The sequence below is a fragment of the Actibacterium pelagium genome (assembly GCF_002285415.1).
GTDB lineage: Bacteria > Pseudomonadota > Alphaproteobacteria > Rhodobacterales > Rhodobacteraceae > Actibacterium_B > Actibacterium_B pelagium.
In genome coordinates this window covers 57,043-169,362 of sequence record NZ_NSBU01000004.1, presented here as the reverse complement: position 1 = coordinate 169,362, position 112,320 = coordinate 57,043, and the positions used below count along the sequence as shown (strand labels likewise).

Below are 112,320 nucleotides of genomic sequence, written 5' to 3'. Positions count from 1 at the left end.
CGTCGAACGGGAGCCATCCGAATTGTACTGTGTAAAACCGGCCTCGGCCGTTTTGAAACCGTTGAAATAGGTCGAGATCTGGTCCAGCGACAGCTTTTCCGCTGCGGCGGGTCCAGCAAGGCCCAGTAGAAACCCGGGCAAGAGGGCGAAACGAAGTGCTTTCATACTTACCTATCTAAGCAAAGGCCGGGGCGATTACACCCCGGCCAAGCTCACGAAATTGTTGGGTGGCACGGCGCCGCCTATTGCTCTGGCACAAGGATTTCCCGCTTGCCCACGTGGTTGGCCGAGGACACGACGCCTTGGTCTTCCATCTGCTCAACCAGTCGGGCGGCTTTGTTATAGCCGATCGCCAGTTTGCGCTGGATGTAGGACGTCGAGCACTTGCGATCCTTGATGACGATCCCAACGGCCTGATCGTACAAAGCGTCCTCGCCATTGGTATTTCCACCAAGGCCAAGCACAAGGTCGATGTCGCTTTCCTTGTCGTCATCCGGGCCCTCGACGACACCACTCATATATTCGGGTGGGCCGAAGGATTTGAGGTGATTGACGATTTCCTCGACCTCTTCGTCGCTGACAAACGGGCCGTGGCAACGGGTGATTTTTCCGCCGCCGGCCATATACAGCATGTCGCCCATGCCCAAGAGTTGCTCGGCGCCCATTTCACCAAGGATGGTGCGGCTGTCGACCTTCGAGGTCACCTGGAACGAAATCCGGGTTGGGAAGTTCGCCTTGATTGTACCGGTGATAACGTCGACCGAGGGACGCTGCGTGGCCATGATCAGGTGGATGCCCGAGGCACGCGCCATCTGGGCCAGACGCTGGATGCAGGCCTCGATTTCCTTGCCTGCAACCATCATCAGGTCGGCCATCTCATCGACGATGACGACGATATAGGGCAGCAGCTCGGGGGCGAATTCTTCGGTCTCGAAGATCGGATCGCCGGTTTCATCGTCAAAGCCGGTCTGAACGGTACGAGAGAACATCTCGCCCTTCTTCAGCGCATCGCGCACGCGGCCATTGTAGCCGTCGATGTTGCGCACGCCCATTTTGGACATCTTGCGGTAACGCTCTTCCATCTCTCCGACGACCCACTTCAGGGCGACGACCGCCTTCTTCGGGTCGGTCACAACGGGCGACAGAAGGTGCGGGATGCCATCATAAACCGACAGTTCCAGCATCTTCGGGTCGATCATGATCAGGCGGCATTCTTCCGGTGTCAGCTTGTAAAGCAGCGACAGGATCATGGTGTTGATCGCCACGGATTTACCAGAGCCCGTGGTCCCCGCGATCAGCAGGTGAGGCATCTTGGCAAGGTTCGCGACAATCGGATCGCCGCCGATGTCCTTGCCCAGTGCCAGCGGCAGGGTCTGTTTGCCGTCGCCAAAGGCGCGGGCGGACAGGATTTCACGCAGGACCACCTTTTCGCGGTGGGCGTTGGGCAGTTCGATGCCGATCACGCTGCGGCCGGGGACGGTCGAAACGCGGGCCGCCAGAGCGGACATCGACCGTGCGATATCGTCCGCCAGACCGATAACGCGGCTGGCTTTCAGGCCGGGGGCGGGCTCTAGCTCGTACATGGTGACGACGGGGCCGGGACGGACCGAAACGATTTCGCCCTTTACGCCATAATCGTCGAGAACGGTTTCCAGCATCCGGGCGTTTTCTTCCAGCGCCTCATCGGACAGGTGGTGACGTTCGATCGAAACCGGGTTTGCCAGCAGGTTCAGCGGCGGCAATTCATAGTCGCTGCTGCTTTCGGCGAACAGGGTGGGCTGGGCTTCGGCCTGCGCCTGTTTCGACGGCTGCGGTGCCTTCTTTGGCGGGTGCTGCACGACCTTGCGCGGCTGCAGGACCGGCGGCGGAGTGTATTCGGGGCGCGGGGCTGCGGCGTAGGCCTGTGCCTCGTCAATCGAGGTGTCCTCTGCGTAATCCGTATCCGCCGAAAGCATGGGTTCTTCTGCGATCGGCGCGTCCATTACCGGCGCTGCGTCACGGGTCAGTTGCGGCTCGGCGCGGGCCACGGTGGTGGCATCGGGCGACAGGGAGGGTTCGATCCGCATCGGCTGCGGGCCCTTGGCACGTCGCACGCGGTTCTTGATGACGTCGTTGATCTTTTCCTTGATCCGCTCGTCCGATGGGCTTTCGGTGTGCAGCGCGGCCTCTGGCAACTCGCGTTCCACGAGTTCGGGTTCAGGCGCGCGGCGCAGAAGCGAGGGCATACGGGCGAACAGGCCCGGGCGTTCGGCGTCTTCGATCACCGGCTCGTCGTCCCATGTCTGCTCAGACCGGGTGACAATCGGCTCGGACGGCATTGTCGCTTCGGCACGGGTGCGCTGACGCTCGCGCAGGGCGGCGGCCCCTTGGGCGGCTTCGGCTGCGCCGCGGCCCAGCCAATGACGGATCTGTGCGTAAGCGGTGATCAGGCTGATCAACGAGAACCGCAGGATGGATTTCAGCTCTGTCCGGTCAAAGCCCAGCACGAACAGCATCATGGCAACCATGCCAACACCAAGGATCAGTGCCAGAACCTTCAGGCCAAAGGTCGCGCTGATTGGCAGGATAGTCAGAAGGGCGGCAAGAACGGTGTCGCCAAACAGCCCGCCCATGCCAAAACTATGGGTCCAACCAGCGGGGGGGACGTGGGTCGAGGCATAGATCGAAATCAAGGCAAAGCCGATCGGCGCGAACAGAACACGCGGCAGCACGCGATCGCTGCCCCGATGCATCACAAAGCGCAAACCCCAGGCAAAACAGGCCACAGCGATGCCCCAAGCACCCCATCCGGCGATGACATAAAGTGGCGACGCCAAAGACGCCCCCGTCCGGCCCAGCCAGTTTGCGGCGGGCTCGTCCGTGGCGCTAAGCCAGCTTGGGTCGTCAGGAACGTAGGACCACAGCATCATGCCAACCAAGATCCCGATTCCCATCAGGGTCAGGCCCATCAACTCGCGTCCCTTTTGTTCAAGGGCCGCTTGTGTGTTGGAATCCAAAAGCGGGTCGCGCTGCTTCATATGATAAGATGCCATACCGTCCTCACCTATACAGGCAGTCGCGAAGCGTGATGAGCCCGCGCTGCGTTTCTTCTTTTGGGGCCACCAAGGCGACCCTTAGATACCCGGCGCCGGGGTTTTCCCCGTTCACCTCTCGCGCCAGAAAGGCGCCTGGCAGGACCCGTACGCCGGTCTCTTGCCATAGTTTCAGTGCCGCCGTTTCCCCGTCATCGACAGGAAGCCACAGAAAGAACCCGGCCTCGGGCGGCATATAATTTGGGATGTCGCCAAGCAGCGCATCCGCCATTTCAAATTTTTCGGCGTAAAGCGCGCGGTTTTCGATCACGTGCTCTTCATCCGCCCAGACCTTTTCCGCCACACGTTGCAAGGGCAGGGGCAGGGGGGCACCGGCATAGGCGCGCAGCTGCTTCATCTTGGCGATATTGGGTTCGCTGCCCGCAACAAAGCCAGAGCGCAGCCCCGGCAGGTTCGACCGTTTCGACAGCGAATGGAAGATCATCAGCTTGTCAGGGTCGAAGCCAACCTCTTGCGCGACTTCCATCGCGCCCGGCGGCGGGTCGTTGCGGTAGATCTCGGAATAGCATTCGTCGGCGAAGACGCGGAAATTGTACTTCTCGGCCAGAGCGAACAGGTCTTTCCAATAGTCTCGGCTGGCCACGGCGCCCTGCGGGTTCGACGGCGAGCAGATATATGCCACCGCCACGCGATTGAGGATCTCTGCCGGTAAGGAGGCGTAGTCCGGCAGGAACCCGGTTTCGCGCGTGGCGGCAACATAATGCGGTTGCGCGCCAACTGTGAGAGCGGCCACCGCATAGACTTGGTAAAACGGGTTGGGCGTCAGCACGATCGGCTGCGCGCCATTCTTGGTCTCGGGGCACAGGGCTAACGTGGCGTTGAACAGCCCTTCGCGGGTGCCGTTCAGGGCCAGAACCTGCGTCGCAGGGTCAATATCGACGCCATAGCGGCGCTTGATCCAACTCGCGATAGAGGCCTGTAGTTCAGGAGAGCCATCATTCGGCGGGTATTTCCCGAAACCGGCGACGTTCTCGGCAATGATGTCAGAGACCCAAGCGGGAAAGGCGTGTTTCGGTTCGCCAATGGTCATATGCATGACCTCACCGCCCGGCGCATGCACGTCGAGAAGGCTCCGCAGACGCGGAAACGCGTATTCTGGCAGGTTCGAAAACCGCTCGGGATAGGTCAATGGACCCATTATGTGCCTCAATTCTTGGGGTCGTTTCGCCCCTTATTGCCCCGACGATACCGGGCAAATCGCGTCCCGTCCAGAAAAAGCAAGGGAATCCACCGGGTTGAGGGGCGTTCTTGTGGCATTTGAGTCATGCCCTATCGCGGCATCCCCGCGCATGGACAATCCTGCCTGCACGCTCATATTGAGGGCCATGGACTTTGATTCTGATGTTGTGATCGTAGGTGGCGGGCTGAACGGCCCTACCTTGGCCCTGGCGCTGGCGCAGGCGGGGATGGCAGTGACTGTTGTCGACGCGCTTCCGCTGGATCAGCGGGCTGATGCTGGCTTTGACGGGCGGGGATATGCGCTGGCGCTTGGCTCTGTCCGGATGCTGCAGGCCTTGGGTCTGTGGGATGGGCTGAAAGACAGCGCGCAACCCATGCTTGAGATCAAGATCACCGATGGTCGCGCGGGTGAGGGGCCTTCACCCCTTTGGCTGCATTTCGACCACGCGGAAATCGAAGAAGGCCCGATGGGCCATATGATCGAGGATCGTTATCTGCGTCGCGCCCTGCTGGACGCGATGGCGGCTGAGGACCGGATCACGCAAATTTCGGAAGATACTGTTGTTGCGCAGGATGTGCAGTCGGGGGGCGTGAGTGTCACGCTGGCCTCGGGGCGCGGGCTGCGGTCACGGGTCCTGATCGGCTGTGACGGACGTAAAAGCGGCACCGCCGAACGCGCCGGGATCAAGCGGCAGGGCTGGGACTATGGCCAGACCGCGCTGGTCTGCGCAATTGGCCATGAACTGCCGCACAACGGCATCGCGCATCAGTATTTCATGCCTGCGGGTCCTCTGGCGATCTTGCCCCTGCCGGGCAATGCCAGTTCCATCGTCTGGACCGAGTCCAACGAGCGTGCCGCCACCATTCAAGCACTGGATGACGAGGCCTATCTAGAGGTCCTGCGCCCCCGGTTCGGGGATTTCCTTGGGGAGATTCATCTGGCCGGCGCGCGTTTCACCTATCCGTTGAACCTGACCCTTGCTGAACGGTTCGTGGACCAGCGATTGGCGCTGGTTGGCGACGCCGCGCACGGGGTGCACCCGATCGCGGGGCAGGGGCTGAACCTTGGGTTCCGCGATATTGCCGCCTTGGCCGAAGTTCTGGTCGGCGCCCGTCGTCGAGGTGAGGATATCGGCGCGATTGACGTTCTGGAACGCTATCAGCGGTGGCGCCGTTGGGACACCGCCGCGCTGGCCGCCGCGACGGACGGGATCAATAAGCTGTTTTCGAATGACAATCCGCTGCTGCGGGGGCTTCGCGATCTTGGCCTTGGCGCGGTGAATGCCATGCCCGGCCTGCGCCGCAGCTTTATACGTGAGGCCGCCGGGCTAACCGGCGACCTGCCGCAATTGATGCAGGGGCGGTCACTGTAAATCGCCTCGACGCCCTAGCGGACGCAGGGGGGGTGTATCAGGGGCCAGCTTCCAGAAGGGTAAGCCTGACCGCAGGGCGAAGCGTCAGTCGCGGGATTTGGTCAGGTCGAGGAAGACATCTTCCAGATCCGGCTCTTCGGTGGCCACGTCGCGAATGTGCAATCCGTGGGCGCGCAACTCTTCCATCAATGCCCCGGTGCCGATCTGGCTGCGATTGTAGGTGAAGGCCAGCGCATCGTTTGGACGCCGTTCCATCGTGACACCTTCGGGAAGGGGTAGCGTTGCGGGGGCATCGCCATGGGGATAGATCACCAAAGTCTTGCCATCGAGGCGGTTCAAAAGCGCATTGGTGCTGTCGCGGATGACGACCTCTCCGTGGTTGATGATGGCGATCTCGTCGCACATCTCTTGCGCTTCTTCTAGGTAATGGGTGGTCAGGATCACGGTTAGGCCGGTTTCCTCGTTCAGGCGGCGCACGTTCGTCCACAGCATCTGGCGCAGTTCGATATCGACGCCTGCGGTAGGTTCATCCAGCACCAAAACCTGCGGGTTGTGAACCAGCGCCTTGGCCAGCAGCAAGCGGCGACGCATCCCGCCCGACAGCGACCGGGCATAGGCATTGGCCTTGTCAGCAAGCCCCACCATGTCAAGAATTTCCATCGAACGCCGCTCTTGCTTTGGCACGGCATAAAGGCCTGCCTGCACCTCAAGCGCTTCGAATGGGGTGAAGAAGGGGTCTAGGTTCAGCTCTTGTGGCATGACACCGATGGCCGCGCGGCTTTGGCGCGGGTTCACATCCTGATCCCAACCGCGAATTTTGACCTTGCCCGAGGTCTTGTTCACCAGTCCCGCCAGAATGTTGATCATCGTCGACTTGCCGGCGCCATTGGGCCCCAGAAGCCCAAAAATAGAGCCAGCGGGGATTTGCAGATCGACGCCCTTCAGCGCGTGTTTCGGCGCTCCGCCCCCGGCGGCGGCATAGGTTTTCTGCAGCCCTTCAATTTCGATCGCATAATCGACCATTTGGATGCCCCTTCCGGCTTGCCCCTGTGCGCGCAATCGCTATCATGCCCGCTGATCTAGGGCCACCATATAGGCCATCAAGGACGGAGCGGAAACCATGACCATCGAAGCCCCTGAAACTGAAGTTGTCGCCCAGCGCCGCGTGGCCTGTGATGGTGGCGAAGGGGCATTGGGCCATCCGCGTGTCTGGCTGAGCATCCCGCATGACACCAATGAGGTCGAATGCGGCTATTGCGACAAGAAATACATCTACGACCCGGCTAAAGCGGTCGAGAAGTAATCCAACTATCATCGCCCCAAAGCCGAAGCCTTTCGGGGCGCGATGCGCGCCGGGAGGGCATGAGATGAGCTTTGGAAAAGGGTGCCATCTGCACCTGATCGACGGGTCGGCCTTTATCTTTCGCGCCTTCCATGCGCTGCCCCCTCTGACGCGCAAATCCGACGGCCTGCCGATCGGGGCGGTCAGCGGGTTCTGCAACATGCTTTACAAGATAGTCGAGGACAACAAAGGTCCCGACGCGCCGACCCATGTGGCGGTGATCTTCGACAAGGGCAGCCACACGTTCCGCAACGACCTGTATGACCTGTACAAGGCCAACCGCGATGCGATGCCGGAAGACCTGCGTCCGCAGATGCCTCTGACCCGCGAAGCCACCCGTGCTTTCAACATCGCCTGCATCGAACAAGAGGGGTTCGAGGCCGACGACATCATCGCAACGCTTGCGCGCCAAGGGCGCGAAGCTGGCGGGCGCGTGACCATCATCAGTTCCGACAAGGACCTTATGCAGCTGGTCGGCGGCGGGGTCGAAATGTTCGATGCCATGAAGAACAAGCGCATTGGCACCGAGCAGGTGGAAGAGAAATTCGGCGTCGGCCCCGAGCGCGTGATCGACGTTCAGGCCCTTGCGGGCGACAGCGTGGATAACATCCCCGGCGCCCCCGGCATCGGCGTGAAGACCGCCGCGCTTCTGATCAATGAATACGGTGACCTGGAAACCCTTTTGGACCGTGCCGAAGAGATCAAACAGCCCAAGCGCCGCCAGACTCTGCTGGAAAAGCGCGACCAGATCGAGCTGTCGAAGAAACTGGTGACGCTGGACCAGAACATGGATCTGGACTTCGGGCTGGAAACGCTTGAGGTCCGGGATCCAGAGCCTGACGCGCTTCTTGGATTCTTGAACGAGATGGAGTTCCGCACGCTGACCAAGCGGATCGCGGACCAGCTGGGGGTCGAGCCCCCCGCCGCACCTGAAATTGCACCCGAGGCCAATGCCCCGGACGAGCCCGAAGACCTTCCGTTCGAGCCCGAGACGTACGAATGCGTGCGCGACGCCGCCGCCCTGCAGGGGTGGATCGACCAAGCCTATAAGCGCGGCTATGTGGCGGTCGATACAGAGACCACCGGCCTTGATGAAATGCGCGTCGATCTGGTGGGGATTTCCCTGTCGGTCGAGCCCGGCAAAGCCTGCTATATCCCGCTGATCCACAAAACGGGCGACGATGACCTGTTTGGGACCGGTGCGCTGGCCGAAGGTCAGATGGATGAGGCCGAAGCCCTGAGAATGCTGAAGCCCATGCTGGAAGATGCCAGCGTCCTGAAGATCTTCCAGAATGCCAAATACGACTGCAAGATTTTCACCCGCTACGGGGTCAATGTTGCCCCAATCGACGACACGTTGCTGATGTCCTACGCCCAGAATGCAGGGCTGCATAATCACGGCATGGACACGCTGTCAGATACCTATCTGAACCACACGCCGATCTCGATCAAATCACTGCTTGGCACGGGCAAGTCCGCGATCACCTTCGACAAGGTCGATATCGACGAGGCCACCAAATACGCCGCTGAAGACGCCGATATCACCCTGCGCCTGTGGCAGCTGTTCAAGCCGAAGCTGCACCAAAAGCGCGTCACCACTGTCTATGAAACGCTGGAACGCCCGCTGGTGCCGGTGCTGGCCAAGATGGAGATGTCGGGCATCAAGGTCGACCGCGATACCCTGTCGCGCATGTCCAACGCCTTTGCCCAGAAAATGGCAGGGCTAGAGGCCGAATTGCACGAACTTGCGGGCCACCCGTTCAATGTCCAATCCCCCGCGCAGGTGGGCGAAATCCTGTTTGGCGAGATGGCGCTTGAAGGCGGCAAGAAAACCAAAACTGGCCAGTGGTCTACCCCGGCGCAGGCCTTGGAAGACCTTGCCACAGAGCATGACTTCCCCGCGCGGGTGCTGGACTATCGCCAGCTGCAAAAGCTGAAGTCCACCTACACCGATGCGCTTCAGGAACACATCAACCCGGATACGGGTCGGGTGCATACCTCATACATTCAGTCGGGTGCGAATACCGGGCGTCTGGCCTCGACCGATCCGAACCTGCAAAACATCCCCGTCCGATCCGAGGAAGGGCGCCGCATCCGCGAGGCATTCGTTGCCGACACCGGCAAGGTTCTTGTCAGCCTCGACTACAGCCAGATCGAGTTGCGCATTCTGGCCCATGTCGCCGGGATCGACAGTCTAAAACAGGCCTTCCGCGATGGCCACGACATTCACGCGATGACCGCGTCAGAGATGTTCGACGTACCACTGGACGAAATGACGCCCGATATTCGCCGTCAGGCCAAGGCGATCAACTTCGGTGTGATCTATGGCATCTCGGGCTTTGGTCTTGCCCGCAACCTGCGCATCCCGCGGGCCGAGGCGCAGGGCTTTATCGACCGGTATTTCGAGCGTTTCCCGGGCATCAAGGACTACATGGATGACACCGTGAAGTTCGCCAAGGAACACGGGCATGTCGAAACCCTGTTCGGCCGCAAAATCCACACGCCCGAGATCAATGCCAAGGGCCCACACGCAGGCTTTGCCAAACGCGCCGCGATCAATGCGCCGATCCAAGGCACCGCCGCTGACGTGATCCGCCGCGCAATGATCCGCATGCCCGACGCCATCGAAAACCTGCCCGCGACCATGCTGCTGCAAGTCCACGATGAACTGATCTTTGAGGTGGAAGAAGGTGCAGTCGATGATTGCATCCCGGTCATCCGCGACATCATGGAAAATGCCGCCGACCCTGCCGTCCATCTGGACGTGCCGCTAACCGTCGACGCAGGGCAAGGTGCCAACTGGGCCGAAGCACACTAAGACCATTTTCCAGTCAAGGGTTTCGGATTCACTGCGCGCCTTAGCCTTTATGCTTTGGTGCGCCTTCATGCCCCTCGTGGTTAGGCGACGCCTCCGAATGCCACCCCGGACAGGTCTGCCATGTCTCTTTTCCATGTCGTCAGGTCATTTGCATTGAACTTCGACAGGTGATCGTGGCCGCAAGCGCGGGCCATGACCTGCATTAGTTCGACCGAGGCATCGAAGAAATTGGCCAGTTGGCGGGCGGACTTTTCGATCTGCAGACGGTTCACCAGATGCGGTTTTTGCGTGGCGATGCCGACGGGACAGTTGTTCGTGTGACAGGCGCGCATCGCGATGCAGCCAATGGCCTGCATGGCAGAGTTCGACAGGGCCACGGCATCGGCCCCAAGCGCCATCGCCTTGATGAAGTCGGCAGGTTTGCGCAGCCCGCCCGTGATGACAAGCGTCACGTCTTTACGGTCCAATACATCCAGATGCCGCCGGGCGCGGGCCAGTGCGGGGATGGTGGGGACAGATATGTTGTCCCGGAAAATGGTCGGCGCCGCGCCGGTGCCGCCACCGCGACCGTCAAGGATGATGTAGTCCACGCCAACCTCTAACGCGGCATCAATGTCCTTCTCGACATGCTGCGCTGACAGCTTATAGCCAATGGGAATGCCACCCGTGCGGTCGCGCACCTCGTCGGCAAACTCCCTTATCTGTGCTGGGTCCGTCCATTCCGGGAACCGCGGCGGAGAGATCGCATCCTGCCCCGGATTTAACCCACGGACCTCAGCAATCTTGGCTTTGACCTTCTTGCCAGGCAGGTGACCGCCGGTGCCGGTTTTCGCGCCCTGTCCGCCTTTGAAATGGAAGGCCTGTACGTCGGCCAGCTTGTCCCAGCTAAACCCAAAACGGGCCGAGGCAAGCTCGTAGAAATAACGCGAATTGGCCTGTTGCTCTTCCGGTAGCATGCCGCCTTCACCAGAGCATATTCCGGTGCCCGCCAATTCCGCCCCGCGGGCCAACGCAACCTTGGCCGGTTCCGACAAGGCGCCAAAGGACATGTCTGAGACGAAGAGCGGGATTTTCAGACGCAAGGGTTTCTGCGCGTTGGGGCCGATCACCACTTCGGTGCCAACCGGATCGTCATCCAGAAGCGGTGCCCGATGTAGCTGCGCCGTCAGCAGCTGAATGTCATCCCAGCTTGGCAGCTGATCGCGGGGCACCCCCATGGATTCGACGCGCCCGTGGTGCCCGGTCTTGGTCAGCCCGTCGCGCGCATATTGCTGGATGAGACCGTTGTTGGGCTCTTCCGCAGTTCCGTGGGAGGTGTCGGCGTAAAGCCCCAGATAGGCATCACGGTTGAACGGCTGGGGGTTTTCCTGCGCCCAGGCTTTGATTCCGTCTTCGTCGACCCAGACCTGTCCGTCTTCTGCCCACGACCGGAACTTGGGCAGAGCCTCTTCATTGGCATATTCCGAGACCCCGCTGTCCAGCCTGTAATCCCAATAGTGCAATCCACAGATCAGGTTTTTGCCGCTGACGAACCCATCTGACATCAGCGCGCCCCGGTGCAGGCACCGCCCGTAGAAGACCGAAACCTCGTCATCAAAGCGCACCACCACCAGATCGACCTCGCCGACCAAAGCGTATTGCGGTTTTCGATCCGGTAGGGATGCCAGGTCTGCGACGGAAACTCGGTTCATGTGCGCGCCCTCCAAACTTGCAATGTCCGTTGAGGTCCAGTCAGCGGGAGGCAGGCATCAAAATCAACAATTTTAGCGGCTGAGGGCCCACAAGTTTTTGCGAGGTCACACAGATGGCCGCCGCCGAAGAAGGCTTGCCACTTTTAGGGTTCCTACCGGTTTGCTCCCGCAGTTCGACGGTCATCGCGCTTTGTCCAACCCGCCTTTTGGCAGCGTTTCGTCAGGATGTTTCCAGCTCTGCCGAGGGGATGACCGGAAAGAACGTCCCGCCCGACCAGACACCGAACCAGTCATCCTTGTGGGTGCCGATGTCGACGAGCCGGTAAAAGCTTTTGCGGTCAATCAGCGCCTCAAGGTTGGACCGGATCAGGACGTAAGGCGCAGGTTCGCCTGTCTCTGGGTCACGCTCTACGCGGATCGGGTGATCGGGGCCGGCTGTCACGCTGTCCTCGACATTGGTGGTGAAGGTCAGGGATTGCTCTTCGCCTTCGCCCGTCGCCTCTAGATCGATGGCCACGAAAGGCGCGTCTTCGACGGTGATGCCAACTTTTTCAACCGGGGTGACCAGAACGTAATCTTCACCATCCTTGCGAATGATCGAGGAAAACAGCTTCACCAGAGAGTGCCGGTTGATCGGAGAGCCCTGATAGAACCACGTCCCGTCCCGCGCGATCCGCATCTCCAGATCACCGCAGAAGGGCGGGTTCCACAGATGCACCGGCGGCGGCCCCTTCTTGGATGCCTTTTTTGCAGCCGCTGCGATGCCATCTGCGGTCGGTTTCACGATCATTTGTCCAACTTCTCTTTTTGTCATTTGTGCGAAACGAAATATCTGCCTTTAATAGAACTGTAGAACAGCAACAGGAGAGTGACCATGTCCGACGCGTCCGAGCTTATCGCCGAGATCGAAAAACTGGGTGAACGTCTGGCGCTTGCCAAGGCCAGTATTGGTCGGCGGTTCATCGGACAAGACAGGGTTGTAGACCTGACGCTGTCGGCGCTTTTGTGTGGCGGTCACGGGTTGCTGGTCGGTCTGCCGGGGCTTGGTAAAACGCGGCTGGTCGACACTTTGTCGACGGTGATGGGGCTGAACGGGCGACGCATCCAGTTCACGCCTGACCTGATGCCCGCCGATATTCTGGGGTCCGAGGTTCTGGAAACGGCTGATGACGGATCGCGAGCTTTCCGTTTCATCAAAGGTCCGATCTTCTGTCAGCTGCTTATGGCAGATGAGATCAACCGCGCAAGCCCGCGGACCCAGTCGGCGCTGTTGCAGGCGATGCAGGAAAAGGCCGTCACCATTGCAGGCCACGAACATGAATTGGACGCCCCGTTCCACGTGCTGGCCACCCAGAACCCGATTGAACAGGAAGGCACCTATCCGTTGCCAGAGGCGCAGTTGGACCGTTTCCTGCTGCAAATCGACGTGCCTTACCCCGATCGCGGCACCGAACATGACATCCTGATGGCCACGACGGGCACATCAGAAGATGAAGCAGAGGCGGTCTTTACCGGCGAAGAACTATTGGCCGCCCAGACCACCTTGCGCCGGATGCCGGTGGGCGAAGCCATCGTCGCCCAGATTCTTGATCTGGTACGCGCCTGTCGCCCCGAAAGCCCCGAGGCCCCGCAGATTGTCAAAGAAAATGTTGCCTGGGGCCCCGGCCCGCGTGCCGCGCAGTCGCTGATGCTGACAGTTCGGGCGCAGGCCCTGCTGGATGGGCGTTTGGCGCCGTCGCCGGAAGACGTGGCCTCGATGGCGGCCCCGGTTTTGAAACACCGGATGGCGCTTAGCTTTGCGGCCCGTGCCCGCGGTGTTGAACTTGGCGATGTTATCAATGATGTGACCAACAGCGTGCTGGCGACCGAGGCCGCTGCGTGAGATCACCCACCGCCCTCCGCGCCCGCGCAGAAGAGCTCGCGGCGGCCCTTCCGCCCCTTCTGGCCGAAGCCGAACATCTGGCGTCGACCGTGATGATGGGCGCGCATGGGCGCAGGCGGGCGGGCACGGGGGATGAGTTCTGGCAGTATCGCCCGGCAACCCCCGGCGACCCGGCGCGACGGATCGACTGGCGTCGGTCGGCCCGGTCGGACGCCCATTTCGTGCGTGAAAAAGAATGGCAAGCCGCGCAAAGCGTTCTGCTTTGGGTCGATCACTCGCAATCCATGCTGTTCACAGGGTCGAAAGATCGCCCCGACAAATCCGAACGGGCCCGCCTTTTGGGGCTGGCCGTCGCGGTTCTTTTGAACCGGGCCGGGGAACGCGTTGGCCTGTCCGGATTTGAGCTGCCCCCGCGCAGCGGCCCCCTGCAACTGCTGCGTCTAGCAGAGGTCTTCAGCGACACCGGCGGTCTGGGCGACTATGGCGAACCAGAGGCCCGGGGCATGCTGCCCCATGCCCGCGCCGTGTTTATCTCGGATTTCATGGGCGACTTGGCCCCGGTCGAGGCCGCCTTGGCCAAGGCCGCGGATCGCGGCGTCAAAGGCGCGCTGCTGCAGGTTCTTGATCCCGATGAAGAAGCCTTTCCCTTCAACGGCCGCACCATTTTCGAAAGCATGGGCGGCACGCTGCACCACGAGACCCTTCAGGCCGGAGAGCTGCGGGATCGCTATCTGGACCGCTTGGCCGAACGCAAAGCACGCCTGTCAGAACTTGCCCATCTGGCCGATTGGCAGTTCAGCACGCACCATACGGGCGATAGCTCTCAGTCTGCGCTATTGTGGCTTTACACCGCATTGGAGAGAGCCGCCTGATGTTCACGCTTGGCCCCATAGGATTTACTGCGCCCTGGCTTCTGGCCGGGCTTGCCGCGCTGCCGATCCTTTGGCTGTTGCTGCGCGCCGTGCCGCCCGCCCCGATCAAGCGGCGGTTCCCCGGTGTCGCGCTGTTGCTTGGGCTGACCGACGACGAAACTCAATCGGATCGCACGCCGTGGTGGCTGTTGCTGCTGCGCACGCTGGCGATTGCCGCGATTATTCTGGGCTTTGCCGGGCCGGTTCTGAACCCCTCGAAAAATCAGGGGGGCAGCGGGCCCTTGCTGGTGCTGATTGATGGCGGTTGGGCGGATGCGCGCGACTGGTCGCGTCGGATGGACCGGGTTGAGGTCCTGTTGGAAAAGGCAGCGACGGATGGGCGCCCTGTGGCGCTGGCCTTGGCAACGGAATTGCCCGAGGAAGGGCTGCAGTTTCAGCCTGCTCGCGAATGGGCCGCGCAGATCCCGGGTCTTGCCCCGCATCCCTGGGACCCGATCAATGCAGAGGTCATTGCTTGGGCTGACGGTCTTGAGGGTCGATTTGATACGTTCTGGCTGTCGAATGGGCTGGATGCCGATTGGCGGACAGAGGTGCTTGGTGCCTTGGACGCCCGTGGCGCAGTTCAGGTCTTTGAAAGCCCCGGACCGGCCTATGGCCTGCGTCCACCAGTGGTCGACGACAGCGACATCGTCCTGACCGTTCTGCGTGATCGCGCCGGGGCCAACCCGGATGTCGCGCTAAGTGCGATTGGGCTGGATCCCAATGGTGTCGAGCGAGAGTTGGAACAGGTCACCGCCCTGTTTGAGGAAGGTGAAAACACCGCAGAGGCGCGCATGTCCCTGCCGCCGGAATTGCGCAACCGGGTGACCCGCTTTGCAATTGCCGGGCAGCGCAGCGCGGGTGCCGTTGTGCTGGGGGATGACAGTCTGAAACGCCGCGAGATCGCCATGATCGCCGGTCGCGAACAGCGCGAAGGGCTGCAACTGTTGTCGCCGCTCCACTATCTGGACAAGGCCTTGCGCCCAAGCGCCGACCTGCTGGATGGCGCGCTCTTGGATATCCTGCCCGCGAACCCTGACGTTCTTATCCTTGCCGACGTGGCGACCGTGGCCGAGGCTGAAGAACAGGCCCTGCTGAAGTGGACCGAGGCTGGCGGCCTTCTGCTGCGCTTTGCCGGTCCGCGCCTTGCAGCAAGCGATGTCAGCCGCGCCGAAGAAGACCCGCTGTTGCCGGTTCGCCTGCGGGCCGGAGGTCGCAATGTCGGCGGCGCGATGAGCTGGGGAGAACCCAAAGCCCTGCGCCCCTTTGCCGAGGGCAGCCTGTTTTACGGTTTGGGCATCCCCGAAGATGTACGCGTGTCGTCTCAGGTCATGGCGCAGCCGGGGCCAGAGCTGGCCGAACGCGTCTTGGCAACGCTCAGCGATGGAACGCCGCTGGTGACACGTAAGCCGGTCGGGCAGGGGCAGGTTGTCCTGTTCCATGTTACGGCGAATGCAGAATGGTCGACGCTGCCGCTGTCGGGACTGTTTGTGCAGATGCTGGAACGGCTGGCCGTTTCGTCCGGCGGAACCCGCCCTTCCGCGGAAGAACTGGAAGGCACGACTTGGGTGCCCGAACAGGTGCTGACTGGCTTTGGCCAGTTGGAAGACGCCGGGATCATGCCGGGTGTTCCGGGCGAACGTCTGGCCGCCGGACAGGTCGGCCCAGACCTGATGCCGGGGCTGTATTCCGGCGGGGACCGCCGTTTGTCGGTGAATGTGATCGCCCCGGATCGCGCGCTTTCGGCCACGAACTGGCCGGCATCGGTGCCTGTAGAGGGTCTGGAAACACGGGCCGAACAGCTGTTGAAAGGTCATCTGCTGACCCTTGCGCTGATCCTGTTGGCCGTGGACATGGTTGCCTCGATGTGGCTGTCGGGACGGCTGCGCGGCGCGCGTCAGGGGTTTGTCGCTTTGATCGCTCTGATGGTTCTGGTGCCCGACTCGCAGGCGCAAGAGGTTGACGACCAACTGGCCTTTGAGGCCACCGAGGGCGTGGTTCTGGCCCATGTGCTGACTGGTGATGCCAGCGTCGACGAAATGGCGCGCGCCGGGCTGGTGGGCCTGTCCCGTAAGCTGACCGAGCGCACCGCCGTGGAACCACTGACGCCGATTGCGGTTGATCTTGAGCGGGATGAACTGGCCTTCTTCCCCTTCCTTTATTGGCCGATCACCGCCAATCAAGAGCTGCCCTCGAACGAGGCGTATACGAAGCTGAACCGCTATCTGCGGACCGGTGGGCTGATCCTGTTTGATACGCGCGATGGCAACCTTGGTAATACCGGGGCGGTGACGCCGGAAGGTCGTCGGCTACAGCTGATTGCGCGCCCCTTGGATATTCCGCCGCTGGAACCCGTGCCCGAAGATCACGTGCTGACGCGCACCTTCTATCTTTTGCAAGGCTTCCCCGGCCGTCACAACGCTGGCGGCGTCTGGGTCGAAGCGGCACCACCGGATGCCGAACTGGCCGAGGGCATGCCCTTCCGCAACCTCAACGACGGGGTCACACCTGTGGTGATTGGCGGCAACGACTGGGCGGCGGCATGGGCGATAGATGCGCAGGGCGCGCCGATGTACCCGGTTGGACGCGGTTATGCCGGGGCCCGCCAGCGCGAGATCGCGTATCGCTTTGGCATCAACCTGATCATGCATGTTCTGACTGGCAACTATAAGTCCGACCAAGTCCATGTGCCGGCGCTTCTGGAAAGGCTGGGCCAATGAACGGAAGCATCGTCTTTGCGCCCCTTCTGCCGTGGCTGGTGATCTGGATTGCCTGTGCCTTGGCGGTGGTTTTCACAGGGTGGAGCCTTTGGCGCGGACAATCGGGCTGGTGGCTGCGGGGGCTGACTGCGGTGGCCTTGTTGATGGCGCTGGCCAATCCTTCACTTCAGATCGAAGAGCGCTCTCCGCTGTCGGATATCGTGTTGCTGGTGGTCGATGACAGCGCCAGCCAGTCCTTGTCCGACCGCCCCGATCAGACAGAAGATGCGATTGCCGCCGTTCAAGCAGAGGTCAACGCCCTGCCCAACACCGAGCTGCGGATCGTCCGGTTCGAAGACGGCGAAGACAATAGCGGCAGCCTGATGATGGCTGCGCTTAATCAGGCGTTGGCAGAGCTGCCGCGTGCCCGGATTGCGGGCACCATGCTGCTGTCGGACGGGCAGGTCCATGACATGGACTTCGCACCCGAGGTCGGTTTCCCGATCCACGCTCTGCTGACTGGCAGGCAGACCGACTGGGATCGCCGCCTGATCATCAAGAACGCCCCGGCCTTTGCGATCATCGACGAACAGCTGACCCTGACCCTTCGGATCGAAGATCAGGGGGATGTGCCGCTGACCGCCGGTGGCCTGGTGCCCCTGCGCATTTCGGTTGATGGCGGTGAGGAACAGGTCGTCCAAGTACCGCTGAACCGCGATATGGAGGTCCCCGTCACCCTGCAACACGGCGGGACCAATGTGCTGCAATTCACGGTTGATGCCGCAGAGGGAGAGCTGACCGACCGCAATAACTCTGCCGTGGTGCGGATCAACGGCGTGCGCGACCGGCTGAATGTGTTGCTTGTCTCGGGCGAACCTCATGCCGGGGAACGCACATGGCGCAATCTGCTGAAATCGGACAGCTCGGTTGATCTGGTCCATTTCACCATCCTGCGTCCGCCGGAAAAACAGGACGGAGTGCCGGTGACAGAACTGTCGCTGATCGCCTTTCCGACCCGCGAGTTGTTCCTGGAGAAGATCGACGAATTCGACCTGATTATCTTCGACCGCTACAAGCGGCGCGGTATCCTGCCGATGCTGTATCTGGAAAACGTGCGCGACTATGTTGAACAGGGCGGGGCCGTGTTGATCGCGGCGGGGCCTGATTTTGCTTCGGCCAGTTCGCTTTATCGTTCACCTCTGGCGGCCGCCATGCCCGCAGCCCCTACGGCCCGCGTCGTGGAAGAGGCCTTCCGCCCAGAGGTCACCCCGTTGGGCGAGCGCCACCCGGTGACGCAGGGGCTGTCCGCAGAAACCCCCGATGGCGAAGCCAATTGGGGTCGCTGGTTCCGGTTGGTCGAACTGGAGGCCCTCGGTGGTCAGACGGTCATGTCGGGCGTGGGTGACCGGCCCTTGCTGGTGCTGGATCGTGTCGGTGAGGGTCGCGTGGCGCTGCTGGCTTCGGACCACGCTTGGCTGTGGAGCCGCGGGTACGAGGGCGGTGGTCCGCAGTTGGAACTGCTGCGCCGCTTGGCCCATTGGATGATGAAAGAGCCCGATCTGGAAGAAGAGGCATTGACCGCTCTTGCCGAAGGCCAGCAGGTGCGCGTGCTGCGCCGGACGTTGGAAGAGGCCGTCCCGGATGTGATGGTCACCGCGCCGGATGGGTCCACCTTTGCCGTGACGCCGGAAGAGGTTTCCCCGGGCCAGTTCGCGGCTAACTTCACGGCACCGGGCATGGGGCTGTACCGCCTGACAGACGGGATCAAGGAAGCCGTAATCGTCGTTGGTCCTGCTGCGCCAAAAGAGTTCGAAGACACGATCGCAACCACCGCCATGTTAGAGCCGCTGGTTGCAGCCCAGCGAGGCGGCGCAATGGTGCTGGAGGCTGGTTTCCCCGACATTCGCCGCGTCCGTGAAGGCCGCGTTGCCGCAGGCCGTGGCTGGATCGGGGTAACCCCGCGCGAAGCTTATGTAACCCAAGGCATCTCGCTGACTGCGTTGGCCCCCGCATGGCTGATGCTGCTGATCGCGGCAATGCTTAGCGTCGGCGCGTGGCTTTATGAGGGGCGACGCTAACCGCATTGGGTCTTCAGGCCAAGTTGGTTTGTCGCCCTCCCGATAGTACAGCCCTGATTTTCATATACTTTTCCGCACTTCTTCGGTTCTATGGATCGAAAAAGCCGGGGGATCATTATGAAAAGTCTAAACCTAGCCAGCATAGGCGCTGCCCTTCTGGGAAGTGGCACGAAGACCGGTATTGCAGAAGGTTTGGGTGTTTTAGCGTTGGCCGCAGACGCCGCAACGGGACGGCCGCAGGGCTCTGGTCTGACCGCCGCGATTGTCGCGGCAGAGTTCTCTAGGCGGCTTGGCGACGACGTCGCGACGCAAAAAGATGCCTACTATATTGCTTTGGTCCGCTTCATCGGATGTACCATTACCAGTCATGAAACAGGAATGATGTCGATCGGAGACGATCAGGGCTTTGCCGTCGCGACTATGCTGGGTGATTGGGCTGACCGTGCGGATCTGAAAAAGCACTTGGCGCAATTCATTGCCCTAGACGCCCCCAGCGAGGACCGCGACGCCGCCTTTGAAAGCATCTGCGACATGATCCCGCTAGCGGCACCTGACTTTACTGCAGCGCATTGCCGCCAGTCTTACCTGTTGGCGAAAAGGCTGCCGATTTCGCAGGCCGTTCTGGAAAGCATCCCGTTTTATTATGGCCGTTGGGATAGCAAGGTTCTGCCCTATGGCGGTGAGTCGCTGCCATATCTGCAACGGCTGCACCGGATCACCGAAATGGCCGAGCTTGTCCGGCGGTTATACAACGCCACCCAAGCGAAAGAAGTGATTGCAGCGAAGCTTGGCCACGAGATTGATCCAAACCTTGGCGCCAAGTTCTTGGAATTTGCCGACGATATTTTTGAAGTCGCCAGCAAGACGCCCGAGTTCGAAAACTTCATCGCGGCAGAACCCGGCGATCGCATCTTGATGACGCCAACTTGCCGCGAGACATTGGCTGAAATTGCAGCGGATATGACGGACCACAAAGCAGTGTGTTTCCGAAGCCATTCGCGCAGGGTTTCAAGCTTGGCGGCGCAGGCTGGCAAGGTGGCCAAACTGTCTAAAGGCGATATCGAGAACCTAAGGCTTGCGGCCTTGGTCCACGACATCGGAAAATGCGCGATCAGCAACAGGATTTGGTACAAAGAAACAGAACTGGCGGTCTCGGAACGGCTGGAGATGGAGCGTCACACCTACCAGACGCAGTTCTACCTGTCGCACGGCGATCCGTTCTCGAAATGGGTAAGCGTGGCGGCCTCTGTGCAAGAGAGGGCAGACGGGTCCGGGTATCACAGAGGGATCAGACTGTCCGATCTGGCGTCAAATATTCTAGCGGTCGCCAATGAATACGATGAACTCACACACGGTATGCCAAACCGCCCTGCGTTAAGCGCGGATCAAGCTGCGAATGCGCTGAATGCCACCGCGCGCGAGAAGGTCTTTCCAGCAGTCGCCGTTTCAAGCGTGTTGCAGGCCGCTGGTCATAAGGTCAGTGACGCCAAAGCCGCGTATCCCTTTGGGCTGACCCGCCGCGAGGCGCAGGTTCTGTCGCGGCTTGCGAAAAGTGAAACCACCGCCGAGATCGCAGAGGCGCTGGGGATTTCGCCCAAGACCGCGGATCATCACATTCAAAGCATCTATAATAAAACGGATGTTCGCGCCCGACCTGCCTTGGCCTTGCTCGCGCTAGAGCATGGCATCGTGATGGACTAGGGTATTTCGTGAAAAAAATAGGGAATACTCCCGATACATGGGGACCTTCCACTGCTGCATCCTGATTTCAACGGCGACAATCAAGCTGCCGGACGAACGAAGGACAACGAGATGATTAAGCAATCAATCAAAACAGCAATGGCAGCAGGGCTGCTGATTGGAGGACTCATGACAACCACCGCAATGGCCGAAGCCACCGACGATATCGCATGGACACTGACCCTTGAATTGGCCGAAGGCAAAGATGACGCGTTCAACGCGCTGATGGCTGAAATGGTCGAAGCGACCAAGGCAGAAGCGGGTGCCAAATCTTACGAGTGGCACCGGTCCGGTAACGTCATTCACATCAACGAACGCTACGAAACGAACGAAGATGCTGGTATCCACCTTGCCAGCTTCGGGGCAAATTTCGCGGAACGTTTTCTGGCGATTTTGTCACCGACCGGGCTTCAGGTTTATGGCCCGGCGGAAGGTGGCGTTCGCGAGGGGCTGGCTGGCTTCGGAGCGAATTTCTATGATCAGGTTGGTGGGTTCGAGCGCTAAGGCGCATACGAAAGAACAATCACCATGGATGGGGCCCCTTTGGGGCCTCGTCTGTGTTTGGTTCGCTGTTCATTGGCTATGGCAAATCAAGCCGAAACAAATCTTTGCCCCATCCATCTACCGAACACTTCGCGCGGATCAGGACGTGGTCCAGACCTGCGGGAATGGTGACGCCGCCAAGCGATCTTTTGAAAGGTTGTTCGTTCACATGTGGATGCAGCAACTCGCGAAAACCAAGTCGGGTTCCGTCGGGCGACAGAACCTCCCACCCGTCGGCGTAGTGGTCCCAGCCAGTGTCGGGGTGGCGCAGGGTAACGGAAATGTTCCAATCGCCAGACCCTTGGGCCTTGGCGGATGCTTCGACAATCTCGGCCGGGTCGGCCAGTGCAGTTTGACTGCTAAGCAACAGGGCGATCAGGGGCAGGCGCATAAGGGATCCTTTCGCCGGCCAGTGTGACAGAAAACAGGGGGGGGTCAGTTCACATCTCTGTGCCCGGTATTTCCTTGCCGGACAGCAGCAGGCTGCGCGAGGTTGAGGCAAACTCACGGCGCCAGATCACGGCCAATGTTGTCAGTGTGGCCAGAAACAAGGGAATGGCCCCTAGCAGCCAGGCCAATGTAGCAAGGGTGAAATAGATCGACCGCTGCCCCCGGTTGAAGTGGCGCGAGGCGTTGTTGATGATCACGCCAGCCTGATCTGCCCGCTGGTAGGCCGTGGGATCATTCTCGTCGTTCGGGATCGCGCCGATCAGGACCGAGGTATACCCGAACAGGCGGTGCGACCAGACGAACTTCAGGAAGGTATGCGCCAACAGAAGCATCAGGAAAATGAGCTTCAGTTCCCAAATGATTTTTGGCGACTGGTCCAAAGACAGGTCACGGGCGACCACCATCAGACGTTCGGTATTACCGATCAGGGCCAGAACACCACCGATGGCAATCATGCAGCCCGAGGCAAAGAAGGTTGTGCCCGCGCGCAGGTTCCCGATGATGATTGCATCCAGCACCCTTGGGTTGCGGGTGACGTGGTTGCGCATCCACACCCGGCGATAGTCCTCCATCAGGATCGACACCGACGGTTTGGCGCCGTTCGGCAGTTCTATCTTCAGGCTCATCAACCACCAGCTGATCAGCAGGAAGGCGACGGCGAAGGCGTCAAGCAGCGAGAAGTGCTGAAGGTGGTCCAAAAGTTCCATGAGATCGAATCTATAGCTGGTAGGGGACGCTTGTCATCTGCCAAAAACGGAATAGGATTCTGCGAAATTGGAGGAGCCTCATGGAAATGCCCGTCCCGGACGCCCGGGTCATGTCGAAGAAAGCACGTTTGGTGGACCGCCTGCGCGGTGTTCTGCCCGAAGATGCCGTGATCCACGACCCGGCCGAAACCCGCGCCTATGAATGCGACGCGCTGACCGCCTATAAGTGCCCGCCACTTTGTGCCGTGCTGCCCAGCTCGACCGAAGAAGTCGCAGCGGTGCTGAAGATCTGCCATGACGAAGATGTTCCGGTGGTGCCGCGCGGGGCGGGAACGTCGCTGGCGGGGGGCGCGCTGCCGACCGCTGACAGCGTGATCCTTGGTGTGGCGCGAATGAACGAGGTGCTGGAGGTCGACTATGACAACCGGTTTATCCGGGTGCAGACGGGCCGTACCAACCTAAGCGTCAGTGGCGCTGTTGAAGAGAATGATTTCTTCTATGCGCCCGATCCCTCGTCGCAACTGGCCTGCGCGATTGCGGGCAATATCGCGATGAACTCTGGCGGGGCGCATTGTCTGAAATACGGGGTGACGACCAACAACCTGATGGGCGTGACCATGGTGATGATGGATGGCTCTGTGGTCGAGATCGGCGGGGCGCATCTGGATGCCGGTGGTCTGGACCTACTGGGACTGATCTGCGGATCCGAAGGGCAGCTGGGCGTCGTGACCGAAGCCACACTACGCATCCTGCGCAAACCCGAAGGCGCACGCCCCGTTCTGATGGCGTTCGACAGCAACGAGGTCGCAGGCCAATGCGTCAGCGACATTATCAAAGCGGGTGTTTTGCCCGTAGCGATCGAGTTCATGGACCGCCCGGTCATCCGCGCAACAGAAGCCTTTGTTGGCGCGGGCTACCCCGATTGCGAGTCGCTGTTGATTGTCGAGGTCGAAGGATCAGACGCCGAGATCAACGAACAGCTTGAGCTGATCCTGGAAATCGCGCGCCAGCACAACCCGGTCGAGTTGCGCGAAAGTACCTCCGCTGATGAAAGCGCAAGGATTTGGCTGGGGCGCAAATCTGCCTTTGGCGCGATGGGTCGGATCAACGATTACATGTGTCTGGATGGGACCATCCCGGTGTCCGAACTGCCCTATGTGCTGCGCCGGATCGGTGAGATGTCAGAAGAGTTCGGCCTGTTGGTGGGTAATGTCTTTCATGCGGGTGACGGCAACATGCACCCCCTGATCCTGTATGATGCCAACAAGCCCGGCGATCTGGAAATTTGCGAAAAATTCGGTGCCGAAATTCTGAAACTATGCGTCGAGGTCGGCGGTTGCCTGACCGGCGAACACGGTGTCGGGATCGAAAAGCGGGACCTGATGAATGTGCAGTACGCTGAGGTGGATCTCGAAGCGCAGCTGCGGGTGAAGGACGTGTTCGACCCCAAGTGGCTTTTGAACCCGTCGAAAGTATTCCCTCTGGACGCAACAAAGGAGCGCCGGAGCTAGGGGCCAGCCCCTTTTCCGAAAGATAAAGATGAGAAGACCAGAGACCGAGACCGAGCTGGCCGATTTGGTGGCCAGCGCCGACGCTCCGTTGCAGATTTGTGGCGGTGGAACCCGTGGAGTGGTGGCCGAGCCGAATATCAGCTTGGCGGGCCTGACGGGCATTGAACGATATGAGCCGGGGGCCCTGACCCTTGTTGCCAAGGCCGGAACCCCCTTGGCCGAGGTCGAGGCCGCATTGGACGCCGAAGGGCAGCGGTTGCCTTTCGAGCCGATGGACCATCGAGGATTGCTGGGGACCACGGGCACACCGACGATTGGCGGGGTCGTGGCGGCCAATGTTTCGGGGCCCAGACGGATACAGGCAGGCGCCTGTCGTGACAGCCTGATCGGCGTGCGTTTCGTCGATGGCCGAGGCGATGTGATCAAGAATGGCGGGCGGGTGATGAAGAACGTCACCGGCTATGATTTGGTCAAGCTGATGGCCGGGTCCTTCGGCACGCTTGGCGTGTTGACCGAAGTGTCCTTCAAGCTGTTGCCCGCGCCCGAGGCTCGGGCGGTTGTACTGGTGAACGGCTTGGACGACAGTCAGGCGATTTCCGCTTTGGCGCGTGCTGTTGGATCTTCGTTCGAAGTATCGGGGGCAGCGCATGTGCCGGTGGGTGTGGATGGACATCCGGTCACCATGTTCCGGGTGGAAGGCTTCGCGCAATCCGTGGCCTATCGCGCCGGTCAGTTGGCAGAGTTGCTGAAGGATTACGGCGAGGCCTTGATAGAGACCGATCCGGAAAAAACGGCAGCGGGTTGGAAATGGGTCCGCGACGTCGAGGCGTTCCACGGGCTACCAGGGGATGTTTGGCGCGTGTCGGTGAAACCGTCCGACGGACCGCGCGTGGCTGCGGCTGTTGGGGCAGAGCGTGTGGTTTATGACTGGGCAGGCGGGCTGGTCTGGCTGCTTGTGGACGAGGGCCGTGATATCAGGCCCGATCTACAGGGGATCGCAGGGCACGCCACCTTGGTGCGCGCCGCGGCCTCTACGCGGTCGCAGATTGCGATGTTCCAGCCAGAGCCGGAACCCCTTGCACGGATCAGCGCAGGCCTGCGCACGCAGTTTGATCCGCGCGGTATTTTGAACCCCGGGCTGATGAGGTAATCATGCGGACAGAGTTTACCCCAGAACAATTGACTGACCCGGCGATTGCCCACTCGAACGAGATCCTTCGGGCCTGTGTCCATTGCGGGTTTTGCACGGCAACCTGCCCGACCTATCAGGTCTTGGGCGACGAGTTGGACAGCCCCCGAGGCCGTATCTACCTGATCAAGGACATGCTGGAAAACGAGCGTGTACCAGATGAGAAGACGGTGAAGCATGTGGACCGCTGCCTGTCTTGCCTTGCTTGCATGACGACGTGCCCCTCGGGCGTGCATTACATGCATCTGGTCGACCATGCGCGATCCTATATCGAACAAAACTACAAGCGTCCGATGTCGGATCGGGCGTTGCGCTGGATGTTGGCCAAGATACTGCCCTATCCCACGCGGTTCCGATTGGCGCTTTTGGGGGCCAAGATCGGGCGGCCTTTCGCGCGGTTTATGCCGGACGCCAGATTGCGCGCGATGCTGGAAATGGCGCCGAAGCAGATCCCGTCGGTCAGTCGCAATGACCGGCCGCAGGTCTTTGAGGCGAAAACCCCGCCTAAGATGCGAGTAGCGCTGATGACCGGCTGTGCCCAAAAGGCGCTGAACACCGATATCAACGATGCCACGATCCGTCTTCTGCGCCGTTTGGGCTGCGAGATCGTGGTCGCCAAAGGCGCAGGCTGCTGCGGGGCGCTGACCCATCACATGGGGCGCGAGTCCGACAGCCATGCGGCGGCGGCCGCGAATATCCGTGCATGGATGGCCGAGAAGGCGGACGGCGGGCTTGATGCCATTGTCATCAACACATCGGGCTGCGGCACGACCGTGAAAGACTATGGCCACATGTTCCGCAATGACGCTTTGGCCGGGGACGCGGCCGAGGTCGCGGGCTTGGCGATGGACATCTCTGAACTATTGCAAAAGCTGGATATGTCCGGGGCCAAGGCGCCGAAGGACATGACCGTGGCCTATCACGCGGCCTGTTCGCTGCAGCACGGGCAAAAGGTCAAAACGGCCCCCAAGGACATGCTGAAATCTGCAGGGTTCACCGTGGTCGAACCCGCCGATAGCCACCTGTGCTGCGGGTCTGCCGGGACCTATAATCTGATGCAGCCCGAGATCTCCAAACAGCTGAAGGCACGGAAGGTGAAGACGCTAGAAGCGAAGCATCCAGACGTGATCGCGGCGGGCAATATTGGCTGCATGATGCAGATCGGCTCTGGAACCGAAACGCCGATAGTGCATACAGTAGAGTTGCTGGACTGGGCGACCGGTGGGCCGATCCCACCCGCTTTGCGTGGCCTCGGGGATTGATGGTCCGACCAAACCCGCATCGTCCAGCGTAGGAGGAACCGATGCGGCTTGTGATACTCTTGCTGACGATCTGCGGGCTTTCGGGCGCGCTTTCGGCGCAGGAGGATTCTCGTCTGCAGCGGCTTGAGACCGCTGAAGAAAGCAAAGATTGGGACGCCGTCGGGCGGCTGGATATCGGCGGATCTGGTTTCTGTACTGGTGCGCTGATCGCGGCCGATCTTGTGCTGACGGCCGCCCATTGCATGTTCAACCGGTTCACAGGAACGCCTGAGCCGCTGGAAAAGATGGAGTTTCTGGCAGGCTGGCGGGATGGCAGGGCACGGGCCTATCGCAAGGTGCGCCGGGCGGTCGTGCATCCTGAGTATGTTTTTGACAGCGAAGCCTTCATGAAGCGGGTGTCTTATGATCTGGCGCTGCTGGAGCTGGATCGCCCGATCAGCCTGTCGGGGGTTGTTCCGTTTCGCACCGGTTCGCATCCCCGCAAGGGCGACAGGGTTGGCGTGGTGTCCTACGCTTTTAACCGATCGGAAGAGCCCGCCTTGCAGGAACAGTGCCGGGTCATGGCGCGCAGGCCGGGTGTTTTGATGCTGTCCTGTGACATCGACTTTGGGTCCTCGGGTGCCCCGGTTTTCAGTTTCAAAGGGGGCGAGGCGCGGATCGTGTCGGTCGTGTCGGCCAAGTCGGATGTCAATGAACAGAAGGTTGCGCTTGGTACGCCGATTGTGCGGTCGCTGGACCTGCTGATGCTGAATCTGGCTGAAGGTGACGACGTCTGGACCCCGACAAAATCTGTGGGTTTCGGAACAGGAGGCGCGCGCGCAACAGGCGGCGCGAAGTTTGTGAAACCATGATTTTGCGCGCGTTTCTTTGCCTGACCCTTCTTAGCTCTGGCGCAATAGCGCAGGACCGGCTGAGTGAGTTGCGCCTTCGGTCCCAGACCTTGGGGTTAGAGGCCGTTGGTCGGCTGGACCTGCCAGAGGGCGGCTATTGCACCGGGGTTCTGGTGGACAATGATCTGGTTCTGACCGCTGCGCATTGCCTGCTAAGGGATGGGGTTGTGATCGACCCCCGCGAGATCATTTTTCAGGCGGGCATGCGGCGGGACGAAGCGGTTGCAAGCCGCGCGGGCCTTCGCGCGGTGATGATGCCGGACTTCAGCTTAGGCGGTGAAGACGCGCTGCAATCCATCCGATCCGACGTGGCATTGGTGCAGCTGGAAAGCGGCATCCCCTTGGCCGTGGCCGCCCCGTTTGAGACCAGCGACGAGGTTGAGCAAGGCGACCTGATCGAGGTGGTCTCGGTCGGACAGGGGCGGCGACATACCCTGTCACGCGAAGCCGGGTGCGAGGTGACCGATGCCTATGAACAGGTCATGGCCTTCAGTTGTGACGTGGATCATGGCTCTTCCGGGGCGCCGGTGTTCAAACAGATCGGATTTCGCGCCAAGATCGTCTCGATCATATCGCGCGGGTATCGTGACGGCGACAAGACCGTCTCTTTCGGAACCGAAGTCGCGCCTGCCGTCGAACAGCTTCGGGCTGATCTTTACTCAGGGCGCGGGGTTTTCCCTGTAACGGTGGTCGAGGGCCGGTCCGTTACCGTGGGCGGCAAGAAAGAAATCGGCGGTGCGCGGTTCATCAAGCCCTAGGTCTTGAAACCCTAAAAACTCCTCCCCAAATCTAATCTGTGGGTGCCAAACGGGCCTGCAAAATTTTGGTCTGTCCAGTTGGAAGGCCAGTTGAAAATACATCGCTTGTAAGAAGGATGACGAAAGATGCGTAACCTGGATTTTGAACCTCTGTACCGTGCCACCGTTGGCTTTGACCGTGTGGCTGACATGATGGATCGCGTGCTGTCCAATACGGCTGCACAGCCCAGCTACCCCCCGTATAACATCGAGAAAACCAGTGAAAACGCCTACCGTATCTCAGTTGCCGTAGCCGGTTTCTCTGGCGACGATCTGTCTGTAGACGTAAAGGAAAACGCGCTGATCGTAGCGGCCCGTAAGTCGGGCGAAGAGACAGAGCGGAATTACCTGCACCGCGGCATTGCGACCCGCGCGTTCGAGCGCCGTTTCCATCTGGCCGACCACGTGCGCGTAACCAGCGCGACCCATGCTGACGGCATGCTGCACATTGATCTTGTCCGCGAGATCCCCGAAGCGCTGAAACCACGCCGGATCGAGATCGCCCGAGGCGACGAGGTCGAAGCGAAAGCTGTCGAGAACAAGACCGTCGAGGTCTAATCGCCTTCTTTACCTCCCGGAAGGCAGGCGCGCTGTGTGAATGCACGGCGCGCCTTTTTCTTTGCACTCCGCGTTTGCCTAAACGGTGCAACCGGCGCAGAATGCCGGTAGGGAGAAGTTCATGAGGTTACAGGGAAAAACCGCGATTATCACCGGTGGGGGATCTGGTTTCGGAGAAGGTATCGCCCGTCGCTTTGCGCAGGAAGGTGCGCGGGTGATGGTCGCAGACATAAACGTGGAAGCCGCACAGCGGGTAGCTGACGAGATTGGCGGTCTGGCGCACGAGGTTGACGTGGCCAGCGGACCCTCTGTGAAGGCTATGGCGCGTGCGGCGTCCAAGGCGTTCGGCGTGCCGGATATTCTGGTGAACAACGCAGGCGTGACCCATATGCCGGGCCTGCTGGAAGATGTCGAAGAAGAGGACTTTGACCGCGTTCTGGCGGTGAATGCGAAGTCGGTCTATCTGACGGCGCGCGCTTTTGTTCCGGCGATGAAGCAGCGCGAAAGCGGCGTCATCCTGAACATCGCTTCTACGGCAGGCGTTTCGCCGCGCCCCAAGCTGAACTGGTATAATGCTTCAAAAGGCTGGATGATCACCGCGACCCGCACCATGGCGGTCGAGCTTGCGCCGCACGGCATCCGCGTGAATGCACTGAACCCGGTCGCGGGCGAAACGCCCTTGTTGAAAAGCTTCATGGGAGAGGACACGCCCGAGATGCGCGCCAAGTTCCTGTCAACGATTCCCATCGGGCGGTTCTCGACCCCCGAAGATCTGGCCAATGCCGCGCTGTTCCTGTGTTCGGACGAGGCCGACATGATCACTGGCGTCGCGCTAGAGGTCGATGGCGGTCGCTGTATCTAAAGAGGTGTCATGGCTGACAAACTATTCCCCGGTCCCCGCAACCTGATCACTGATGTGCCGGGCCTGTTGGTGGGTAATGCCTCGGATGAGACGATCAAAACCGGCGCCACAGTGGTGGTGGGGGATGCGCCCTTTACCGCAGGTGTGCACATCATGGGCGGCGCCCCGGGAACGCGCGAAACCGACCTTCTGGCGCCTGACAAAACCGTTCAGAAGGTCGACGCGCTGGTACTGTCGGGCGGGTCGGCCTTTGGGCTGGATGCCGCGTCCGGTGTGGCCGATGCCTTGCGCGCGCGGGGACGCGGGTTTGCCGTTGGCGACCAAAGGGTTCCGATCGTACCCGGGGCCATCCTGTTTGACCTGTTGAACGGTGGCGACAAAACATGGTCCGCGAACCCCTATGCGCGGATCGGAATAGAGGCGCTGAACGACGCCGATACCAGCTTTGCACTTGGCACCACCGGGGCAGGAACGGGCGCTTTGACGGCCGATTTGAAGGGGGGCTTGGGGTCGGCCTCGGTCGTGCTGCCTTCGGGTGTGACCGTGGGGGCACTGGTGGCTGTGAATTCCCTAGGAACCGTCCTGATGGGCGAGGGGCCAGAGTTTCTGGCGGCGCCGTGGGAAATGGACGGCGAATTCGGTGGGCTTGGACAGGGCCAGCCTGACCCGTATGCGCTGCCACGGGTGAAAGGGCTTGAGGACAAAAACACCACCATCGCCATCGTCGCGACGGATGCTGACCTGACCAAAGCGCAGGCATCCCGCATGGCGGTGGCTGCACATGATGGCATGGCGCGCGCGATCCAGCCCAGCCACACTCCGATGGACGGAGATCTTGTATTCGCCGTCAGCACGGGGAGCCGATCCTTGGCGGACCCGGTGTCTGAAAGCTTGTTGATTGGCCATGCCGCCGCGACCTGTCTGGCGCGGGCGATTGCCCGAGGGGTCCACGCCGCCCACGCTGCGCATGGGGACACCAAGCTGACTTGGGCTGCCCGGTTCGGTCGGGCTTAGGCAGCCATCGCCGCGCGAATGACCTCTGCCAACCGTGACACACCTTCGGTGATCATGTCTTCGTTCGCGTTCGAGAAGTTCAATCGCATCGTATTAGCCCCGGTTCCATCCGGGTAGAACGGGCTTCCGGGAACGAAAGCCACGCGTTTTTCCTCCACTGCGGTCTTGAAGATATCCTGACTGTCCATTGATGGCGGCAGGGTCATCCAGATGAACATCCCGCCTTCAGGGCGGGTCCAGTCGACACCCTCTGGCATATACTTCTCTAGCGCGGCCAGCATGGCGTCGCGCCGGGCGCGATAGGCGGATTTGATCGTAGCCACGTGCGACAGGAAATGCCGGCGCGCGACCTTCTCGATCGCGATCTGGTTCAGGGTCGGGCTGTGCAGGTCACCGGCCTGTTTCTGCAGGACAAGCTGCTGAATGACCTCTTCTGCCGCGCAGACCCAGCCCACGCGCAATCCCGGCGACAGGGTCTTTGAGAAGCTGCCGCAATAGATCGTCCGGCATTTGTCGATATCGCCTTTTTTGGCGATCTCTAGCGCAAGGATTGGGGGCAAGGCCTCTCCGTCAAAGCGCAGCGATTGATAAGCGGCATCTTCGATGACCGCGCAATCCAGAGCATCGGCCATGTGTAGGACTTGCAGGCGTTCGTCGCGGGTCTGGGTGACCCCGGTCGGGTTGCAGAAATCGACCGAGAGATAGGCCATCTTGACCTGTCCACCGTTCTCGGCAGCTGCTGCGGCGAAGTCTTCTGGTGCGCGGTTGCTGCCGGGGTCCAGCCGGTCATAGCGTGGCTCGTACGCGTTGAAGGCCCCCAAGGCCCCCAGATAGGTGGGCCATCCCAACAGCGTGGTATCCCCCGGGGACAGGAACAGCTTGCCAAGGTGGTCCAACGCTTGCTGCGACCCCGAGGTGATCAGGATGTTTTTGGCCGAACATGGGACTTCCAGCACGGTCATCTGCTCTGCCAGCCAGCTGCGCAGAGGGGCGTAGCCTTCGGTCGCGGAATATTGCAGCGACCCCGGTTCCTGCATGGCTTCGGCCAGTGCCTCGCGGAAGGCGTCCATCGGGAACAGGTTGGGGTCGGGAATGCCGCCCGCGAAGGAAATGATGTCTGGTTGTTCCAAGAGTTTCAGAAGCTCTCGTATTTCCGAGGCTTTCATCCGGCTGGAACGTGTCGCGAAAATGTCGGTCAGGGACATTGGGGGCTCCGATTATGTCGCCACAAAGTCTTCGGATTCTTCGTTTATGTCAATAGTGCTGACATATGTTTCCGAATATTTCCCTGCGGACGATTTAACCAAGCTTTTGGCCTACCCCCAAAGTGGCTGTGCATCGAGAGGTTTGCGGGGCGATTTCGATTCGCTTCACTTGGGCTGGGCGAACGATGCCCACGGATACTCAGGCGTAGCCAATTCGACAAAACCAATATTCTTAAGGTTATAACGCCTGTTTGCTCGGCAAAATTTAGCGCATTCAAACGGTGGTTTTGTGGTAATATTGGCGGGCTTCTGCTGATTTTTCCAGCACGCGCGCCTTTCTTATTCGCGCAGGCCTGAACCGGCCTAGCATTCATATCGTGTTAGTAGATTTCTGAGATAGAATAGTATGGTCCAGCCACTTTGGGCGCTTAAGAACGCCCCCGGTAAAAACGAAGTAGATACAAAACGACGCTGCCACCGATGCTCGGGGTCAGGCTTGTCCGTCTGCGAGATTTGCGGCGGTCGACGTCAAGTCGTGAAGGGCAAAGATGTCTACGGACATAACATCTTTGCGCGTTGCGATGGTTGTTATGGCATTGGAACCCGCCGCTGCAGCAATTGCTCTGGCCAGGGTTGGCTGTCCTGACGTTTTCGCGGTCCGTTTGAGGATCGCACGTTTTCCCTCCAGAAGGTGGGGTGCATTCTATGGTCCTTAAAATCCGTAAGGTCCGCAGATGCACCCCTTCTGGGAAGGGATCGCGATCTTCGAATTAAACTTTCTCAAAAATAATCGGCCAAGTTTCCAAGAAACCGCCTTTGGGCTGCGTCATAGGGTATGACATGCGTATGACGGTATCGGATGAACAGCTTGCCCTGGCCTCGGCCGCCGGGGATCGCAGCGCCTTTTCGGTGCTGTTGGCGCGCCATTATGATCGGTTGTTCGCCTTCGCGATGCGCATGACCGGTGATCGGGCCGAGGCAGAAGATTTGACGCAGGACATCTGCATGGCGCTTCCCGCGAAGCTGGATGGGTTTCGGGGGGATGCCAAGTTTACCACTTGGCTCTACCGCGTCACCGTGAACGCCGCCCACGATCGCCGTCGCCGCTCTGCCACCCATGATAAAGCAGCCGGGGGATGGGGCGATTGGGAAATTACCCGCCAAGCCGCCAATCGCGAAGAAGCCGAAGCCCGCGACTGGCTGGTTCAGGCCATGCGCGCCCTGCCGGACGAGTTGCGCGATACGCTGACACTGACCCTTGGCGAAGGCCTAAGCCAGAAGGAAACCGCTGCGGTGTTGGAGGTCTCTGAAGGCACCGTCGCCTGGCGCGTTTCCGAGGCGAAGCGCCACCTGAAAGCCATCCATGCAGAAGAGGAGCAGCCATGACAGACGAGTTTGACCGCCTGCGTGCCGCCCTGCAGGACACGCCCGCCCCAGATGCCGATATGAAAGCCGCGCATCTCAGGGCAGCGATGGAAAATTTCGACACTCTCCAAGAAACCGCTGATCCGGCGCGTCCCAGTACTGACGCCCCCAAAAATAGGGCGGGTTTCTGGAATGGAGTTTCGAAAATGCTAGGGAATTTGACGTCTCGCGGTGCATTGGCCGCATCGACCGGACTGATCGCAGCGGGCCTTGCCCTGTTCGTGATCTTGCCAAATGCACCGGGTGTGTTGACCCCGCCTTCGGTCGCGCCACCTGCCCCAGGGCTGGCCACCGATGACGATGTGGCGACCAGTGGTGTGGTTGCTCAGAAGACCCCAGTGGTCCGCAACGAGAGTGCAGAGCTTATGGCCGAGCCCATGATTGAACCGGTTATGGAAGAGCCACTGTTGGATGCAGAAATCGCGATGGAGGCTGCCCCAATGGATCGTGATCTGAGCATCGGTCAGGTCACAGGACAGGCACAAGCCGTCGCCCCGCAAATGCTGCGACGCCAAGCTGCACCTTTGGGGGTGACCTCTGGTGCTGCGCCGGCGCGGTCGAAATCTGTGGTGGTTCCTGCGCCCCCTCAGGCTGAGGTGCAGCCAAACAGGCTTCTTCTGCCACAGGCAGAGACCGAAACCTTCGCGAATGAGGCCCCGAACTCGCTGAAAGTCACGATTGAGGAGCCCGTATCGACCTTTTCGATCGACGTGGACACGGCGTCTTATTCGGTAGTTCGCCAGTCGATCATGTCCGGCCGATTGCCACCGAAAGAGGCGGTGCGGGTCGAGGAGATGGTGAACTATTTCCCCTATGACTATGCCGCGCCGGATGCGGGCGAGGCTCCGTTCCGTACCACGGTCCAGACTTTCCAGACCCCGTGGAACGAAGGCACACAATTGGTCCACATTGGTTTGCAGGGACAATTGCCCGCGGTCGAAGATCGCCCACCGTTGAACCTTGTCTTCCTGATCGACACCTCTGGTTCGATGCAAAACGCCAACAAGTTGCCGCTGCTCAAGCAAAGCCTGCGCCTGATGTTGTCGGAACTGCGCCCCGAAGATCAGGTCGCTATCGTCACCTATGCCGGCAGCGCCGGTCAGGTGCTGGCCCCGACCCCGGCCAGCGATCAGGCCAAGATATTAAACGCGCTGGACCAATTGGAAGCAGGCGGCTCAACCGCAGGACAGGCTGGGCTGCAACAAGCCTATGCCGTGGCTGAAGGCATGGCCGAGGACGGAGAGGTCTCTCGCATCCTGTTGGCCACCGATGGGGATTTCAACGTGGGCCTGTCGGACCCCGAGGCGCTGAAGGATTTCATTGCGGATAAGCGTGACACGGGCACCTACCTGTCGGTTCTGGGTTTTGGTCGGGGTAATCTGGACGATGCCACGATGCAGGCGCTCGCGCAGAACGGCAACGGGCAGGCCGCCTATATCGACACGCTGGCCGAGGCGCGCAAAGTGCTGGTCGACCAGTTGACCGGCGCGCTCTTCCCCATCGCCAACGACGTGAAGATTCAAGTCGAGTTCAACCCCGCCACCGTCGCCGAATACCGCTTGATTGGCTATGAAACCCGCGCCCTGCGGCGAGAGGATTTCAACAACGACAAAGTGGATGCCGGAGAGATCGGCGCCGGCCACTCTGTCACCGCGATCTATGAAATCACTCCGGTCGGTTCCCCCGCCGTTCTGAATGATCCGCTCCGCTACGCAGTATCGGAAAAGGGCGGCCCTGCGGATGAGCTTGGCTTCCTACGCCTGCGCTATAAGGAACCGGGTGTGACCGAAAGCCAGCTGATCGAAACCCCTATCGGCTCCACCCTGACCGGTGCGGATCAGGACGCTCGCTTTGCTGCAGCCATCGCTGGGTTTGGCCAGCTGCTGCGCGATGACAGCTTGCTTGGCGATTGGGGTTTTGTGGACGCCGCAACTCTGGCAGCAGAGGCCAAGGGTGACGACCCCTTCGGCTATCGCAGCGAAGCGGTGACGCTGATGCGACTGGCCGATAGCCTGTCGCGCTAAAACAACGGCCGTCGTTCTGATCAGAGCGCGGCCGTGATCTGTCTAAATTGCAAGGCGATTTACCCTCTACATTACGCGGAAATCCGGTCATTGCAGACGGTGTTGCAGTGGTATCTATTGGCATCGAATTTTCGATTTTAGAGAGTGATTATGGATAGTCTTGCTCTTTTCGGTCACCCGGACTCGGGCCATGCTTGCAAGGTCGCCCTTGCGCTGTCCTTGGCGGAGCTTTCTCACAGAACAGTTTGGGTCGATATTTGGGCTGATCCCTCTGAGCGGCCCAAGGAGTTTCTGGCTGCGAGCCCTTTCAAAGAAGTGCCATTGCTTCAGATCGACGGCGAATCCTATACGCAATCCGGGGCCATCCTTCTGGAAATTGCGACCCGCTATAAGTGTCTGGGCGGCGAGACCCCCGCCGGGTTACGTCGCGGCCGAGAACTGCTTATGTGGGAGGCCAACCGGATCGGTATGTGTCTGCCACAGTTGAAGGAAGCGCGCCGCGTTGATGGTGCCGGGTTCCCAGACGGCGCGATCGAATGGCTGCGGAACCGGTTCGATGCGGACGCTAAAAACCTTGCTGTTTTGCTGGGTGAAAACCCATTTTTCCATGGTGACCGTCCCGGTATCGGCGATTGCGCGATCTGGGGCTATACGCAATGGCTGGACGGGGCAGGGGTAAAGCCAACCCCACCCATGCAAGACTGGCTAAAGCGGATGCGTGGCCTAAAAGCTATGAAAACGCCGCAGGAATTTTTTCCCCGCAGATAATAAGCTGCTTTGTTTCGTCGCGCAGCGTTGGACTAGTAATTCTGCGTTGCGGCGTTATAACCCTCTCACTTGAATTCTGATGCGAGGAGGGCGGAATGAGCGCCACCGCAAAGAAGACGGCCCCGATGCCGTCAGATATTCTGGCCCGCAAGGGCGGCACGCCGCTGGTCTGCCTGACGGCCTATACCACGCCGTTTGCGCAGCTGACCGATCCGCATTGCGATATCATTCTGGTCGGTGACAGCGTGGGCATGGTGCACCACGGGCTGCCTTCGACCATTGGCGTCACGATGGACATGATGGTGATGCATGGCCAAGCCGTTGCGCGTGGCCTTAAGCAGGCGATGATGGTCGTGGATATGCCGTTCGGCTCCTACGAGGAATCGCCCGAGCAAGCCCTGCGCAACGCAGCGCGCATCATGCGTGAAACCGGCGCGGGCGCGGTAAAGCTGGAAGGCGGCGTGACCATGGCGCCAACAATCGAGTTTCTGACAAACCGTTCGATCCCTGTCATGGCCCATATCGGGCTGACCCCCCAGGCGATCAACACGCTTGGCGGTTACAAGGTGCAGGGCCGTGGCGAAGACCGCGAACGCATCATGGCCGATGCCGAGGCTGTGGCGAAGGCGGGTGCCTTCTCGGTCGTGCTGGAAAAGGTTCCGGCCTCTCTGGCAGACGAAATCACCGCTGCGATCCCGATCCCGACGATTGGGATCGGTGCGTCCGCAGGCTGTGACGGCCAGATTCTTGTGATCGACGACATGCTGGGCCTGTTCACCGCGTTCAAACCGAAGTTCGCCAAGCGTTATGCCACTTTGGGCGACGATGCTGACAAGGCGATTGCTGATTATGCTGATGAAGTCCGCTCTCGCGCCTTCCCGGCAGCCGAGCACGTATTTGGTGACAAAGCCCCGGAGCCAAAGAAATGATTGCGCCCATCGTGCGCAATCTGGCGGAGCTTCGCACGATGGTCCGCCAGTGGAAGATGGCGGGCGAGGTCGTTGGCGTGGTCCCCACAATGGGCGCGCTGCACCAGGGTCACCTGTCGCTGGTCAAGGCCGCAAAGGATGGCTGTGACCGGGTGATTGTCACGATCTTCGTGAACCCAAAGCAGTTCAACAATCCCGAAGACCTAGAAAACTATCCCCGCACCGAAGAAGAGGACGCCGAAAAGCTGGCCTCTTACAAGGTGGACGCGATCTATGTGCCTGACGGGGACGAGATGTATCCGCAGGGCTTCAATACCAATGTCTCTGTCTCTGGTGTGACCGAAGATCTGGAAGGTGCGCATCGCCCGGGCCATTTTGATGGTGTGGCGACGGTTGTCACCAAGCTGTTCCTGCAGACGCAGGCCGACAAGGCCTATTTCGGGAACAAGGACTACCAGCAGCTGCAACTGGTCAAACGCCTTGCGCTGGACCTGAATATACCGATCGAGGTTATCGGCTGCCCTACCATCCGCGAGGAAGATGGGCTGGCGATGTCGTCCCGCAACCTGCTGCTGTCCGACCGCGCCCGGATCAAGGCCCCGGCGCTGAACGCTGCCATGGTGCGCGCTGCGGAGCGGATCAAGGCGGGCGAAGACATCGCCAAGGTTTTGGCCGAGGCCAGCGACGAAGTGGTGCGCGCCGGGTTCATCGACGTGGAATACCTAGAGTTGCGTTCGGTCGGAACCCTGTCGCCGATGTCTGAATTCGCGGAACCCGCACGCTTGCTGGCGGCGGCCAATCTGGCCGGGGTTCGCCTGATCGACAATATCGGCGTTGACCCTTAAGGGCAGTCGAACTCTGTTAGGTCCGTTGTCGCGGGCAAGGTTGTCGCGAACTCCGAAAGTGCTGCGCGCATTTCTGGCTCCAGCTCTGGGGTCAACAGGAAGATCGACACGGTGTCATGGGCTGCGCTGACGCGGGGCGTGTTCATTTCCGCTGCAAGACACCAGCTGTCCGGAACGCCGTTTGTCAGCCAGTGCGTATAAATCATCGCATAGTCCGACCCGGCCTTTTGTGACAAAGCCTTGATCTGCTCTGGTTGCAGCGGGCCTTCGGCGCGCAGTTTGCGGGCCTCTTCCGAGCCCAGCCCGTAGATATCCAGCACATGTTGGTCGTTCTGATATGAGACCAGCCCGATGTCATTGGCTACCAGATTGTGCGGAAAGTATCGGGTCGCAAAAAGATGCATCTGATACTGCTGACCGAAGGTGTTGAACGCCGAAGGCGGGGTAAGCACCCAGTATGCGAAGTGGCTATAGGCCATCGGGGCTAGAACGAATGTCAACATTATCGCCGCGCTGCGCGTCGAAAATACTGTGAAACAAAGGGCAAGGCTGACCAACGCAATGGCGTTGGCATAGTTTTCGTAGCGGCCGAAAATGTCTTCCCGTCCAAACAGAACCTGTGCCAGCAGCGCCATGATCGCAGCCACAGCCAAGGGGCGTATTGCCTTGCCAGCTTGTCCAAGCAGTGGCAGTGAAATGGCGATCAGCAAGGCGCAAACAGTCAGAATGAGGTCGGGTAGCTCTGACAGTTTCTTGATCAAGTTATCCCAAACTGAACTCAGGATAGCGGCAAAGTCTCCGCCATAGGCAGTTTCGGCAACGCCAGATTTCGTCAGGACTGAACTTGGCAGGGCGGGCAGGCCCAGAAACTTCATCAGCAGAACATAGGTCGCAAGCAGCGCTGTCAGAGCTGCGCCAAGTGCGATCGCCGGGCGCCATCGCCCCATGGCGAGAAGCACAAGCAAAGCCGCGCCCGAGAAGGCCAATCCTTCGAACCGGATCATAGGTGACAGAAGGATGCCAATCCCCAGCATCACCCCAACCCGGCCCGTCTTGCCAAAGCGAAGCAGGCCAAGGGCAATCCACAAGGTCGCCAAGATGTGCAATGGATGCTCCATCCCGGTTAGGGGCAGTGCGGTCATATTCAGCGCGAGGATCATCAAAGGGACTGATAGAATCCGCAGAACACGGGCGACGGGCCCTGATTGCCTTTCGAAGACCGGCCAGATCGCGCCTGAAATCAGCCAGATCACGGCCATCCCCGGTAGCACGTTCAGGATCAACGGCCCCAAATCGCCAGCCCCAAGTGCCAGCATCCCTGCCACAAGGAACGGGTAAAGGATCGAGGATGACGGGGAAGAGAACTCGTTCGCGTTGATCCCATAGCCGCCCAACAGGATATTCTCGGCCACGGACAGGTGAATATACGGGTCGTCGATGGAGTAGACGAAAACACCACCTGTGAATTCCATCGCGCGCAAGACCAGCTGAACGGTCCACATCGCGAACACCAATGTCGAAGCGATTTGGTATTTCTGTTGGCTTGAAAAGTTCATTCGCGTCGTTCCGCCGCCAACAGTTCTGCAAGGGTCAAAGCCATGACCTTGGCGCTGTCGGCCATATCGTCGATACCCACCCATTCGTCCGGCTGGTGGGCAAGGTCCAGAATGCCCGGTCCGTAGGCGATGCAGTTCTTCAGCTTGCCAATCCGGTCGATATGTTTCTGGTCATAGGTGCCCGGGGAGACCACGAAATCGGGGTCCTTCGCCATCACCTGTCGGATCGCGCGTTCGACGCTTTGCACGATCGGGGCGTCGCGGTCGGTCATCGTGGGCTGGACCTCGAACAGGTCGCGGATCTCATAGTCGAAGCCGGGGCGCGCGGCGCGGACGCGTTCCATCAGTGCGGTGATCTCGGCTTTGACGTTGTCCAGTTCTTCTTCGATCAGGAACCGGCGGTCGATGGTGATCTGACAGCGGTCGGGCACGCAGGGGGCGGGCAGACCGGTATAGTCTTTGTCCTGCTCGGGTTCGCCGCCATGAATGGCGTTGATGTTCAACGTGGCATTGCGTGCGCCTTCGGGGACGACGGGCATCTCGGTCCGGCGTTCCATCAGGGCAGGGAAGAGCGTTTCTTCCATCTCGGCAATGACCGCGCCCATGTGGCGTACGGCGCAGTCGCCAAGGAAGGGCATAGAGCCGTGGGCGATGCGCCCCTTGGTTTCGATCTCGGCCCACCAGACGCCGCGATGGCCAAGGCAAATCCGGTCTTTGTTCAAGGGTTCAGGAATAATGACATGCTGGACGCGGGCTGGGTCGAAATAGCCTTTCTCGGCCAAATACGCGACGCCGCCATAGCCGCCGGATTCTTCGTCCGCGGTGGCGCTGATTTCAATCGCGCCGCGATAGTTCGGGCAGGCCGTGATAAAGGCTTCTGCTGCGATGACGCTGGCGGCCAACCCGCCTTTCATGTCGCAGGCCCCGCGCCCATAGACGCGGCCATCCCGGACCTCTCCGCCAAAAGGATCGACGGTCCAGCCGTGGCCAACCTCGACCACGTCGTGGTGGCTGTTGAAATGGACACACTCGCCCGGTGCCGTCCCTTCGTGACGGGCCACAAGGTTCCAGCGTGGGTGCTGTTCGCTATCGGCTGGTGCACCTTCGGCACGGATCAGTTCAACGGAGAACCCCGCGGCCTCAAGCCGTTTGGCCAGAAATTCGCAAATCTCGCGATAGTTCGTTCCCGGCGGGTTCAGCGTTGGAATGCGGATCAAATCCGCACAAAGCGCAGCCAATGCATCGCGCCGTGCGTCGATCTCTTGCAAAAGGCGGGTTTCGGTCGTCGAAGACATGGCCGAACCCTAGCCTTGTGCCGCCCCTGCGGCAATTGGCAATCAGTGCCCGGGGGTTGTGGACTCGGGCGGAACTTCCTTTATCTAAGGCAGGAACGAACAGGGGGTTCCCGATGGCTTATGTGAAAATGGTCCTGCGCATTCTGCTGCTGGCCTTCATTTTTGGGTTTCTGCACTACACGCTTCCGCAGCGCGACATCGTGCGTGTGATTGATACCTATGAGGAACGACAGGACCTGTCGGGCTGGACCACCTTGTTCTGGTCGACGCCGGATACGGCCACGGCCGAGCTGATCAATCGCGACGTGATGTTCATTCGCGCGGTCAAAGCCAACGGCAAGGCCATGGTCTATCGGAATGAGGACACAGGCTGGGGCTGGCCACCGTATTTCAAGTTCGACACGGCCACTTTGCAGACCGAAATCGCCGATACCCAGTCAACCAAGAATGACCCCGAATGGGTCGCCATCACCCATTATGGCTGGCGGAATGAATTCTTGTCGATCTTCCCGAACGCGATCGGGGTAAAGCCTGTCGCTGGGCCTGATGTCCGCCTGATCCCGTGGGTGAATATCGTGATCCTGACAGGTCTTCTGATCGCGTTCTTGGCCCTATGGCGCGCGTGGCGCCGGTTCCGGATGCGGACCATCGACCCGCTGATAGAGGATGTCGAAGACACCTGGGACGCGGCAGAGGCACGGGCCGATGAAGCCAAGGGTCAGGCCGGTCGCTGGTGGGACCGCTTGCGTGGTCGTTAAAGACCCCAGTGACTTGATCCAAAGCCTGCCCTGCGCCATACCCCTTTGAAGGGATAGAGAGCAGGATCATACTATGCGCGAGACCGTAGCAGAATTTCTAAGCCGCCCGAAGGTGCGGTATTTTATTCTTGGCGTGATCATGTTCAACGCTGTGATCCTTGGTCTGGAAACCTCGGGCACGATCACAGCTAAGTTCGGTGGGTTGATCGAAGCGCTGGATACAGCCTGTCTTACAGTCTTTGTGGTGGAGATTGCCGCGAAACTATTTGCCCACCGGCTGAAGTTTTTCCGAGACGGCTGGAACATCTTTGACTTTGTCATCGTCGGCATAGCACTTGTGCCAGCCGCCGAGGCGATCTCGGTCCTGCGGGCCATGCGAATTTTGCGTGTGCTGCGCGTTCTGTCTGCGGCCCCAAGTCTGCGCCGCGTGGTCGAGGGTTTCGTGCGCGCGCTGCCCGGCATGGGTTCGGTCTTTTTGCTGATGGCGATCATCTTCTACATCGGCTCGGTCATGGCCACGAAACTGTTTGGTCAGACCTTCCCCGAATGGTTTGGCACGCTTGGGCTGTCGGCCTATTCCCTGTTCCAGATCATGACGCTGGAAAGCTGGTCGATGGGAATTGTCCGCCCGGTAATGGAAGTTCAGCCTTATGCCTGGGCCTTCTTCGTGCCGTTCATCATGGTCACCACATTCGCGGTGGTTAACCTTGTCGTGGGTTTGATCGTGAACTCGATGCAGGATGCGCATGAGCAAGAGGCCAATGACCAGACGGACGAGTATCGCGATCAGGTTTTGACACGTCTTGCTGCGATCGAGGCGAAACTGTCCGACAAGGCCTAGGCCCGGTTCAGGCGAAGCACCCAGCTAAGCGCGGCAAAGCCCGCTAGAATGACCAGTGCGATACCGGCGTTTGAGGCATAGAAGACGCCGCGTTCCGGGAATGTCATAGAGTTCAGAAAAGGATAGGCCAGACCGCTGGTGACAGACCCGGCTGGGCTGTCGTTCAGGTTCTGGATCACCAACTCTCCCCACGCGACGTAGGCCATGATGATTGCCATCAGTTGCGGAACGGCGCGCAGAGGCCGGCGGTAGACCCGGGCAATGAACAGCGCGTCAAAGATTTGCAGAAACGGCCCTGCCAGATGCAGGTAATACTGCTGAAGGAAGGGCGGCGGGCCATCTGCATGCAGCAGGTTGGGGTCGGTGAAGTACAGTTTCCAGTAAAGGAACATCACCATCACATTCAGGACAGAGGCGCTCATCGCTGTGATGCGGTAGTCCCCGTCGCGCCAGCCAGAGCTGAGCGACAGCATGAAGTAGGCCGAAATCATCGAAACGATCAGGCCCCAGATGGTCAGAAACCGGAACGGTCCGCCAAAGTTGGTATAGTCCGAGGTCACGACGTTATAGATCGTGTATCCCACCGCCAGCAGGAATACGATCCAACGATAAGCCCGTACAGGACGTCCGTGAATGTTCATGGCGCTACTCCATAACCTAGGCCAGCGTGGCCCGGTCAGGTCGCCTCAGTAAAGTCTAACGTTGGGTTATTAGGCCCGCAGGCTGTCGATCCGTGCGATACCAAGCGTATCCAGCACCTTGGCTTCGATGTCCTCGGCCTGCAGTTTGGCGACCTCGTACATCTGCTGGGGCGAGGCCTGATCGATGAAAGTATCCGGCAGCACCATCGAGCGGTACTTGAGCCCGCTGTCAAACACGCCTTCTTCTGCCAGAAGCTGCGCAACGTGGCTGCCAAAGCCTCCCACGGCGCCTTCTTCGATGGTGATCAGGCATTCGTGGTTTGCGCCCAGATCAAGGATCAGTTCGCGGTCCAGCGGCTTGGCGAAACGGGCGTCGACGATGGTGGGGTTGATGCCCCGGGCCGACAGCGCCTCTGCCGCCTTTTCGGTTTCGGCCAAGCGGGTGCCGAAGGACAGAAGCGCGACGCGCGCGCCTTCCCGAATGATCCGGCCTTTGCCGATCTCAAGGATTTCACCGATTTCGGGCATCTCCACGCCGACGCCTTCACCGCGCGGATAGCGGAAGGCGATGGGGCCGTCATCATAGGCGGCGGCGGTGGCGACCATGTGTTTCAGCTCTGCCTCGTCCGCGGCCGCCATGACAACCATGTCCGGCAGGTTGGCCATGTAGGCGATGTCAAACGAGCCGGCGTGGGTCGCGCCATCGGCCCCGACCAGCCCTGCGCGGTCGATGGCAAAGCGAACCGGCAAACGCTGGATCGCGACGTCGTGGACAACTTGGTCATAGCCGCGTTGCAGGAAGGTCGAATACATCGCGCAGAAGGGCTTCATTCCGCCGGCGGCAAGCGCGGCACAGAATGTGACGCCATGCTGCTCGGCAATGCCGACGTCAAAGCACCGAGAGGGGTAGCGCTCGGCAAACAGGCTTAGCCCGGTGCCATCCGGCATCGCAGCGGTCACGGCGACGATCTTGTCATCCTTGGCGGCCAGATCGACCAGCGCATTGCCAAAGACGTTGGTGTAGGACGGTGCGTTCGAGGGGGCTTTCTTCTGCTTTCCGGTGATCACGTCGAACTTGGCCGTTGCATGGCCCTTGTCGTCGCGGTTCTCAGCCGGGGCATAGCCCTTGCCTTTCTTGGTGATCGCGTGGATCAGGATCGGCCCGGTGGCGCGGTCCTTGACGGTTCGCAACACGCTAAGCAGCTGTTCCATGTCGTGGCCGTCGATCGGCCCGACGTAAGAGAAGCCCAGCTCTTCGAACAACGTGCCGCCCACGGTCATGTGTTTCAGCATGTCTTTGGCGCGACGTGCGCCTTCTTGGAACGGTTCTGGCAGCAGGCTGACCGCGCCTTTGGCGGCGGCTTTCAGCTCTTGGAACGGAGCGCCGGCATAGAGGTCCGACAGGTAAGACGACAGGGCGCCTACGGGCGGTGCAATCGACATCTCGTTGTCGTTGAGGATGACGATCATGCGTTTTTTCAGGTGACCCGCGTTGTTCATCGCCTCAAAAGCCATGCCCGCCGACATCGAGCCATCACCGATCACGGCAATCGCATCACCAATGCCATAGTCCGGCGCCCCGCCCAGATCACGCGCAACGGCAAAGCCAAGCGCCGCAGAGATAGAGGTAGAGCTATGCGCCGCGCCGAACGGGTCATAGGGGCTTTCCGACCGTTTGGTGAAGCCCGACAGCCCGTCCTTCGTCCGCAGGGTGCGAATGCGGTCGCGGCGGCCGGTCAGGATTTTATGCGGATAGCACTGGTGCGACACATCCCAGATCAGCCGATCCTTGGGCGTATCAAATACGGCGTGCAAGGCAACTGTCAGTTCGACCACACCCAGTCCCGCGCCCAGATGTCCGCCGGTTTCAGATACGGCAGACACGGTTTCGGTCCGCAGTTCATCCGCGACCTGTCGCAGCTCTGCATCCGAGAACTGCTTTAGGTCCGCAGGCACATTCACGCGGTCCAGAAGGGGGGTATGAGGTCGGTCACTCATGGCTGACTTTCAGGGGCCCAGTATTACATCTCGCGCGAGATAACGAAACGGGCGCATTCCCGCAAGGTTTCTGCGTCCTTACCATAAGGAACTAGCGCGGCTTCCGCGTCGTCAATAAGGGCCCGAGCCCGTGCTTTGGCCCCATCCAGCCCCAGCAGGGACACAAAGGTGGCCTTGCCCGCATCGCTATCCTTGCCCACGGCTTTGCCGACCTTGGTCGCATCGCCTTCGACATCCAGCACATCGTCCCAGATCTGGAAGGCCAACCCAAGGTCGCGCGCATAGGTCGCCAGTGGCGTGGTATCGGCTTGGCCCAGCACAGCGCCGGCCGTGGCGGACCACTCGATCAGGGCGCCGGTTTTCCCGGCCTGCAATTCGGTAATCTGTTCCAGCGTCAGCGGGTCTGGTGCGGTCTCGGCGGCGATGTCCAGTGCCTGACCCAGCACCATGCCGCGAATGCCAGAGGCCTTCGCCATGCCGGAGACCAAAGCAATGCGCACCGCCGGATCATGGTGGCACGCCGGGTCGGAAAGAAGATCAAAGGCCAGCGTCTGCAAGGCATCGCCCGCCAGAACGGCTGTGGCCTGATCCCACTTAACATGGATCGTTGGCTGGCCCCGGCGCAGATCGTCGTCATCCATGCAGGGCAGGTCGTCATGGACCAGAGAATAGGCGTGCAGCGCCTCGACCGCAGCGGCGGCGTTCAGGGCGTCCTTGATCCCGTGCAGCCGGGCAGATTCCATCACCAGAAAGGCGCGCAGGCGTTTGCCGCCCCGCAGGGTATAGCGCATAGCCTCGGTCACGGGCTGATTGGCGTCGTCGGCCAAAGCCTTTTGCAGCCGTGTCTCGACCAGACCGGCGACCTCTTTCAGGCGCTCTTGAAACATCACATGCCTTCGACGGGGGTGGTGCCGGTGGGCTCGCCATCCTTGTTCAGGGTGATGGCGGCGACCTTTTCCTCGGCTTCCTTAAGCTTGGTTTCGCAGTGGGCCTTCAGCGCCGCGCCGCGTTCATACAGCGTGATCGACTGGTCCAGCGGCACGTCGCCGCGTTCCAGCTGGCCCACAACGCCTTCCAGCTCGGCCATGGCCTGTTCGAATGTCATCTCGGCAACGGGGGTGTCGCTCATGCGCCTTGCTCCATCAAAACCTTCACATGCGCCGCAACGCTGTTTGCGAGCGCATCCAGATCATATCCGCCCTCCAGAGTCGAGACCACCCGGCCCTGTGCATGTCGATCCGCCAGAGCGCAGATTTCTTCGGTGATCCACGCAAAATCATCTTCGTGCCACTGAAGGTTGGCCAGCGGGTCAGCGATATGGGCGTCGAACCCGGCTGAAACCAGCACAAGTTCGGGCGCGAAACGGTCCATCTGCGGCTGGATCAGGTCATGCCAAGCGCCGCGAAGTGCCTCGTGCCCAGTAAGCGGCGCAAGCGGAACGTTGACGATATTGCCATGTGCCCCGCGCTCAAGCGTCGCGCCAGATCCGGGGTAAAGCGGCATCTGGTGGGTCGAGGCAAACAGCACCCGCCGTTCATCCCACATCAGGTCCTGCGTGCCGTTTCCGTGATGGACATCAAAGTCGATGATCGCGACGCGCGACAGGCCGTGGTGGTCCAGCGCGTGTTTTGCGGCAATCGAGACATTTCCGAACAGGCAAAACCCCATCGCGGTTTCGGTCTCGGCATGGTGGCCCGGGGGACGGGTGGCGCAAAAGGCATTCTGCACCTCTCCGCCCAGCACCATATCGACCGCTTTGACATTGGCCCCAACACCCCGGCGCGCGGCCGCCAGAGAGCCCGGCGACATATGTGTATCCCCATCCAGCATCGTGTGCCCCTGCACCGGCACCGCGTTCTTGATGCGGGTCAGATAGGTTTCAGGGTGGCATCGCAGAATATCAGCGTCTTCGCACAAGGGGGCCTCGACCCGCTGCAAATCGTCGAACTCGGGGTCGTCCAGACGTTTCAGGATCGAGGTCAGCCGATCCACCCTTTCCGGGTGGCCCATCGGAGTCACATGGTCAAGGCAATCGGGGTGGGTCAGGAGCGCTGTGGTCATGGATCGAGACAAGCCCAAACCCGGCATCAGTTCAAGGAGCAATCCAAGAGGAACTCTTTTGCGCCAATCGCCGCCATACCCGTGCCCCTTTGGGCCTAGGCAAACCTGTGCAGCAAGAACGTGTAGATCGAGAAGTTACCGTAGATGAACATCAGGTAGACCTCGACACAGGCGAGCGCAAAGAACGCGATGCTGGCAAGATCACTGCTGCGCGGGAAGCGGTTGAACCAGATCAGGGCGATTATCTTGGCGATGAACATCGGGGCGGTCAGGTCCACGCCACCCACCGAGATCGGGAAGGCCAACCAGACCACCAGTGACACCAACAGGTTCACCAGTTGAAATCGCAGGAAGGTTTTGGTCATGGGTCAGTCAGGCGCCAGCATATAACCCGCGCCGCGTACCGTTTGCAGATAGCGGGGCTGGCGGGGATTGTTCTCGATCTTGCGTCTTAGCCTTGTGATCTGAACATCCACTGCGCGTTCTTGGGCCTGACCGCCGTCACGGCCCAGTTCTTCGACTAGGTCGGCACGGCTGACAGGTTCACCGGCGCGGGCCGAGAAGATCTTCATCAACTCGGCTTCAGTCGCGGTCAGGCGGATCAGGTCGTCGCCTCGCCAAAGCTCTCCGCGCCCGCAGTCATAACGAACGGGACCAAGGTGCAAGAGCTTGGGTAGGGCGGCATCGGGCGCGTCTTGGGGCACGCGGCGCAGGATGGCATTGATGCGCAGCAGCAGTTCTTTGGGCTCGAACGGTTTCGCCAGATAGTCATCGGCCCCGCTTTCCAGCCCGGCAATCCGGTCTGCTGTTTCACCCTTGGCCGTCAGCAGCAGGATCGGGGTCTGCAGGGTCTCGCGCAAAGACCGGGTCAGGCTCATCCCGTCTTCGCCCGGCATCATGACGTCCAGCACGATCAGGTCAAACTCCAGCCCTGCGAGCAGGCGTCGGGCATGGGCGGCATCGCGCGCAGCGCTTACCCAGAACCCATGGCGGATCAGGAACTTTTGCAGAAGGTCGCGGATACGCTCGTCATCATCGACGATCAGAATATGCGCTTCGGGATCCATGGCCATCAATTACTGTCCTTGATCATATTAAAGTGGCGCCGCATGTCGGGATCCATCATTGCCTCAAGCACCTGACGAAATCCAGAGACAGCCTGCGGCCCCGCCTTCCGATAGGCATCGCGCATCCGGTCGCGCTGGGCATTTGACAGTTCTTGTTCCAACGCCGTTCCGGCCTCGGTCAGAAACAGATGACGCTCGCGTTTGTCGCGTTTGCCGACGCGGCTTTCCACCAGACCGTCCGCGATCAGGGTGCGCAGGACGCGGTTGAGCGACTGTTTCGTCACCCCAAGGATCGACAGAAGGTTGTTTACCGTCGTGCCCGGGTTGCGGTTGATGAAATGCACGGCCCGGTGGTGGGCCCGGCCATAGGCGTAATTGTCCAGAATTCGGTCCGGGTCTGCGGTGAAGCCACGATAGGCGAAATACATCGCCTCGATCCCCTTGCGCAGCTGCTCGTCCGTCAGAAACAGCAGGCTTTCGCCGCCATGAGAGCTGTCCGACATCGTGCCTCCGATCACAATTTGCCTTGTTTCCCGGATTTTATGTCAGTCTTGTTGACTTTCCAAGAATCAATTGTTAGCGATCACCAGTTTTTGCGCAAGAATATGTCCGAAGCGGACTTAACTCGCGCAACTAATGGAAAAATGCCTTGGAAATACGGGAGACAGGCAAATGGCCGGCTATGGTGACCGCGACGGTAAAATCTGGATGGACGGAGAGATGGTAGAATGGCGCGATGCCAAGGTCCATGTCCTGTCTCACGCGTTGCACTATGCCAGCTCTGTCTTCGAGGGCGAGCGCTGCTATGACGGCAAGATTTTCCTAAGCCGCAAGCACTCGGAACGTCTGCACAAGTCGGGCGAGATGATGGACATGCCGATCCCCTATTCCGTGGACGAGATCGAAGCCGCCAAACAGGCCGTTCTTGACGCCAACAACCTGACCAACGCCTATGTCCGCGTCATCGCTTGGCGCGGGGCAGGGGAAGACATGGGTGTCGCGTCTTCGCGCAACCCGGTCCGCATGGCCGTCACCGCTTGGGAATGGGGCAGCTATTACGGCGACGCGAAATACAAGGGTGCCAAGCTGGACATCGCCAAGTGGAAGCGCCCCTCGCCCGAGACCATCCCGACCGCGGCCAAGGCGGCGGGCCTGTACATGATCTGCACCATGTCCAAGCACACGGCCGAAGCCAAAGGCTGTTCGGACGCCATGTTCCTGGACTATCGCGGCTACGTGGCCGAGGCGACCGGCGCGAACATCTTCTTCGTGAAGGATGGCGAGGTGCACACGCCGATCCCCGATGCGATCCTGAACGGCCTGACCCGCCAGACCGTCATCCAGATGCTGAAGGACAAGGGCATCACCGTGCACGAGCGTCACATCATGCCGGAAGAGCTGGCTGATTTCGAACAGTGCTGGCTGACCGGCTCTGCGGCAGAGGTCACCCCGGTTGGGCAGATCGGTGACTACATGTTCGAGGTTGGCGCACTGACCCGCGATATCTCGGAAAGCTACGACAAGCTGGTTCGGGCTTAATCTGTTGGCGGGGGCAGCTTATTCTAAATAGTGCGCGCCCGTTATTCAGCGTTTTCCGACGTTGAACGCCAAGGTTGAATTAAATTTACGTCCCGTTAAGAATTAGTGACCGCCTACCGATTGGTAGGCGGTTTGTTTTGCTAGTTCTGGGGATGGGAATGATCGAGGGGAAGTTGGCCTGTGGTTTTCAGGCAGGGTTGTGTGCGGGTGCGCGCGCAATCGGAAACAAGATTCAGCAAGTGTTTTTTGTTGCATTGGCAATAGCTGTGATGAGCTTTGCTTCATCCGGCGTGGCTTACGCCCAAGCAGTAATAGACGCAGATGCCGATGGTTTTCCTGTTGGTTTAGATTGCGATGACAGCAATCCCTTAGTGAACCCCGCTGCCCCAGAGGTTCCAGATGGGATCGACAACGATTGTGACGGATTGGTCGATGCCGCTGATCCAAGTTTCATCGGACCGCCACAGAACTTGACGCTTTATCTCGATGCGGATCAGGACGGCTTTGGAATTGCATCGAATTGGATTCTAGCTCCCGCACCAATTTCTGGGTATTCGTTGACTGCCGGTGACTGCGATGACAGCAACGCAGATGTTAACCCTGGTGCTGCAGAAGTTGCAGACGGGATCGACAACGATTGTGACGGGGATATCGATGAAGGTGTTCTGACCACCTATTATCAGGATCTTGACGAGGACAATTACGGCAACCCCAATGTGACACAGGATGCCGCCACTCAGCCAGTCGGATATGTCACTGACAACAACGACTGTGATGACACCGATGACACGGTTAATCCCGGCGCGACAGAGGTTGAAGACGGCGTCGACAATGACTGTGACGGGATCATTGATGAAGGTTTTGCGCCGTTCCGTAAAATCGAGGTGACTGCCTCCATCGATCCTAACCCGCTGCCATTACCGGCGACGAATGTCCCGGTAACTTTAAGCGTCACTATTCGGAACTTCGGTAACCAACCAGAAACACTGACCAGTCTCGTTTTTGGCGATTATCTTAACCTGATCGGCGACCCCGACTCTACTTGCACTGGGGCGACGATCACGCCGGGCACCACTTATTCGTGCAGTTACTTAGATTTCATCACAACCAACACCGAGCCATTTTCTGTGGTGGTCGGCGTAACCGCAGCAACAACGGATGGAACGACTGATACAGGTAGTTTCACATGGTACTTGGGCAATACTGACATCACGCCGCCGACTGTTGCAATCACGTCGACCGTGACGGACCCGACCAACACGTCGCCAATCCCGGTGACGGTGACTTTCTCGGAAGAGGTCGAGAATTTCATTCAAACTGACATGGTGGTTAACGGTGGTTCCGTCTCGAATTTCTCGACGTCGGACAACACGGTCTGGACCTTCGACCTGACCCCGTCGGGCGATGGAACCGTCACCGTCGATATCGCCGCGAATGTTGCAGCAGACCTTGCTGGCAACAACAACACGGCAGCGTCGCAGTTCTCGGTCGAATATGACGCCACCCCACCGGGTCTGACGATCTCGGGTGTGCCCGAGACCTATCTGCCCGGTGACACATTCAACGTAACCTTCACTTTCGCAGAGGATGTAACCGGTTTCGACGCATCAGATGTTGATGTGACGGGCGGGTCTGTTGGTGCCGTCAGCGGGGGACCGCGTGTGTATACCGCAACGGTTACTCCGGGCGACACCGACAACGTGACCGTAAGCGTTGCAGAAGGTGCGGCCGTTGATGCGGCAGGCAACCTTTCTGTCGCGGCCAGCGCAAGCTCGCTGATCGACAGTGCGACGGTCGCCGGTGAGATGATCGCCGACTTCACCGAAACGCGCGCGCGCAATTTGGTTCAGAACCAGCCGGGTCTTGCCCGCTTCCTGAGTGCAGGGGCAAATGGCTATCTGAACGCGGATGTCACGCGTGGCAATGCGGATATCAGCTTTGCAACTGGTGGCGACTCGTCCTTCTGGTTGGCGCTTGAGGCGTCCAGAACCGACCTGTCGGGCTCGGGTGACCAAACTTATGCCTTGGCAACCCTTGGCGGCCATATGAAGCTGAACGAAGGCCTTCTGATCGGCGGCATGCTGCAATTTGACCGTTCCGAATTTGACCCGGATGGCGCCACAGGTGACATCAGCGGTGACGGTTGGATGGCAGGTCCGTATATGGTCGCACAGCTTGGTGACCAGCCGCTCTTCTTCGAAGGGCGCTTGCTGTACGGCGAAAGCGACAACGAGGTGAACCCGCTTGGCACCTTCACGGACTCGTTCAAGACAGAGCGTTTCCTTGGCATGCTGGCGCTTGAGGGCAACTATGAGGCTAACGGTATGACGCTTTATCCGCGGATCGAGTACAACCATGTCTCTGACCGCCAGTTGGAATACATCGATGGTCTGTCCAATACCGTTCCAGAGCAGAAGGTCACGCTGAGCGAGCTTTCGGTGGGTGTCGATCTTGAAGCGCCGATCAAAGGTGCCCGACACGAGCAAGCTATGACGATGGGACTTTCAGGTATCTGGTCGAAGACCAACGGTTCGGGCGCTGCCGTGAACTTTATCGACGAGGATGAAGGTGGTCGTGCGCGTATTGATGTCGGTTATGTCATCGCGACAGACGAAGGACTGCGTGCATCGGCTAAAGCCTATGTCGATGGTCTTGGAAACGATGATTACAACACCTACGGTGTTGCGCTGAACCTTTCGCTGAACTTCTGACGCGACTGAATTTGAAGTCAAAGAGCGCACCCTACCCGGTGCGCTCTTTTCGTTTCTAAGTCTTCCCCTTGTGGGCCTTCGATGCCAAAAGACTCTGACGTTCTGATGCAGGAGGGGACATGTCAGCATCGCATCGCATGATGGGGGTCGGGGCCGTGGTTTTGGCCGCGCTTCTATGGGGGTCGACCGGGACCATCCAGACCATGCTGCCTGCAGATCGAGACCCCTTGGCCGTGGGTGCCTTGCGCAACCTGATTGGGGCTGCAGCACTGTTGGTGCTGGCCTTTGCAGGGCGTCAAAGCCGGGGTGCGTTTTCGGCGTTGCCTTGGGGTAGGGTCTGTGCCGCAGGCGTGGCGATTGCCCTTTACAACCTGTCGTTCTTTGGTGCGGTGTCGCAGGTGGGCGTGGGTATTGGGACCGCGATCACGATTGGCAGCGCCCCGATCTGGGCGACGCTGATGGAAATCGCCTTCGCGCGGCTTTTCCCGACCAGACTGCGCCTGCTGGGGCAAACGCTTGCGATTGCGGGGGTCGTGATCCTTGTTCTGGCCGGTGTCGGCGGTGGAACAACACCCCAAGGCATCGGCTTGGCGCTGACGGCAGGCATCTGCTATGCGACCTACTCGCTGATCACCAGCGGAATTGGGTTGCGCGCGCCCTCGGCCACGGTGGCGGCGGCGACCTTTTCGGTGGCGGGGCTGTTCACCCTGCCGCTGCTCTTCGTGCTGACGCTGGACTGGCTTTGGTCCGCAGAAGCGTTGGCCGCGATCCTGTTCCTTGGGGTGATTGCGACCGGGCTGTCCTATGCGCTTTACACTTGGGGTCTGCGCCATGTCGCGGCCTCGACCGCAGTCACGCTGGCCCTGACCGAACCGGTGACAGCCTGGATTCTGGCGACGGTAGTGGTCGGAGAGCCCCTGTCTGCGCAAAAGGTCCTTGGCGCCGCGCTGGTGTTGGCGGGACTGACAGTCGTGACCGTGTTTTCGGCGCGCAGGTCCTAGCGCGACTTGAGAAGCTTCAGCAGGTCTTGCGAGGCATAGCCGTCCGGCGTCACACCCTTGCTGATCTGGAATGCACGAATGGCGTTGATCGTATTCGGGCCGATGATCCCGTCGATCTTGTCATCCAAGAAGCCTTTGCGTTTCAGGCGGCGCTGCATCTCTTTTTTCTGGTTGAACGACAGCGGCGCATAACCTCGCGGCCAGCTTGCTTGAATGGGCGGCCCGCCCTTGATGCGATCGGACAGATGTCCCACGCCGATCACATAGGCGTCGGCCTTGTTGTAACGCTCGATCACCGCGAAATTCTTGAAGATCATGAAGGCGGCACCCTGTGACCCGGCAGGCAGCAAGATCGACGCCTGCCCGTAGTTTGGCACGTTGCGCCCGTCCAACCCTTTGACACCCAGCTGTCCCCATTGGGCCGGGGATTTCAGTATCTTGCGGTCGGCCATCTGATAGTTGAAGCCACGCGGCAAGGTGACCTCTACCCCCCAGGGCTGGCCTTTGACCCATCCGCTTTTGGCTAGATAGGCCGCGGTCGAGGCCAAGGCGTCGGCCGGGTTGTCCGACCAGATGTCGCGCCGACCGTCGCCGGTGAAGTCCACGGCAAAGGCGTGATAGCTGGTGGGGATGAATTGCGTATGGCCCATCGCACCCGCCCAGGATCCGGTCATTTTGCGCGGGGTCGTGTCACCCGATTGCAGGATCTTCAGGGCGTCGATCAGCTGTGCCTCGAAAAACTTTCCGCGCCGCCCGTCATAGGCAAGCGTCGCCAAGGCCTCGATCGTGGGGATATCGCCGCGGAACTCTCCATAGGCGCTTTCAAGCCCCCAAACGGCGGCCACAACTTCGGCATCGACGCCATAGTGTTTCTCGATCGCGTTCAGGGTGCGCCCGTGTTCGCGCATCGCTTTCTTGCCATTCTCAACCCGAGTGGGCGAGGCCGCGCTGTCGAGATAATCCCAAATCTGCTTGGTGAATTCCGACTGGTTGCGATCTTTCTCGATCACATAGGAATTGAACTGCACGCCGCGGAAGGCACGATCAAAGGTCGCGCCAGAGATTCCCTTGGCCAGCGCTCGCCCGCGAAAGTCGCGAATCCAGCGCTGAAATCCAGCGTCTTTCGCCGCGACCGGTTCCACGAGGGGGGCTGCGGCAATATCGGGGCGCACCGCGGGGCGCGGCACCGCGATAGAGGCCACCTGCATCGGTCGCGCCTGAGGACGTGGAGAGGTCTCGGCCACGACCGGACCCGCTTGCATTAGGGTCCCTGCAACAAGGCCCAGAACAGCGAAACGCTTCATGAAAATATCTGCCTGCTTTTATTATTGCCCCGATTGTACCGTTTTGCGGCCAAACCGCAAAGCGGGGAAAATCGGGGCCGCCAATATCCGCTTATTTCTTTCGGTTGCGGGTGACTTTCCGCTTAACCTTGGCGGTGCGCGCCTTCGCTTTGGCCGCTGCGCGCCGCGCCGGGCGTTTCGCGCTGCGACGCCCGTGGCCCTTGGCGATCTTCTGATCTTCCAGTGTCAGAAGTTCCAGCAGCAACCCACCTGTCACCGGTACCGCCTCAGAAAGCCGCACGGTCACGCGCTGCCCCAAAGAGATCACCGTGCCCGTGTCCGACCCCAAAAGCGTGTTCGTCTCGCGGTCGTGGTGGAAATATTCGCGTCCCAGCTCGCGCATGGGTACCAGCCCGTCGGCGCCGGTTTCATCCAGCTTCACGAAGACGCCGAACTTGGCGATGCCAGAGATGCGCCCCGCGAACTCGTTGCCGACCCGGTCCGATAGGTACGAGGCCAGATAGCGGTCGGTTGTGTCCCGCTCGGCGGCCATCGACCGGCGCTCGGTGTCCGAAATATGGGCGGCGGTGTTTTCGAGGTTCTCGATATCGTCCGGCGACAGCCCGTCCTTGCCCCAGTCATGACCCGAGATCAGGGCGCGATGCACGATCAGGTCGCTGTAGCGCCGGATGGGCGAGGTGAAATGCGCGTAAGATTTCAACGCCAGCCCGAAGTGACCGAAGTTCTGGTGATAGTAATAGGCCTGCGTCATCGACCGCAGGGTCGAAAGGTTGATGAGTTCGGAAAACTCGGTCCCCATGGCCGCGTCCAGCAGGCTGTTCAGGTGCTGTGTCTTCAGAACCTGACCCTTGGCCAGTTGGAACCCGCTGGCCTGCGCGACCTCTCGCAGCGCGTCCAGCTTTTCGGGGCTGGGCTCTTCATGCACGCGGTACAGAAGCGGACGGCGCAGTTTTTCCAGTTCCTCGGCAGCGGCGACATTGGCGAGGATCATGAACTCTTCGATCAGCCGGTGCGCGTCCAACCGGTCACGGAAAGCGACCGAGGCGACGTGCCCGTCGTCGCCCAACACGATCTTGCGTTCAGGCAGGTCCAGATGTAGCGGCTGGCGACGTGCGCGTGCTTTTGTGGTGACCTCATAGGCGGCATAAAGCGGGCGCAGGACGTCTTCCAACAAGGGCTCTGTGCGCTCATTCGGCTGGCCGTCGATGGCGTCCTGAACTTCCTGATAGTTCAACGAGGCATGGGATTTCATCAACCCGCGCACAAAGCGGTGGCTGATCTTTTCGCCTGCCATGTTCAACTGCATCCGCACGGCCATACAGGCGCGCGGCACCCCTTCGTGCAGCGAGCACAGGTCGCCCGACAGACGGTCAGGCAGCATCGGCACCACGCGGTCGGGGAAATAGCTGGAGTTGCCGCGTTTGCGCGCTTCGCGATCCAGCGCCGAGCCGGGGGTCACATAGTGCGCCACGTCGGCAATCGCGACCCAGACGATAAAACCGCCTTCATTCTTGGGGTCGTCATCGGTTTGGGCATAGCAAGCGTCATCATGGTCGCGCGCATCGGCCGGGTCGATGGTGATCAGGGGCAGATCACGCAGATCAGTGCGGCCAGACAGGCCCGCCGGTTTGGCGCGGTCGGCTTCCTCGATCACGTCATTGGGAAACTGGTCCGGGATGCCATGCTGGTGGATCGCGATCAGGGACACGGCACGCGGTTCGGTCGGGTCGCCAAGCCGTGCCACGACGCGGGCACGGGCCAGACCCAGACGGTTCTTGGGTCCGGCCTGTTCGGCTTCGACCAGTTCACCATCCTTGGCACCGCCTGTGGCGTCAGCCGCCACCGACCATTCCTTGTCGACACCCTTGTCGATCGGTTTGATCCGCCCACCTTCAGACCGCTTGCTGAACACCCCCAGAATACGGATCGGGTTAGAGCCGACCTTGCGGATCAGCCGCGCTTCATAGTCATGATCGTCGGCCTTCACCTCGGTCAGACGTCCCAGAATGCGGTCGCCCGACCCAAGGGCCGGGTCGCTGGCGCGGGGAATGACCAGAACGCGCGGCTCTGCGCCTTCACCCTGCCACTCCAGCGGCTTGGCGAACAGGTCACCATCCGGCGTCGGTTCCAGAACCTGTAGAACCGAGACAGGTGGCAGCTTGTCCGGGTCGCGATAGGTCTTGCGCCGCTTCTGCAGGTGACCCTCTGCCTCCAGCTCTTTCAGGATACGCTTCAGGTCGATCCGGTCAGCCCCCTTAATCCCGAAGGCCTTTGCAATGTCGCGCTTCGAGGTCTGGGTGGGGTTTTCCGAAATCCACTCTAGGATCTGGTCTTTGCTGGGGATCTGGCTCATGGCCAAGCCCTAGCACGCAGGGCGGGCGGGGTCATTCGAAAAGGTGCTTTGAAACAGAGGGACGCGCCCGAGCTTTGGGAGGGCGCTTCGCAACGCTGAACTCGGGCGCTTTATGGTGCCAAATACCTCTGTCGCTAGAGATGGGCAGGACATCTCCAATGCGCCCTCCCGGGGGGAGGGTCGGGCGCGGCCCGGGCTGGTCGCCCGCGCCAAATTCGTACGCTGAGCCAACCTGACGACAATTCCAAAGATGTTAGGAGTTGTCGTTAGAGATTGTGCCGCCTGTTTCGGCCCTTAGATCCGCTAGAACAGAAAGAACCAATGAGCCTCTTTCATAGTAACGACCGCTTAAATCCGCTTGAATGAAGAAGGGCCTATCCGTAACCCCGTCTCCCCCGTTTTCAAGATTAAAATAAGCGACGGCGTCGTCGTTCGCTTCTGATAGCAAAACCCAAGGATCGCTTTGTGTCGGCAACCGTTTCGAGAGCGCGTCACGCGCTATCAGTTCGTCTGCTATGCCCTCCAGAAAAAAGCTCTTCATTCTCTAATTCTTCTGCGATCCGTCCAGCGGGCGTTCCATATCCATGTGCGGGATGCCCGCGTCGGGGTATTCCTCGCCATAGGCATTGAACCCAAGTTTTTTATAGAAGCCAAGCGCATTTGTCTGGGCCGACAGATAAGCGCGGGTGACCCCGGGTTGCGTGGCCAGAATATCCAGACAGGCCTTCATGATCTGCGCGCCCAGCCCCGTGCCGCGATGCGAGGCCATGACGGCCACGTGGCCGATCTTGCCGGTCTCGCCTAGCACGCGGCGCAAAGGGTTCGGTAATCCCGAGTTTTGTCTATAACCGGACGTTTTTCTTGTCTTTCGGACGGTCCGCAGGACGGTACATGTCCCGGTGGGGAATGCCCGCATCCATATAGGTCGGGCCTTGGGCAATAAACCCAAGCTTCTCGTAGAAGCCGATCACCTTTTCTTGGGCGCTTAGCTTTACGATCTTGATCTCTGGCCGCTCGTCCATGATGTCGAGCGCGGCATACATGATCTCGGCGCCCAAGCCGGTGCCCCGGTGCGATAGAACAACAGCAACCCTGCCGATCTTGCCAAGCTGCCCCTCGAACAGAAGCCTCGCCGTGGCGACGGGTTTGCCTTTGTCAGTCGCCAGAAGATGAATGGCCTGACCGTCCAGATCATCCAGTTCTTCCTCTTCCGGAATCTCTTGTTCGTTGATGAAAACGTGGCGCCGAACGTCAAGGCAGGCTTCCAGATCGTGCGTGGTTCCGATCCAAAGCGTCATGCAAAGTACTCCTGCAAAATTCGCGCGTAAATTGCCTTCAATTGTTCAATTTGGGCAACCTCAACCCGTTCATCAACCTGATGCATGGTTTTTCCGACCAGGCCGAATTCGACCACCGGACAGTGGTCCTTCACATAGCGCGCGTCTGACGTGCCACCCGTCGTCGACATCTCGGGGGTGACGCCGGTTTCTGCTTCCACACTTTTGGTGATCAAAGCGGACAGTTGGCCCGGAGGCGTCAGAAAGCTTTCGCCCGACACCTTGGTGGTGAAGGTGATCTGAATGCCGGTTTCTGCGGCAACCTTGTCTGCCTCTGCCTGCAGCCATTCGGTCAGAGCAGCCGATGTATGGGTGTCGTTGAACCGAATGTTCGCCATCGCGGTGCATTTGGCCGGGATTACGTTGTTGGCGGCGTTTCCGGTGTCAAACCCGGTGACGGCAAGGGTTGAGGCGTCGAAATGCTGGGTCCCCTGATCCAACTCGTGGCTGGCTAACCTGTCCACCAGACGCGCCAACGCGGGAACTGGGTTCTTGGCGCGGTGCGGATAGGCAGAGTGCCCCTGCACGCCCTCTGCCGTGAAGTAGGCGGTCATAGAACCGCGCCGCCCGATCTTCATCATCTCGCCCATCGTGTTGGGGCAGGTGGGCTCGCCCACAAGGCAAACCGACATGGCTTCGCCATTGGCATCCATCCAGTCCAGAAGGGCGCAGGTGCCATCGACACCGTCGGCCTCTTCGTCGCCGGTGATGGTCAGGATCACGGCCCCATCGGGTGGTGTGTCCCGCACCAGATCAATGGCAGCGGCCGCAAAAGCAGCGACGCCGGATTTCATGTCGGTCGCGCCTCGGCCCCAAAGCATGCCGTCTTTCACCTCGGCCCCGAACGGGTCTACCGTCCAGTCGGCCAGATCACCCACGGGCACCACATCGGTATGGCCATTGAAGCCAAAGGTTTTCGCGGCTCCCTTGTCCCCCCAACGGGCAAACAGATTGTCGATGCCGTTCCGGGGCACGCGGGTGCAAGTAAACCCGGCCTGTGTCAGCAGGTCCTGCAAAAGGTCCAGCGCGCCGCCTTCCTCTGGCGTGACCGAGGGGCAGCGAATCAAGTCGGCAGTCAGGGCGACGGGATCTGTCAAAACGTGTTCCTTCTGTTCACTGGTCTCTGGCCTACCGCCTTGCCCCCCTTTGTGCAATCCAAGCACTGTCGCGGGACTGCCGCAATTCCGCTGAAATTTTACGCGAACGTCAAGATTCAGTGCAATGAGACACTCAAGTCACTTTAAAATCTTTCTAAATCGCGCTAGCAAAGCCTCAATCTGCGGTTTGGAAGGGGATGCCAGCTGCTTCAATAAGCGTCTGGCACGGTCCGGATGAAGGTCGGGTTTATGAAGTCGGTTCTAATTTTCTGTCTGATGTTGCTGTCCCCCCTGATGGCTGCGGCTCAGGATTTACGTGTTGTCACGGTGGAGCGCCCACCGTTTTCCATGGCCAATGGCGATGATCACACAGGCTTCAGCATGGAGCTGTGGAAGGCGATCGCCGAGGATCGTGGCTGGACCTACCAGATTGATCGCCTCGACAGTTTCGGCGGCATGCTGGGCGAGATCGAAAATGCGACGGCCGATGTGGCGATAGCCAATATCTCGATCACCGCGGACCGCGAGCAGGTCATGGATTTCACCCATACGATCTTTGAATCTGGCCTGCATATCATGGTGCCCTTCAGCAAAGACCGTAATTCGGCGCTGGAAACCGTGATCTCTCGTGAGGTGCTAGAGGTGATCGCGATTGCCTTCCTGCTGCTTCTGGGCGGGGGCATGCTGATGTGGACGTTCGAGCGTAAATCACAGCCTTATTTCGACCGCCCCGCGCGCGAGGCGATTTTCCCATCCTTCTGGTGGGCGCTGAACCTTGTTGTGAATGGCGGCTTTGAAGAGCGTCAGCCGCGCACCTTCCTGGGTCGAATTTTCGGCGTGCTTCTGGTGATCTCCAGCCTGTTCATCGTGTCGGTTTTTGTGGCGCATATCACCGCTTCGATGACCGTGGACGCGATTAAGTCGAACGTCAGCGACATCCGCGACCTGTATGGAAAGAATGTCGGCACGACACAGGGCTCGACCTCGGCGCGCTATCTGGAACGTCGCGAGATCGAATATCAGCCCTACGAAAATCTGGACGCGCTGCTGCAGGCCTTTGAAGACAAGCAGCTGAACGCGGTTGTCTTTGATGCGCCGATCCTGTCGCATTACGTCAACACCCGCGGGGCCGGTATTGGCCAGTTGGTTGGTGGCACATTCCTTCGCGAAAGCTATGGCGCGGCAATGCCCACGGGCAGCCCTCTGTCGGAAGAGTTCAACCGCAGCCTTCTGCGTCTGCGTGAAGACGGCACCTATGCCCAGATTTATCAGAAGTACTTCCGCAACCTGAACTAGTGGGCGGCGCCCTTATCGCCGGCGCTTTCCTCGCCGGCGAAGAACGGAGTCATCTGGGCCACCACGACAGAGTTCTCTTCCAGCGCACGCGCTATCAGGGCCTGTTCTTCGGGGTCGATTTCTTGCCCGCCAGCGCGGCGCTCGGCTTCGGTCCCGTAACCGGTGACGTCCAGCGGGGCGAGGTCGGCCTGTTTCAGGATCGCGACGGTCTCGCGCACGGCTTCGGCTTCGTCCACACCGCTGGCATAGCACACCAGACCAGCCCCGGTCGCGCCTTCGGGCAGGCCATCGCCATCTTTGCGGCCGACTTGAACGACCAGCGTGTAAACCTGCTGTTTGTTTTTGCGCTTCTCGGCCATGGGTGCCTCCGTTTCGTCTGGAAGGCGTGTGAGCGCTTCGCGGCACCGAGTCAAGCCGTTACAGCGCTTGCCCCTAGCTGCGATCGGGCCGGGGCGGGCGCAACGCGTCCCCTGAGCGCAGGTCCAGTTTAAGCCGGATTTCCCGCTCGTCCCCGCTGTCCGGCGGGCGTTCGCTGTCATCGACGAAGCCCAACCCGCGATACAGGGGCAGTGCTTCGAAATGGCGGTCCAGCGCTGAAAGGATCATCCAGTCATAGCCGATCCGACGCGCTTCTTCGACCAATCGGACGGCCAGCGCTTTGCCAATGCCAAGCCCCCGAGCGCTCTCTTTTACGAACATGCGGTTCATTTCGACCTCTGTCTCGCCATGCGGTTTCATCATCAGGATCCCAACGGGTTCGCCCTGATGATAGGCCAAAAGGCACGCCCCACCCGGTGGACCAAAAACGCCCAACAGATTGGACATTTCTTCATCGAAACCCTGATTGCTGAAATAGTCTTTGATCAACTCTTCCAGCTCGGGATAGCGCGCTCCAAGCCAATCGATGAATTCGTAAATCAGCGCCTTGACGGCGGCGACCTCTTCTTCGGTTTCGACGGCAATCACTTTGACCATAAAAAATGCCCCCTGAAATACAGAGGGCATTCTAACGGCTAACGCCGATTTTCCAAAATGGATCAGTCGCGCAGCAGCTCGTTGATCCCGGTTTTAGAGCGGGTCTTCTCGTCCACGCGCTTCACGATGACGGCGCAGTACAGGTTGACGTTGTTCTTTGACGGCATCGAACCGGCAACAACGACCGAGTACGGCGGTACTTCGCCGTACATGACTTCACCGGTTTCGCGGTCGACGATCTTGGTCGACTTGCCAATGAAGACGCCCATTCCCAGAACCGAACCTTCGCGCACGATACAGCCTTCGACAACTTCCGAACGGGCACCGATGAAGCAGTTGTCTTCGATGATGGTCGGTCCAGCCTGCATGGGCTCCAGCACACCACCGATGCCAACGCCACCCGACAGGTGCACGTTTTTACCGATCTGGGCACAAGAGCCAACAGTCGCCCAAGTGTCGACCATGGTGCCTTCGTCAACATAGGCGCCGAGGTTCACGAAAGACGGCATCAAGACAACGCCCGGTGCGATATAGGCGGATTTGCGAACCACCGCGTTCGGCACCGACCGGAAACCGGCGGCTGCGTGCTCTGCCGCGCCCCAGCCTTTGAATTTGCTGTCGACCTTGTCCCACCAGCTGCTGCCCTGCGGGCCACCGGTCTGCTCTTCCATGTCCTTGATGCGGAAGCCAAGCAGAACGGCTTTCTTCGCCCATTGGTTCACGTGCCAGTCGCCGCTCTCCAGTTTCTCGGCCACGCGCAGTGTACCGCTGTCCAGCGCTGCCAGCGTGTCTTCGATGGCGTCACGGGTTTCACCGGTGGTTGCGGGGGTAATCGTATCGCGCGCCTCCCAGGCGGCTTCGATTGCGGCTTCTAACTGTGCATTGGACATATGAATCTCCGAAAGGTAACGGCCTTGTTTGGCAAAGGGCTATAGACGCAAGGGCCGCTTGGTGCAATCAATCGGTCGAACGCAACAGGAGACGCGCGATGAAAGACGACATGGGCCGGGTGTTTCCGGACGCCCGGCAGGATATAGACCAGTGCGAGACGATCCCGGATACGCCACAGACGCGGGCACCGGCCTATCGCCTTGCCTTTGCGGATGATGATTTCCTTCTTCGGGACGAATTGCGCCCGGTCCGGCTGCAGCTTGAACTGCTGAAGCCCGAGATCGGGATCATCGAGGCAGGTATCGAAAGTACCATCGTCCTGTTCGGGGGCGCACGCATTCCCGAGCCCGCCAAGAAAGACACAGCGCGGACAAAGACGCTGGCCGATCTGTCCAAATATTATGATCAGGCACGAGAGTTCGCCCGCCTGATGACGGAAAAGAGCCTTGCCACTGGCGGGCATGAAAACGTGATCGTCACCGGTGGCGGTCCCGGTGTGATGGAGGCAGGTAACCGCGGTGCAGCCGATGCGGGTGGTCGGTCCATCGGGCTGAACATCGTGTTGCCGCACGAGCAGGCGCCGAACCACTATGTCACGCCAGAGCTGTGCTATAACTTCCACTATTTTGCGATCCGCAAGATGCATTTCCTAATGCGTGCTCGTGCGATCACCATCTTCCCGGGTGGGTTCGGCACGCTGGACGAAATGTTCGAGGCATTGACCCTGATCCAGACCGAACGCATGCGCCCCGTGCCGTTCCTGCTGTTCGGTCGCGAGTTCTGGGAGCGCATCATCAACTGGGATGCGCTGGCCGATGCGGGCACGATTTCGGAAAAAGATTTGCACCTCTTCCGCTTCGTCGACACGGCTGAACAGGCGGTAAATGCGATCGAGAACTGGGAGGCTTAAAACCTTCCATCTTGTTCGGCCTAGCGGTCAAACGATCATTGTACATGTGGAGTGTTTGATCGGACCACGCTTTGACCCGCCGCGACAGGCGGGTCTACTTCTACCGCTCTTTGCGCAGGCGGTTTAAAAGATTTGAAGCTGACAGCTGTTGGTTTCGAGAGCTTCGCGGCAATGTGCGGGAAGGTCACCGACCTTTACCGAGGGGCCCCAAGCACCATGACCCAATAGTCCACGCCATTGGCCTTTGCCCAGCCAATACCAATCTCGGTTAGCCGTGGAAGCAGCATATTGCGCCGATGGCCACGAGAGCCCATCCAACCCGTGCCGACGCTGACCGGGGTCTTGTAGCCTTTGGCCACATTCTCGGCGACGCTGCGCCAGACGTACCCTTCTTGCGTGGCCCTCTCACCAACGTCAGAGCGGCCCGCCCCGGTATGAGACATCTTTCGCGTGCGCGCCATATAGCAGGCATGTTTCTGCGCTGCCGCCGATAACGCGGGCGAGGCCGTCACCTTTGGTCGGTCTTTGCGCTGCGCATTGGTGAAGCGGATCAACTCGGCCTCGGCTTGGGCTTTGCCCTTGGGGATTTCACAGGCCTGCGCGGCTCCGCTAAGCAAAAGGCCAAACACGATGGCAAGCAGCGATTTCGCTGTTGGGATAAGCCTGATCTCTTTGCCCGCAGATACCACTTTACCGACCCTTTTCTGTCATCGCGTGAATGCTTGGCATTGGTGCAAAACCTATGCCGCTTGGATCACGCTAATCCAGAAGAATGGTCACTTCGTGGTTCAAAAGTGGAATTTCGCCGATTTCGGTCAAGGCGGGTGGCTTCAATCAGCTCAATCCGGCCTCGGCCTCGATCTGTTTGCGGCTCTTGCGGGCGCGTTCGGTTGCCGATTTCAGCTGGCCACAGGCGGCCATGATGTCTTCGCCACGCGGGGTGCGGATGGGCGAGGCATAACCGGCCTTGTGAATGATATCGGCGAAGGTCTCGATCCGCTCCCAGTCAGAGCGCTCATAGGGCGACCCGGGCCATTCGTTGAACGGGATCAGGTTGATCTTGGCCGGGATGCCCGAGATCAGCTTGACCAGACGGCGCGCGTCAGCGTCGCTGTCGTTGACGTCCTTCAGCATCACGTATTCAAACGTGATCCGTTCCGAGTTCGACAGGCGCGGATAGTCGCGCAGGGCCTGCAGCAGTTCTTCGATGTTCCAGCGCTTGTTGATGGGGACCAGCTTGTCGCGGACCTCATCGGTGGTGGCGTGGAAGCTGATCGCCAGCAGGCAGCCGATTTCTTCGGCGGTTTTCGCAATTTCTGGCACAACGCCAGAGGTCGACAGGGTGATGCGACGGCGGGACAGGGAAATACCCTCGTTGTCCATCACGATCTTCATCGCGTCGCGCACGTTGTCAAAGTTATAAAGCGGCTCGCCCATGCCCATCAGAACGATGTTCGACAGCAGGCGGGTTTCGTCCTTGGGGGCCTTGCCGATCTCGGGCCATTCGCCCAGATCGTCGCGCGCCATCATCACCTGACCCACGATTTCCGCGGCTGTCAGGTTGCGCACCAGTTTCTGTGTGCCGGTGTGGCAGAAGGAACAGGTCAGGGTGCAGCCCACTTGGCTGGAGACACACAGCGTCCCGCGACCCTCTTCGGGGATATAGACGACCTCGACCTCGTGCCCACCAGCGATGCGCACCAGATACTTGCGTGTACCATCCATCGAGACGTGTTTGGACACGACCTGGGGAACCTCGATCACGAATTTCTCGGCCAGTTCGGCACGGTAGGTTTTCGACAGGTTCGACATCACGTCGAACTCGCGCACACCCTTCTGATAAATCCACTGCCACAGCTGACCGACGCGCATCTTCGCCTGTTTCTCGGGCGTGCCATGCTCGATCAACGTCTCGCGCAGCTTGTCGCGGGTCAGCCCGACAAGGTTGATCTTGCCGCCTTCAGGCAGCTTGCGCGGGATGGTCAGAACGTCCTGCGTAATAGGCGTTTCATTGGTCATAACATCGACTCCGGGGAACGAGGGCGGTTACTTACACCAATCATAGCAAAAATCAAATGACATCTGTGATCACGCCTATGGCTGCGGGTGCATGGGCCACTGTCCGAAAGAAAAAGCCGCCCGGATTGGGGCGGCTTCATCAAACTATGCGTCTAAGGTTTAGTTCGCGCAGCGGCGTTGCGCCTCTTGCAGGGCGGCGGTGAAGCCACGCAGCGAGAACGTGTCCTTGGTGATCGTGCCGCGCGCCGAGCGACCGGTCACAACAGCATCGGCCCCGGCCTTCATCGCCGAGATGATCGCGGCATCATCCGACGGGTTCGGCCATGCGTTTTCGCCATCGGTGTCCAACTCGAACGTGCGGCCGCTGATTTCGATCAGCACCTTGGACCCCGATCGGAACGGATAACCGCCTGCGAACTGCACCAGATCCTTGATCCCTTGCGAGGGGCGATGGAACACCAGCAGGTAAATCTTGCCGCGGTTCACGGTCTTTGGGTTGCCGTTCGTGTCGGTGTTGACCGTACGCGCAGGCGTGGCGACCGACCAGCATTCGGTCGGATTGTCGTCGATGTAAACCGACCAGTCCGTCTCTGCCGCAACGCGGTTGGTGCTTTCCTGTGCCTGCGCGGCGCACGCAGCCAGCGCGATGGTTGCTGCTGCCAGACCCTGTTTGACCCAAGCTGCCATATGTTTCTGCTCCATACCATCTGCGCGTTGGGCCACTATAATTTGTGGCTTGGGGTTTCGCGCAATCCTGTTATTCCCGTTGCGCGTAAAGCTACGTAATATCGTGCGGTGATAAAAGCCCCCGTGGCAGAAATTCGCGCAAAACTTCAAAGAGGGACGTGTTCATGGCGGCAGAGCAGTTGGTCGAGGTCTGGCGAGGCGACATTCTGGAGTGCACCCATGCGGGTCACGCGGTGGTCTGTAACGCGGCCGGAGAGATCGTCGAAAGCTGGGGTGATCCCGATACCGTGATCCTGCCGCGTTCCTCTGCCAAGATGCTGCAGGCCTTGTCCTGGGTGGAAACCGGGGCCGCCGACCGGGCCGGTTTGACGGACGCGCATCTGGCGGTGGCCTGTGCCTCGCACGAGGGCGAAGCGATCCATACCGATCTGGTGCGCCGCTGGCTGGGCGATCTGGGGATGTCCGAAGGTGATTTGCGCTGCGGTGTCCAATCCCCTTGGAACCGCGATTTGCGCAACGAGATGATCCGCGAGGATGCGCCGTTGTGCCAGATTCACAATAACTGCTCGGGCAAGCATGCGGGTTTTCTGACAGCGATGGGCACGTTTGGTGGCGACGCCGAATATACCGAGGTCGATCACCCGGTGCAGCAGGCGGTCAAAGCCAACTTCGAAGAGGTGACAGAGCTTGCCAGCCCCGGCTTTGGGGTCGACGGGTGTTCGGCCCCCAACTACGCCACCACGGTCAAGGGCATGGCCCATGCGATGGCCAAGTTTGCCAACGCGTCCGAGGATGGCGATGCGCGTGAACGTGGGATGGCGCGCTTGACGCGGGCGATGGCGTCGCATCCCGCCCTTGTCGCGGGCACGGGCCGCGCCTGTACCGAGTTGATGGAGGCCGCCGGTGGCCGCATCGCCCTGAAATTCGGGGCCGAGGCCAACTATGTCGCCATCCTGCCGGAACAAGGCTTGGGCATTTCGCTGAAAATCACGGATGGCGCAACCCGAGGGTGCGAAGCTGTGATTGCCGCGCTGCTGGTGCGTTTGGGCGTGCTAGAGGCCGATCACCCGGCCGTCCAAAAGCGTATGAACGTGCCGATGTTCAGCCGCCGGGGTATTCCGGCCGGGCGTGTCGTGCCGGTCGCCGGGTTGCGCTGATCACATCTCCATCTCTACGATATCGACCACCTCGATAGAGCCCGATCCGTCTTTGACCATCGGGCAATCCTGGGCGATCTCGCAGGCGGCCTCGACCGAGGCGGCTTTGATGATCGTATAGCCCGACAAGGGGTTTGCGCCGCCATTGTCGACCACGCCACTGGCAGAAACGGTATAGGATTTGCCAACCGGATTGCCGGGGTCGACGATATTGGGGCCGATCTTATCGAACCATGCCTGCCACAGCGCCATTTCCTTAGCGCCCTCTTCATCGGTCTGGGGTTTTTTGCCGCCGTGATATGCGAAAATGAAATCTTGCATCGCGTTTCCTCCAAATATTGATGGGCAAAGTCTGCAGGGAGGATCGTGTCATCCCTGTAAATCAATGATCCCAGTATAGCAGGAAGGTGGCGCGTCACCGATCACGCTTTGGTTAAAGCAGATCCCAGATCAGCTTCAGCGCCATCGCCGTAGAGGTGGCCACCAGCAACGGTTTGATCAATCGGCCGCCCAAACGTTGTGCCATGCTGGCCCCGATCCGCGCGCCCACGATCTGGGCGGCGCCCATGCACAGGCCGGTGACCCACCACGGCGTGACGACAATGGAAAACCCCACCAGCCCCCCGACATTCGAGGCGAAATTCAGAAGCTTGGTATGGGCCGTGGCCCGCAGGATGCCGTGCCCCATCAACGTGACAAAGGCCAGCATGAAGAAACTGCCGGTGCCCGGGCCAAGGAACCCGTCGTAGCCGCCGATCAGGGGCACGATCAGCCAGATGAAAGCACCGCTCGACATGCGCTGCGTGCGGTCATGGTCGTCTAGGCCTTTTTGCAGCAGGAAATACAAGGCGACCGCGATCAGCAAGATTGGCAGGAAGAACCGGATGAACTGGCTGGGCAGGGTCGAGATCAGCAACGCCCCGGCGCAGGCTGCGATAAAGGACAGGCTTGCTGGCAGAAGTTGCTTGCTTGGATCAACATGTCCGCCCCGCGCATAGGCTAGCGTCGCGGTGCCCGCGCCGAATAGGCTTTGCACTTTGGTTGTGGCCAAAGCTTGTAACGGTGTTGCCCCGGCCAAAAGCAGCGCGGGCAGCGCGATCAACCCGCCACCTCCGGCGATTGAATCCACGAAGCCCGCGAAGAACGCTGCGGCCAGCAACAGGGCCAGGATTTCAACGCTGACCTCTAGCATGGGTTAGGCAAAGTCGCTCTTGGCATAGCCTTGCAGGTAAAGCAGGGCCGTCAGATCGCCGTGGTTGATACGGATGTCGCATTCCGCCGCGACCGAGGGTTTGGCATGCAGCGCGACGCCCGCGCCCGCAAGGCCAAGCATCCCAAGGTCATTGGCGCCATCGCCCACGGCCATGACGTCCTCCCTGCTAATGCCAAGGCGTTCGCTGATCTGGTGCAGCGCCTCGACCTTGGCCTCGCGGCCCAAGATCGGCATCTGTACCTTGCCGGTCAGCTTTCCGCCGTCGACCAGCAGGGTATTCGCGCGGTTCTCGTCAAAGCCCAAGGTCGCCGCGACTTTGGCGGTGAACGCGGTGAACCCGCCCGAGACCAGCGCCGCATAGGCACCATTTGCCTTCATCGTGGCCAGCAATTCCTTGCCGCCGGGCATCAGTTCGATCCGGGTGTTCAGAACCTGTTCGATAACGCCTTCGTCCAGACCCTCCAAAAGGCCCACACGTTCGGTCAGCGCACCTTCGAAATCCAGCTCGCCATTCATGGCGCGTGCGGTGATGTCCTTCACGCGCTCGCCGACACCGGCTTCGTCTGCCAATTCGTCGATACATTCCTGCTGGATCATGGTGCTGTCCATGTCCGCCAGCAGCATCTTCTTGCGGCGCCCCTCGACGGGTTGCACCACCAGATCAACGCCTTGCGCCTGAAGGTCGTCCCAGACCTGCCACTGGTTGTCGGGCAGCGCGGGCAAGGTGAATTCGGCAGCCTCATCGGTGGCCAGCCAGACGGCATCCCCACCGCCCCATGCATTGCGAAGCGCTTCGACCAAGCTGGGGTCCAGCGACGGGTTGGTGGGCGAGGTCAGAAGGGTGGCGACGTACATCGGGACTCTCTCGGTTTGTAGACGCGGCGTATAGAGCACGCCGCGTCCCGAAAGACCAGATGTTTACTTGTCGGCAAGCGGTGGCAGGGACCGCAAGTACAGGATGGTGGCGGCCAGATCATCCGACGTCATCTTCGCCAGATAACCATAGGGCATGGGCGGCAACATCGGATTGCCGTCTGCATTGATCCCCTTGGTGATCATGTCCGCGATCTGAGCGTCGGTGTAATCTGCCAGCCCGTCGGGGTGCGAGGTCAGGTTCGCTGCAACCGATGTACCCCAAGGCCCGTGGAAGGAAAAACCGCCACGCCCAAGGTCCGAGGACAGCATTGGCCCGCGTTCGTCGAACGGCGTGTGGCACTCCATGCAATGGGCTACGGGTCCAGCAAGATAAGCCCCGTATTCGACCGTCACCCCCGGCGCTACGGCGGCGACGCTGTCAATGGGCGGGCCATAGGCAGGCGGCAGCGGGATGTTATAGGTCGAGGCCGGAACCTCGGTCGAAACCGCCGGGATCGTGCGCAGATAGGCGACGATCGCGGCAAGGTCATCATCAGACAGCCCGCGATACATCGCAAAGGGCATCGGCGGGCCAATCAAGCTGCCATCCGGGCGCAGGCCCTCGCGGATGGCGCGGCCAAGTTCGGCGTCAGACCAGTCTGCCACGCGACCGCTTGGCGTGATATTGGGCGCATAGGCGGTAAAGGCAGGGTTCTTCTCGACCAGCCGCCCACCAAGGTCCTGATCCATGATGAAACCGTTTGGTCCCATCGGCGTGTGGCAATTGCCGCAGCCGGCTGGCCCCTGAACAAGGTACTCTCCGCGTTGTTCCGGCGTTTCTGCCGAAAGCGGCGAGGTGAGGAATGACAGCCCGGTAAGGGCCACCGTAAATAGATGGAATTTCATTACGTCCCCCTGAAATTTATTGTTGTTGGTATGCGGTCAGGGTCGCACATTTTTGTGGTTTCTCAAAAATCTGCTTTGGCCAGATGTCGCTGACCCGACTCCTCTTGCCCGACAAATCCACCGGCGCGACCAAAAAGGGGGTTGTTGAATCGGCGTTCCTTCTTTAACGCGGCGAGTGGGACACCCTTCCCCAACGAAGGGCATATATCTGGAAGGATACCAGTAATGGCTATCGAAGCACCGGCAGCGCGCCCGGCCAATCCGCGCTTTTCTTCTGGCCCCTGTGCCAAGAATCCTACGTTCACCCTCGACAAGCTGGCTGATGCACCTTTGGGTCGCTCGCACCGTGCCGCCGTTGGCAAGGCAAAGCTGAAAGAGGCTATCGAAACAACCCGCGAAGTTCTGGGCATTCCGGCTGACTATAAGATCGGCATCGTTCCCGCCTCGGATACTGGCGCGATGGAAATGGCCATGTGGTCGATGCTGGGCGCTCGCAAGGTCGAGATGCTGGCATGGGAATCCTTTGGCGCAGGCTGGGTCACCGACGTTGTGAAACAGCTGAAAATCGACGCAGAGACCAAGGTCGCCGAATATGGCGAGATCGTTGATCTGGCGGGCGTCGACACCAAGAACAACGACGTTGTCTTCACATGGAACGGCACCACCTCGGGCGTACGTGTTCCTAACGGCGACTGGATTGCCGATGACCGCGAAGGCATCACCATCTGTGACGCGACATCTGCTGCATTCGCGATGGACCTGCCGTGGGACAAGCTGGATGTGACCACCTTCTCTTGGCAGAAGGTTCTGGGCGGCGAAGCGGCCCACGGTATGCTGGTTCTGTCGCCCAAGGCGGTTGAGCGTCTGGAAAGCTACACCCCTGCATGGCCGCTGCCGAAAATCTTCCGCCTGACCAAAGGCGGCAAGCTGATCGACGGCATCTTCACCGGCGCCACCATCAACACCCCGTCGATGCTGGCGGTAGAGGACTATCTGGTCGCTTTGGACTGGGCCAAGTCTGTTGGTGGTCTGGAAGGCATGATCGCCCGCGCAGATGCGAACACCGCAGCCATTGCAGCCTTCGTCGACAGCAAAGACTGGATCGCGAACCTGGCTGTTGACCCGGCGACCGCGTCGAACACCTCTGTCTGCCTGAAGTTCACCGACGACCGCATTCAAGACGGCGCCTCCTTTGCCAAGGCCGTCGCCAAGCGTCTTGAGAACGAAGGTGTCGCACTGGACATCGGCGCCTATCGCGACGCCCCTGCGGGCCTGCGCATCTGGTGCGGCGGCACGGTTGAAACCTCGGACGTCGAGGCGCTGATGGCGTGGCTGGAACACGCGTTCGAAGCTGAAATTGCAGCTCAGTAATTGATTTCGCGGCCCGGATTTCGGGCCGCTCCCCCCCCCAATTCGAATTTGAAGGAGCCAAGATCATGGCACCCAAAGTACTCGTATCCGACAAACTGTCTGAAACCGCTGTTCAGATCTTCCGCGACCGTGGCATCGAAGTTGATTTCGAGCCAACCCTCGGTAAAGACAAGGAAAAACTGGCTGAAGTCATCGGCAAGTATGACGGTCTGGCGATCCGCTCGGCGACCAAAGTGACCCCCAAGATCCTTGAGGCCGCCACCAATCTGAAAGTCGTCGGCCGCGCCGGTATCGGCACCGACAATGTCGACAAGGTCGCCGCCTCGAAAAAAGGTGTGATCGTCATGAACACGCCTTTCGGCAACATGATCACCACCGCCGAACACGCGATTGCGATGATGTTCGCCGTGGCGCGTCAGATTCCGGAAGCATCGGAATCGACCCACGCAGGTAAATGGGAAAAGTCCAAGTTCATGGGCGTCGAGCTGACCGGCAAGACCCTTGGCGTCATCGGCGCAGGCAACATCGGTGGCATCGTGTGCGACCGTGCCCGTGGCCTGAAGATGAAAGTCATCGCCTTTGACCCCTTCCTGTCGGAAGAGAAGGCCGAGAAGATGCAGGTCGAGAAGGTCGAGCTGGACGAACTGCTGTCCCGCGCGGACTTTATCACTCTGCACGTTCCGCTGATCGACGCGACCCGCAACATCTTGTCGCGCGAAAACCTAGAGAAAACGAAGAAAGGCGTTCGCATCATCAACTGTGCCCGTGGTGGTCTGGTTGACGAAGAAGCGCTGGCCGACCTACTTAAGTCCGGTCACGTTGCCGGCGCAGCCTTCGACGTGTTCGCCGAAGAACCCGCAACCGAGAACCCGCTGTTCGGCCTGCCGAACGTGGTCTGCACCCCGCACCTTGGCGCGGCAACCACCGAGGCGCAGGAAAACGTGGCCCTGCAAGTCGCCGAGCAAATGGCCGACTACCTGCTGACCGGTGCCGTCACCAACGCGCTGAACATGCCGTCGGTCACCGCCGAGGAAGCCAAGATCATGGGTCCGTGGCTGGAACTGGCCGAGCATCTGGGTGCCTTCGTTGGCCAGATGACCGACGAACCGATCAAGGCGATCAATATCACCTATGACGGTCTGGTTGCCGACATGAACCTGGACGCGCTTGGCTGCTCTGCCATCGCGGGCGTCATGAAGTCGGTGAACCCGGATGTGAACGTGGTTTCGGCACCGGTCGTTGCCGCTGATCGTGGCATCCAGATCAGCCGCACCACCCAAGCCAAGTCCGGCGTCTTTGATGCCTATATCAAGCTGACCGTCGTCACCGAAAACCGCGAGCGTTCGATTGCCGGTACCGTCTTCTCGGATGGCAAGCCGCGCTTCATCCAGATCAAAGGCATCAATATCGACGCCGAAGTTGGTGAGCACATGCTCTACACCACCAACAAGGACGTGCCGGGCATCATCGGCACCTTGGGTCAGACCATGGGCGAGAACGGTGTGAACATCGCGAACTTTACTTTGGGCCGTGCGACCGAAGGTGGCGATGCGATCGCGCTGCTGTACATCGACGCGCCGCTACCGGAAGACGTCCGCCAGAAGCTGGTTGGCACCGGCCTGTTCCAGAACGTCAGCCCGCTGCACTTCAACATCGGCTAAGCTTTCTGGTTTGTAGAAAAATTTGGCCTGTCGCAGACATGCGGCAGGCCTTTTTCATTTCAGCCCCCATGCGGACTTACGCGATCGGAGACATCCACGGATATCTGCACAAGCTGCAAGAGGTCCACGCGTGGATCGCGGAAGACCGGGCCCAGACTAGCGATATGGACGCCCCGTTTGTACATGTCGGCGACTACACCGCCCTTGGCCCGGACGTGCGCGGCGTGCTGGCCAGCCTTGCCTCTTATGGGGTCGATGCCGCGACGGGGGCCGAGGTCCTGCACGCAGCCGCCCGGGCGAGGCCTTTTTCTGTCACGCAGGGATTCGGCACTGCGTGGGGTTAGACCGACAGACCGAGGACGTCCTGTTGTGATCCAGGAAAGCGTTCTACGCCTCTGACGCCGACCATGGTGCTTTGATTGTTCATGGTCACGCGCCTGTGAAAGAGGTTAAGCATTACGGTAAACGGGTGAAAATTGATACTGGCGCGGCGTTTGGGAAGGCCCTGTCGTCGGTTGTGATCAAAGGTCGAGAGGCGATTAAGTCAAAGTGTTTCAGTCCTAGGAGAAACGGGATGCTAGCGAAAAAGTCGAGATGGTTTGCTGTCTGTTTCACATTGTTGACAGGTTGGATAATGGGTCTGGCAACAGGTTCATTGGGCTGGGCGGCTTTTGAGATGACTGAACGCAGTGATGTTTTGCACGTCCATTTAGTCGTCCAAGATGGGCAACCCCTGCCGTTTTCAGGTCGAGCGACGATCGAATGGTACTTCGATTATCCATTTAATTCCAATGTGGATATTTACAAGCAGACGTTGCTCTTGGATGACGCGACCCTCGGCGGCACCGCTACTTTTAAGTTGCTGCGCGATAAGAATCTGGTGGCCTGCAATGCAACATTTGAGTTTGAAGAATTTAACGCAAAGGATATCGATTGCGCCGCCTCTTCGGGCCGGGTGGATGTCGTGCTAAAGCCCAAGGTGGGCGGGCAACAGGATTAACTATTCGTTTTTAGAATATCGCCCGCCAGGTAAAGCGACCCGCAGATCAGGATACGGGCGTTGGGGGTTTGGGCGATGATGCTGCGGATGGCGTCTTCGACGTTTTCTGCCGCCGCCGCAGACAACCCCAGCTTCGCGGCCTCTTCCGCCGTGGTCTCGGCGGGCAGGGTCGCGGCCTCTCCGGGGATAGACACGGCCGTCAGGCTGTCGGCCAATTCGGCAAGGGGACGCAGGTAGCCTGCGATATCCTTGGTGTTCAGCATCCCGCAGATCAGGTGCAAAGGTCGGTTTGGCAAGCGCGACAGGGCCTCGGCCAAGGCGACCCCGGCGGCAGGGTTGTGCCCGCCATCCAGCCAAAGCTCGGCGGGGCCTGCGGCCTTAACCAGTGGACCCTTACGCAGGCGTTGCATGCGGGCAGGCCATTCTGCGCGGGTGACGGCGGCCTCGCAGGCGTCTTCCCCGAAACCAAGCGCGCGCAGACCAGCGATGGCGATCCCGGCGTTTTGGACTTGGTGGGCACCGATGAGGTTTGGCAGGGGCAGGTCCAGAAGGCCGGTTTCGTCTTGATAGACCAGACGCCCGCGTTCTTCGGTCACGTGCCAATGCTGGCCGTGCACCATCAGCGGGGCGCCAAGGCGCTCGGCGCGGGCCTCGATCACGTCCAAGGCTTCGTCTTCCTGCGGGCCGACGATGCAGGGCACACCGCGCTTTATGATCCCGGCTTTCTCGGCCGCGATCTCGGGCAGGGTGTCGCCCAGAAACTGCTGGTGGTCGATCGAAACCGGAGTGATCACGGTCAGTGCCGGCTTATCGATGACATTGGTCGCATCCAGACGCCCGCCAAGGCCGACCTCAAGCAGGGTGTAGTCCGCTGGCGTCCGCGCGAAGGCCAGAAGGCCAGCGACGGTCGTAATCTCGAAATAAGTGATGTTGGCGCCGTCATTGGCGGCGTAACAATCGTCCAGAACCTGTGTCAGCGCTTCCTCCGAGATCAGCTCTCCGGCCAGTCGGATGCGCTCGTGGAACCGCGCCAAGTGAGGCGAGGTATAGGCGTGGACGGATTTGCCAACCCCTTCCAGACCGGCACGAAACATGGCCTGAGTCGAGCCTTTGCCATTCGTCCCGGCGATATGGATCACCGGGGGCAAATCGTTCTGCGGATTGCCCAAGGCATCCAGCAAGCGCCAGACACGGTCCAGCGTCAGGTCGATGATCTTGGGGTGCAGGGACATCATCCTTTCAAGGATGACGTCCGAGGAAGCGCGGGTCATTCCGAGGTCGCGGCCTCGGCTTCGGGCGCGGGCAGGTCACCTTTGATCGGCGGGGTCTGCTTGGTCAGCATGCGGATGATGGTGACCAACTCGTCCTTCATGTTCTTACGGTGCGTGACGCGGTCAAGCATGCCGTGCTCCAGAAGGTATTCGGCGCGTTGGAAGCCCTCGGGCAGGGTTTCGCGGATGGTCTGCTCGATCACGCGAGCACCAGCAAAGCCGATCAGGGCGTTGGGTTCGGCGATATGGACATCGCCGAGCATCGCGTAAGAGGCCGTCACCCCACCAGTGGTCGGGTGGGTCAGCACAACGATATAGGGCAGGCCTGCTTCTTTCAGCATTTCAATCGCGATGGTGGTCCGGGGCATCTGCATCAGGCCAAGGATGCCTTCCTGCATGCGCGCGCCACCAGCGGCCGAGAACAGGACCAGCGGGCGGCCGGTCTCAACAGCGCGTTCGGCGGCAGCAACGATGGCGTTGCCGACAAACATCGACATCGAACCACCCATAAAGCCGAAGTCCTGCGCAGCGACGACGACGGAGGTACGGCCAATCTCGCCCTCGGCGACCAGCATCGCTTCTTTCTCGCCGGTTTTCTTCTGCGCCGCTTTCATACGGTCCGGGTATTTTTTCTGATCGCGGAAATGCAGCGGGTCGGCGATGGGTTCAGGGACCTCGACCTCGGCATAAATCGCGCCGTCGAACAGGGCGTCGAACCGGTCGCGCGGGGTGATCGCCATGTGGTGATCGCAGTTGGTGCAGACGTTCTGGTTTTCCGTCAGTTCGCGGTGAAACAGCATGGTGCCGCATTCATCGCATTTCCGCCAAAGATTCTCTGGCACCTCGCGGCGGGAAAACAGCGAGTTGATCCGAGGGCGGACGTAATTGGTGATCCAGTTCATATGCGCGTGCCTGTCTGTGCGTCAGTGTCCCCGAAATAAGGAGGTCGGACACGAATTGCAATCAGGCGCTCACGGAACGTTTCAAAAGTCGCCAAAGCAGATAAAGCAGCGCGAGGTCCAGCAGGGCGGACTTGGCGACCTCTGCCGAGCTTAGGATGTCGAAGGGCGCTGTGAACAAGGACAGTCCCGTGATCGTGCCGGGAACCGACAGGACCAGCAGGGCAAAACAGTTGTTCACGAAATGCAACGCAATCGCCGGGCCAAGCGATCCGGCCCGGGCGGTCAGGTCCATAGCGATTACCGCGAAGACGAAGATGGTCAGCAAAACCGAGAAGGCCCCGACACCAGAGCGTCCATCATAATGCAAGGCGGCAAACACGATCGCAGGCACCAGCATCCAGACCCATTGGGCCTTGAACCGGGCGGCCAGTTGTTGGGGCAGGTAGCCGCGGAATAGCAACTCTTCGGCCGTGACCTGTATCAGGATTAGGGGCAGGGCTAGAGGCAGAAGGGCCAGCCATTGGGCCAGCGGCAGATTTGGGGCGCTGTCCGAACTGGCAAGGAAGTAAAGGCCGACCACCCCGTAAATCGGAACCAGTGTCAGCAGTGTCTTCAGAAAGTCCGGGATCGCGTAATGAATTGGCCCAAATAGCGACAGCGGGCTGCGCCCGTGGCAAGCGCTTGTGGCAAGGAAAACGCCGATCATCATGCCAAAGAAGCTGAACAGCAGGAACAGCACGTGGCCGGGGGTTGATGGCACCCTTAGCCCGCTTAGCCAGCCGAAATAGTTCAGGGGGCCAAGAACCGGGTACATGACCACCGCCATGATGGCGACGAAACCCACATAAGAGAAAAGAAACACGGCCAATCCGACGAACAATCGCCAAAGCTGCGGGCGCTCGCGGGCCGGGGCAAAGAACTGGTCCTGATGGACAAATTGTAATGAGGGATTCGGTGCCATGTTTGTGAAAAGCTAGCGATGATACTGAAATCCGGCAATGCCGCTTGTGGATTTCTTGGCACGGCGTTATTCAAATCGCCAGCCAATTCCCAGGAGGATCGTCATGAAAAACGCCCGTTTCGACAAGTCTCGCTTGCCGTCGCGCCACGTTACCGAAGGCCCGGCACGCGCCCCTCACCGTTCCTATTACTATGCGATGGGGATGACCGAGGAAGAGATTCACCAACCGCTGGTCGGCGTGGCCACCTGCTGGAACGAAGCGGCGCCCTGTAACATCGCGCTGAACCGTCAGGCGCAGTCGGTGAAAATGGGTGTGAAATCCGAACAGGGTACCCCGCGTGAATTTACCACCATCACAGTGACCGACGGGATCGCCATGGGCCACGAGGGCATGCGCTCTTCGCTGGCATCGCGTGAAGCGATCGCGGACACAGTGGAACTGACCATGCGTGGCCACTGCTATGACGCGTTGGTAGGTCTGGCCGGTTGTGACAAGTCGCTGCCGGGCATGATGATGGCGATGGTTCGCCTGAACGTGCCGTCGGTCTTCCTGTACGGTGGTTCGATCCTTCCGGGTCGCTTGAACGGCAAGGACGTGACTGTTCAGGATGTGTTTGAAGCTGTTGGTCAGCACCAAGCGGGCAACCTGTCCACCTGCGAGCTGGAAAAGCTGGAAGCCGTGGCTTGCCCATCGGCCGGTGCCTGTGGTGGTCAGTTCACTGCGAACACCATGGCCTGTGTGTCTGAAGCCATCGGTCTGGCCCTGTTGAACTCGTCGGGTGCGCCTGCGCCGTATGAAAGCCGTGACGCCTATGCCGAGGCTTCGGGCGCTGCGGTCATGAACCTGATCGAAAAGAACATCAAAGCGCGTGACATCGTCACGCTGGAATCGCTGCAGAACGCGGCGCGTGTTGTGGCCTGTACCGGTGGTTCGACCAACGCAGGTCTGCACCTGCCGGCGATCGCCCATGAGGCGGGCATCGACTTCTATCTGGAAGACGTCTGCGAGATCTTCCGCGACACCCCGTATTTCGTCGACCTGAAGCCGGGCGGCCAGTACGTTGCGAAAGACCTGTACGAAGTGGGCGGCGTTCCGATCGTGATGAAAGAACTGCGTAAAGCAGGTCTGCTGCACGAGGACTGCATGACCGCGTCGGGCGAAACCATCGGCGAGGCGCTGGACAAGATCGAAGGTGAAGCTGACGGCAAGGTCATCTACCCGGTCGAAAACCCGATCACCAAAACCGGTGGCGTTGTTGGCCTGAAGGGCAACCTCGCGCCTGAAGGTGCAATCGTGAAGGTTGCGGGCATGTCTGAGGAAGACCAAGTCTTTACCGGCCCCGCGCTGGTTTTCGAATGCGAGCAAGACGCTTTCGAGGCAGTTCAGAACCGCGCATACAAAGAAGGCGATGTCTTCGTGATCCGCAACGAAGGCCCCTCGGGTGGCCCGGGTATGCGCGAAATGCTGGCAACCACTGCAGCCCTGTCCGGTCAGGGCATGGGCAAGAAGGTGGCGCTGATCACCGACGGCCGTTTCTCGGGTGCGACCCGTGGCTTCTGCGTGGGTCACGTTGGCCCCGAAGCGGCGCACGGTGGCCCGATTGCCCTGCTGAAGAACGGCGACATGATCACCCTGAACGCGCTGACTGGCGAGCTGTCGGTGGATCTGTCCGACGAAGAGCTGGCCAAGCGCAAAGCCGAATGGTCCGGCCCGCGTGAAACCATCTATGCCTCGGGTGCGCTGTGGAAATTCGCGCAGCAGGTTGGCGCAACCTACAAGGGCGCGGTCACGCACCCGGGCGGCAAAGCCGAGAAGCATGAGTACATGGACCTTTAAAAAGCTTGCAGGGCTGGCGTTAACGCTGGCCCTGCCTGCCTGCGTGGCCTCGGACGGGGCCGTGGTGTCGCGCTCGTTGCCTCGTGCCGTGTCGGTTACAGATGCTAATGTGGTCGTGACGGGGCCTTCGGGCTATTGCATCGACCAGCGTTCTGTCACCGAGCAGGATCAAGGCAGCTTTGTCCTGTTGGCCAGTTGCGATTCCCTTGCCCGCGGGCGTCGGGTGCAAAACCAATCCGAACCATTACTGCTGACGGCGTCTGTGTCGGGTGTGCCCGGCGTTGTGGGCGATGCTTCTGTGCTGAAGCAGTTCTTTACCTCTGAGCAGGGACGTCAGGCTTTGTCACGCGACGGGCGTGCCAGCACGGTCGAGGTGCTGCACATGTTCCGTCGCGACGAGGCCTTTATCCTTCATGCCCGTGACACCAGCAGTGGTTTGGGCGACGGCCTGAGCGAAGACTATTGGCGCGCCTTCATCGAGGTGAAGAATCATATCGTTACGGCGTCAGCCATTCCGTTCCAGAGCGCACCGGTCAGCGACGATGAGGCCCTGTCGGTCCTGTCAGCCTTCCTGAAACGCATTCGCGGCGCCAGTGGGGCCGCTGCCAATTAGAAGATGATCTTGGCTTGTTCCTTTTCCTGCTACTAAGTAGAGAGGAGGCGACTTGAACAGGCGATCTAATGGCAACTCAACGACGCAATTTCCTATCCCGACTGGCCGAGAGGAAGCTCTTGGCGCGCTGGACGGATCTGGCCGACAAGGCGGACCGAATGCCGGTGTCAGAGTTGCGTAACCTGCAGCAGCAATTGCGCCCTATGGCCACCGAATTGTCCCGCTTTGATCGTGCCGCAACCGCCCGCCTTAACGGGCGTTCAGACGCGATCCTGAAGCCTCGTGGCACCGATTGGGCCTATCGCCCCCGCCTGTGGCGTGAGCCATTGGCCAAGCCGGGACAATGCTCTGTCACCTCGCCTGCATCGCTGGATGGGGAAACGAGCCTGTTCCACGATTGTGAATTGGCAGAGATCAGTTTGCGGCAACAGAGAACCCGCAGTGCCGACGCCCTGTCGCCCTATGACTTTCGGCTAGAGGTTATGCACTTCCGCGGCAGTTTCCTGTCGCTGTCGATCGACCTGCCGCCGTCGGTTCTGGAAGGGCTGGACAGCCAGCACATGTTCGAGGTTGCCGCGGAACTGAAGGTTGACCGCCCCTCGATGATCTACATGCGGCTGAACCTGCGCCACGACCAAGAGGCCAAGGAAATCCTGCAAAACCTGCCGCAGGATGCGTTGACGCAGCCGGTCACCTTTGACCTGTCTTATGCGGATATCGAACCGCGCATGGTGGACAAGATCTGGCTGGATGTGATCTTTCCGGATCCGGCGATGAACCTGTATTCCCTGTCCGACCTGACCCTGACCCGACGGCCCCGGGCCGAGTTCTAGGAGCCCGAGATGAGCGAACTGACCCTGACCAAAACCGCGTTCGAAGGCGGTGTCTGGACTGGAGTTCTAACGGGTGTGCCTTCGGGGCAAAGCACCCCTGTCCTGCAGGTGTTGCTACGCGGTGAGGTTATTACAACTGCCCAAACCTCAGAGGGTGACGGGCGCCACGAAATCCGCATCGACCTGCCTGCAAGCGTGATGGGCGAGGGGGTGCAATCCTTGCTTATCGTCCCCGCAGGTGAAACGACACCGCTGGCCACCATTCGTCTGGTTGCAGGCGCGCCCCTGGAGCAAGATTTACAGGCAGAAATCAACGATTTGAGGGCAGAGCTGGACCTGCTGAAATCAGCCTTCCGCCGCCACTGCGCAGACACTGCGTAATAATCTTTCGCCATTGGTTAAAATTGTTGCTGAAGGTGACGCGGCGTTCCTCGTGACTTGAACGTTAACTTGGTGATTGTGTGAGGCATGACGAATGCCTCGACTTATCCCCGCATGCTGGCCCCGCTTGATCTGGGTTTCACGACTTTGAAGAATCGCGTCCTGATGGGCTCGATGCATACGGGTCTGGAAGAGACCAAGGACTGGAACCGCGTGGCAGAGTTTTACGCAGCGCGGGCGCGGGGCGGTGTGGCATTGATGGTCACGGGTGGCATGGCCCCGAACCGCGAAGGCGGGGTATTTCCCGGTGCCGCGGGTCTGTTTTCGGACGAGGATATCGCCAACCACAAGATCGTGACGGATCGCGTCCACGACGCGGGTGGCAAGATCGCGATGCAGATCCTGCACGCCGGACGCTATGCCTATGGGCCAGAATGTGTTGCGCCCTCGCCGGTGAAGTCCCCGATCTCTCCGTTCCCGCCAAAAGAGCTGGACGAAGAAGGGATCGAGAAACAGATTTCCGATTTCGTCACCGCTGCCGTGAACGCCCAGAAGGCAGGTTACGACGGCGTCGAAGTGATGGGGTCCGAGGGCTATTTCATCAACCAGTTCCTGGTCACCCATACCAATAAGCGGACCGATCGTTGGGGTGGTTCTTACGAGAACCGTATGCGTCTGGCGATTGAGGTCGTGCGCCGTGTGCGCGAGGCGGTTGGCCCCAATTTCATCGTGATCTTTCGCCTGTCGATGATCGATCTGGTGCCCGATGGATCGACTTGGGAAGAGGTCGTCCAGCTTGCCAAGGCCATCGAAGGCGCCGGGGCCACGATTATCAATACCGGGATCGGCTGGCACGAGGCCCGAATTCCCACCATCGCCACAAGCGTCCCGCGCCGGGCCTTTAGCTGGGTGACGAAGAAGTTGATCGGAGAGGTCTCTATCCCGGTCATCACCTCGAACCGGATCAACCATCCCGATGTGGCAGAGGCCGTCTTGGCAGATGGCTGCGCCGACATGGTTTCGATGGCGCGGCCCTTCCTTGCCGATGCGGATTTCGTGGCCAAAGCCGAAGCCGGCAAAGCCAATACGATTGCCCCTTGTATTGCCTGTAACCAAGCCTGTCTGGATCACACGTTCAGCGGCAAGATCAGCACGTGCCTTGTGAACCCCCGCGCCTGCTATGAGACAGAGTTGGTGGTCGAACCCACGACGCACCCCAAAACCGTCGCTGTCGTTGGCGCGGGTCCGGCGGGCCTGTCGACCGCCATTACCGCCGCAGAGCGTGGTCATAGGGTGACCCTGTTCGACCGTGCAGAAGAGCTGGGTGGGCAGTTGAATGTCGCCAAACAGATTCCGGGCAAAGAAGAATTCTGGGGGCTAGTCGACTGGTTCAAAACCATGATCGACGAGACTGGTGTGACCCTGCGCTTGGGGCAAACGGCCACGGCCAATGATTTGGCCGGGTTTGACGAGGTGGTCATCGCAACCGGCGTCACGCCGCGCGATCCCGGGATTGAAGGGCAGAACAGCCCCAATGTCCTTGGCTATCTTGATGTGCTGAAAGCGCGCAAGCCAGTGGGTAAAAAGGTTGCCATCATCGGTGCGGGTGGTATCGGCTTCGATGTTGCAGAGTTTCTGGTTCACGAGGGCGAAAGCCCGACCGAGAACCTTGAGGCGTGGAAAGAGGAATGGGGCATTTCCGACCCCGAGACAGACCGTGGCGGTCTGGCCCCGGAAGGCGCTCAGCCGGATGCGCCTGCGCGTCAGGTGACCCTGTTGCAGCGCAAAGCGGGCGCACCCGGTAAGACACTTGGCAAGACCACTGGATGGATTCACCGCGCCGCCTTGCGGATGAAAGACGTCCGCATGGTGGGGGGTGTGAACTATGAGAAGATCACGGCTGACGGGTTGATGGTTAGCCATGGCGTTGCGCGCGAGAATCCGCAACTGATCGAGGCGGACACTATTGTTTTGTGTGCGGGTCAGGTTTCCGAACGCAGCCTTGCGGATGCTCTGATTGCTGAAGGTATCACCCCGCATGTCATCGGTGGCGCTGATGTGGCAGCGGAACTGGACGCAAAACGGGCGATCGATCAAGGAACTCGGCTTGCAGCCCAGCTTTAAGCGCTAAAGCCCCTTATTTTACCGAAGATTCCGACCGTTTCCGCGGCGCGAACCTCGGGGGCGTTGCTCGTTTCTATTGAGGGAACGATCGGGAATCCTTCCAACTATTGTCTGCCCGCCTCCTAAATTCCGCCCTATTTCCCCGCAATAAAGTTTCTGGAAAGGCAACGATCCATGGAGGATTATTATGGACCGGCTGACAGAGATGGAAGCGTTCGCCACGGTTGTGGATCAGGGCGGATTTACCGATGCTGCCAAGAAAATGGGCATCTCCAAATCCGCTGTTTCAAAGCATGTCTCCTCGCTTGAGGCACGCCTTGGCGCTCGCCTTTTGAACCGGACCACCCGTCGAGTAAGCCCTACGGAAATCGGCCTAGCCTATTATGACCGTGCGCGCCGCGTGTTGAATGATGCGGGCGAGGCCGATGCGCTGGTCACCTCTATGCAGTCGGCACCTTCGGGGCTGCTGCGCATCTCTGTTGCCACGGATTTTGGGGTGAACCACCTGTCGCCGATCCTTGGCAGTTTCCTTCAGGAATACCCCGATATCACCGTCAACATGGTTCTGAACAACCGGTTCGTCGAGCTGATTTCGGAAGGCTTCGACATGGCCATCCGCGTTGGAGAGCTGGAAGACAGCACCCTGCGCGCGCGCAAGCTGACAGACACTACGAAGCGCATGATCGCTTCGCCCGCCTATTTCGAGCAGTTCGGCCGCCCGCAGCGGATCGACGACCTGAATGAACATAAGCTGCTGCACTATTCCAACCAAGCAAGCGGCAATGTTTGGAAAATCACGGCGCCTTCGGGCGAAAAACGTCAGGTCCGTACCGCGGGCTGGCTGACCGTCAATGACGGCCAGTCTTTGCTGAACGCGGCGATTTCCGGTTTGGGAATCGCTTACCTGCCCAGCTATCTCTATGCGGACGCGATGGAGAAGGGTCTGGTCGTGGACGCGATCCCGTCGCTGCCGGAAGAAAAGCTTGGCATCTACGCGGTTTATCCGCCGGGCCGGTTCACCCAGCCGAAGGTTCGTGCTTTCATCGACTTCCTTGTCCAGACGTTCAACGAAAAAGAACTGGCGCAGGCGTCGTAAGTTTCTGAATTACTCTGTAGTAGACAGGATGGCCTCGACCCGACGGTTGAGGTCACGCCCATCTGTGGTCTGGTTACTGGCAACGGGCACAAGATAGCCCACACCCTCTGCGGCGACCTGTGCTGAAGGCACACCCAATTCTTCGACCAGCCGTGTCCGGACCGAGGTTGCGCGTTTCTTCGACAGGGCGATATTTCCCTCTAACCCGCCTTCGGCATCGGTGTGGCCGACCAGCACGATCTGCTTTTCGGGATTGGCCAGCAAGTAGTCGGCAAGCTTCACCAAAGAGCCATATTCGCCTTCGTTCAGCTTGGACGAACCAGATGCGAAGGCCAGATCATCCAGAACAACGCGGCCAGCGATTTCCAGCGTTGCACCGATTTCACCGGTTTGCACGACCGGGGTGGTCGGGACAGATTTGGTCGATGCTGTGATACCTGCATCCAAGGTGATCGGGTCCGCCTTGCCGATTTGAGCAAGGTGAACAAAGCCCTGCTGCCCTGCACGGCTGACCAGAAGACCCAGATGTACGGGGCCGTCTTCGGCCTCTTGCACGGCGCTGAGATAGCGGAAATCGCCTAGGTTCACGTGCATGGCTGGTTCGGGCAGCAGGCGCGCGCCATAGCGGAAGTCAAACCCACCGCAGGCCTGCGTGTCGCATTCGAAAAGGATTTCGAAGCCAGCCTCTGTCAGCTGATCGCGCAGGGGGGCCAGCAGTTGCAGCGTCGTGGCCGAGGCGATGTCCATATGCCATGCCTCTAAATGGACCTGCCCCTCGACGTTCAGGGTCGGGATATTCTCGGCCTTGGCTGGGCCGATCGGCAAGGCGTAGCTGGACAGGGCCTCATGCTCGCTGGCGGCCGAGACGGCCGTTGCCGGAAATTCCAGACTCATACCCTGCACCGCGCCCGCGGCGCAGAGGCATGTTAGTCCAGATATCCAGCGTGTCAGGGTCACCTAGCGGCTCCGTGATAGTCAGGGTTTGGTTCCATTCCGACCGCCGAGGCGATCCGGTTCGACATATTGAAGAAGCCGGCGACATTGGCGATATCCCAGATATCACGGTCGCTGAAGCCCGCATCGCGCAGCGCTTGACGGTCGGTTTCTTCAATTGTTGCACTCGACTTGGTGATCAGAACAGCAAAATCAAGCATGGCGCGGTGTCGCGGGGTCAGATCAGCCACGCGGTAGTTCATCACCATCGCCTCGCCCAAAGCCGGATCCCCAGACAGTTCGCGTACAGCCGCCCCGTGGGCCACCTGACAATACCAGCAGCGGTTCTCGGACGAGACCACGACGGCGATCATCTCGCGTTCCAGTTTCGACAGGCCGCTAGGGGCTAGCATCACGTCGTTATAAAGCCCGGTGAAGGCGTTCAGCTTGTTGATGTCGAACGCATGCGCCTTCAAAACATTGGGGATCAGGCCCAGTTTTTCCTGACAAATATCGAAATAGGACTGTGTCTCTTTCGGCAGCGGATCGACCGGAGGCAGGTCCAGCGCCATGATGTCTTTCTTCATGCTCGATCCCCTTCTGAGGATTTTATTCTGTAGTGGTAGTGTCCCACATCTGTGAATCCGAGGGAAGAAAAGAGCGCTCTTCCCGGTGCATTCCCTTCTACCACGTAAATGGCAAAGGTTTGGGCCCCATTTTCTTGTGCCCAACGGGCCGCGGCCCGCAACATGTTGCGGGCGGTTCCTTGCCGACGTTTCGTTGGCAAGACTTCAAGTGCATGGCAGAAAACGGTTTTCTCGTGAATCGCGGCGAAACTGGCGCCTGCCGCGCGGTCATTGCTGCGCCCCAAAACATAGCGTTTGGGCAGATCTACGCGTTTCATCACGGCCAGCCGTTCCGGGCCGATGCCGCAGTCTGACCAGACCTCTCGCATGATGGCCAGCGGTTCCGACATCGCAAAGGCACTGACGGGCGGAGGGGCAATCTGGGCCAGCGTGGCCACGGGTATGGTCATCAGGCAGACGGGATCCACAACGTCGTAGCCAAGTGCCTCTAGCTGTGCGTCCAAGGCTGTGTCGTTTGGTCGGATTTGAAAAAGGGGGGCTTGGCCCAAGGCGCACATGGCATCTTCGGCTTCGGCGATCTGGGCGGTGGTGACGTCGCCCTCTGCGGTGGCGGCAGAGACGCGTTTGCCGCCGCCCTGACCATCACGCAGGGTCCAGGGACCTTGATGAATGGTGTGGGCTGCTGGCCATGTGGCCTCTCCTGCAGCGAATAGTTTCGGGTCAGTCATGGGGCCTCTGCCAGCTTTGTCAGTTTGCTCATCGCGGCGTCGATCCGGGCGGGGTCGGTGCCTCGGACGACAAGGTTACAGCCATGCGCCCCGTCCTGAATGAACGGATAAGAGCCGAAGCTGAGGTCGCTGAATTCCTCGGCCAGTTGCGACAGGGGTGTCGCGATGTCGCCTTCGCCCCGCTGCAGGCGCAGGTTTTGGCTAAGCAGAGGTGCACCACCGGTCAGCGTTGGCATGACCGAGGCGACCATGGCCTGAAACACCGACGGAACGCCGGCCATGACATGAACGTTTTCGATAGTGAAGCCGGGTGCAATGCTGACGGGGTTGTCGATCAGCGTGGCGCCATCGGGGATGCGCGCCATGCGCTGTCGAGCGGCGTTGAACTCTTTGTTCTGAGAGGCGTAATAGGCGGCCAGCAGGTCCCGCGCGTCGTCGCGGATATCAATGCCCACCCCAAAGGCTGCGGCAACGTTATCGGCGGTAATGTCGTCATGGGTCGGGCCGATCCCACCCGAGGTGAACACGGTGTCGTAGGCTGCAGACATGGCCTTGATCGCCGCTTGGATCGCGGCCGGGTTATCTGCCACAACGCGCACTTCTGTCAGGGAAATTCCGTGGTTTGTCAGCTGGTTGGCCAGATAGTGCATGTTGGAATCGCGGGTGCGGCCTGACAGGATCTCGTCTCCGATGACGATCATGGCGGCGGTTGGGTTGGGCATCTGCGATCTCCTTGTTCAGCCTCAGGATAGGGTATAGGTCGGGGATATGCAGTTTCCTACCCCTTTGATCCCCGGACGGCTGATCCAGCGCTACAAGCGGTTCCTTGCGGATGTGACGTTAGACGACGGGCAAGAGGTCACCGCCCATTGCGCCAATCCCGGCTCGATGATGGGGTTGGCGGTGCCGGGCACGAAGGTCTGGCTGGAACCCAATGACGACCCGAAGAAGAAGCTGAAATATGGCTGGCGGCTGGTCGACCATGAGAACGGGCATTTCACCGGGGTCGATACTTCTGTTCCGAACCGGGCGCTGAAAGCGGCGCTGATGGCGGGGCAAGTCGTTGAATTCAAAGACTATCCCACCGTCCGACCAGAGGTGAAATACGGCGAGAAAAGCCGGATCGATTTTCTGCTAAGCGCCGAAGGCAAGCCCGATACCTATGTCGAGGTGAAATCTGTCACCCTCTCGCGCCAACCCGGACTGGCCGAGTTTCCCGACAGCGTCACAGCGCGTGGGGCCAAGCATCTGGCAGAGTTGGCCAAGGTCGTTGGGCAGGGGCATCGGGCGGTGCTGTTCTATCTGGTACAGCGCACCGATTGCGACCGGGTGGCGGTGGCCGAAGATATCGATCCGACCTATGCGCAAGCCTTCCGCGAGGCGCAAAATGCGGGTGTCGAGATCATCGCCTATGACACAAGGATTAGCCCCGCAGGCGTCGAAATCGGGCGTATGATCTCCATATGACCTGCATATGACTTGCATATGACCGTTTGCGACACTGGCGTTTCCCCTCAATCGGGATTATTTCAGGTCGGACAACCCAAGGAGACGACAGTGGACGACGGACCCACAGGCCGCGTGACGAAGGACGGCATCAGGATTTACGACCCGGCAGATTTCGCCGGAATGCATGCAGCTGGCAAGCTGGCGGCAGAGATTCTGGACGCCATGGCTGACCTGATCGAGCCAGGCCAAACCACCGGAGAGCTGGACCGTGTCATCACCAAGATGGTGGAAGACGCGGGTGCTACCTCGGCCACGATTGGCTATCGCGGGTACCAGCACGCGTCCTGTATTTCGGTGAACCACGTGGTCTGTCACGGCATCCCCGGCAGCCCGATCCCGAAGTGGAAGCAAGAGACCTCGTCCAAGAAAGACCCAACCCGCAAGAGCGATGCGCTGGTCGATGGGGATATCCTTAACATCGACGTCACCGTGATCGTGGATGGGTGGTATGGCGATACCAGCCGGATGTATGTGGCCGGGAAACCCAAACCCTTTGCCGAGAACCTGGTCAACGTCACCCATGACGCGCTGATGGAAGGGATTGCCATGGTTAAGCCGGGCAACACCTTTGGCGACATCGGTCACGCGATCCAGCGCTTCGTGGAAAGCCACGGCATGAGCGTTGTTCGCGACTTCTGTGGGCATGGACTGGGCCGAGTGTTCCACTCGCCCCCGAACGTGCTGCACTATGGCCGCCCGGGCACGGGCGCGGTGCTGGAAGAGGGTATGTTCTTCACCATCGAGCCGATGGTCAATCTGGGCCGCCCCGAGACCAAGGTCCTGGACGACGACTGGACGGCTGTGACCCGCGACAAGAAACTGTCGGCGCAGTTCGAACATTCGATCGGTGTGACCGCAGACGGGTGCGATATTTTCACCCTGTCGCCCGCAGGCAAGTATCACCCCACTTGGGGTTAGGCCCCCTACTTTGAAGCGAAGTGTTGTTCGGCGGTGCCGCCGAGCAGCACCCGACCCGCTATTTAGAGGGTCGGTTCAGGCCTTTGTCTTAGCTGATTAGCCGCCAGAAGAAGATCGCGCTCATGCCGAAGCCGATGCAGGCGATCAGCCCACGCAGGACCGGTGCCGGGATCCGGCGTGCCAGAGGGGCACCCGCGTAGCCGCCGATGGTCGAGGCAATCATCATCAGGATCGCTTGTGGCCATTCCACAAGGCCCGCGATGGCAAACGTGCCGACCGAGATTGCGGCCAGTGCGAAGGACAGCCCGTTCTTCAGCCCGTTCATCTGGTGGATGTGGTTCATGCCCCACAGCGCGAACAGCGCCAGCAGGACGATGCCAAGCCCACCGTTGAAATAGCCGCCATAAACGCAGACCAGAAACAGGCCAATAGCGCCTTGCGGTTTGACGGCCTGTCCCTGCCGCGCGGCCCAATTCCTTATCCGGTCGCCGAACAGGAAAACCAGCGTCGCCGCCAGAAGAAGGAAAGGAACGATCGCCGAGAAGGCCTTGTCCGAAGACACCAGCAGCAGAAGCGATCCGACAAGCCCACCAGCCAGCGTAATCAACGTCAGGCGGATCAGGGCAGGGCGGTCGAAGGATTGAAGCTCTTTCCGGAACCCGATTGCGCCGCTCAGATAGCCGGGAAAGACCGCGACGGCGCTGGTGGCATTGGCAGCTACGGGCGGAATGCCGGTAAAGACCAGCGCGGGTAGGGTCAGGAAGGTGCCTCCGCCCGCGATTGTGTTCAGAACACCGGCAAAGAAGCCGGCGGCGGCAAGGACGATCAGGTCAAGCATGGGCAGTGGTAGTCCAATTGGTTATTTCGCGCATCATTTCAGACTTGCAGACGAATGCAATGCGGCATTAACCTTTTTCGGATTTGCGCGCTCGACGCCGCAGGATCAAGCCCACGCGCAGTGGCGAGGACAGACCAATCCGAGTGCGTGATTCTAGCACAGGCGATTTGGTTCTGACCTTACCCGAAGCCTCGCGCCGCAGGATGTAGATGCCGGACAGGATGATGATGGTGGCGCCTATGTAGGTCTCTGTCCCGGGGTATTCGTCAAAGAACAGCGCGCCGAACAGAACCGCCCAGATGATCTGGGAATACTGGGTCGGGGCCACTAGGACCGCATTGCTTTTGACGTAGCCAGTCACAAGAAACCCCATGCCGATCAGTCCAAGGATCGAGACGATCGCCATAAAGCCCAGATCGACCAGCGCGACCTCGATATACACAAAGGGCAGGAACAGCGCGGCCACGATCAGATTGGTGATCATGGGGTAAAGCACCATCACCACCACACGTTCTTCATTGCCGATTTTGCGCGAGATGACAGAGTTGAGTGCCCCGCTGACGGCGGCCGCCAGACCGGCGGCGTGACCCCACTCCAGCGATGCCGGGTTGGGCTGAACAACAACCACGACGCCGCCAAGGCCCACAAGAACCGCCAACAAGCGACGCGGGCCGACGGTTTCGCCCAGCATAGGGATTGCCAGCACCGTGATCAGCAACGGTGTGGCGAAGACCAGCGCATAGACCTGCGACAGGGGCAGGGTGGCAAAGGCATAGAAAGCGCAAATCGCAGTGAAAGCGCCGCTGAGGCTGCGCAGGGCCAGCCACCAAGGGTGGGTCGGGCGCAGGGTTCCTGGGCGCGCATCATGGATCATAAAGAAGGTGATGAACGGAAAGCTCAGCAAGGCGCTGAAGAACAGGATCTGAAACGGGGAATAGGTCCCGCCCAGTTGCTTAATGAACAGGTCGTGCGTGGCATAGATGCCAAAGGCTGCAAGCCCATAAAATACACCAGCCTTGTTGCCGGATAGCGGTGAGATGTTCTGCATGGTTTGAGTCGCCTGTTCTGAGCCCGGGTCAGTGGTTGGGCCTGCATTCTTTATGTTAGCGCTGCCGGGGATTTATGGTCGAATCCTGTTGATCCGTCCAGATGCACTGATGCGCATTCACCTTGGTGTGCGCTCTTACTGCTGTCTTGATTGTCTTCTTCAGTTGAAAACAGTTCCGAATCTGCTCTGGGGACGCACCTTTGGGACAGCCGAGCAACTCGCCGCGACTCGCATGTCTGATGCGACTCGGGGCGGTGTCTTCGGGGCGCGCGTGATTCCCTAAGGGTGAATCACAAGCAATCAGCTAGTTTTCGAGGATTATTTACGCCGGAATCACTCTCATGTGCCTGCTTTAGGTCATTTAAACTGTCATGAGAGAAGAATGGTGCCCAGGAGAGGACTCGAACCTCCACGTCCATACGGACACTAGCACCTGAAGCTAGCGCGTCTACCAATTCCGCCACCTGGGCAGGTGTCGTGGAGCCGGTATTTATGGCTGGCTGCGGGGGGTGTCAAGCGACCTTTTGTCCGAATCTGCAACTTCTTTGATATCCGCTTGTTTGATACGGATGCTGGCGGTATTGAAGCAGGGAAACTTAGGGTTCGAGGAGGCATCGCAATGGCCAAGCTGGTAACCATCTACGGCGGATCGGGATTCGTGGGGCGTTATATCGCGCGTCGCATGGCGAAACAGGGCTGGCGCGTGCGCGTCGCTGTGCGCCGTCCGAACGAGGCGATGCACGTCAAACCTTACGGCGCTGTTGGTCAGGTAGAGCCGGTTCTGTGCAACATCCGCGATGATGCCTCGGTCGCCTTGGCGATGCAGGGTGCAGATGCGGTGGTGAACTGCGTGGGAACCTTCGACAAGGGCGGCAAGAACAACTTTGAAGCTGTACAGGTCGAAGGCGCAGAGCGCGTCGCACGTCTGGCCGCGGCACAAGGTGTTGGCCAGTTGGTCCACATCTCTGCCATTGGCGCTGATGCCGAAAGCGACAGCATCTATCAGCGCACCAAGGCCGAAGGCGAAGCGGCGATCCTTGCAAGCTTCCCGAATGCTGTGATCCTGCGCCCGTCGGTGATCTTTGGTCAGGAAGACGGTTTCTTCAACCGTTTCGCGACCATGTCGAAGCTGGGCCCGGTTCTGCCGCTGGTCGGCGCGGATACCAAGTTCCAGCCGGTCTATGTCGATAACGTTGCCGAAGCAGCCGAGAAGGGCGTTCTGGGCGAGGCCGCCCCGGGTGTTTACGAGCTGGGCGGCCCCGACGTGGAAACCTTCCGCGAGTTGATGCAGGGCATGCTAGCCGCGATCTATCGTCGTCGCCTTATCCTGAATCTTCCGTTCTTCGCGGCCAACATTCTGGCAGGTGTGCTGGACTTTGCTTCGGCTGTTACGGTTGGCCTGTTCAAGAACGGCATCCTGACCAAGGATCAGGTGAAGTCGCTGAAGCAGGACAATGTCGTGTCCGAAGGCACCAAGGGGCTGGCCGATCTGGGCATCAAGCCCACCGCCTATCCCGCCGTGATCCGCGAGTATCTGTGGCGCTTCCGCCCGCAGGGCCAGTACGATGACATCACGGCGTCGGGTAAGAACCTGAAGGTCTGACAGATCTGAAACACCGAATGACAAACCCGGGCCAGACGCCCGGGTTTTTCTTTAGCTGTAGGCGATGACCAGCAGCACAATCCCAAGCGCAACACGGTAGATCACGTAAGGCGTAAAGCTGATGCTGCGAAGCAGGCGCATCATCAGGGTCAGCGCCAGCAAGGCCGCGCCAAAGGCAAAGACGGCGGCAATCGCCCCATCGCGGGCCGCAGCGGCATCAGCGGTGGCGGCAACCTCTGCCGCAAGCAATGTGCCCGAGGCCATGATCGTTGGGATCGACATCAGCATCGCCAGCTTCGCCGCATCCGCTCGCGCATAGCCTAGCAGCCGGGCTCCAGAAATCGTAATGCCCGAACGCGACGTGCCGGGGATCAGCGCAATTGCCTGCCATAGCCCCATGATCACGGCGTGGCGCAGCGACCAGTCTGGTGCTGTAAGGTCTTGTCCGCCCTTCTGGTCCGTCCAGTACAGAACCAGACCGAAGCCCAGCATCGTCCAGCCAATCACCGCGACAGAGCGCATGGCATCGTCCAGGCCGGTCACTTTCAGGAACAGGCCGAACAGAACCACGGGGATCGTGGCGATGATCAGCAAAAAGGCGAGCTTGGCCCCTTGGGTATCCAGCTTGCCCTGCAAAAGCCGGGGCAGGCCGAAAAGCGCCAGCTGCACGTCTCGCCAAAAATAAAGGACCACAGCGAACAGGGTGCCTACGTGAACCGCGACATCAATCACCTGTCCCTGATCCTGAAGCCCGGTGAGATTCGGCAAGAGAATCAGGTGCCCGGACGAGGACACCGGCAGAAACTCGGTAAGTCCCTGAATAATCGCAACAAGAAGCAGGTGGGCCAGAGACATATTCACGCCTAGTGAGTTTTGGGTGGAGCTATCCTAACGCAATGAAAAATATAGAAAAGATTGAATATAGGTAAGTATATGTGACTTATTTTTGGAGATTTTCCGCCAATTTTGTTTGCCGTAGCGTGAGCTTTCTTCAAAATAGGTCAGTGTTGCTGTCTTTTTATCTATCTGCGGGGCGAGTAAGACAGGCTCGAATTAGAAAATACCAAGGGAATCCACCATGGCGAAGGAAAAGATGCTGCAATTTGTGGACGTGGATCGGCAGATGCCCGAGAAACGTGCTGCAGATGTGCGGGCCCAGGATTTCGATGAGATTTATGCTGGCTATGCAGAAGCCAAGGCTGAAGAGCAGGCCAGCCGTTGCTCTCAGTGTGGTGTTCCGTACTGCCAGGCACATTGCCCGCTGCACAACAACATCCCCGACTGGCTGCGCCTGACTGCGCAGGGCCGTCTGCAAGAGGCCTATGAAACAAGCCAGCAGACCAACACCTTCCCGGAAATCTGTGGCCGCATTTGTCCGCAGGACCGTCTGTGCGAAGGCAACTGCGTCATCGAACAGTCCGGCCATGGCACTGTGACCATCGGCTCGGTCGAGAAGTACCTGACCGATCTGGCGTGGGAAAAGGGCTGGGTGAAAGCGATCACCCCGGTAACCGAGCGCAGCGAGAGCGTTGGCATCATCGGCGCGGGCCCGGGTGGCCTGGCCGCTGCGGATGCGCTGCGCCGTCAGGGTGTGAAGGTAACCGTTTACGACCGCTATGACCGCGCGGGCGGCCTGCTGACTTATGGTATCCCCGGCTTCAAGCTGGAGAAGCCCGTTGTCATGCAGCGCATCGAGCAGCTGGAAAAAGGCGGTGTCGAGTTCGTTCAGAACTGCAACGTGGGCGAAGACATCACCTTCCAGGAAATCAAGGAAAAACATGACGCTGTGCTGATTGCGACCGGCGTTTACAAGTCGCGTGGGCTGAATGCTCCGGGCGTTGGCGCCAAGGGCGTTGTCCGTGCGATCGACTTCCTGACCGCGTCCAACCGCAAGAGCTTTGGCGACGCCGTGCCAGAATTCGACAGCGGCGAGTTGAACGCCGAGGGCAAGAAAGTTGTCGTCATCGGTGGTGGTGACACCGCGATGGACTGCGTGCGCACCTCGATCCGTCAGGGCGCGACATCGGTGAAATGTCTGTACCGCCGCGACAAGGCCAACATGCCGGGTTCGCAGCGCGAGACCCAGAACGCCGAAGAAGAAGGCGTGGAATTCGTCTGGCTGTCGGCGCCCAAGGGCTTTACCGGTGATCCGGTCAGCGGCGTGATGGTGCAGAAGATGCGCCTGGGCGCCCCGGATGCGTCGGGCCGTCAGTCGCCGGAAGTCATCGAAGGGGCGGATTACGTCGAAGAGGCCGATCTGGTCATCATGGCGCTGGGCTTTGAGCCCGAAGATCTGCCGACCTTGTGGAACGAGCCCGAGCTGCAAGTGACCCGCTGGGGCACGATCAAGGCAGAGTTCGGCACCCACAAGACCATGATGGATGGCGTTTACGCGGTGGGTGACATCGTGCGCGGTGCGTCGCTGGTTGTCTGGGCGATCCGTGACGGTCGCGAAGCCGCCGAGGCGATCCTGAACGACTTCAACGCCAGCGCGAAAGTCGCCGCAGAATAAGCAAATCGGGCCGTATGACCTGCATATGACCTGCATATGAGTCCCATATGACCAAAATGCAGCCGCAGGCGGCCCGATCCGAAAGACAGATTTCTTATAGGGCAATAGCCCTGACCCACCACGAAGGGGTTACGATATGACCAAATATGATGCAGCCTGGGTTGCCCAGGAAGAAGCCAACCGCGCCTTGATGGCCGAGCAGGGCCTGTACCGCGCAGATGACGAACACTCGTCCTGCGGTGTCGGTCTGGTTGTTGCGCTGAACGGCAAGCCCAGCCGCAAGGTTGTTGAAAACGGCATCAACGCGCTGAAAGCGATCTGGCACCGTGGTGCTGTGGACGCCGACGGCAAGACCGGTGACGGCGCAGGTATCCACGTGCAGATCCCGGTTCCGTTCTTCTATGACCAGATCCGTCGCACCGGCCACGAACCGCACATGGATCAGCTGATTGCTGTTGGTCAGGTCTTCCTGCCGCGCACCGATTTCGGTGCTCAGGAAACCTGCCGGACTATCGTCGAAGCCGAAGTGCTGCGCATGGGCTATTACATTTACGGCTGGCGCCACGTGCCGGTGGATATTTCCTGCCTTGGAGAAAAAGCCAACGCGACCCGCCCCGAGATCGAGCAGATCCTGATCTCGAACTCGAAAGGTGTCGACGAAGAGACTTTTGAGCGCGAGCTGTATGTCATCCGTCGCCGGATCGAAAAAGCCGCGGCTGCCGCGGGCATTGGCCAGCTGTATCTGGCGTCGCTGTCCTGCCGCTCGATCATCTACAAAGGTATGATGCTGGCCGAGCAGGTCGCGGAGTTCTATCCGGACCTGAAGGACGAGCGGTTTGAATCGGCCTTTGCGATCTATCACCAGCGCTATTCGACCAACACCTTCCCGCAGTGGTGGCTGGCACAGCCGTTCCGCATGTTGGCGCATAACGGCGAGATCAACACGCTGAAGGGCAACCTGAACTGGATGAAAAGCCACGAGATCCGCATGGCCTCGGCCTCGTTCGGGGAAAAGGCGGAAGACATCAAGCCGATCGTGCCGCAGGGGTCTTCGGATTCGGCCGCGCTGGACGCTGTGTTCGAGGTCATGGTGCGCGCGGGTCGTTCGGCCCCGATGGCGAAGACCATGCTGGTGCCGGAAAGCTGGTCCAAGCAAGCGGTGGACCTGCCGCAGGCGTGGATTGACATGTATTCCTATTGCAACTCTGTGATGGAGCCGTGGGACGGCCCGGCTGCGCTGGCAATGACCGACGGTCGTTGGGTCTGCGCGGGTCTGGACCGCAACGGTCTGCGCCCGATGCGCTATGTCATCACCGGTGACGGCCAGCTGATCGCGGGTTCCGAGGCCGGTATGGTTCCGGTCGACGAGGCCACCGTGCGCAAGAAAGGCGCGCTTGGTCCGGGTCAGTTGATCGCGGTCGATATGGCCGAGGGCAAGATTTACAGCGATACTGAAATCAAGGACAAGCTGGCCGCCAGCCAGCCGTTCGGCGAATGGGTCGGTAAGATCACCGATCTGGAAGACGAGCTGAGCCAAGTGACCGAAACCGCGATGTTCCGCGGTGAGGAACTGCGCAAGCGTCAGATCGCGGCCGGCTATTCGATCGAAGAGCTAGAGCAGATCCTTGCGCCGATGGCCGAGGATGGCAAAGAGGCGATTGCCTCGATGGGTGACGACACCCCGTCGGCGGTTCTGTCGAAGGAATACCGCCCGCTGAGCCACTTCTTCCGCCAGAACTTCTCTCAGGTGACCAACCCGCCGATCGACTCGTTGCGTGAATACCGCGTGATGTCGCTGAAGACCCGGTTCGGGAACCTTAAGAACGTGCTGGAAGAGGACAGCAACCAGACCGAGATCATCGTTCTGGAAAGCCCCTTCGTCGGCAACGCCCAGTTCGCGAAGATGGTCGAAAGCTTCAAGTCGCCGATGGTCGAGATCGACTGTTCGTTCGACGCCTCTGCCGGTGAAAGCGCCCTGCGTGTCGCGCTGGAGCGGATCCGTTCGGAAGCCGAAGATGCCGTGCGTTCGGGGGCCGGTCACCTTGTGCTGACCGACCAGTATCAGAACGCCGACAAGGTGCCGATGCCGATGATCCTTGCGACCTCGGCCGTGCACAGCTGGCTGACCCGCAAGGGCCTGCGCACGTTCTGTTCGCTGAACGTCCGTTCCGCCGAATGTATCGACCCGCATTACTTTGCGGTTCTGATCGGCGCCGGTGCGACTGTTGTGAACGCCTATCTGGCCGAAGACAGCCTCGCCGACCGGATCGAGCGTGGCCTGCTGGAAGGCACCCTGACCGAGAACGTCGCGCGTTATCGCAAGTCGATCGACGCGGGCCTGCTGAAGATCATGGCGAAGATGGGTATCTCGGTGATCTCGTCTTACCGTGGTGGTCTGAACTTCGAGGCCGTCGGCCTGAGCCGCGCCATGTGCGCCGAGTTCTTCCCGGGCATGCACTCGCGTATTTCCGGTATCGGTATCGCGGGCATCCAGCACAAGCTGGTCGAAGTCCACGCCAAGGGCTGGAAGTCGGGTTCTGACATCCTGCCGATCGGTGGCTTCTACAAGGCGCGCCGCTCGGGTGAGAAACACGCTTGGGAAGCGCAGACCATGCACATGCTGCAGGCTGCCTGTAACAATGCGTCTTACGAGATGTGGCAGCAGTTCTCGGCCGCGATGCGGGCGAACCCGCCGATCCACCTGCGTGACCTGTTGGACATCAAGCCGATGGGCAAGTCGATCCCGCTGGAAGAGGTGGAAAGCATCACCGCGATCCGCAAGCGGTTCGTGACCCCGGGCATGTCCCTTGGCGCCCTGTCGCCAGAGGCACACCGCACCCTGTCGATCGCGATGAACCGCATTGGCGCCAAGTCGGATTCCGGTGAAGGCGGCGAAAGCCCCGATGATTTCACCCCGGAACCTAATGGCGATAATGCCTCGGCGAAGATCAAACAGGTGGCCTCGGGTCGTTTCGGTGTGACCGCCGAATACCTGCTGCACTGTGAAGAGCTGGAGATCAAAGTTGCCCAGGGTGCGAAACCCGGTGAGGGCGGCCAGCTGCCCGGCATGAAGGTCACCGACCTGATCGCCAAGCTGCGTCACTCGACCAAGGGTGTGACCCTGATCTCGCCGCCGCCGCACCACGATATCTATTCGATCGAGGATCTGGCGCAGCTGATCTATGACCTCAAGCAGATCAACCCCAAAGCCAAAGTCACCGTGAAACTGGTGGCCTCGTCCGGCGTGGGGACGATTGCGGCGGGTGTTGCGAAGGCCGAGGCCGACGTGATCCTGATCTCGGGCCACAACGGTGGTACCGGAGCGTCGCCTGCGACCTCGATCAAATACGCGGGTCTGCCGTGGGAGATGGGCCTGACCGAGGCGCATCAGGTTCTGGCAATGAACAACCTGCGTGAACGCGTGACCCTGCGGACCGACGGTGGCCTGCGGACCGGTCGTGACATTGTCATGGCTGCGATGATGGGTGCCGAGGAATACGGGATCGGTACCGCAGCGCTGATCGCGATGGGCTGTATCATGGTGCGTCAGTGCCAGTCGAACACCTGCCCGGTTGGTGTCTGTACGCAGGACGAACGCCTGCGTGAAAAGTTCACCGGCAACGCCGACAAGGTCGTCAACCTGATCACCTTCTACGCGCAGGAAGTGCGCGAGATCCTGGCATCCATCGGTGCCCGGTCGCTGGAAGAGGTCATTGGCCGTGCCGATCTGCTGACGCAGGTCAGCCGTGGTTCGGCGCATCTGGATGATCTGGACCTGAACCCGCTGTTGATCACCGTCGATGGCGCGCATGAGATCACCTATGATCGTGATCGTCCGCGCAACGTGGTGCCTGATACTCTGGACGCCGAGATCGTGCGCGACGCGGCTCGGTTCCTTCAGGAAGGCGAGAAGATGCAGCTGTCCTACGCGGTGCAGAACACGCACCGGACCGTGGGCACGCGGACCTCTAGCCACATCGTCAAGAACTTCGGTATGCGTAACAACCTGCAGCCCGATCACCTGACGGTAAAACTGACGGGCTCTGCCGGTCAGTCGCTTGGTGCCTTTGCGGCGCCGGGTCTGAAACTGGAAGTGTCGGGCGACGCCAACGACTATGTCGGTAAGGGCCTGTCGGGCGGTACCATTGTGGTGCGCCCTGCGATGGCCTCTCCGCTGGTGGCGGCAGACAACACCATCATCGGCAACACCGTTCTTTACGGTGCGACCGACGGTTACCTGTTTGCGGCTGGCCGCGCGGGCGAGCGTTTCGCGGTGCGGAACTCTGGCGCGACCGTGGTGGTCGAGGGTTGTGGTGCCTGTGGTTGTGAGTACATGACCGGTGGTACGGCCGTCATTCTGGGTGATATCGGCGCCAACTTCGGTGCGGGTATGACCGGTGGCATGGCTTACCTGTATGACCCCGAGGGCAAATCGGCGGACATGATGAACATGGAAACGCTGGTTACCAGCCCGGTTTCTGTGGCGCATTGGGAAGATCAGCTGAAATCCCTGATCGAACGCCACGCCGAGGAAAGCCGCAGCCGCAAGGCGCTGGAGATCCTGCAGAACTGGGATACCGAGAAGGCCAACTTTGTTCAGGTTTGCCCGAAAGAGATGCTGGACAAGCTTCCCTATCCGCTGACCGAAGAGGTCGGTGCCATCCCGGCGGAATAAGGCCAAATAGAACGCGAAAAGGGGGCGCTGGGCGCCCCCTTTTTATTTGGTCAGCGAGTGTGATTCTGCGGTCAAGGCGCCAATGGCTGAGCAGAAAATTTTGCAAATTCTTGAATCAATTCAATTTTCGTCGTCTTATTGTCGGCAAATTAAGGCCAAGTTTTTGGTGACTAATAGGACGTGATCCCCGATAACTGTTGGGATCTCCTGTGCGTTGTCACTCGGATAAAGGAACAGTTAATGTATAAGAATTTTAGTAAAACAGTTGCCACGATCGCCCTGTCGGCGGTGGCGTTCGTCCCTGTTGGGGCTGGTATTACACTTGTTTCAGCAGATGCGGCCTATGCCAACAATGGCAATGGAAACGGCAATGGCGGCGGTGCAAACGGCGCTGAAGCAGGTGGCAACCGCGGTCAGGACAATAAGGCTGCCCGTGAAGAGATCATGGAGACTGCCGGGGCCAAGAACTGGGGCGTCATCGCATCCGAGCTTGGCGAATTAAACAAAGCCAATGCCAACGTCAATGCCCGCTTGAACTCCTCAGATCCCGTGCATCAAGCACTGGGGGCATATGAGCTTTCGGGTGGTATTACGGCCGAGGGTGTGGCGGTCTACAATAGCGTGAAAGACGATTTCACAACCTATTCGGGATCTTTGGTGATTGGCGCGACTATCACGGATCCGCAAACCAATACCGATGTGGTGCTTACTGCGGAAAACATCTCTAATTTCAGCTACACGTTCGATCAATTTGCGACCTTTGCGGGCTTGTCATCAGATTTGATTACCGCTTACGAAGCGTTGGCGGTACTGCAAGGCTTCCGGGATGATCCTTTGACCGCGGGGGCGATTGACGCGCTCAACTACATGCTGGGACTTGAAGACCCTGCGACCGGAGCAGAGGAACCCGCTGCCTGATCGCAAGGTTTTCGCGACTTGAAGCGAATTCCAAAACCTCGCCTTCGGGCGGGGTTTTCTATTTTTCAACACCTTCTCAGCGTAAGTTTTAAGCAAGAATGGCACGCCAAGCAGTGGACCGGGTTGTCAGTTTCAGGCCAGCCTAATCGCGTTTAAAGTTTGCCAGCCCGAAGCACAATCTTACCGATGTGGGACTTCTTCTGAAACGCCTCTTGCGCGGCATTGATCTGGGCGAGGGCGAATTCCTGCGCGACCAGCGGTTTGATCTCTTGGCGTTCGATGCGGGTAATCAGGTTCGGGAAGACCTCGGGTTCCAGCACAGTGCAGCCGAAGAAGCTGAGGTCTTTCAGGTACAGCGTGCGCACGTCCAGCTCGACGATCGGGCCACCAATGGCGCCCGATACGGCATAGCGGCCTTTGGGGCGCAGGACCTCAAGCAGTTGCGGCCATGCAGCGCCGGCGACAAGGTCGATGACGACATCGACGCTGTTGCGACCCAGCACCTTGGGCAGGTCATCGTTGCGGGACAGGGTTTTCGCGGCTCCCAGATCCATAAGTTCTGCGGCCTTCGAGGGCGAGGTTACGGCGATCACCGTGGCCCCGCGCGCCTTGACCAGCTGGATCGCGGCAGAGCCCACGCCGCCAGAGGCGCCGGTGACCAGAACTGTATCGTCCGACCCGACGCCCGCGCGGGTCAGCATGTTCTCGGCGGTGGAATAAGAGCACGGGAAGGACGCCAGCTCGACGCTGGTCAGCGGGCTGTCGATGGCATGGGCATGGCGCGACGCAACGGTGGCATATTCCGCAAAACCGCCATCGCATTCAGAGCCAAAGTACCACGGGGTGGTCAGGTTGCGGCCTCGCGCCTCCCACATTGAGGGTTCGATCAGGATGCGCTGGCCGATGCGGCTGGGGTCGACACCGTCGCCGACAGCGACGATTTCTCCGCAGACGTCAGCGCCTTGGATGAGGGGCAGTTTCAGTGCCTCGCCCGTCCAGGCGGCATCGTCGGCATCATTGTCGCTTTTCGAATACCAGCCGATCCGCGTGTTGATATCGGTGTTGTTGACCCCGGCGGCGTGGACCTTGACCAGAACCTCGCCGGCGCAGGGGGTCGGTACGGGGATCTCGTGGTTCAGGACAAGGCATTCGGGGCCACCATGGGCCACCAGTTGCACGCCGGTCATGGTCTTGGGGATCATCATGGGGCCTTTCGTTTGGCCAACCGCTAGCTGCGTTTGAACTTGGCCACAAGGAACATGGCAAGGATCGCGCCAGCGGCGTTGAAACACAGGTCCAGCGCAGTGTTGTAATAACCGCCGACATTGGTGTCGGGGACCAGCAAAACGGCCGAGAACTCGATGATCTCATTCACAGCGCCAAGGCCCATCGACGCCAGCGCCGGGTAGCAATACGCGGTCGCCGTACCGCGCGTGTCGGGGAAGTGGCGCAGCAGCAGGTGGTGCAAAAGCCAAGCGGTGACGCCAAACCCATAGGCGTGGACGGCTTGGTCGTATTTGAAGATATAAAGGTTTTCCGTCTCGACGATGTCGATCAGGTGAAGATTATACAGCACCGATCCGTTTATCTGAACGCCGCCACCCGCCATGTGGGCAAGGCCCCAGATCGACAGGGTCCACAGGATTGCGGGTGGGTATTCGCCTTTGCGCAACGACAGGCCGATCAGGGCAATCAGGCTGACCATGGTGATGACATAGACAATGAACTCGTAATTCCCGATCGACAGGAAATACGCGGTGAAGGCGACGACATAGGCGAGTGTGAACAGGCCCACGCGCAACTCGGCGGGGTTTGGGCGTATCATGGGACCATCATGGCCAAAGGCATGGCCAGTTGGCAAGCCCTTGGGAAATGGCGCGTTTCTAGCTTTCGCGGCGCTTGAGGTAGCGGGTCACGCCCGCGTCGACCGCGATGTAAAGCGCCATCGACAGCGCGCCAAGCACCAGAACGGCGGCGAACATCAGGTCGGTCTTGGCGCGGCCATTGGCCAGCAGCATCAGATATCCAAGGCCCTTGCTGGCCCCCACCCATTCGCCGATCACGGCCCCGATGGGGGCATAGACGGCGGCCAGTTTCAAGCCAGAGCCAAGCGAGGGCACGGCGGCAGGGATACGGATGTGCCAAAGGATCCGGCGGTTCGTGGCCCCCATGGTGCGGGCAAGATCAAGGTATCCCGCTGGCGTCCGCATCAGCCCGTCAAAGAAGGCGGATGTTACCGGGAAGTAGATGATTAGCACCGCCATGACGACCTTGGACAGCATCCCATAGCCCAGCCACAGCGTCAGGATCGGGGCCAGCGCGAAGACCGGAATGGCTTGGGAAAAGGCAAGGATCGGGCGCAGCAGGGTGCGGGCCGCGGGCGAGGTGGCTAGTTGGATCGCGGTTACGATCCCGAAGAGCGTGCCGAAGAACAGGCCAAGCCCGACCTCGTAGATGGTGATCAAGGCGTGTTCGCCAATAAGGGCGCGGCTTTTCCACATGGTTTCCGCGACCAGCGCGGGGCTGGGCAGGATGAACTTGGGCGGAGACAGGACCCAGATCAGCCCCTGCCAGATGGCCAGAAGAAGCAGCGCGGCAGCAAATCCGTTGCGAAGACGTGTCATGCGGCCCCCCGCAGTTTGGAGTACAGAGCGCCTGTTGCCGTCAGGGTTTCGGGGTCGTCCACAGCGCGCGGGGCAGGGGCGTTGGGCGGCGCGACGCTTTCCAGTCCGGTTTCCGACAAGACGTGGATGGCGTGGCCGACGCGGGCGGCCTCGGACGGGTCATGGGTGACCAGAAGGACGGTGCGGCCTTGAAGCAGTTCCATCGCAAGCTCCTGCATCTCGGCGCGGGTTTTGGCGTCGAGGGCAGAGAAAGGTTCGTCCAGCAGCACGACGGGGCGGTCTTCCATCAGGGTGCGGACAAGGGCCACGCGTTGGCGTTGGCCGCCTGACAGGGCAGCGGGTTTTTTGTGGGCGTGATCGGCAAGGCCCACGCGGCTCAGCAGGTTCAGCGCGCGGTCGCGGTCGGCGCGGTTGCCGCGCAGCTTTGCGCCAAGGGTGACATTGTCCAGCACCGAGGCCCACGGCAGCAGCAGGGCGCTTTGCGCCATATAGGCGATGCGGCCGGGCAGGGGCTGGTCGTCTTCTGCGGTGATGTCTCCGCTGAAATCGACATGGGCAGGCAGGTCGGCGATCAGGCGCAGAAGCGTGGTTTTGCCCACGCCTGACGGCCCAAGCAGACAGGTCCATGCGCCCGCGCGCAGGGGTAAAGACAGGGCCGGGAACAGGCCCGTTGCCTGCCCGGTCACCGTTATGCCCACGCCGGTGGTCACGGGGTCAGGCCCATGTCCCAGAACGAGACTTCCAGCCTTGTGGCCGTGTCGAAATGTTTCGACAGGGCAGACCAACGGGGGGTCTGTGTGTAGTCCTCGCCCAAACGGCGGACCAATGCGGCGTCAATCAGGGCACCCACGTCGCGGCAGACCTCTTGGTAGTCGTCCCCGGCATAGGTGTCGATCCAGCCCTTGTAGGTCTGGCTGGTGGCTTCCTTGCCCAGACGTGCGCCGATCTCGCCATAGCCCAGAACGCAAGGGGCCAGCGCGGCCATCAGGTCTAGGAAATCGCCGGAAAAGCCTGCCTCCAGCACATAGCGCGTGTAGGCAAGGTTGGCGGCGGCTTCTGGGGTGGCTTGCAGGTCGGCCTCGGTGATGCCCTCGGCAGCGCAGGTTTCCACGTGCAACTGCATCTCGTGGTTGACCAGCGCGTTCACGGTGGCGGCGGCGGCTTTCATCTCGTCCAGATTGTCCGATTTCACGGCGGCCAGGGCCCATGCGCGTGAGAAGTGGATCAGGAAGACATAGTCCTGCCGCAGGTAATGCAAAAAGGCCTCACGCGGGAGCGAGCCATCACGCAGGCCTTCGACAAAGGCGTGGCGGGTGTAATCCCGCCACGGGGTCGCGGAGCCCTCGCGCCAGAGGGCGAAGGCTTTGCCATAGTCGCTCATTCGGTGACGTCCATGACGATCATGTCGACCGGGTTGACCGACGGCACCAGACCGGCATCCTTCAGGAAGGTTTCGAACCGCGCATAGCGACCCGCATCCACTGCGGCAGGGCGCAGGGCGAACCGCGGCAGGGTGTCGACCCACGCTTTTGCGTTCAACTCGTCGTTCAGCTCCGGCGAGGTGTCGCGGAAGATCAGCCAGCTTTTACGCGGATGGTTGATAATGTACTGGGTCGCCTTTTCGGTCGCGGCCAGAAAACGGGCGATCATGTCCTTGTCCATCAGGTCCGGGTTCGCGACGTAGATCAGCTCGTCATAGGACGGCAGGCCTTCTTCTTCGAGATAGAAGCAACGACCGTCGACACCTTCGATTTCCATCTGGTTCAGTTCGAAATTGCGGAAGGCACCGATGACGGCGTCGACTTGGCCCGACATCAAAGAGGGCGACAGCGACCAGTTGACGTTGACCAGTTCGATGTCGTCGATGGTCAGGCCGTGGGGGGCCATGATCGCGCCAAGCAGCGCCTCTTCCACGCCCGCGACCGAGAAGCCAACCTTCTTGCCTTTCAGATCACCGGGCGACTTGATCGGGCTGTCGTTCAGAACCAGCAGGCAGTTCAGCGGGGTGGCAACCAAGGTACCGACACGCTTTAGCGGCAGGCCTTCATGAATTTGCAGGTGAAGCTGCGGCTGATAGCCGATCGCCAGTTCTGCCTTGCCGGCAGCGGCCAGTTTCGGCGGATCGGCAGGGTCTGCGGGGGCGACGATTTCGACCTCTAGGTTCTGTTCGGCGAAATAGCCCAGCTCTTCGGCGACGATCAGGGGGCCATGGTCGGGGTTGATGAACCAGTCCAGAAGAACCGTCATCTTGTCGGCGGCCATCGCAGGTGTTGCCAGCAACGCGAATGCGAAGGGGAGTGCGCGTTTCATTTCAGGGAAATCTCCGTGTCAGGTAGGTCCAAGGGCAGCAAGGACGATCTCGCCCCGCCAGTAAGGTTTAAGGCGGTCCGCCGCACGCCAGGCGCGAAGGCCCGATGCGCAGCAGATCACAGTGCGTCTGTCCGTGTTTGGAAGGGTCTCGATCTTGTCGATGGTCGTGCGAACGGCATCGGCAGTGGCTTTGCGGGGGGCCTCTTCGCTGTCGCGCAGGTCGACGACAAGATCGTCGGACGTGATTTTGCGCGCGCTGATAAATCGATGCCCCGCCTGCGGTTCCGGCGCGCCGTCAAAGCGGAAGCTGGAACTGCGCATGGTCTGGGCGTCAAAATGCACGAATTGCCCAAGCGGGGAAGGGTCGAGTCCCAGAATATGCGCCAGCGTCATCTGGGCCTGAATGGACCCGATTATGCCAACCACCGGACCCAGAACGCCTGCGGTTGCGCAGCTGGCCGCATGATCAGGCAGCTCGGGGAAGACCGCCCTCAAGGACGGTGCCCCGGCGCAGAACCCACCCACATAGCCCGTCATTTGCAGGACCGAGGCAGAAATCAGCGGCGTGTTGGTCTCAAGGCAGGCATCCGACAGGATATAGCTGGCCGCATAGCTGTCGGCGCAATCGACGACGATGTCGAAATGGTTGGCGATATCAACTGCGTTATTGGGGGTGACCGCGTCGGGCGACCAGATCGCCGAGACATCCCCGTTCAGGCGCTGCGCGTATTCTGCTGCGGCCTGCGCCTTGTAAAGCTCGGTGCGATCCTCGGTATAGATCACCTGACGGTGCAGGTTCGTAACCGCAACCCGGTCAGGGTCAGAGACGCTGAGTGTCCCGATCCCGGCCCCTGCAAGATATTGAATAACCGGAGAGCCCAAGCCCCCGGCACCGACGACCTTAACCCGCGCCTTCGAGAGCTTCTCTTGGCCCTCGGGTCCCACCTCTGGCAGGATCATCTGGCGTGCGTATCTGCTCATCTCGTTGCCCTCACCCATTCAGCACATCGCGCTTCGGGGTCGTCGTTCAGCGTTATATCCGTGACGACCGAGACGATGTCCGCACCCGCGTCAAAGACGCCGGGGGCTCGCTCGACCGACATGCCGCCGATTCCGACTAGGGGCGTGTCGCCAATGAGTTTTTTCCATTCGGTAACACGATCCAACCCCTGCTCGTGCCATTTCATTTTCTTCAGAATAGTGGGGTAAACGGGGCCCAATGCAACATAATCCGGGCTCAGCGCCATTGCGCGGTCCAATTCGGCGTGATCATGGGTCGAAATGCCCAGCTTGATCCCGGCGCGGCGCAGGGCAGGGATATCGGCCGTGTCCAGGTCCTCTTGACCCAGATGCACCCAGTCGCAGCCCTCGTCGATGGCCAGTTGCCAATAGTCGTTCAAAACCAGCGTTGCGCCATGTTCGCCGCATAGGCCTTTGGCCGCACGTAGTTCGGCGCGCACGACGTTCAGCGGCTGGTCCTTCACCCGCAATTGCGCCAGCTTGACGCCAAGAGGCAGCATGCGGATCAGCCATTCGGCTTTGTCAAAGATCGGATAGAAACGGTCGAGTGTCATGTCAGGAAGGCCTTTCCGATCACCGGGGTAGAGGGCGCGGCCATATCGCGCGGCTCCATCGGGTCGGCCGTGTATGCGGCCTGACCCGCTTCGGCGGCCATGACCATCGCCTTGGCCATAGTGGCGGGGTCGCCGGCTTTGGCGACAGCGGTGTTCAGCAGGATCGCGTCAAATCCCAACTCCATCGCGCGGGCGGCGTGGCTGGGCAGGCCGATGCCCGCGTCGACGACCAGCGGCACGTCGGGGAAATGGGCCCGCAAGCTGCGCAGCCCGTGTTCATTGTTCAGCCCAAGGCCAGATCCGATTGGCGCCCCCCATGGCATCAGAACCTCGCAGCCCGCGTTCAAAAGCTTGTCGGCGACGATCAGGTCTTCGGTGCAATAGGGGAAGACTTGAAACCCGTCCTCGGTCAGAACTTTGGCGGCCTCGGTCAGGGCAAAGACATCGGGCTGCAACGTGTCGGTATGGCCGATGACCTCAAGCTTGATCCACTTGGTGTCGAAGACCTCGCGCGCCATATGGGCGGTGGTGACGGCCTCTTTCACGGTGTGACAGCCGGCGGTGTTGGGCAGGATCAGGGTGCCAAGGTCCTTGATGATCTGCCAGAACGCCTGACCTTCGCCGCCGCTGCCTTCGCGCCGCAGGGACACGGTGGCGACCGCCGCTTTCGACGCCTTGAACGCCTCTGCCATGATCGCCGGAGAGGGGTAAAGCGCAGTGCCCAGCATCAGAGGGTTGGGCAATGTGGTGCCGTAGAACTTCATCTTATCCACCCTGCATTGGCGCGACGACTTCCAGCCGGTCGCCTTGTGTCAGTTCGGTGGTCGCGCGGGACGGGGCCGGGATGAAGGCCTCGTTCAATGCGGTGGCGACACGGGCGTCGCCATAGCCTAGCTCTTTCAAGGCGTCGGCCAGTGTGGTGGCGGACAGGTCGTGGGTCGTGCCGTTAACGGTGATCTGCATCGAAGAACTCCGGGGTTGCGCCGGTCAGGACGTGCTCGGCCACTTGGGCGGCCAGAGCAGGGGCAAGAAGGAAACCGTGGCGGTAAAGGCCATTGGCGTAAACGGTGTTTCCCTGCCGCCGGATGCGGGGCAGGTTGTCGGCAAAGGCCGGGCGTGCATCGACGCCGATCTCAAGGATTTCGGCCTCGCCAAAGGCGGGGTGCAGGGCATAGGCCGCCGAAAGCATTTCCAGCATCGACCGTGCGGTGATGCGGGTGCGTTGCGAGCTTTCGATCATTGTCGCGCCCAGCATGTAGACGCCATCACCGCGCGGGACGATGTACAGCGGAATGCGCGGATGCAGCAGACGCACAGGGCGCGACAGGGTCACGTCCGGGCAAGAGATGATCAGCATCTCGCCCTTTACGCCGCGCAGGTCCGGGATCACATCGCGGGCAGCAAGGCCCCGGCAGTCGATGGTGGTCGCGGTGTCTTGTGGATCGGTTTCGATCGCTACGCCCTTGGCCGCAAGATTGTCACGCAGGGCGGTCAGAGCGTCACGCGGGGAAAGGTGGGCCTCGTCCTTGAAGAACAGGCCGGTGCGGAAGCGGCCAGCCAGATCGGGTTCCAGCTCACCTATCAGTTCGGCGTCGACCTCGGCAAAGCCCGAGGTGCGGCGGGCAAAGCGGCGCAGGTCGGATTGGTCACGGTCCAGCGCAACCACCAAAGAGCCGTTCCGGGTCACGCCGCCTGCGTTCTTGTCCCACCAGTCGACCGCTTCAAGCCCATGGACAAGGACCGGTTCCTCGGCGCTTTCGCGTTCGCAATAGGGGGCCAGCATGCCGCCTGCCCACCAGCTGCAGGCATGTGCCCCAGGAGAGGACGCTCGGTCGATCAGGCGCACGTCGGTACCCCGGGCCACCAATTCGGTGGCGACCGTCAGGCCCGCAACGCCCGCGCCGATGATCTGCACATCAGCCATTCTTTGCCCAGATCCCGTGGAAGTGATGCACCGGCCCATGCCCGCGTCCGACAGTCAGCGTGTCCGCCTCGCGGATGGCGCGACGCAGATAGCGGTGCGCCTCTTCGACCGAGGTTTCCATATCCAGCCCTTTGGCCAGACCCGCTGCGATAGCCGCCGACAGGGTGCAGCCCGTGCCATGCGTGTTCTTGGTCTTCACACGCGGAGAGGACAGGCCCATCATCCCGGTGGCCGTGACCAGAAGATCTTCGCAGAAATCACCCCGCCCATGGCCCCCTTTCATCAGAACGCTTGCAGCGCCCAGCTCGCGCAGGGCCGCGCCTTGTTTTTCCATCTCTTCGATGGTTTCGGCCTCGGGCTGGCCCAACAGGCGGGCGGCTTCGGGAAGGTTCGGGGTCAGCAGCGCGGCGCGGGGGACAAGGTGCCGGATCAGCGCCTCAACCGCATCATCCTGTAAAAGCGAGTCACCGGATTTCGCGACCATGACCGGGTCCAGCACGATCGGTCCTTGGTAATCCTTTAAAGCTTCGGCGACGGTTTCGATGATCTCGGGCGTGGCCAGCATGCCGATCTTGATGGCGTCCACATCCAGATCGGACAGAACGGCGTCAATCTGCGCGGTGATCACATCCAGCGGCACCCCGTGCACGGCCGTCACTGCCTGTGTGTTCTGCGCCGTGATCGCGGTGATGACACTGGCCCCATAGGCCCCAAGCGCGGACATCGCCTTGAGGTCGGCCTGAATACCGGCCCCTCCGCCACTGTCGGATCCTGCGATGGTGAGGGCAATCGCCGTCATATGTCACTTCCCTTGCTTTGGCAGCTTGGGCGGACGGATTGCGGGCCTTGCGTATCATTAGGTCCGTTCCCTACGCCGGTGCTGACCGGATCAGGTTCGATGGGTTCGCATGCGCATCTCAGCCAGACTGGCACCCCAACGGAATTAAGCCTGACATAACGCCGTTGAAGGTCCGGATCAAGTAAACAGGCTTTTCGGCGCCGCGAAGCATCGCTAAAGTCCGTCTTGTGGCAAAACAGGCAAAGAAACCGGCGAGTAAACCGGCGAAGACCAAGACGCGCAAGGCCCAGGATAAGGCCAAACCCCAGCTTCTAAGGCGTTTGCGTCGATGGGCTGTCTGGGGCGTGTTGGGCTTTGCCGCTGTTATCGTTCTGATGGTTGTCGCGCTTCGCTTTGTGAATCCGCCGACGACTCATACGATCTGGACTCAGGATCAGTATCTGGGTGGCGTTAAGCGCACATGGGTCGATATCGAAGATGTCGCCCCCGAGGCCATTCGCGCCATTGTCGCCGCCGAAGACGCGAATTTCTGCACCCATTGGGGGTTCGACATGGCCGCGATCCGCGATGCGCTGGAAGATGGTGCGAACCGGGGGGCCTCTACCATCACACAGCAGACCGTGAAGAACGTCTTTCTGTGGCAGGACCGCAGCTGGTTCCGCAAATCCATGGAGGCGGTGCTGACCCCATTGGTCGAAGCCGTCTGGCCCAAGAGGCGGATCATCGAGGTCTATGTGAACGTTGCCGAGTTCGACGAGGGCGTCTTTGGGATCGAGGCCGCAGCCCAGCATTATTTCGGCGTGTCCGCCGCGAAGCTAAGCCCGCTGCAGGGGGCCTCTTTGGCGGTTATCCTGCCCAATCCGAAACAGCGTAATGCCACCAAGCTGAAAGGTTGGATGGCGAAACGTGCCACGAGGTTGGTGGATGGGGCGGCCACGATCCGCGCGGATGGGCGCTCTGCCTGTTTCGACAGTTGAACTTCTGCGCCACACTTGGATAGACAGGGCTAAGACCCCGTATTTTCAGGACCCCGTATTATGCACCGTCTTTACCATGCTCCTTTGTCCCCCTTTTGCCGCAAGGTCCGTCTGGTCATGGCAGAGAAGAAGGTCGAGGTAGAGCTGGTCGAAGAGAAATACTGGCTGAAGGACCCCGACTTTTTGCGCCGCAACCCTGCGGGCAAGGTTCCGGTGCTGCGGTCCGATGGGCTGACCATCGCCGAAAGTCAGGCGATCTGCGAATACTTCGAGGAAACCGTGCCAACGCCTGCGTTGATGCCGTCGGATCCGGCCGCCCGTGCCGAGGTGCGCCGGTTGATCGGCTGGTTCGATGACACATTCCATAACGAAGTGACGTCGAAGCTGCTTTATGAGCGGGTGAACAAGAAGCTGACCGGGGAAGGCTATCCTGACAGCAAGAACGTCAAGGCCGGCGCGACGCGGATCAAGTACCATCTGGATTACATGGCGTGGCTTCTGGATCAGCGGCGCTGGTTGGCCGGTGACGTGATGACGATGGCCGATTTCGCCGCCGCCGCGCATCTGTCGGCGCTGGATTACATCAGCGACGTGGACTGGAACCGGTCGTCAAACGTCAAGGACTGGTACGCCAAGATCAAGTCACGCCCGGCGTTCCGGACGCTGCTGGCCGATCAGGTGCCGGGCTTCCCACAGCCTGCCCATTACGCGGATCTGGATTTTTGAGCGCCGAGCTCAAGACCAAACTAAAGGCTTTCGCGTTAGAGGCCGGGTTTTCCAAGATGGGGGTGTGCCGCCCCGACGCGGTGCCGCAAATTGCCGAGCGGTTGGCGCAGTTTGTTGAGGCCGGACGGCATGGCCAGATGGGGTGGATGGCCGAACGGATGCACTGGCGCGGTGCGCCGGACGCGCTGTGGCCCGAAGCCAAGTCTGTGATCATGCTGGCCGAGGCCTATTCACCCGATCACGACCCGTTGGATCTGTTGGAAAAGCGCGAGACCGCGACGATTTCCTGCTATGCGATGAACCGCGATTATCATGACGTTGTGAAGAAGCGGCTGAAAAAGGTCGGGCGCTGGCTGTTGGAACAGGCCGGCGACGAGCAGATCAAAGTCTTTGTCGACACCGCCCCGGTGATGGAAAAACCCTTGGGCCAAGCCGCCGGGCTGGGCTGGCAAGGCAAGCATACCAACCTTCTGGGCCGCGATCTGGGCAGTTGGTTCTTTCTGGGCGCGATTTTCACCACGGTTGAATTGCCGGTGGACGAGGCTGGGAAAGAAAACTGCGGATCCTGCCGTGCCTGTCTGGATATCTGCCCGACCGAGGCTTTTCCCGCGCCCTTCCAATTGGATGCGCGTCGCTGCATTTCCTATCTGACGATCGAGCATCACGGACCTGTCGACGAAAGCCTGCGCGCCAAGATGGGCAACCGCATCTACGGCTGCGACGATTGCCTTGCCGCCTGCCCGTGGAACAAGTTCGCAGCTACGGCGCGCGAGGTGAAATATCACGCGCGACCCGAACTGATTTCTCCGGACCTT

106 protein-coding genes, 1 tRNA gene and 1 riboswitch (2 of these 108 cut by a window edge) are annotated in these 112,320 nt (G+C 60.1%); of the genes, 49 read left to right on the top strand and 58 right to left on the bottom strand.

Going from position 1 to position 112,320, the window contains the following annotated elements:
- The 3 genes from CLM58_RS01085 to CLM58_RS01075 all read right to left on the bottom strand — a co-directional run.
- Window positions 1-165, bottom strand: partial view of a LolA family protein gene (locus CLM58_RS01085; protein ID WP_095594068.1) — the 5' end (the start) only. The gene continues 444 nt to the left of window position 1, outside the view; 165 of the gene's 609 nt are visible here — the first part of the coding sequence; it begins with the start codon at window positions 163-165; the stop codon falls past the left edge of the window.
- A 77-nt stretch (window positions 166-242) separates the two neighbouring features.
- Window positions 243-3,032, bottom strand: coding sequence for a DNA translocase FtsK (locus CLM58_RS01080; protein ID WP_095594067.1), 2,790 nt, complete (start codon window positions 3,030-3,032; stop codon window positions 243-245).
- A 7-nt stretch (window positions 3,033-3,039) separates the two neighbouring features.
- Window positions 3,040-4,230, bottom strand: coding sequence for an aminotransferase class I/II-fold pyridoxal phosphate-dependent enzyme (locus tag CLM58_RS01075; protein ID WP_095594066.1), 1,191 nt, complete (start codon window positions 4,228-4,230; stop codon window positions 3,040-3,042).
- A 151-nt stretch (window positions 4,231-4,381) separates the two neighbouring features.
- Here CLM58_RS01075 and CLM58_RS01070 point away from each other — a divergent pair, with 151 nt between their 5' ends.
- A complete protein-coding gene (locus CLM58_RS01070) occupies window positions 4,382-5,644 on the top strand; it encodes an FAD-dependent monooxygenase (protein ID WP_188720541.1) in 1,263 nt (420 codons plus the stop codon).
- Window positions 5,645-5,728: 84 nt separating this feature from the next.
- On the opposite strand, the gene CLM58_RS01065 is transcribed toward CLM58_RS01070, so the two are convergent.
- Complete coding sequence (locus tag CLM58_RS01065; protein ID WP_095594064.1) at window positions 5,729-6,667, bottom strand: ABC transporter ATP-binding protein; 939 nt, start codon at window positions 6,665-6,667, stop codon at window positions 5,729-5,731.
- A gap of 97 nt (window positions 6,668-6,764) precedes the next feature.
- Here CLM58_RS01065 and CLM58_RS01060 point away from each other — a divergent pair, with 97 nt between their 5' ends.
- The gene (locus CLM58_RS01060) at window positions 6,765-6,947 is read left to right on the top strand and encodes a zinc-finger domain-containing protein (protein ID WP_095594063.1); all 183 of its coding nucleotides are present in this window, start codon (window positions 6,765-6,767) and stop codon (window positions 6,945-6,947) included.
- A gap of 64 nt (window positions 6,948-7,011) precedes the next feature.
- Entirely contained in the window at window positions 7,012-9,804 is a 2,793-nt protein-coding gene (gene polA, locus CLM58_RS01055; RefSeq protein ID WP_095594062.1) for a DNA polymerase I, read from the top strand.
- A gap of 80 nt (window positions 9,805-9,884) precedes the next feature.
- Here the strand turns inward: polA and CLM58_RS01050 are convergent, their stop codons facing one another.
- Both CLM58_RS01050 and CLM58_RS01045 read right to left on the bottom strand, forming a co-directional pair.
- Window positions 9,885-11,495, bottom strand: a complete 1,611-nt coding sequence (locus tag CLM58_RS01050; protein WP_095594061.1) for a glutamate synthase-related protein — start codon at window positions 11,493-11,495, stop codon at window positions 9,885-9,887.
- 220 nt (window positions 11,496-11,715) lie between these two features.
- A complete protein-coding gene (locus CLM58_RS01045) occupies window positions 11,716-12,285 on the bottom strand; it encodes a DUF1285 domain-containing protein (RefSeq protein ID WP_095594060.1) in 570 nt (189 codons plus the stop codon).
- A gap of 84 nt (window positions 12,286-12,369) precedes the next feature.
- On the opposite strand from CLM58_RS01045, the gene CLM58_RS01040 reads away from it, so the two are divergent.
- The 6 genes from CLM58_RS01040 to CLM58_RS01015 all read left to right on the top strand — a co-directional run bounded on the left by CLM58_RS01040 (window position 12,370) and on the right by CLM58_RS01015 (window position 21,309).
- On the top strand, window positions 12,370-13,377 hold the full coding sequence (locus tag CLM58_RS01040; protein WP_095594059.1) for an AAA family ATPase: 1,008 nt from the start codon (window positions 12,370-12,372) through the stop codon (window positions 13,375-13,377).
- The gene (locus tag CLM58_RS01035) at window positions 13,374-14,249 is read left to right on the top strand and encodes a DUF58 domain-containing protein (protein ID WP_095594058.1); all 876 of its coding nucleotides are present in this window, start codon (window positions 13,374-13,376) and stop codon (window positions 14,247-14,249) included. Before CLM58_RS01040 ends, CLM58_RS01035 begins: the two co-directional genes overlap by 4 nt.
- The gene (locus CLM58_RS01030) at window positions 14,249-17,008 is read left to right on the top strand and encodes a DUF4159 domain-containing protein (RefSeq protein ID WP_095594057.1); all 2,760 of its coding nucleotides are present in this window, start codon (window positions 14,249-14,251) and stop codon (window positions 17,006-17,008) included. The genes CLM58_RS01035 and CLM58_RS01030 overlap by 1 nt, the downstream gene beginning before the upstream one ends.
- Window positions 17,005-19,065, top strand: coding sequence for a hypothetical protein (locus tag CLM58_RS01025; protein ID WP_095594056.1), 2,061 nt, complete (start codon window positions 17,005-17,007; stop codon window positions 19,063-19,065). Before CLM58_RS01030 ends, CLM58_RS01025 begins: the two co-directional genes overlap by 4 nt.
- A gap of 117 nt (window positions 19,066-19,182) precedes the next feature.
- A complete protein-coding gene (locus tag CLM58_RS01020) occupies window positions 19,183-20,766 on the top strand; it encodes an HD domain-containing phosphohydrolase (RefSeq protein ID WP_158221829.1) in 1,584 nt (527 codons plus the stop codon).
- A gap of 168 nt (window positions 20,767-20,934) precedes the next feature.
- Window positions 20,935-21,309 (top strand): putative quinol monooxygenase, encoded by a 375-nt coding sequence (locus CLM58_RS01015; protein ID WP_143226492.1) that lies wholly within the window; start codon window positions 20,935-20,937, stop codon window positions 21,307-21,309.
- A gap of 76 nt (window positions 21,310-21,385) precedes the next feature.
- Here CLM58_RS01015 and CLM58_RS01010 read toward each other — a convergent pair whose 3' ends face one another.
- Complete coding sequence (locus CLM58_RS01010; protein ID WP_095594053.1) at window positions 21,386-21,739, bottom strand: hypothetical protein; 354 nt, start codon at window positions 21,737-21,739, stop codon at window positions 21,386-21,388.
- 49 nt (window positions 21,740-21,788) lie between these two features.
- Window positions 21,789-22,505 (bottom strand): DUF599 domain-containing protein, encoded by a 717-nt coding sequence (locus tag CLM58_RS01005; protein WP_095594052.1) that lies wholly within the window; start codon window positions 22,503-22,505, stop codon window positions 21,789-21,791.
- Between the two features lie 80 nt (window positions 22,506-22,585).
- Between CLM58_RS01005 and CLM58_RS01000 the strand changes: the two genes are divergently transcribed.
- The 8 genes from CLM58_RS01000 (at window position 22,586) to CLM58_RS00965 (ending at window position 30,588) form a co-directional block, all read left to right on the top strand.
- Window positions 22,586-24,016 carry an FAD-linked oxidase C-terminal domain-containing protein gene (locus CLM58_RS01000; RefSeq protein WP_095594051.1) on the top strand — a complete coding sequence of 477 codons (1,431 nt, stop codon included), beginning with the start codon at window positions 22,586-22,588 and terminating at the stop codon, window positions 24,014-24,016.
- Window positions 24,017-24,044: 28 nt separating this feature from the next.
- Entirely contained in the window at window positions 24,045-25,166 is a 1,122-nt protein-coding gene (locus CLM58_RS00995) for an FAD-binding protein (RefSeq protein WP_095594050.1), read from the top strand.
- A gap of 2 nt (window positions 25,167-25,168) precedes the next feature.
- Window positions 25,169-26,467: a glycolate oxidase subunit GlcF gene (gene glcF / locus CLM58_RS00990; protein WP_095594049.1), complete on the top strand. Its 1,299-nt coding sequence runs from the start codon at window positions 25,169-25,171 to the stop codon at window positions 26,465-26,467.
- Between the two features lie 41 nt (window positions 26,468-26,508).
- Window positions 26,509-27,318 (top strand): trypsin-like serine peptidase, encoded by an 810-nt coding sequence (locus tag CLM58_RS00985; RefSeq protein ID WP_095594048.1) that lies wholly within the window; start codon window positions 26,509-26,511, stop codon window positions 27,316-27,318.
- Window positions 27,315-28,115, top strand: a complete 801-nt coding sequence (locus tag CLM58_RS00980) for a trypsin-like serine peptidase (RefSeq protein WP_095594047.1) — start codon at window positions 27,315-27,317, stop codon at window positions 28,113-28,115. The genes CLM58_RS00985 and CLM58_RS00980 overlap by 4 nt, the downstream gene beginning before the upstream one ends.
- A 126-nt stretch (window positions 28,116-28,241) precedes the next feature.
- A complete protein-coding gene (locus CLM58_RS00975) occupies window positions 28,242-28,712 on the top strand; it encodes an Hsp20 family protein (protein WP_095594046.1) in 471 nt (156 codons plus the stop codon).
- Window positions 28,713-28,833: 121 nt separating this feature from the next.
- Window positions 28,834-29,574, top strand: coding sequence for an SDR family oxidoreductase (locus CLM58_RS00970; RefSeq protein WP_095594045.1), 741 nt, complete (start codon window positions 28,834-28,836; stop codon window positions 29,572-29,574).
- A gap of 9 nt (window positions 29,575-29,583) precedes the next feature.
- Entirely contained in the window at window positions 29,584-30,588 is a 1,005-nt protein-coding gene (locus CLM58_RS00965; RefSeq protein ID WP_095594044.1) for a P1 family peptidase, read from the top strand.
- Here CLM58_RS00965 and CLM58_RS00960 read toward each other — a convergent pair.
- Window positions 30,585-31,793, bottom strand: a complete 1,209-nt coding sequence (locus CLM58_RS00960; RefSeq protein WP_095594043.1) for an aminotransferase-like domain-containing protein — start codon at window positions 31,791-31,793, stop codon at window positions 30,585-30,587. The two genes, CLM58_RS00965 and CLM58_RS00960, sit on opposite strands and share 4 nt — an antisense overlap.
- Window positions 31,794-32,639: 846 nt before the next feature.
- Between CLM58_RS00960 and CLM58_RS00955 the strand changes: the two genes are divergently transcribed.
- The 5 genes from CLM58_RS00955 to panC all read left to right on the top strand — a co-directional run bounded on the left by CLM58_RS00955 (window position 32,640) and on the right by panC (window position 37,784).
- A complete protein-coding gene (locus CLM58_RS00955; RefSeq protein ID WP_095594772.1) occupies window positions 32,640-33,179 on the top strand; it encodes an RNA polymerase sigma factor in 540 nt (179 codons plus the stop codon).
- A complete protein-coding gene (locus tag CLM58_RS00950) occupies window positions 33,176-35,242 on the top strand; it encodes a vWA domain-containing protein (RefSeq protein WP_095594042.1) in 2,067 nt (688 codons plus the stop codon). The genes CLM58_RS00955 and CLM58_RS00950 overlap by 4 nt, the downstream gene beginning before the upstream one ends.
- A gap of 150 nt (window positions 35,243-35,392) precedes the next feature.
- Window positions 35,393-36,010 carry a glutathione S-transferase family protein gene (locus tag CLM58_RS00945; protein ID WP_095594041.1) on the top strand — a complete coding sequence of 206 codons (618 nt, stop codon included), beginning with the start codon at window positions 35,393-35,395 and terminating at the stop codon, window positions 36,008-36,010.
- A gap of 95 nt (window positions 36,011-36,105) precedes the next feature.
- The gene (panB, locus tag CLM58_RS00940; RefSeq protein WP_095594040.1) at window positions 36,106-36,939 is read left to right on the top strand and encodes a 3-methyl-2-oxobutanoate hydroxymethyltransferase; all 834 of its coding nucleotides are present in this window, start codon (window positions 36,106-36,108) and stop codon (window positions 36,937-36,939) included.
- Window positions 36,936-37,784: a pantoate--beta-alanine ligase gene (gene panC, locus CLM58_RS00935; protein WP_095594039.1), complete on the top strand. Its 849-nt coding sequence runs from the start codon at window positions 36,936-36,938 to the stop codon at window positions 37,782-37,784. Before panB ends, panC begins: the two co-directional genes overlap by 4 nt.
- Here panC and CLM58_RS00930 read toward each other — a convergent pair.
- Entirely contained in the window at window positions 37,781-39,340 is a 1,560-nt protein-coding gene (locus CLM58_RS00930; protein WP_095594038.1) for a hypothetical protein, read from the bottom strand. The genes panC and CLM58_RS00930 overlap by 4 nt on opposite strands.
- Window positions 39,337-40,635, bottom strand: coding sequence for an acetylornithine deacetylase/succinyl-diaminopimelate desuccinylase family protein (locus CLM58_RS00925; protein WP_095594037.1), 1,299 nt, complete (start codon window positions 40,633-40,635; stop codon window positions 39,337-39,339). Before CLM58_RS00925 ends, CLM58_RS00930 begins: the two co-directional genes overlap by 4 nt.
- A 113-nt stretch (window positions 40,636-40,748) precedes the next feature.
- Here CLM58_RS00925 and CLM58_RS00920 point away from each other — a divergent pair, with 113 nt between their 5' ends.
- Both CLM58_RS00920 and CLM58_RS00915 read left to right on the top strand, forming a co-directional pair.
- Window positions 40,749-41,393 carry a DUF1523 family protein gene (locus tag CLM58_RS00920; RefSeq protein WP_095594036.1) on the top strand — a complete coding sequence of 215 codons (645 nt, stop codon included), beginning with the start codon at window positions 40,749-40,751 and terminating at the stop codon, window positions 41,391-41,393.
- 73 nt (window positions 41,394-41,466) lie between these two features.
- On the top strand, window positions 41,467-42,234 hold the full coding sequence (locus CLM58_RS00915; RefSeq protein ID WP_095594035.1) for an ion transporter: 768 nt from the start codon (window positions 41,467-41,469) through the stop codon (window positions 42,232-42,234).
- On the opposite strand, the gene CLM58_RS00910 is transcribed toward CLM58_RS00915, so the two are convergent.
- The 8 genes from CLM58_RS00910 to CLM58_RS00875 all read right to left on the bottom strand — a co-directional run bounded on the left by CLM58_RS00910 (window position 42,231) and on the right by CLM58_RS00875 (window position 48,504).
- Complete coding sequence (locus CLM58_RS00910; RefSeq protein ID WP_095594034.1) at window positions 42,231-42,875, bottom strand: androgen-induced gene 1 family protein; 645 nt, start codon at window positions 42,873-42,875, stop codon at window positions 42,231-42,233. The genes CLM58_RS00915 and CLM58_RS00910 overlap by 4 nt on opposite strands.
- Window positions 42,876-42,944: 69 nt before the next feature.
- Window positions 42,945-44,873 carry a 1-deoxy-D-xylulose-5-phosphate synthase gene (dxs, locus tag CLM58_RS00905; RefSeq protein ID WP_095594033.1) on the bottom strand — a complete coding sequence of 643 codons (1,929 nt, stop codon included), beginning with the start codon at window positions 44,871-44,873 and terminating at the stop codon, window positions 42,945-42,947.
- A 23-nt stretch (window positions 44,874-44,896) separates the two neighbouring features.
- Window positions 44,897-45,760 (bottom strand): polyprenyl synthetase family protein, encoded by an 864-nt coding sequence (locus CLM58_RS00900; RefSeq protein ID WP_095594032.1) that lies wholly within the window; start codon window positions 45,758-45,760, stop codon window positions 44,897-44,899.
- Entirely contained in the window at window positions 45,760-46,002 is a 243-nt protein-coding gene (locus CLM58_RS00895; RefSeq protein ID WP_095594031.1) for an exodeoxyribonuclease VII small subunit, read from the bottom strand. The genes CLM58_RS00900 and CLM58_RS00895 overlap by 1 nt, the downstream gene beginning before the upstream one ends.
- Entirely contained in the window at window positions 45,999-46,934 is a 936-nt protein-coding gene (locus CLM58_RS00890) for a histone deacetylase family protein (protein ID WP_095594030.1), read from the bottom strand. The genes CLM58_RS00895 and CLM58_RS00890 overlap by 4 nt, the downstream gene beginning before the upstream one ends.
- 95 nt (window positions 46,935-47,029) lie before the next feature.
- Window positions 47,030-47,299 (bottom strand): hypothetical protein, encoded by a 270-nt coding sequence (locus CLM58_RS00885; protein ID WP_095594029.1) that lies wholly within the window; start codon window positions 47,297-47,299, stop codon window positions 47,030-47,032.
- Between the two features lie 3 nt (window positions 47,300-47,302).
- A complete protein-coding gene (locus CLM58_RS00880; protein WP_373286804.1) occupies window positions 47,303-48,007 on the bottom strand; it encodes a response regulator in 705 nt (234 codons plus the stop codon).
- Window positions 48,007-48,504 (bottom strand): MarR family winged helix-turn-helix transcriptional regulator, encoded by a 498-nt coding sequence (locus CLM58_RS00875; protein ID WP_095594028.1) that lies wholly within the window; start codon window positions 48,502-48,504, stop codon window positions 48,007-48,009. Before CLM58_RS00875 ends, CLM58_RS00880 begins: the two co-directional genes overlap by 1 nt.
- A gap of 169 nt (window positions 48,505-48,673) precedes the next feature.
- Between CLM58_RS00875 and CLM58_RS00870 the strand changes: the two genes are divergently transcribed.
- The 3 genes from CLM58_RS00870 (at window position 48,674) to CLM58_RS00860 (ending at window position 53,252) form a co-directional block, all read left to right on the top strand.
- Window positions 48,674-49,540, top strand: a complete 867-nt coding sequence (locus CLM58_RS00870; RefSeq protein ID WP_095594027.1) for a branched-chain amino acid aminotransferase — start codon at window positions 48,674-48,676, stop codon at window positions 49,538-49,540.
- A gap of 269 nt (window positions 49,541-49,809) precedes the next feature.
- A complete protein-coding gene (locus CLM58_RS00865) occupies window positions 49,810-52,251 on the top strand; it encodes an Ig-like domain-containing protein (RefSeq protein ID WP_158221828.1) in 2,442 nt (813 codons plus the stop codon).
- 119 nt (window positions 52,252-52,370) lie between these two features.
- Entirely contained in the window at window positions 52,371-53,252 is an 882-nt protein-coding gene (locus CLM58_RS00860) for a DMT family transporter (RefSeq protein ID WP_229666166.1), read from the top strand.
- Here the strand turns inward: CLM58_RS00860 and CLM58_RS00855 are convergent.
- The 6 genes from CLM58_RS00855 to dapE form a co-directional block, all read right to left on the bottom strand.
- Window positions 53,249-54,556, bottom strand: coding sequence for a lytic murein transglycosylase (locus CLM58_RS00855; protein ID WP_188720492.1), 1,308 nt, complete (start codon window positions 54,554-54,556; stop codon window positions 53,249-53,251). The two genes, CLM58_RS00860 and CLM58_RS00855, sit on opposite strands and share 4 nt — an antisense overlap.
- A 91-nt stretch (window positions 54,557-54,647) precedes the next feature.
- The gene (gene rnr / locus CLM58_RS00850; RefSeq protein WP_095594024.1) at window positions 54,648-56,909 is read right to left on the bottom strand and encodes a ribonuclease R; all 2,262 of its coding nucleotides are present in this window, start codon (window positions 56,907-56,909) and stop codon (window positions 54,648-54,650) included.
- A 253-nt stretch (window positions 56,910-57,162) separates the two neighbouring features.
- Window positions 57,163-57,450, bottom strand: coding sequence for a hypothetical protein (locus CLM58_RS00845; protein ID WP_095594023.1), 288 nt, complete (start codon window positions 57,448-57,450; stop codon window positions 57,163-57,165).
- A 3-nt stretch (window positions 57,451-57,453) separates the two neighbouring features.
- Window positions 57,454-57,717: a GNAT family N-acetyltransferase gene (locus CLM58_RS00840; protein WP_229666207.1), complete on the bottom strand. Its 264-nt coding sequence runs from the start codon at window positions 57,715-57,717 to the stop codon at window positions 57,454-57,456.
- A gap of 34 nt (window positions 57,718-57,751) precedes the next feature.
- Window positions 57,752-58,207, bottom strand: coding sequence for a GNAT family N-acetyltransferase (locus CLM58_RS00835; protein WP_095594021.1), 456 nt, complete (start codon window positions 58,205-58,207; stop codon window positions 57,752-57,754).
- Window positions 58,204-59,343, bottom strand: coding sequence for a succinyl-diaminopimelate desuccinylase (dapE, locus tag CLM58_RS00830; protein WP_095594769.1), 1,140 nt, complete (start codon window positions 59,341-59,343; stop codon window positions 58,204-58,206). Before dapE ends, CLM58_RS00835 begins: the two co-directional genes overlap by 4 nt.
- Window positions 59,344-59,592: 249 nt before the next feature.
- Here dapE and CLM58_RS00825 point away from each other — a divergent pair, with 249 nt between their 5' ends.
- On the top strand, window positions 59,593-60,639 hold the full coding sequence (locus CLM58_RS00825) for a transporter substrate-binding domain-containing protein (RefSeq protein ID WP_229666165.1): 1,047 nt from the start codon (window positions 59,593-59,595) through the stop codon (window positions 60,637-60,639).
- Here the strand turns inward: CLM58_RS00825 and CLM58_RS00820 are convergent.
- The 3 genes from CLM58_RS00820 to dapD form a co-directional block, all read right to left on the bottom strand.
- Window positions 60,636-60,998, bottom strand: a complete 363-nt coding sequence (locus tag CLM58_RS00820) for a hypothetical protein (RefSeq protein WP_095594019.1) — start codon at window positions 60,996-60,998, stop codon at window positions 60,636-60,638. The two genes, CLM58_RS00825 and CLM58_RS00820, sit on opposite strands and share 4 nt — an antisense overlap.
- 73 nt (window positions 60,999-61,071) lie before the next feature.
- Window positions 61,072-61,644, bottom strand: a complete 573-nt coding sequence (locus CLM58_RS00815; protein WP_095594018.1) for a GNAT family N-acetyltransferase — start codon at window positions 61,642-61,644, stop codon at window positions 61,072-61,074.
- A 32-nt stretch (window positions 61,645-61,676) separates the two neighbouring features.
- Window positions 61,677-62,504: a 2,3,4,5-tetrahydropyridine-2,6-dicarboxylate N-succinyltransferase gene (gene dapD / locus CLM58_RS00810; protein WP_095594017.1), complete on the bottom strand. Its 828-nt coding sequence runs from the start codon at window positions 62,502-62,504 to the stop codon at window positions 61,677-61,679.
- Window positions 62,505-62,602: 98 nt separating this feature from the next.
- Here dapD and CLM58_RS00805 point away from each other — a divergent pair, with 98 nt between their 5' ends.
- Window positions 62,603-63,415: an LOG family protein gene (locus CLM58_RS00805; RefSeq protein ID WP_095594016.1), complete on the top strand. Its 813-nt coding sequence runs from the start codon at window positions 62,603-62,605 to the stop codon at window positions 63,413-63,415.
- A gap of 194 nt (window positions 63,416-63,609) precedes the next feature.
- On the opposite strand, the gene CLM58_RS00800 is transcribed toward CLM58_RS00805, so the two are convergent.
- The 3 genes from CLM58_RS00800 to CLM58_RS00790 form a co-directional block, all read right to left on the bottom strand.
- Window positions 63,610-64,104, bottom strand: a complete 495-nt coding sequence (locus CLM58_RS00800) for a CAP domain-containing protein (protein ID WP_095594015.1) — start codon at window positions 64,102-64,104, stop codon at window positions 63,610-63,612.
- A gap of 145 nt (window positions 64,105-64,249) precedes the next feature.
- Window positions 64,250-65,434 carry a 23S rRNA (adenine(2503)-C(2))-methyltransferase RlmN gene (rlmN, locus tag CLM58_RS00795; RefSeq protein ID WP_095594014.1) on the bottom strand — a complete coding sequence of 395 codons (1,185 nt, stop codon included), beginning with the start codon at window positions 65,432-65,434 and terminating at the stop codon, window positions 64,250-64,252.
- 159 nt (window positions 65,435-65,593) lie between these two features.
- Window positions 65,594-66,121 (bottom strand): invasion associated locus B family protein, encoded by a 528-nt coding sequence (locus CLM58_RS00790; RefSeq protein WP_095594768.1) that lies wholly within the window; start codon window positions 66,119-66,121, stop codon window positions 65,594-65,596.
- A gap of 164 nt (window positions 66,122-66,285) precedes the next feature.
- Here CLM58_RS00790 and CLM58_RS00785 point away from each other — a divergent pair, with 164 nt between their 5' ends.
- Window positions 66,286-67,278, top strand: a complete 993-nt coding sequence (locus CLM58_RS00785; protein ID WP_095594013.1) for an asparaginase — start codon at window positions 66,286-66,288, stop codon at window positions 67,276-67,278.
- Here CLM58_RS00785 and CLM58_RS00780 read toward each other — a convergent pair whose 3' ends face one another.
- The 4 genes from CLM58_RS00780 to CLM58_RS00765 all read right to left on the bottom strand — a co-directional run bounded on the left by CLM58_RS00780 (window position 67,279) and on the right by CLM58_RS00765 (window position 70,252).
- Window positions 67,279-67,599, bottom strand: a complete 321-nt coding sequence (locus CLM58_RS00780) for a YciI family protein (protein ID WP_095594012.1) — start codon at window positions 67,597-67,599, stop codon at window positions 67,279-67,281.
- A 112-nt stretch (window positions 67,600-67,711) separates the two neighbouring features.
- The gene (locus tag CLM58_RS00775) at window positions 67,712-68,470 is read right to left on the bottom strand and encodes a TSUP family transporter (RefSeq protein WP_095594011.1); all 759 of its coding nucleotides are present in this window, start codon (window positions 68,468-68,470) and stop codon (window positions 67,712-67,714) included.
- A gap of 3 nt (window positions 68,471-68,473) precedes the next feature.
- Entirely contained in the window at window positions 68,474-69,346 is an 873-nt protein-coding gene (serB, locus tag CLM58_RS00770; protein ID WP_095594010.1) for a phosphoserine phosphatase SerB, read from the bottom strand.
- Window positions 69,347-69,409: 63 nt separating this feature from the next.
- Complete coding sequence (locus CLM58_RS00765) at window positions 69,410-70,252, bottom strand: c-type cytochrome (RefSeq protein WP_143226490.1); 843 nt, start codon at window positions 70,250-70,252, stop codon at window positions 69,410-69,412.
- A 225-nt stretch (window positions 70,253-70,477) separates the two neighbouring features.
- Here CLM58_RS00765 and CLM58_RS00760 point away from each other — a divergent pair, with 225 nt between their 5' ends.
- From CLM58_RS00760 to CLM58_RS17220, 4 genes are all read left to right on the top strand, one after another.
- Entirely contained in the window at window positions 70,478-71,623 is a 1,146-nt protein-coding gene (locus tag CLM58_RS00760) for a phosphoserine transaminase (protein WP_095594009.1), read from the top strand.
- A 65-nt stretch (window positions 71,624-71,688) separates the two neighbouring features.
- Window positions 71,689-73,284, top strand: a complete 1,596-nt coding sequence (serA, locus tag CLM58_RS00755; RefSeq protein WP_095594008.1) for a phosphoglycerate dehydrogenase — start codon at window positions 71,689-71,691, stop codon at window positions 73,282-73,284.
- Window positions 73,285-73,322: 38 nt separating this feature from the next.
- Window positions 73,323-73,628: a hypothetical protein gene (locus CLM58_RS17300; RefSeq protein ID WP_229666164.1), complete on the top strand. Its 306-nt coding sequence runs from the start codon at window positions 73,323-73,325 to the stop codon at window positions 73,626-73,628.
- 290 nt (window positions 73,629-73,918) lie between these two features.
- A complete protein-coding gene (locus tag CLM58_RS17220; RefSeq protein ID WP_198950953.1) occupies window positions 73,919-74,284 on the top strand; it encodes a hypothetical protein in 366 nt (121 codons plus the stop codon).
- Here the strand turns inward: CLM58_RS17220 and CLM58_RS00745 are convergent.
- The 3 genes from CLM58_RS00745 to CLM58_RS00735 all read right to left on the bottom strand — a co-directional run bounded on the left by CLM58_RS00745 (window position 74,281) and on the right by CLM58_RS00735 (window position 77,418).
- Complete coding sequence (locus CLM58_RS00745; protein WP_095594007.1) at window positions 74,281-75,555, bottom strand: bifunctional folylpolyglutamate synthase/dihydrofolate synthase; 1,275 nt, start codon at window positions 75,553-75,555, stop codon at window positions 74,281-74,283. The genes CLM58_RS17220 and CLM58_RS00745 overlap by 4 nt on opposite strands.
- Window positions 75,552-76,457, bottom strand: a complete 906-nt coding sequence (gene accD / locus CLM58_RS00740) for an acetyl-CoA carboxylase, carboxyltransferase subunit beta (protein WP_095594006.1) — start codon at window positions 76,455-76,457, stop codon at window positions 75,552-75,554. The genes CLM58_RS00745 and accD overlap by 4 nt, the downstream gene beginning before the upstream one ends.
- Window positions 76,458-76,518: 61 nt before the next feature.
- Complete coding sequence (locus CLM58_RS00735) at window positions 76,519-77,418, bottom strand: CPBP family intramembrane glutamic endopeptidase (protein WP_095594005.1); 900 nt, start codon at window positions 77,416-77,418, stop codon at window positions 76,519-76,521.
- Window positions 77,419-77,521: 103 nt separating this feature from the next.
- Between CLM58_RS00735 and ilvD the strand changes: the two genes are divergently transcribed.
- From ilvD to CLM58_RS00705, 6 genes are all read left to right on the top strand, one after another.
- Window positions 77,522-79,255 (top strand): dihydroxy-acid dehydratase, encoded by a 1,734-nt coding sequence (ilvD, locus tag CLM58_RS00730; protein ID WP_095594004.1) that lies wholly within the window; start codon window positions 77,522-77,524, stop codon window positions 79,253-79,255.
- Window positions 79,236-79,868 carry a hypothetical protein gene (locus CLM58_RS00725; protein ID WP_143226489.1) on the top strand — a complete coding sequence of 211 codons (633 nt, stop codon included), beginning with the start codon at window positions 79,236-79,238 and terminating at the stop codon, window positions 79,866-79,868. The genes ilvD and CLM58_RS00725 overlap by 20 nt, the downstream gene beginning before the upstream one ends.
- A gap of 68 nt (window positions 79,869-79,936) precedes the next feature.
- On the top strand, window positions 79,937-80,701 hold the full coding sequence (locus CLM58_RS00720) for a DUF6478 family protein (protein ID WP_143226488.1): 765 nt from the start codon (window positions 79,937-79,939) through the stop codon (window positions 80,699-80,701).
- A gap of 9 nt (window positions 80,702-80,710) precedes the next feature.
- Window positions 80,711-81,082: a hypothetical protein gene (locus tag CLM58_RS00715; RefSeq protein WP_095594001.1), complete on the top strand. Its 372-nt coding sequence runs from the start codon at window positions 80,711-80,713 to the stop codon at window positions 81,080-81,082.
- Between the two features lie 87 nt (window positions 81,083-81,169).
- Window positions 81,170-83,206 (top strand): NADPH-dependent 2,4-dienoyl-CoA reductase, encoded by a 2,037-nt coding sequence (locus CLM58_RS00710; protein WP_095594000.1) that lies wholly within the window; start codon window positions 81,170-81,172, stop codon window positions 83,204-83,206.
- A 187-nt stretch (window positions 83,207-83,393) separates the two neighbouring features.
- Entirely contained in the window at window positions 83,394-84,302 is a 909-nt protein-coding gene (locus tag CLM58_RS00705; RefSeq protein ID WP_095593999.1) for a LysR family transcriptional regulator, read from the top strand.
- 9 nt (window positions 84,303-84,311) lie between these two features.
- Here CLM58_RS00705 and CLM58_RS00700 read toward each other — a convergent pair whose 3' ends face one another.
- The 4 genes from CLM58_RS00700 to CLM58_RS00685 are packed head-to-tail and all read right to left on the bottom strand — an operon-like array spanning window position 84,312 to window position 87,272.
- On the bottom strand, window positions 84,312-85,196 hold the full coding sequence (locus CLM58_RS00700) for an OmpA family protein (protein ID WP_095593998.1): 885 nt from the start codon (window positions 85,194-85,196) through the stop codon (window positions 84,312-84,314).
- 59 nt (window positions 85,197-85,255) lie between these two features.
- A complete protein-coding gene (locus CLM58_RS00695; RefSeq protein ID WP_095593997.1) occupies window positions 85,256-85,822 on the bottom strand; it encodes a peroxidase-related enzyme in 567 nt (188 codons plus the stop codon).
- Entirely contained in the window at window positions 85,819-86,550 is a 732-nt protein-coding gene (locus CLM58_RS00690) for a GNAT family N-acetyltransferase (protein WP_095593996.1), read from the bottom strand. The genes CLM58_RS00695 and CLM58_RS00690 overlap by 4 nt, the downstream gene beginning before the upstream one ends.
- Window positions 86,547-87,272 (bottom strand): competence/damage-inducible protein A, encoded by a 726-nt coding sequence (locus tag CLM58_RS00685; protein WP_095593995.1) that lies wholly within the window; start codon window positions 87,270-87,272, stop codon window positions 86,547-86,549. The genes CLM58_RS00690 and CLM58_RS00685 overlap by 4 nt, the downstream gene beginning before the upstream one ends.
- 46 nt (window positions 87,273-87,318) lie before the next feature.
- Here CLM58_RS00685 and sfsA point away from each other — a divergent pair, with 46 nt between their 5' ends.
- Both sfsA and map read left to right on the top strand, forming a co-directional pair.
- On the top strand, window positions 87,319-88,017 hold the full coding sequence (gene sfsA / locus CLM58_RS00680; protein ID WP_095593994.1) for a DNA/RNA nuclease SfsA: 699 nt from the start codon (window positions 87,319-87,321) through the stop codon (window positions 88,015-88,017).
- Between the two features lie 90 nt (window positions 88,018-88,107).
- Entirely contained in the window at window positions 88,108-88,977 is an 870-nt protein-coding gene (gene map, locus CLM58_RS00675) for a type I methionyl aminopeptidase (protein ID WP_229666163.1), read from the top strand.
- Window positions 88,978-89,065: 88 nt separating this feature from the next.
- Here the strand turns inward: map and CLM58_RS00670 are convergent, their stop codons facing one another.
- From CLM58_RS00670 to CLM58_RS00655, 3 genes are all read right to left on the bottom strand, one after another.
- Window positions 89,066-89,815, bottom strand: a complete 750-nt coding sequence (locus tag CLM58_RS00670) for a sulfite exporter TauE/SafE family protein (protein ID WP_095593992.1) — start codon at window positions 89,813-89,815, stop codon at window positions 89,066-89,068.
- A gap of 67 nt (window positions 89,816-89,882) precedes the next feature.
- Window positions 89,883-90,863 carry a DMT family transporter gene (locus CLM58_RS00665; RefSeq protein WP_095593991.1) on the bottom strand — a complete coding sequence of 327 codons (981 nt, stop codon included), beginning with the start codon at window positions 90,861-90,863 and terminating at the stop codon, window positions 89,883-89,885.
- Window positions 90,864-91,246: 383 nt separating this feature from the next.
- Window positions 91,247-91,333, bottom strand: a tRNA-Leu gene (locus tag CLM58_RS00655).
- Window positions 91,334-91,482: 149 nt separating this feature from the next.
- Here CLM58_RS00655 and CLM58_RS00650 point away from each other — a divergent pair.
- A complete protein-coding gene (locus CLM58_RS00650; protein ID WP_095593989.1) occupies window positions 91,483-92,466 on the top strand; it encodes a complex I NDUFA9 subunit family protein in 984 nt (327 codons plus the stop codon).
- Window positions 92,467-92,517: 51 nt separating this feature from the next.
- On the opposite strand, the gene CLM58_RS00645 is transcribed toward CLM58_RS00650, so the two are convergent.
- Window positions 92,518-93,321 carry an undecaprenyl-diphosphate phosphatase gene (locus CLM58_RS00645; RefSeq protein ID WP_095593988.1) on the bottom strand — a complete coding sequence of 268 codons (804 nt, stop codon included), beginning with the start codon at window positions 93,319-93,321 and terminating at the stop codon, window positions 92,518-92,520.
- 223 nt (window positions 93,322-93,544) lie between these two features.
- Here CLM58_RS00645 and CLM58_RS00640 point away from each other — a divergent pair, with 223 nt between their 5' ends.
- The 3 genes from CLM58_RS00640 (at window position 93,545) to CLM58_RS00630 (ending at window position 100,571) form a co-directional block, all read left to right on the top strand.
- The gene (locus CLM58_RS00640) at window positions 93,545-94,978 is read left to right on the top strand and encodes an NAD(P)-dependent oxidoreductase (RefSeq protein WP_095593987.1); all 1,434 of its coding nucleotides are present in this window, start codon (window positions 93,545-93,547) and stop codon (window positions 94,976-94,978) included.
- Between the two features lie 136 nt (window positions 94,979-95,114).
- Window positions 95,115-99,653 carry a glutamate synthase large subunit gene (gltB, locus tag CLM58_RS00635; protein ID WP_095593986.1) on the top strand — a complete coding sequence of 1,513 codons (4,539 nt, stop codon included), beginning with the start codon at window positions 95,115-95,117 and terminating at the stop codon, window positions 99,651-99,653.
- 180 nt (window positions 99,654-99,833) lie between these two features.
- Entirely contained in the window at window positions 99,834-100,571 is a 738-nt protein-coding gene (locus CLM58_RS00630) for a hypothetical protein (RefSeq protein WP_158221827.1), read from the top strand.
- Between the two features lie 152 nt (window positions 100,572-100,723).
- Here the strand turns inward: CLM58_RS00630 and CLM58_RS00625 are convergent, their stop codons facing one another.
- From CLM58_RS00625 to thiD, 12 genes are read right to left on the bottom strand one after another with little or no spacing between them, the layout of a single operon-like run.
- A complete protein-coding gene (locus CLM58_RS00625; protein WP_332881205.1) occupies window positions 100,724-101,773 on the bottom strand; it encodes an alcohol dehydrogenase family protein in 1,050 nt (349 codons plus the stop codon).
- A gap of 26 nt (window positions 101,774-101,799) precedes the next feature.
- A complete protein-coding gene (locus tag CLM58_RS00620) occupies window positions 101,800-102,396 on the bottom strand; it encodes a DUF2238 domain-containing protein (protein ID WP_095593983.1) in 597 nt (198 codons plus the stop codon).
- Between the two features lie 58 nt (window positions 102,397-102,454).
- Window positions 102,455-103,195 carry an ABC transporter permease gene (locus tag CLM58_RS00615; protein ID WP_095593982.1) on the bottom strand — a complete coding sequence of 247 codons (741 nt, stop codon included), beginning with the start codon at window positions 103,193-103,195 and terminating at the stop codon, window positions 102,455-102,457.
- Complete coding sequence (locus tag CLM58_RS00610; protein ID WP_095593981.1) at window positions 103,192-103,905, bottom strand: ABC transporter ATP-binding protein; 714 nt, start codon at window positions 103,903-103,905, stop codon at window positions 103,192-103,194. Before CLM58_RS00610 ends, CLM58_RS00615 begins: the two co-directional genes overlap by 4 nt.
- The gene (gene tenA, locus CLM58_RS00605; RefSeq protein ID WP_095593980.1) at window positions 103,902-104,576 is read right to left on the bottom strand and encodes a thiaminase II; all 675 of its coding nucleotides are present in this window, start codon (window positions 104,574-104,576) and stop codon (window positions 103,902-103,904) included. The genes CLM58_RS00610 and tenA overlap by 4 nt, the downstream gene beginning before the upstream one ends.
- On the bottom strand, window positions 104,573-105,505 hold the full coding sequence (locus CLM58_RS00600) for an ABC transporter substrate-binding protein (protein WP_095593979.1): 933 nt from the start codon (window positions 105,503-105,505) through the stop codon (window positions 104,573-104,575). The genes tenA and CLM58_RS00600 overlap by 4 nt, the downstream gene beginning before the upstream one ends.
- A gap of 18 nt (window positions 105,506-105,523) precedes the next feature.
- Window positions 105,524-106,486: a HesA/MoeB/ThiF family protein gene (locus CLM58_RS00595; RefSeq protein ID WP_229666162.1), complete on the bottom strand. Its 963-nt coding sequence runs from the start codon at window positions 106,484-106,486 to the stop codon at window positions 105,524-105,526.
- Window positions 106,483-107,079, bottom strand: coding sequence for a thiamine phosphate synthase (locus CLM58_RS00590; RefSeq protein ID WP_095593977.1), 597 nt, complete (start codon window positions 107,077-107,079; stop codon window positions 106,483-106,485). The genes CLM58_RS00595 and CLM58_RS00590 overlap by 4 nt, the downstream gene beginning before the upstream one ends.
- Window positions 107,076-107,843 carry a thiazole synthase gene (locus tag CLM58_RS00585; protein WP_095593976.1) on the bottom strand — a complete coding sequence of 256 codons (768 nt, stop codon included), beginning with the start codon at window positions 107,841-107,843 and terminating at the stop codon, window positions 107,076-107,078. The genes CLM58_RS00590 and CLM58_RS00585 overlap by 4 nt, the downstream gene beginning before the upstream one ends.
- A 1-nt stretch (window position 107,844) precedes the next feature.
- Window positions 107,845-108,042: a sulfur carrier protein ThiS gene (gene thiS / locus CLM58_RS00580; RefSeq protein WP_095593975.1), complete on the bottom strand. Its 198-nt coding sequence runs from the start codon at window positions 108,040-108,042 to the stop codon at window positions 107,845-107,847.
- The gene (locus tag CLM58_RS00575) at window positions 108,026-109,003 is read right to left on the bottom strand and encodes an FAD-dependent oxidoreductase (RefSeq protein WP_095593974.1); all 978 of its coding nucleotides are present in this window, start codon (window positions 109,001-109,003) and stop codon (window positions 108,026-108,028) included. The genes thiS and CLM58_RS00575 overlap by 17 nt, the downstream gene beginning before the upstream one ends.
- The gene (gene thiD, locus CLM58_RS00570; protein WP_095593973.1) at window positions 108,996-109,802 is read right to left on the bottom strand and encodes a bifunctional hydroxymethylpyrimidine kinase/phosphomethylpyrimidine kinase; all 807 of its coding nucleotides are present in this window, start codon (window positions 109,800-109,802) and stop codon (window positions 108,996-108,998) included. The genes CLM58_RS00575 and thiD overlap by 8 nt, the downstream gene beginning before the upstream one ends.
- Window positions 109,803-109,852: 50 nt before the next feature.
- Window positions 109,853-109,950: riboswitch (TPP riboswitch) on the bottom strand.
- Between the two features lie 79 nt (window positions 109,951-110,029).
- Between thiD and mtgA the strand changes: the two genes are divergently transcribed.
- The 3 genes in view from mtgA to queG are tightly spaced (at most 60 nt apart) and all read left to right on the top strand, a layout consistent with a single transcriptional unit that may run on beyond the window.
- On the top strand, window positions 110,030-110,779 hold the full coding sequence (mtgA, locus tag CLM58_RS00565) for a monofunctional biosynthetic peptidoglycan transglycosylase (protein ID WP_095593972.1): 750 nt from the start codon (window positions 110,030-110,032) through the stop codon (window positions 110,777-110,779).
- 60 nt (window positions 110,780-110,839) lie between these two features.
- Window positions 110,840-111,505: an FtsZ-binding protein FzlA gene (gene fzlA / locus CLM58_RS00560; RefSeq protein WP_095593971.1), complete on the top strand. Its 666-nt coding sequence runs from the start codon at window positions 110,840-110,842 to the stop codon at window positions 111,503-111,505.
- Window positions 111,502-112,320: the 5' portion of a tRNA epoxyqueuosine(34) reductase QueG gene (gene queG, locus CLM58_RS00555; protein ID WP_095593970.1), read on the top strand. The gene runs 225 nt beyond the window's last position; 819 of the gene's 1,044 nt are visible here — the first part of the coding sequence; the start codon lies at window positions 111,502-111,504; its stop codon lies beyond the right edge, outside the window. The genes fzlA and queG overlap by 4 nt, the downstream gene beginning before the upstream one ends.

Excerpts from the sequence above, each read along its gene's own strand:
- CLM58_RS00855 (WP_188720492.1), bottom strand. The coding sequence starts at position 54,556 with ATGAAGCGTTTCGCTGTTCTGGGCCTTGTTGCAGGGACCCTAATGCAA.
- accD (WP_095594006.1), bottom strand. The coding sequence starts at position 76,457 with ATGAACTGGATCACCAATTACGTCCGCCCTCGGATCAACTCGCTGTTT.
- CLM58_RS00820 (WP_095594019.1), bottom strand. The coding sequence starts at position 60,998 with ATGGCCGAGAAGCGCAAAAACAAACAGCAGGTTTACACGCTGGTCGTT.
- CLM58_RS00780 (WP_095594012.1), bottom strand. The coding sequence starts at position 67,599 with ATGCAAGATTTCATTTTCGCATATCACGGCGGCAAAAAACCCCAGACC.
- thiD (WP_095593973.1), bottom strand. The coding sequence starts at position 109,802 with ATGACGGCGATTGCCCTCACCATCGCAGGATCCGACAGTGGCGGAGGG.
- CLM58_RS00715 (WP_095594001.1), top strand. The coding sequence starts at position 80,711 with ATGAGCGAACTGACCCTGACCAAAACCGCGTTCGAAGGCGGTGTCTGG.
- CLM58_RS00945 (WP_095594041.1), top strand. The coding sequence starts at position 35,393 with ATGGATAGTCTTGCTCTTTTCGGTCACCCGGACTCGGGCCATGCTTGC.
- CLM58_RS00950 (WP_095594042.1), top strand. The coding sequence starts at position 33,176 with ATGACAGACGAGTTTGACCGCCTGCGTGCCGCCCTGCAGGACACGCCC.
- CLM58_RS00980 (WP_095594047.1), top strand. The coding sequence starts at position 27,315 with ATGATTTTGCGCGCGTTTCTTTGCCTGACCCTTCTTAGCTCTGGCGCA.
- CLM58_RS00825 (WP_229666165.1), top strand. The coding sequence starts at position 59,593 with ATGAAGTCGGTTCTAATTTTCTGTCTGATGTTGCTGTCCCCCCTGATG.
- CLM58_RS00785 (WP_095594013.1), top strand. The coding sequence starts at position 66,286 with ATGGCGGCAGAGCAGTTGGTCGAGGTCTGGCGAGGCGACATTCTGGAG.
- CLM58_RS00735 (WP_095594005.1), bottom strand. The coding sequence starts at position 77,418 with ATGGCACCGAATCCCTCATTACAATTTGTCCATCAGGACCAGTTCTTT.
- CLM58_RS00805 (WP_095594016.1), top strand. The coding sequence starts at position 62,603 with ATGAAAGACGACATGGGCCGGGTGTTTCCGGACGCCCGGCAGGATATA.
- serB (WP_095594010.1), bottom strand. The coding sequence starts at position 69,346 with ATGTACGTCGCCACCCTTCTGACCTCGCCCACCAACCCGTCGCTGGAC.
- CLM58_RS00900 (WP_095594032.1), bottom strand. The coding sequence starts at position 45,760 with ATGTTTCAAGAGCGCCTGAAAGAGGTCGCCGGTCTGGTCGAGACACGG.
- serA (WP_095594008.1), top strand. The coding sequence starts at position 71,689 with ATGGCACCCAAAGTACTCGTATCCGACAAACTGTCTGAAACCGCTGTT.
- CLM58_RS00650 (WP_095593989.1), top strand. The coding sequence starts at position 91,483 with ATGGCCAAGCTGGTAACCATCTACGGCGGATCGGGATTCGTGGGGCGT.
- CLM58_RS00775 (WP_095594011.1), bottom strand. The coding sequence starts at position 68,470 with ATGCTAGAGGTCAGCGTTGAAATCCTGGCCCTGTTGCTGGCCGCAGCG.
- CLM58_RS00760 (WP_095594009.1), top strand. The coding sequence starts at position 70,478 with ATGGCTATCGAAGCACCGGCAGCGCGCCCGGCCAATCCGCGCTTTTCT.
- CLM58_RS00720 (WP_143226488.1), top strand. The coding sequence starts at position 79,937 with ATGGCAACTCAACGACGCAATTTCCTATCCCGACTGGCCGAGAGGAAG.
- CLM58_RS00885 (WP_095594029.1), bottom strand. The coding sequence starts at position 47,299 with ATGACCAAAACCTTCCTGCGATTTCAACTGGTGAACCTGTTGGTGTCA.
- CLM58_RS00845 (WP_095594023.1), bottom strand. The coding sequence starts at position 57,450 with ATGAAGAGCTTTTTTCTGGAGGGCATAGCAGACGAACTGATAGCGCGT.
- thiS (WP_095593975.1), bottom strand. The coding sequence starts at position 108,042 with ATGCAGATCACCGTTAACGGCACGACCCACGACCTGTCCGCCACCACA.
- tenA (WP_095593980.1), bottom strand. The coding sequence starts at position 104,576 with ATGAGCGACTATGGCAAAGCCTTCGCCCTCTGGCGCGAGGGCTCCGCG.
- CLM58_RS00690 (WP_095593996.1), bottom strand. The coding sequence starts at position 86,550 with ATGACTGACCCGAAACTATTCGCTGCAGGAGAGGCCACATGGCCAGCA.
- CLM58_RS00625 (WP_332881205.1), bottom strand. The coding sequence starts at position 101,773 with ATGATCCCCAAGACCATGACCGGCGTGCAACTGGTGGCCCATGGTGGC.
- CLM58_RS00745 (WP_095594007.1), bottom strand. The coding sequence starts at position 75,555 with ATGACCCGCGCTTCCTCGGACGTCATCCTTGAAAGGATGATGTCCCTG.
- CLM58_RS01005 (WP_095594052.1), bottom strand. The coding sequence starts at position 22,505 with ATGGAACTTTTGGACCACCTTCAGCACTTCTCGCTGCTTGACGCCTTC.
- CLM58_RS01025 (WP_095594056.1), top strand. The coding sequence starts at position 17,005 with ATGAACGGAAGCATCGTCTTTGCGCCCCTTCTGCCGTGGCTGGTGATC.
- CLM58_RS00975 (WP_095594046.1), top strand. The coding sequence starts at position 28,242 with ATGCGTAACCTGGATTTTGAACCTCTGTACCGTGCCACCGTTGGCTTT.
- CLM58_RS00970 (WP_095594045.1), top strand. The coding sequence starts at position 28,834 with ATGAGGTTACAGGGAAAAACCGCGATTATCACCGGTGGGGGATCTGGT.
- rnr (WP_095594024.1), bottom strand. The coding sequence starts at position 56,909 with ATGAGCCAGATCCCCAGCAAAGACCAGATCCTAGAGTGGATTTCGGAA.
- CLM58_RS01045 (WP_095594060.1), bottom strand. The coding sequence starts at position 12,285 with ATGATCGTGAAACCGACCGCAGATGGCATCGCAGCGGCTGCAAAAAAG.
- CLM58_RS00600 (WP_095593979.1), bottom strand. The coding sequence starts at position 105,505 with ATGAAACGCGCACTCCCCTTCGCATTCGCGTTGCTGGCAACACCTGCG.
- CLM58_RS00985 (WP_095594048.1), top strand. The coding sequence starts at position 26,509 with ATGCGGCTTGTGATACTCTTGCTGACGATCTGCGGGCTTTCGGGCGCG.
- CLM58_RS00925 (WP_095594037.1), bottom strand. The coding sequence starts at position 40,635 with ATGTCTTCGACGACCGAAACCCGCCTTTTGCAAGAGATCGACGCACGG.
- CLM58_RS00915 (WP_095594035.1), top strand. The coding sequence starts at position 41,467 with ATGCGCGAGACCGTAGCAGAATTTCTAAGCCGCCCGAAGGTGCGGTAT.
- gltB (WP_095593986.1), top strand. The coding sequence starts at position 95,115 with ATGACCAAATATGATGCAGCCTGGGTTGCCCAGGAAGAAGCCAACCGC.
- fzlA (WP_095593971.1), top strand. The coding sequence starts at position 110,840 with ATGCACCGTCTTTACCATGCTCCTTTGTCCCCCTTTTGCCGCAAGGTC.
- dapD (WP_095594017.1), bottom strand. The coding sequence starts at position 62,504 with ATGTCCAATGCACAGTTAGAAGCCGCAATCGAAGCCGCCTGGGAGGCG.
- CLM58_RS00920 (WP_095594036.1), top strand. The coding sequence starts at position 40,749 with ATGGCTTATGTGAAAATGGTCCTGCGCATTCTGCTGCTGGCCTTCATT.
- CLM58_RS01080 (WP_095594067.1), bottom strand. The coding sequence starts at position 3,032 with ATGGCATCTTATCATATGAAGCAGCGCGACCCGCTTTTGGATTCCAAC.
- CLM58_RS00765 (WP_143226490.1), bottom strand. The coding sequence starts at position 70,252 with ATGAAATTCCATCTATTTACGGTGGCCCTTACCGGGCTGTCATTCCTC.
- CLM58_RS00930 (WP_095594038.1), bottom strand. The coding sequence starts at position 39,340 with ATGAACTTTTCAAGCCAACAGAAATACCAAATCGCTTCGACATTGGTG.
- CLM58_RS00965 (WP_095594044.1), top strand. The coding sequence starts at position 29,584 with ATGGCTGACAAACTATTCCCCGGTCCCCGCAACCTGATCACTGATGTG.
- dxs (WP_095594033.1), bottom strand. The coding sequence starts at position 44,873 with ATGAGTGACCGACCTCATACCCCCCTTCTGGACCGCGTGAATGTGCCT.
- CLM58_RS01070 (WP_188720541.1), top strand. The coding sequence starts at position 4,382 with ATGGACAATCCTGCCTGCACGCTCATATTGAGGGCCATGGACTTTGAT.
- CLM58_RS00725 (WP_143226489.1), top strand. The coding sequence starts at position 79,236 with ATGAGTACATGGACCTTTAAAAAGCTTGCAGGGCTGGCGTTAACGCTG.
- CLM58_RS17300 (WP_229666164.1), top strand. The coding sequence starts at position 73,323 with ATGCGGCAGGCCTTTTTCATTTCAGCCCCCATGCGGACTTACGCGATC.
- CLM58_RS01000 (WP_095594051.1), top strand. The coding sequence starts at position 22,586 with ATGGAAATGCCCGTCCCGGACGCCCGGGTCATGTCGAAGAAAGCACGT.
- CLM58_RS00595 (WP_229666162.1), bottom strand. The coding sequence starts at position 106,486 with ATGAGCAGATACGCACGCCAGATGATCCTGCCAGAGGTGGGACCCGAG.
- CLM58_RS01015 (WP_143226492.1), top strand. The coding sequence starts at position 20,935 with ATGACAACCACCGCAATGGCCGAAGCCACCGACGATATCGCATGGACA.
- CLM58_RS00645 (WP_095593988.1), bottom strand. The coding sequence starts at position 93,321 with ATGTCTCTGGCCCACCTGCTTCTTGTTGCGATTATTCAGGGACTTACC.
- CLM58_RS00790 (WP_095594768.1), bottom strand. The coding sequence starts at position 66,121 with ATGGCAGCTTGGGTCAAACAGGGTCTGGCAGCAGCAACCATCGCGCTG.
- panB (WP_095594040.1), top strand. The coding sequence starts at position 36,106 with ATGAGCGCCACCGCAAAGAAGACGGCCCCGATGCCGTCAGATATTCTG.
- CLM58_RS17220 (WP_198950953.1), top strand. The coding sequence starts at position 73,919 with ATGGGTCTGGCAACAGGTTCATTGGGCTGGGCGGCTTTTGAGATGACT.
- CLM58_RS01020 (WP_158221829.1), top strand. The coding sequence starts at position 19,183 with ATGAAAAGTCTAAACCTAGCCAGCATAGGCGCTGCCCTTCTGGGAAGT.
- CLM58_RS00880 (WP_373286804.1), bottom strand. The coding sequence starts at position 48,007 with ATGGCCATGGATCCCGAAGCGCATATTCTGATCGTCGATGATGACGAG.
- sfsA (WP_095593994.1), top strand. The coding sequence starts at position 87,319 with ATGCAGTTTCCTACCCCTTTGATCCCCGGACGGCTGATCCAGCGCTAC.
- panC (WP_095594039.1), top strand. The coding sequence starts at position 36,936 with ATGATTGCGCCCATCGTGCGCAATCTGGCGGAGCTTCGCACGATGGTC.
- CLM58_RS00875 (WP_095594028.1), bottom strand. The coding sequence starts at position 48,504 with ATGTCGGACAGCTCTCATGGCGGCGAAAGCCTGCTGTTTCTGACGGAC.
- CLM58_RS00955 (WP_095594772.1), top strand. The coding sequence starts at position 32,640 with ATGACGGTATCGGATGAACAGCTTGCCCTGGCCTCGGCCGCCGGGGAT.
- rlmN (WP_095594014.1), bottom strand. The coding sequence starts at position 65,434 with ATGACCAATGAAACGCCTATTACGCAGGACGTTCTGACCATCCCGCGC.
- CLM58_RS00695 (WP_095593997.1), bottom strand. The coding sequence starts at position 85,822 with ATGAAGAAAGACATCATGGCGCTGGACCTGCCTCCGGTCGATCCGCTG.
- CLM58_RS01075 (WP_095594066.1), bottom strand. The coding sequence starts at position 4,230 with ATGGGTCCATTGACCTATCCCGAGCGGTTTTCGAACCTGCCAGAATAC.
- CLM58_RS01010 (WP_095594053.1), bottom strand. The coding sequence starts at position 21,739 with ATGCGCCTGCCCCTGATCGCCCTGTTGCTTAGCAGTCAAACTGCACTG.
- CLM58_RS00670 (WP_095593992.1), bottom strand. The coding sequence starts at position 89,815 with ATGCTTGACCTGATCGTCCTTGCCGCCGCCGGCTTCTTTGCCGGTGTT.
- CLM58_RS01040 (WP_095594059.1), top strand. The coding sequence starts at position 12,370 with ATGTCCGACGCGTCCGAGCTTATCGCCGAGATCGAAAAACTGGGTGAA.
- CLM58_RS01065 (WP_095594064.1), bottom strand. The coding sequence starts at position 6,667 with ATGGTCGATTATGCGATCGAAATTGAAGGGCTGCAGAAAACCTATGCC.
- CLM58_RS00815 (WP_095594018.1), bottom strand. The coding sequence starts at position 61,644 with ATGCCCTCTGTATTTCAGGGGGCATTTTTTATGGTCAAAGTGATTGCC.
- CLM58_RS00705 (WP_095593999.1), top strand. The coding sequence starts at position 83,394 with ATGGACCGGCTGACAGAGATGGAAGCGTTCGCCACGGTTGTGGATCAG.
- CLM58_RS00890 (WP_095594030.1), bottom strand. The coding sequence starts at position 46,934 with ATGACCACAGCGCTCCTGACCCACCCCGATTGCCTTGACCATGTGACT.
- CLM58_RS00585 (WP_095593976.1), bottom strand. The coding sequence starts at position 107,843 with ATGAAGTTCTACGGCACCACATTGCCCAACCCTCTGATGCTGGGCACT.
- glcF (WP_095594049.1), top strand. The coding sequence starts at position 25,169 with ATGCGGACAGAGTTTACCCCAGAACAATTGACTGACCCGGCGATTGCC.
- CLM58_RS00835 (WP_095594021.1), bottom strand. The coding sequence starts at position 58,207 with ATGACGCTTTGGATCGGAACCACGCACGATCTGGAAGCCTGCCTTGAC.
- CLM58_RS01050 (WP_095594061.1), bottom strand. The coding sequence starts at position 11,495 with ATGAACCGAGTTTCCGTCGCAGACCTGGCATCCCTACCGGATCGAAAA.
- CLM58_RS00575 (WP_095593974.1), bottom strand. The coding sequence starts at position 109,003 with ATGGCTGATGTGCAGATCATCGGCGCGGGCGTTGCGGGCCTGACGGTC.
- CLM58_RS00615 (WP_095593982.1), bottom strand. The coding sequence starts at position 103,195 with ATGACACGTCTTCGCAACGGATTTGCTGCCGCGCTGCTTCTTCTGGCC.
- CLM58_RS00865 (WP_158221828.1), top strand. The coding sequence starts at position 49,810 with ATGAGCTTTGCTTCATCCGGCGTGGCTTACGCCCAAGCAGTAATAGAC.
- CLM58_RS00700 (WP_095593998.1), bottom strand. The coding sequence starts at position 85,196 with ATGAGTCTGGAATTTCCGGCAACGGCCGTCTCGGCCGCCAGCGAGCAT.
- CLM58_RS00995 (WP_095594050.1), top strand. The coding sequence starts at position 24,045 with ATGAGAAGACCAGAGACCGAGACCGAGCTGGCCGATTTGGTGGCCAGC.
- CLM58_RS00620 (WP_095593983.1), bottom strand. The coding sequence starts at position 102,396 with ATGATACGCCCAAACCCCGCCGAGTTGCGCGTGGGCCTGTTCACACTC.
- CLM58_RS00870 (WP_095594027.1), top strand. The coding sequence starts at position 48,674 with ATGGCCGGCTATGGTGACCGCGACGGTAAAATCTGGATGGACGGAGAG.
- CLM58_RS00590 (WP_095593977.1), bottom strand. The coding sequence starts at position 107,079 with ATGACACTCGACCGTTTCTATCCGATCTTTGACAAAGCCGAATGGCTG.
- CLM58_RS00710 (WP_095594000.1), top strand. The coding sequence starts at position 81,170 with ATGACGAATGCCTCGACTTATCCCCGCATGCTGGCCCCGCTTGATCTG.
- ilvD (WP_095594004.1), top strand. The coding sequence starts at position 77,522 with ATGAAAAACGCCCGTTTCGACAAGTCTCGCTTGCCGTCGCGCCACGTT.
- CLM58_RS00665 (WP_095593991.1), bottom strand. The coding sequence starts at position 90,863 with ATGCAGAACATCTCACCGCTATCCGGCAACAAGGCTGGTGTATTTTAT.
- CLM58_RS00640 (WP_095593987.1), top strand. The coding sequence starts at position 93,545 with ATGGCGAAGGAAAAGATGCTGCAATTTGTGGACGTGGATCGGCAGATG.
- CLM58_RS00960 (WP_095594043.1), bottom strand. The coding sequence starts at position 31,793 with ATGTCCCTGACCGACATTTTCGCGACACGTTCCAGCCGGATGAAAGCC.
- CLM58_RS00895 (WP_095594031.1), bottom strand. The coding sequence starts at position 46,002 with ATGAGCGACACCCCCGTTGCCGAGATGACATTCGAACAGGCCATGGCC.
- polA (WP_095594062.1), top strand. The coding sequence starts at position 7,012 with ATGAGCTTTGGAAAAGGGTGCCATCTGCACCTGATCGACGGGTCGGCC.
- CLM58_RS00860 (WP_229666166.1), top strand. The coding sequence starts at position 52,371 with ATGTCAGCATCGCATCGCATGATGGGGGTCGGGGCCGTGGTTTTGGCC.
- CLM58_RS01030 (WP_095594057.1), top strand. The coding sequence starts at position 14,249 with ATGTTCACGCTTGGCCCCATAGGATTTACTGCGCCCTGGCTTCTGGCC.
- CLM58_RS00685 (WP_095593995.1), bottom strand. The coding sequence starts at position 87,272 with ATGCCCAACCCAACCGCCGCCATGATCGTCATCGGAGACGAGATCCTG.
- CLM58_RS00910 (WP_095594034.1), bottom strand. The coding sequence starts at position 42,875 with ATGAACATTCACGGACGTCCTGTACGGGCTTATCGTTGGATCGTATTC.
- CLM58_RS01060 (WP_095594063.1), top strand. The coding sequence starts at position 6,765 with ATGACCATCGAAGCCCCTGAAACTGAAGTTGTCGCCCAGCGCCGCGTG.